Raw genomic sequence first — 110,547 nt, forward strand, 5'->3', positions numbered from 1 at the left:
TCGAGGGCGCGGTGCACGACCCGGACGCGCTCGCCGAGCTCCTCGACGAGTTCGACGAGGAGATCGACGGGGACGGCGAGGAGCTGGGGTACGCGGCGGACGAGGCGTACGAGCAGTTGACCGGGACCGTCGCGCCGGACCTGGGCATCCCGCCCCAGCCGCCGGAGCCGGAGGGCACACCGTTCGACTTCGACGACGACGCGGCGCTGGAGGAGCGGTTCCCCCGGCTCTGGGAGCGCTTCGGCGGCCTGTGACCCAGGAGTCCGGCGGTCAGAAGTGGGTGCCGCCGTCGATGCGGATCTCGGTGCCGGTGATGAAGGCCCCGTCCTCGGAGCCGAGCATCGCGACGACCCCGGCGACGGTCTCCGGGCCGGCGAAGCCCTGCCCGATGGCCGGGGCCAGCTTGGCGAAGAGGCTCATGTCGGCGTCCTCGGGCAGGCCGGGCCCGGTGCCGGTGGTCATGCCGGAGGCGATGGAGCCGGGCGCGACGCACACCGCGCGCAGGCCCTGCTTGCTGTACTCGCTCGCGATGGCGTGGGTCATCGACTGGATGCCGCCCTTGGAGGCCGCGTACGCCGCCATGTAGGGGTGGGCGAAGCTCGCCGAGGTGGACGAGAAGTTGACGATGACCGGGCGGTCGCCGTCGAGCAGGGCCGGGAGGGCCTCGCGGATCACCAGGAAGGTGCCGGTGAGGTTGACCGCGATGATCCGCTCGAAGAGGTCGAGCGTCGTCTTGTGGGTGTGCTCGGAGCGCAGGATCCCGGCGGCGTTGACCAGCACGTCCAGCCCGCCGAGCGTCCCGGTCGCGGCGGCGACCCCGGCGCGTACGGCGGCTTCGTCGGAGACGTCCAGGAGGGCGGTGGTGAGCCGGTCCGCGGCGGAGGCCGCGGCGGCCTGTGCGTACGTCTCCTTCAGCCCGGTCTCGTCGACGTCCACGGCGAAGACCCGGCCGCCCTCGGCGAGTATCCGGTGGACGGTGGCCCGGCCGATGCCGGAGCCGGCGCCCGTGACGAGGACGCGGCGGTTCTCATAGCGCTGCACCATGGCGTCACGGTACGCCTGGGTGGCACGTTTTGCCATCAGTCCTCATGGCTCCGGCGGTGGGGGCGGCCCGACGTACGCTGAACCCCGATGAGCACCAAGCCCGCCTCGCTGACCGAGCGCCGCAAGGCCGCGACCCAGATGGACATCGCCCGCGCGGCGGCGGAGCTCTTCGCCGAGCGCGGCCCGGACGGCACCACGGCCGAGGAGATCGCCCACCGGGCGGGGGTCGCGCTGCGCACCTTCTACCGGTACTTCCGCAACAAGCAGGACGCCGTCGCCCCGCTCCTCGCCGGTGGCGCCGACCGCTGGCGCGCCCGCCTCGCGGCGGCCGAGCCCGGCGCCGTACCCCTGCGGGAGGCGCTGGAGCGGTCGATCACCGAGGCCCTGTCCGTACCGGACGGGTCGGCGGCCGAGGGCCTGCGCTGGACGCGCGGGCTGCTGCGGGCGGCCGCCGGGGACCCGGCGCTGCGGGCGGTCTGGTACCGCGCGAACCAGGAGTCGGAGCAGCGGCTGCGGCCGGTGCTGGCCGCGCTGGCGGGCGAGGGCGCGGACCCGCTGGAGGTGCGGCTGGCGGCGGCCGCGGCGACGGACGCCATCCGGGTGGCGCTGGAGGCGTGGGCGGAGACGGACGCGCCCCCGCAGGAGGCGGCCGCGCTCGCGGCGCGCTGCCTGCGCGAGCTGACCGGCGGGATGCGGCTGTTCAGTCCCCGCTGAGCAGGCCGCGCCCCATGAGGACGTCGTCGACGTACCGCCCGTCCAGGTGGAACTCGCCCGGCAGGACCCCTTCGACGGCGAAGCCCTCCGCCTCGTACAGCCGGCGCGCGGGCGTGTTGTGGCCCAGGACGCGCAGTGTCATGCGGGTGGCGCCCTGGCGGCGCGCCTCGTCGCACGCCGCGCGCAGCAGCGCCCGGCCGACCCCGGCGCCGCGCGCCCACGCGGCGACGGCGAGGCCCTGGACCTGCCGCACGTGCGCGTTGCAGGCGAGGCGGGTGGGCGGCACGATCCGTATGTATCCGGCCAGGCGGCCGTCGTCCGCCTCGGCGACCAGGTAGTCGTCGGGGCGGTGGTGGGAGTCGAAGAAGGGGTCGTACGGCGGCTGCGGCCTCGGCACCACGGCGTGCAGCGGCGACCAGACGGCCCGGTCCAGCTCGCCGAGCGGCCCGGCGTCGGCCGGACGGGCGGTACGGATGCGCAGGGGCGTACGCGCGTACGAGTCGGTCATGGCGGTCACTGTGCCATGCGGCCCCCTCGGGGCAGGATGTGCCCATGCGTATCGCCATCACCGGCTCCACGGGCCTCATCGGCTCCGCCCTCCTCCGCTCCCTGCGCGCGGACGGCCACGACGTCGTCCGCCTCGTCCGGCGCCCGGCGCGCGCCGGCGACGAGGTGGAGTGGGACCCCCGGCGCCAGTACGTCGACGCGGCGGGCCTCGTCGGCTGCGACGCCGTCGTCCACCTGGCGGGCGCGGGCGTCGGCGAGCGCCGCTGGACGGAGGCGTACAAGCGCGAGATCCGCGACAGCCGGGTCCTCGGTACGGCGGCGATCGCGGAGGCCGTCGCCTCCCTGGACGCCCCGCCCCGGGTCCTGCTGTGCGGTACGGCGCTCGGCTACTACGGGGACACCGGCACGCGCGCGGTGGACGAGTCGGCGCCCGCGGGCGACGGTTTCCTGCCGTCCGTCTGCGTCGCGTGGGAGGAGGCCGCGGCGGCGGCCGAGGAGGCGGGCATCCGCGTCGCCTACGCCCGGACCGGCCTGGTCGTCGCCCGCGAGGGCGGCGCGTGGGGCCGCCTCTTCCCGCTGTTCCGCGCGGGGCTCGGCGGCCGGCTGGGCTCGGGCCGGCAGTACTGGAGCTTCATCTCCCTGCACGACGAGGTGGCGGCCCTGCGGCACATCCTGGACACCGAGTCCCTCTCCGGCCCGGTGAACCTGACGGCCCCGGACCCCGTCACCAACCGCGAGGTCGCCTCCGCGATGTCCCGCGTCCTGCGCCGCCCGGCCTTCCTCCACGTCCCGTCCCCGGCCCTGCGCCTCGCCCTCGGCGACTTCGCGGCGGACGTCCTCGGCAGCCAGCGCGTCCTGCCGGGCCGCCTCCTGGAGTCGGGCTTCCGCTTCGCCTTCCCGACGATCGACGGCGCGATCGCGGCGGCGTGAGCACCAAACCGGCGCGACCGGCGTGTACCCGGTGCCCGCGAGGCGGCGCGGGGCCGTTCCCTGCTCGCCCGTGACCCACGGGCAAGCCCTGCCGCGCCTCCGCCCTTCCCCCGAGCACCAAAGGCGAGTGAGCCGAAGGGGCGCGGCGGTGTCGAAAGGGAGAACGCGCGGAGGTTCCGAGGAACGAGGAACCGAGCACGATCGACCGTCGACACCGCCTTAGGCGCCCCGGTGGGGGTCCCCCCGGCGAAGCCAGGGGGAGAACCGAGCCCTCAAAACAAAGAACGCCCGTGCGACCCCCGTGCACCGGTGAACCCCCGTGCGCGCGACTGACCGGTAGGTGCCGGGACTCCTACGCTCGGGCCGACTCGGGCATTCCGTCGCCCCGTTGAGGGCATGAGCCCCCCACGCACCGAACCGCCACCCCGGGGAGGGACACGTGCTCAAGCAGGAGCAGCACGCGGACGTCGTGATCGTAGGAGCCGGGCTTGCGGGTCTGGCCGCGGCTCATCAGCTGGTCAGGGCAGGACTGACGGTCAGTGTCCTGGAGGCCGCCCCTCGGGTCGGCGGACGGATGGGTACCGAGGACGTCGACGGGTTCCGGCTCGACCGGATCGGGCCGCTGCTCAGTACGGCCTGTCCGGAGCTGCGCCGGGTGCCGGGCCTCGACGCCGCGGCGCTGCGGGCGTTCCGGCCGGGGGTCGTGGTGCACAGCGACGGCAGGCTGCACCGGATGGCGTCGGCCCGTCCGGGCGAGGCCCGCGCCGTGGAGCTCCGCACCGCCGAGCTCGGCGACGCGGGGAGCGCGAGGGGCGGGGCGCTCACGCGGGCGCGGGCCCTTGCGCACGCGCCCCGCACGCTGGACCAGGCCCGGCTGGGCGCGGCGCTGGGGCGGCTGGCGACGACGCCGACCGCGCGGCTGCTGGCCCGGCGGGAACTGTCGGCGGCGCTGGCCCCGGGAGCGGGCGCGGCGGGGCGCGGGCTGCCACCGCGTACCGTCAACCGGTTCCTGCGGCCGCTGCTGTCGGCGCTGCTCGGCGACCCGGACCTCACCACGACCTCCAGCCGCGCCGCCGACCTCGCGCTGCGCGGCTTCGCGCGCGGGCGGCTGTGCGTGCCGGCGGGCGGGGCCGCGACGCTGCCGGAGCGCCTGGCGACGGCGCTGCCGACGGGCACGGTGAAGACGGGCGTCCACGTCAAGGACGTGTCGATCAACCGGGTCGTCACCGCCGAGCACGGGGAGCTGGCGTGCCGTTCGCTGCTGGTGGCCACCGGCGCCCGCGCCGCCGCTGAGCTGCTGCCGGGGCTGCGCGTGCCGGACTTCCACCCGGTGACGGTGGTGCACCACACGGCGCCCGCGCCCCCGGTGACCGAGCCGGCGGCGCTGCTGCTCGACGCGGACCGCACGGGCCCGGTCGCGTACACCGCCGTCATGAGCGAGGTCGATCCGTCGCGGGCGCCGCAGGGCCGGGTGCTGGTCTCCTCGACGGTGCTCGGCGCGCCGCCGGACGGCCTGGAGGAGCGGGTGCTCCGGCAGCTGGCGGGGCTGTACGGGGTGGGCACGGCGGACTGGGAGCTGCTGGCGGTGCACCACGATCCGGAGGCCGTTGTGGCCATGCCGCCTCCGCACGATCCGCGCCGGCCGGTACGGCTGCTGGCGGGGCTGTACGTCTGCGGCGACCACCGGGACTCGGGCACCGTGCAGGGGGCCCTGTCGTCGGGCCGCCGCGCCGCCCAGGCGGTGCTGCGGGACCTGGGTGTCCCCGGTGACCGGCCGGGGGACGACCGGGTGACGGAGGAGAGCCGCGCGGCCGCGTGACCCCGTCGGGGGCCGGGCTCAGAGGTTCACGGCGCCTCAGAGGCCCATGGCGCCGACCCGGTCGCGGTAGGTGCGTACGGCCACGGCGTCCTTGTACGGCTCCAGGCGGCGTTCGAAGTCGCGTACGTACTCGACGGCGCGGGCGGAGCGGATCTCCGACGCCTGCTGGGCGGCCTCCGCGCCCAGTGCGCACGCGTGGTCGAGTTCGCCGAGGCCGAGCCGGGAGGTGGCGAGGACGACGCGGCAGAAGAGGCGGCTGCGGGCGAAGGCGGGGGCGCGCAGCTGGAGGGCGCGCTCCGCGTGCTGGACGGCGGCGCGGTACTGCTGGAGGTCCCGGTGGCAGTGCGCGGCGTCGTCGGCGAGCTCCGCCTCGTCGAAGAACCGCGCCCAGTACGGGACGTCGTCGCCGGGTCTGGCCCCTTCGAGCGCCCGCTCGGCGCGCACGAGCGCGGCGGTGCAGGCCCGGACCTCGCCGAGGACGGCGTGGCCCCGGGCCTCGACGGCGTGCAGCAGCGCCTGGACGACGGGCGGCGCGGCGGAGCCGACGCCCTGCTGGGCCACGCGCGCGAGCTGCACGGCCTCGCGCCCGTGGCCGAGGTAGACGGCCTGGCGGCTCATGGTGATCAGGACGTATGAGCCGTACGCGCGGTCGCCGGCGGCCTGGGAGAGCCGCAGCGCCTGCACGAAGTACCGCTGGGCGAGCCCGTGGGCGGCGATGTCGTACGAGGTCCAGCCGGCGAGCCGGGTGAGGTCGGCGGCCGCGGCGAACAGTCTTCGCCCGACGGTCTCGCCGTAGACGCCGCGCAGCATGGGTTCGGCCTCGTGCTCCAGGTAACGGACGAGGGCCTGGCGGGCGTGGCCGCCGCCGTACGCGTGGTCGAGGCTGCGGAAGAGCTCGCCGACGGAGCGCAGGGCGGCGACGTCGCCGCCGGTGACGCGCTGGCCGGGGGTCCTGTCGGTGGTGCGCTGGCGGGGCACGGAGGCGCGCCCCTGGGCGGGTACGCGGGGCTCGGGGGCCTGGGCCTGCGGGGGCTCACCGCGGGCGACGCGCTCGTCGGCGCGGCCGATGAGCCAGTCGCGGCTGGGGACGACGAGCCCGGCCGGGGTGAAGGCGATCTTGCGGAGCTCGGCGTGGCTGCCGGAGTCCTTGCGCCACAGGCCGCTGACGATGTCGACGGCCTCCTCGGGCGTGGCCGCGAACTCCAGCCCGGCGTACACGGGCGCGCAGGCGTCGAGCCCGAGGTCCTGGGCGGACAGCCGTCGCCCCAGGCGCCGGGTGAACACCTCGGCGATCAGCGCGGGGGTGGTGCCGCGCGGCTGCTGGCCGCGCAGCCAGCGGGTGACCGAGGTCTTGTCGTACCGCAGGTCGAGGCCGTGTTCGAGCCCGAGCTGGTCGACCCGTCGGGCCAGACCCGCGTTGGAGAAGCCGGCCTCGGCGATGAGGGCGGCGAGCTGCCGGTTGGGGGTGCGCTGCGGGGGGCGATCCGTCATCAGGTGTGCGGTCTCCTGCCTTGCCTTACGGGCGGGGTGCCGACTCCCCCTTGAAACACGAAACGGCGGAACGGCGCGAATTTAACTGCCCAGGACGTCCGTACCGCCACCTTCGCCCCACATTCATCCGATCGTGTGAGGATTGGGCCCGGCACTGACGCCTGACCGTCCGGAAGGCGGGCCGAACGACCTGCCCGACCGCGACGACGGGTGCCGCCGTACAGTGGCGAGGGCGCGATCCGCACACGAGAGGGAGGCGTACGCCGTGAGTGAGCTGCGATTCGTCCATCTGGGGTTCGGCGAGGAAGCCGTCGAGTACCAGAAGGCGTGGGACAAGCAGCGTGAGATCCACGCCGCTCGCTTCGCGGACGAGATCCCGGACACCTGCCTGCTGCTGGAGCACCCGCCCGTCTACACCGCGGGGCGGCGCACGGCCGAGAACGAGCGCCCCCTGGACGGGACGCCGGTCGTCGACGTGGACCGCGGCGGCAAGATCACCTGGCACGGCCCCGGTCAGCTCGTCGGTTACCCGATCATGAAGCTCCCGCGCCCGGTGGACGTGGTGGCGCACGTACGCCGCCTGGAAGAGGCGCTGATCCGCACGGCGGCCGAGTTCGGCGTGGAGACCACCCGGGTCGAGGGCCGCAGCGGTGTGTGGGTACTGGGCGACCCGGTGGAGCAGCGCCCCGCGCTCGGCGGGCTCTCGCTGGACTTCGACCCCCGGCTGCAGGACGACGAGTTCGACCCGCGCCTGAACGGCCCGGAGTACGCCCCGTCCAACGCCGGCCAGCGCCGCGAGGACCGCAAGCTGGCGGCGATCGGCATCCGGGTCGCCAAGGGCGTGACGATGCACGGCTTCGCCTTGAACGTGAACCCGGACAACACCTGGTTCGACCGGATCGTGCCGTGCGGCATCCGTGACGCGGGGGTCACGTCGCTGGCGCAGGAGCTGGGCCGGGACGTGACGCTCGCGGACGTCCTGCCGGTGGCGGAGAAGCACCTGCGGGACGTGCTGGAGAACGCGGAGCCGAAGCCGCGCGCGGTGGAGAAGACGGCCGCCGCCTAGGGGTCGACCGGGCGGGAATGCCGTGCACTGGCCAAAGGGTTGGCCCGACGTAACGACAACCGCAACGAGGCCGCACTTTTATCGGGCGTACCCTGGTGTTCGCCGAGGAATCGAAGCCGTAGGAGCCAGCCGTGTCCGCAGTCGCACCCGACGGACGCAAGATGCTGCGCCTGGAGGTCCGGAACAGCCAGACCCCCATCGAGCGCAAGCCCGAGTGGATCAAGACCCGGGCGAAGATGGGCCCCGAGTACAACCAGCTCCAGAAGCTCGTCAAGAGCGAGGGACTGCACACGGTCTGCCAGGAGGCGGGCTGTCCGAACATCTTCGAGTGCTGGGAGGACCGCGAGGCGACCTTCCTCATCGGCGGTGACCAGTGCACCCGGCGCTGCGACTTCTGCCAGATCGACACGGGCAAGCCGCAGGCGCTGGACCGTGACGAGCCGCGCCGCGTGGGCGAGTCGGTCGTCGCGATGGACCTGAACTACGCCACCATCACCGGCGTCGCGCGCGACGACCTGGAGGACGGCGGCGCCTGGCTGTACGCGGAGACCGTGCGCCAGATCCACGCGCAGACGGCGGACCGCGCGGCCGGCCGCACCAAGGTCGAGCTGCTGATCCCCGACTTCAACGCCGAGCCCGACCAGCTGGCCGAGGTCTTCTCCGCCCGCCCCGAGGTGCTGGCGCACAACGTCGAGACCGTGCCGCGGATCTTCAAGCGCATCCGCCCCGGCTTCCGTTACGAGCGCTCGCTGCAGGTGATCACCGAGGCCCGCGCGGCCGGCCTGGTCACCAAGTCCAACCTGATCCTCGGCATGGGCGAGACCCGCGAGGAGGTCAGCGAGGCGCTGCAGGACCTGTACGACGCGGGCTGCGAGCTCATCACCATCACCCAGTACCTGCGCCCCTCGGTGCGCCACCACCCGGTGGAGCGGTGGGTGAAGCCGCAGGAGTTCGTGGAGCTGAAGGAGGAGGCCGACGAGATCGGCTACTCCGGCGTGATGTCGGGCCCGCTGGTCCGCTCCTCGTACCGCGCCGGGCGCCTGTTCCAGCAGGCGATGGAGCGCCGGAGCGAAGCCGCCGCCTGAACACGCCCGCGCGCCGGCGGCGTGTGAATCCGCGCACAAGCGACGACCGGCGGATGACCGGCCGGTGACGGCCGATTCGACGCGGCCCGTACGTCCCCGCAGGTCGGGGCAGGTACGGGCCGCGTCGGCGTTCTCCGGGGCGGGCGCGGCGGGGCCCGGGCGCGGCGTGAACGTTTCATCGCTGTTTGACCGGCTCGCCATGCCTTGGTAACACCAGTCTGTGATGCTGTTCGTACGCACCGCACACAGCAGTCACCCATGCTCCCGCCGAACCCGCTCCCGAGGGGGGACCCACACCATGGCCCACGAGGTACGCGAGGTACGAGCCCACGCGTTCCCGTCCATCTCGTCCATCCCGCCGATCCCGGCCGTCCCGTCGGTCACCGGCGCCCTGCGGACCCTGGAGGCGCTGCTGCTCGGCGCGGGCCAGCGCACGGCCCGCCGCAACGCCTGGACGTCGGTCCTGGAGGACCGCCGCCGGGCGCGCGACCGGGTCGAGGCCGAGCACGTACTGGAGGCGGTGTCGGGCCGCACTTCCTCCGCCACGTAAACTTCACAGCATGGCGAGGAAGGCAAACTCAGACAGCGCTGACGCCGCTGCGAACCCCGGGCGACTGAAGCAGATCGCCCTGACGTACAAGATGACCCGAAAGGCCGATCCGAAGGTCGGGCTTGTCGTCGCGGGCGTGGGGATCGTCGTCTTCGGCGTCCTCCTCGCGATCGGCTTCCTGATCGGCCACCCGGTCTACCTCGGGATCCTCGGCTTCCTGCTGGCCTTCCTCGCGATGGCGATCGTCTTCGGGCGGCGCGCCGAGCGGGCGGCCTTCGGGCAGATGGAGGGCCAGCCGGGCGCGGCGGCCGCCGTCCTGCAGAACGTGGGCCGCGGCTGGACGCACACCCCGGCGGTGGCGATGAACCGCAACCAGGACGTGGTCCACCGGGCGGTCGGCAAGGCGGGCATCGTCCTGGTCGGCGAGGGCAATCCGAACCGGCTGCGGCCGCTGCTCGCGGCCGAGAAGAAGCGGATGGCCCGTGTCGTCGACGTCCCCGTGCACGACGTCATCGTCGGCACCGGCGAGGGCCAGGTGCCGCTGAAGAAGCTGCGCGTGACCCTGCTGAAGCTGCCGCGGGTGCTCACGGGTCCGCAGGTGACGCAGGCCAACGACCGGCTGCGCGCGCTCGGGGACCTGATGAGCAACATGCCGCTGCCGAAGGGCCCGATGCCCAAGGGCATGCGGATGCCGCGCGGCGGCCGGATGCGCTAGCCGACCTGTGAAGAGGGGCCCCACCGCCGGCGGTGGGGCCCCTCTTCGTATCCGTTCAGTCAGCTTTTGACCTGCACGGCGCGGGAGAGCCGGTCGTGCAGTCCGCGCCCGTCGCGGTCCCAGATCAGCGCGGGGATCGCGAGGCAGAGCAGCATGCTGCGCAGCCACACGCGGAGGAACGGGAGCCGCTCGCCGTCGACGGAGATGACGCGCAGACCGAGGAGACGCTTGCCCGGGGTGCTGCCGACGGTACCGACGGTGAGCACGCTGAGGACGAAGAGGACCACGACGGCCCAGTTACCGGCCCTGGTCTGGTCACCGGGCGCGATCAGCCCGTATGCGATCACGAGGCACAGGGTCCAGTCGATGAAGAGGGCGCCGAAGCGCCGCCCGAGCGGGGCGATGGAGCCCGGCCCCTCCTGCGGCAGGCCGAGGCGTTCACCCCGGTAGCCGAAGTCCGCGCCCATCTCCTCGGCGGCCGCGCGCGGTCCGGAGAGCCACGATCCGATTGCTTGCCTGTTGTCCACGCGACCACGGTACTGTGCCCGCTTTCGATCACTTCGACCCGGGTCCTTGACGTGTTACGCGCGCGTCCGCTGGTTAACTTTCCCGAAACAAATGGGTCATGCCCGAGAAATCCCGGGTACCTAGGGTCGGAACCAGCGTGTGCCACCGCACTGGCCCCACGACCGAGCTGCAACCCCGCCCCTCCCTGGGTGGGAGTAGGAGGAGTTGGATGTTCCAGAACGCCGACGAAGCCCAGAAGTTCATCAAGGACAACGACATCAAGATGGTCGACGTCCGGTTCTGTGACCTTCCGGGTGTGATGCAGCACTTCACGATCCCGGCGACGGCGTTCGACCCGGCCGAGGAGCTCGCGTTCGACGGCTCGTCGATCCGCGGCTTCCAGGCCATCCACGAGTCGGACATGGCGCTGCGCGCCGACCTGTCCACGGCGCGGGTGGACCCCTTCCGCCGCGACAAGACGCTGAACATCAACTTCTTCATCCACGACCCGATCACGGGCGAGCAGTACAGCCGCGACCCGCGCAACATCGCCAAGAAGGCGGAGGCGTACCTCGCCTCCACCGGCATCGCGGACACGGCGTACTTCGGCCCGGAGGCGGAGTTCTACGTCTTCGACTCGGTCCGCTTCGAGACCTCGGCGAACCAGGGCTTCTACCACATCGACTCGGAGGCCGGCGCCTGGAACACCGGTGCCCTCGAGGACAACCGCGGCTACAAGGTCCGCTATAAGGGCGGCTACTTCCCGGCCCCGCCGGTCGACCACTTCGCCGACCTGCGCGCCGAGATCTCCCTGGAGCTGGAGAAGTCCGGTCTCCAGGTCGAGCGCCAGCACCACGAGGTGGGCACCGCCGGCCAGGCCGAGATCAACTACAAGTTCAACACGCTGCTGGCCGCCGCCGACGACCTGATGCTCTTCAAGTACATCGTGAAGAACGTCGCCTGGCGCAACGGCAAGACCGCGACCTTCATGCCGAAGCCGATCTTCGGTGACAACGGCTCCGGCATGCACGTCCACCAGTCGCTGTGGAGCAACGGCGACCCGCTCTTCTACGACGAGCAGGGCTACGCGGGCCTCTCGGACACCGCCCGCTACTACATCGGCGGCATCCTCAAGCACGCCCCGTCGCTGCTGGCCTTCACCAACCCGACGGTGAACTCCTACCACCGCCTGGTCCCGGGCTTCGAGGCCCCGGTGAACCTCGTCTACTCGCAGCGCAACCGCTCCGCCGCGATGCGCATCCCGATCACGGGCTCCAACCCGAAGGCCAAGCGCGTCGAGTTCCGCGCCCCGGACCCGTCGTCCAACCCGTACCTGGCCTTCTCGGCCCTGCTGCTGGCGGGCCTCGACGGCATCAAGAACAAGATCGAGCCGGCCGAGCCGATCGACAAGGACCTCTACGAGCTCGCCCCCGAGGAGCACGCGGGCGTCCCGCAGGTCCCGACGGACCTCGCGTCGGTGCTGAACGCGCTGGAGGAGGACAACGAGTACCTCCAGGCGGGTGGCGTCTTCACGTCCGACCTGATCGAGACGTGGATCGACTACAAGCGCACGAAGGAGATCGCCCCGATCCAGCTGCGCCCGCACCCGCACGAGTTCGAGCTGTACTTCGACCTCTAAGCCGAGGGTTCCGCCGACTCGCACGGGAGCAGGCGGAGGCCAGGCAAAGCGGTGAAGGCCGCCACCCCATGGGTGGCGGCCTTCACCTTTCTGCGCAAACAGGATTCTCCAGCGCGAATCCCAGCGCGTCCAGAACTTCCTTTGACGAGTCAGCTCCGAACCGGAGCATGCCCGCCCGGTCAGGCCGTCAGCGCCTGTTGGTCGTTGCACCCCACTCCCATTGAGGACATCGTGTACGCTACGGCCAGATACCGGTCCGCGGAGATCCGGATGCCAGCAGAAGTATGTGAGCCCGGTACCCACAGAAGCTGTGCAAGGGTGTGGAGCACCCACTCCGCAAGGCAGTCAATTGAGTGTGGTCTCACTAGGTATGTGACCCTGATGCGCTGGCCGGGCAGCGGTGAGGTGAAGCATGCCCGCAAGCCGACGCAAGGCAACGGCCCGCACTCGTGCGCTTTACACAGGCGAGAAGCTTGATGCAGCACGATCCGGAATTGCCCGAGATAACTCCCTGGGACTGGACGAATGCCGTCCCGAGCAGTGCGAATTCCGAGCCCTGCTGGCGCTCGGCTATCTGAATCGGGGCCTCTACTACGACGGCCCGGCCGGGTGGGACCTTTCCGTCCTCTCTTCGTACACCCTCACGGTCTCCCCTCGCTTCGAGCGCGTAGTGCTCATCACCGATGTGCCCGATAACGTGGCCGGTCGCCTACTTCGCGGCCCCGTCGGAGGGAGTGGGCTGCCTGGGTTGCGCCTCGAGCAACACCGCGGTCAGGGAAGCTACGTCATGCGGCATCTGCCCACTGACGCACAGCTCGTGATTACGAACAACCGATCCGGGACACCTACCGGTGGACGAACCGAGACCTACGTCAACTGCCTCACCACAGACGTCCCGCTCACTTCCGACGAAGAGGAGCAGCTAGCCCGCGTTCCCCGCATGTCTGAGGAGGCCCGTCGCCTCTTGGCCGGCATCTTGTGCCGGGCCACCACTAGTGATCCTCACCGCAAGTGGGCAATCGGCAACTGGTTCTATGACCCTCTGCAGCGCCCAGGCTGGCGTGAGAACGCCTGCCCTCCTGGTTACCGAAGGCTCCACGGATCCGGTGATTGCTGGGAATTGGAATGGGAATCGCATCCCCATCCGAGTGATCTAGTCGCGGCAATGACTGATCCGGTCATTGGTATTCCCGGCGCCGAATCGGTGCCGACAGCTGACGACCCGACTATCGCTCTCGGAAACGCCACGCTCCGTCTTCACTCGCGACATACCTAGCCAGCCGCACGTCATTCACTCCTCTGCGCTGCCGACGGGCGGATGCCCTCGACAGGGTTTCCCGCCACGCTCTCGCCGGCTAGCGCCGGGTCTGGCTCCAGGAGAGCTCCAGGAGAGTCGGGGGGCGGCGTTCCCTCGGGCCCCGGCACCCGAGGGAGCCGCACAAGGACGTGGTTCATCCCACTGCGTCGACCAGGCCCATGACCTGAAGTGCCAGCCGGGTGGCGCGAGGTATCGACATGCCCAGAGGCACCGCAGAGACGGAGGCCGCGCTATGAAGTGGGACGAGGTGGCCCTCGTCATCCTGGCCGTGTTCGGCTGCGTCACGCTGCTGCTGACGCAGATCAGCGACGTGCTGTCGAGGCTGCCGCAGATCATCCGCGCGTGGCGGCAGGTACGGCACGAACTGAACGGTGGCACCGGTCCCGGTTCGCGGGACCACTCGGCGACGCACGGAGGGGGGCGAGACGAAGGCTGACGTGGGCCGCGGCTCACGCGGACAGCGCGCGCTCCAGTGGGGTGCGGAAGCGGGGGGTGATGCGCGTGCCGTTGAGCCAGGTGTGGAGGCGGGCCGCTTCCGTCTCGATGGCGGAGGTCGCCTCGCGGCCCGGGTCCGTGAGGAGGCGCCAGGTCGGTTCGCCGGTCGGGCGTTGGGTCCAGGCGCCGATGACGCGGCCGTTCCACCAGATGGTGGGGCCGATGTTGCCGCTGCGGTCGAAGAGCTCGGGGCGGTGGGCCGGGTCGAGGTACCAGTCGCGGTGCTGCCAGCCCATGGGGGTGGGGTCGAGGGCCGGGAGGAAGGCCGCCCAGGGGGGCGGGGGGTCGGTGGGGGACGTGTCGTCGGGCAGCACGTGGCCGGTCGTGCCGTCGTCGAGGTCGGCCTCGACCGCTTCGACGGCCTTGAGGGCCTTGCGGACGTCCGTGACCTTCCAGCCCGTCCACCACTTGAGGTCCGCCTCCGTCGCCGGGCCGTACGCCTTCAGCCACCGGCGGACGAGCGCGGCCTGGGCCTCGGCGGGTGGGAGGTCCGGCAGCGCGGGGGCGATCGCCCAGCGGAACTGGCTGGAGGTCCAGGAGCCCAGTGGGCGGGAGCGGACGACGCGGTTTTCGGTGCCGAGGAGCCGCAGGACGCGCGTGGTGACGCTCTGCTTGGTCTCGTACCTGGTGCCGGGGGCGTACACGAACTGTTCGCGCAGGCGGGGTTCTTCGGCGGCGAGTTCCGCGGCGGTGGCCTCGCCGAAGCGGGCCAGGGCCGCGAGGGTGGACTCCTCGACGTCCGCCAGCCACGCCTCGTCGAGGGAGCTGCCCGCCGTCAGCTGCTTGAGGAGGGTGGCCCGCTCGCGGGCGGCGACCGCGTGCGTGGTGGACGACTGGACGACCGGCGCGAGGTCCGTGGGCACCACGAAGACCGTGTGGCGCATGCCGTGCATACGGACCAGGGTGCGGTCCTCGTACAGCGCCCGCTCCATGGCGGCCACCGGGCCGGCCGGGTCGGCGAGCCGGGCGCCCACCGCCAGGTACACGGTGGCCGGGTCCGTGCCGTGCAGGGCGGTGAGTGAGCGCGCCACCTCCTCGGCCGTGGCCGCGCGGGCGGCGGGCGCCAGGTGGTGGCGTACGGCGAGACGCCGGCGGCGCTCCTCGGCGGTCATACGGGGGCGGGTGCTCGTCATGTGGGAGTCCTCAGCCGGGCGGGAGCGTGGGCCCGCCGCCCCGGGAGGGGCGGCGGGTGAGGGATTCAGCGGCCGGAGCGGATCAGGGTGCGCACCATGCGGCAGGTGGCGTCGGACGGGGCGTGCATGTCGAGGCGCGCCGCCGTGCTGCGTATCGTGTCGTCGTCGGCCTTGGACGGGTGGTAGACGCCCGAGTCCAGCAGGGCGATCGCCAGGCGCATGGCCTTGAGGCGGCGGTTGTGGGAGACGTACCACTCGCGGGGCCGGCCCGCCGGCAGTGGCTTCTTCTGCAGAGGCTTCCAGGGTTCGAGGGGCAGTGTCCGGACCGTGGCGACAGCCATCGGCGACCTCCTGGTACGCGGTGTGGGGGCCCTCCCCCGGGCCCTCACGAACTACCTGAATTTTACCGGCCACCACTGACAACCGGCCCTGGCCGACGAGGCTTCGCAGGCGGCTCCGCCGGGGTTCTGGGCAGTACGGCGGGTACGGTGACGGGCATGGAGATCTGGATCAATCCGGCCTGTTCCAAGTGCCGTGGCGCCCTGAAGCTGCTCGACGAGGAGGGCGCCGAGTACACCGTCCGCCGCTACCTGGAGGACGTGCCCTCCGCGGACGAGATCCGTGACGTACTGGACCGGCTCGGCCTGGAGCCGTGGGACATCACCCGAACCCAGGAGGCCGCCGCCAAGGAGCTCGGCCTGAAGGAGTGGCCGCGCGACGCCGGTGCGCGTGAGCGCTGGATCACGGCGCTGGTGGAGCACCCGAAGCTGATCCAGCGGCCGATCATCACGGCAGACGACGGCACGGCGGTGGTGGGCCGCACCGACGAGGCGGTGCGCGAGGCGATCAGCCGTTCCTGAGGGGCGGTTGAGCAGATTCCGCTTGCTACTCGTACGTAGGGGCACACACGGAACCGATCCGGCCGCCGCTTCCCCGTGCGGCCGGGGACAGGAGCCCCCCACGTGTCACGCGGAAAGACCCTCAGCGGGAAGAAGAAGCTCGCCCTCCTCATCGGCGCGGTCGTGATGACCGGCGGTACGGCGGTGGTGATGACCGGGACCAGCCAGGCGTCCGTCGCCTGTGACGGGCTCGCGACCGCGCTGGGCAACAACGAGCAGTTCATCGCCGGTCAGCGCGCCAACCCCGACGCCCAGTCGGAGGCCCGGATCGCCAACCGGCTGGCGGTGATCGAGGAGATCAAGCGCAAGCAGGCCGCCTCCGGGTGCGAGGTGGGTCAGGGCAGCGCCGCTGCAGGCAAGGGTGGTGCCGGTGGTGCCCAGGCGGGCGGCCAGGCCCCGGGTGCCGGGGCCGGTGCCGGGGCCGGAGCCGGAGCAGGTGCGGGTGCCGGGCAGGGCGGCCAGCAGGGTGGCGGTGGTGCCGTCGGCGAGGTCGTCTGCGCCGGGTCCACGGTGACCCTGTCCGGCGAGGGCGGCGCCCCCGCCGCCTCCAGCAACCAGTTCCCCCTCGGCACCAAGCTCAAGGTGACCAACCTCGACAACGGCAAGTCCACCACCGTCGAGGTCACCGCGCCCTCCGGCAGCTGCGCCCTGCTGAACAACGCCGCGTTCGAGCAGGTCCGCGAGCCCGGCAAGTTCCTGATCCGCAAGGCCCGGATCGAACGCGTGGGCTGACGAAAGCCCGAGCCGCGTCTCCGCCCGCGGTGTTACCTTGCGGAGGCCGGCCGCGGGACTCCGGTGCGACTTCCGGGACTTGCCTATGAAGCAATGATTCAGCTGTTCGCACCCTCATTCCCCGGCCGGCACCGACGTTCGCAGCCGCCAGTACAGCAGTCCCGGGGGGGGGAGAGACGATGGCGGAGACCCTCTCCGACCTCATCGCGGCCGAGGACGTGCTGCTCTTCGTCAACGCCGCCGTGACGGCGACGGGCCAGCGCGAGTTCCGGTCGGACGCACAGGAGCAGCGCCTGTCGCTGTCCTTCCTCCACGCGTACGTACGGGTCAACTACCGGCCCCTGTACGCCGCCACGCTCGCCCTCGACATCAACGACCACAACGCCGCGCTCATCATCGAGGCGCTGCTCCGCACAGCGGCCGAAGCAGGCGCGGCCGAAGCAGGCGCGGCCGAAGCGGGCGGCGCCGAAGCCAAGCGCACCGAGGGGCGGCTCATCGCGGCCCGGCTGGCCACCCTCCCTCCCCCGCGCGTGTACCGCCTCTTCCGCGCCCTGCGCGCCGCCAGGGTCAACAACCGCCGCACGCGTGCGCTCATACGCGACTGGCTGGCGGCCCGCCCCGACCCGGCGTACGACGCGGTGAAGTACCGCACCGGGATGAAGACGGCCGCCCGCCACGCGCATGCCCCGCTGCCGGGCGACGAGGTGGGGAGGTTCCTGTTCGCGTCCCGCGGCCACGTGGGGTACGACCACGCCCTCCTGGACGCGCACCGCCGCGCCCACTACGAGCAGGCGGCGGTCTACGAACTGCCCTTCACCGTCGCCGAGGGCTTCGCCGCCCGGCACGGCATCCCGCGCGAGGTCTTCCTGGAGCGCATCGCGCCCCGGATGACCCGTCTGGAGCGGCTGCGCACCCAGCGCACCGGCCCGGCCGCGGACCTCACCGCCATGCCGCTGACCCGGCTCGCGCTGTACGCGCTGTCGCTCGGCGTCGAGGAGCGGGTGGCGCGGCGCGCGGAGCTGACGGGCGCGCTGCGCGCCGCGGCGCGCCGGGCGGCGGGGCCGTACGCCGGTACGTGGGGGCGCGTGGCGGCGGTCCTCGACGACAGCTACTCCGCTTCCGGCTCCGGCGAGAAGCGGCGCCGCCCGCTCGCCGTGGCACTGGGCTGCCACTTCCTGCTGGAGGTACTGGCGACGGCGTACACGCCCCTGTGGACCTCGGGCGGCACGGACGCCCTCCTCGTACGCCCCTGGGGGCCGACGCCGCTCGGTACGCGGATCCTCGACGCGCTGGAGGCGGAGCCGCAGCGGCTCGTGATCGTCTCGGACGGGTGGGACAACGCGCCGCCCGGGCTGGCCGGCGAGGTGTTGCGGGTCTGGCGCACCCGGCTCGACCCGGAGCGGCGTACCAGCGTGGTGCACCTGAACCCGGTGTACGACGCCGAGGGCTTCGACGTGCGGCGCCTCGCGCCAAGCGTGCCGACGGCCGGGATCCGGGACGCGGAGGACCTGCCCGCCCTGGTGGAGGTGGCGCAGTTCGCGGAGGGGCGCACGGGGCTCGCGGAGCTGCGGGCGTACTTCGACCGGCGGGTGGAGCTGTTCCTGGAGGGTGTGTCGTGACCCGGATCGATCTGGCGGGCCTGACCGCCCGGCCCGCGCAGGTGTGGGGCGGCATCCGCCTCGTACCGCTGGTGCGGGCCGAGCCGCTGGAGGGGCTGCGCCTGCACCGGCGGGTCTACGGCGGGTACGGCGTGGTCGACGTCGGCCCCCGTACCGAGTACGTGTCGTACATCCCGCACGGTCTCGTGGCGGACTGGTCCGGTGGCAAGGGGCAGCCGGCCGAGTCGGCGGCGTACGGGACCCGGCTCGGCGCGTACGACGGCGGGGGCGAGCCGCCCTGCGGCGTCCCCGTCCGGGTCCACCACCGCCTGGTCAAGGGGGAGCGGCGCACGGGGCGGGTCCGCTTCCTGCCGCTGCACCTCGCCCTGGAGGGGTACCTGGCGCTGCACTTCGGCGGCCCGTCCATCGTGTGGGACGAGTGGTCCCGGCAGGCGGTACGCCAGGGTCTGTCGCCGCGCGCGGAGGACGCGTACGCCGGGCGGCGGGTGCGCGGGCTCGGCGAGGCGCTGCGCGTCTTCGAGATCCATCCGGGCCAGTGCGGGGTGATGGTGTACGCGGCGGACGCACTGGCCGCCGCCTTCGTCGTCCCGCACCCGGACGACTACCGCGCCCTGCATCCGTCGCTCATCGAGGACCTGTACGGCGAGACGGTGTACCAGTACGCCCTGTACGGTGCGCCGGTCCCGGAGTTCACCGCGCGCATCCCCGACACCGCCGCCCCGCGCACACTCGCCGGTCTGCGGGCGGCGGCGCGGGCGCAGGAGCGGGCGTGGACGGAGGCGCACGACGGGCTCATGGCGCGCGACCTGCTGCAGACCCCGTACGCCTTCGAGCGGGTGCGGCGGATGGGTCCGTACGCGCTGTACCGGTTCCTGCCGCCGTTCGTGCGGGGCGGCGGGGCGGAGCAGCACATCGGCGAGCTGATCACCGACCACAAGGGGCGGACGGCCTATCTGAAGACGTTCCGGCTGTCGGAGAACCAGGTCCGGCGCGGTTACCTGCTGCGGCGGCTGGCGGACTGCGACTGGCACCTGGGGCGTACGGCGGAGGCCCTCGGCACCGGATACGCCGAGCTCGTGGCCCGGATCCGGGCCGCCGGGTTCGGTTCGTTGCTCAACGCACACGCCGTCGCACAGGGTGTGAAGAACGAGGGGTCATAAGGGGGCGTCCCGGAGCATTACGGAAAAGCTGAGTAACACGGGGTTCACAATCGGGACACCGTCGGGAAATCCCGTGTTGTCAAGCTTCCCGGAGCGCGACACCCGCTGCACCCGAAGGATGAGGCACCCCCGTGACCATCAAGGCCGAGTACATCTGGATCGACGGCACCGAGCCGACCGCCAAGCTTCGCTCGAAGACGAAGATCCTCCCGGCGGGCGCGGCCACCGGCGTCGCCGAGCTCCCCATCTGGGGCTTCGACGGATCCAGCACCAACCAGGCCAAGGGGCACTCCTCGGACCGCGTCCTGAAGCCGGTGTACGTCTGCCCGGACCCGATCCGCGGCGGGGAGAACATCCTGGTCCTGTGCGAGGTCCTCAACACGGACATGACCCCGCACGAGTCCAACACGCGTGCGGCGCTGGCCGAGGTCGCGGAGCGGTACGCCGCCCAGGAGCCGATCTTCGGTATCGAGCAGGAGTACACCTTCTTCGACGGCACCCGTCCGCTGGGCTTCCCGGCCGGCGGCTTCCCGGCCCCGCAGGGCGGCTACTACTGCGGTGTCGGCGCCGACGAGATCTTCGGCCGTGACGTCGTCGAGGCGCACCTGGACAACTGCCTGAAGGCGGGCCTGGGCATCTCCGGCATCAACGCCGAGGTCATGCCCGGCCAGTGGGAGTTCCAGGTCGGCCCGCTGGCGCCGCTGGTCGTCGCCGACCAGCTGTGGATCGCGCGCTGGCTGCTCTACCGCACCGCCGAGGACTTCGGCATCTCCGCCACCCTCGACCCCAAGCCGGTCAAGGGCGACTGGAACGGCGCGGGCGCGCACACCAACTTCTCGACGAAGGCGATGCGCGAGGGCTACGACGCCATCATCACCGCGTGCGAGGCGCTCGGTGAGGGCTCCAAGCCGCTGGACCACGTCAAGAACTACGGCGCGGGCATCGACGACCGCCTGACCGGTCTGCACGAGACGGCCCCCTGGGACCAGTACTCCTACGGCGTGTCCGACCGCGGCGCCTCGGTCCGCATCCCGTGGCAGGTCGAGCAGGACGGCAAGGGCTACATCGAGGACCGCCGTCCGAACGCCAACGTCGACCCGTACGTGGTGACCCGCCTGCTGGTGGACACCTGCTGCGAGGCCCTGGAGAAGGCCGGCCAGGTCTGATCCGCCGTCACCCGACGCACGTGCGAGGGCGTCCGCCGATTTTCGGCGGACGCCCTCCCGCGCGTACGGGGGTTTCTGCTTGAATAGCGGCATGGCCAGCCTCCGGAACACCGCCACGGGTCGCAGCGACGACCTCGAGCCGTTCTGGCCGTCCCGTCAGCACCACGACTTCGACCGGGTGTGTTGCCGCGCGAGGAACGCGTCGGCCCCCTAACGCCTCTGAAGGCCCGTCAGGTCCCTCACGCCTTCGGCCGTCGCGCAACGACGTACTCCCGTCCCTCCGCGCGAAAGAGCTGATCTCATCATGGCGAACACCCGTACCGCCGTCCCCGTCACCGCCCTCCCCCCTGTCGCACCCCTCCCCCTGCCGTCCGGCCGGCACCGGCTGCGTGCCGTCGGCCGGGACGAGGTCGTCGACGTCTCCGAGCTGATCCCGCCGGGCGCCACCTGGCTGCCCGCGCCGCCGCACGCCGTGCCCGTACTGCCGGGGCAGCCGCCGATGGTCGGCTACCTCGTCCTCGTACCGGCCGAGCAGGGGGAGGCCCTGCCCGGCCCGGCCGCCGCGGTCCAGGGGCCGGTCGGCGGCCCTGTGGTCATCGACACGGTCCGCCGTACCGCCCTGGTGGACGGGCGGCCGCTGGAGCTCACGTACCTGGAGTTCGAGCTGCTGGCGCACCTGGTGGCGAACCCGCACCGCGTGCACACGCGCGACCAGCTGGTGACCACCGTGTGGGGCTACGGCCACGTCGGGGACGGGCGCACCGTCGACGTGCACGTGGCGCGGCTGCGCCGCAAGCTGGGCGCCGAGCACCGCCGTACGATCCAGACCGTACGGCGGGTCGGCTACAAGTACGCGCCCTAGGAGGCGTCCTGCGCGGCGCCCTCCGGGGCGCTCTGTGCGGTGTGCTCCGCGGTGCGCTTGGCGAACAGCCCCAGCGCCGCGTCCAGCACCAGGAACGCCAGCAGGCTGATGCCGAGCATCGGTACGAACCAGCCCACCAGCGCCGTCCCGGCCGCCAGCGGCAGGAGCAGCGTGGCCGGCACCCTGCGCCAGGCGCCGCGCGGCACGGGGCGGCCGAAGCTCAGCGTCCGCTCCTTGGTGGGCCTGCGCAGCCACCACATCCGGTAGCCCCACAGGATGAGGAGGATGAGGCCCACCATGAGGGCGGCCAGGGCGAGCTGGTTGGGCAGGCCCAGGTAGACGCCCATGTGGGCGTCGATGCCGATGCGGGTGAGCTGGGCGAGGAGCGGGTAGTCGGCGAACCGCAGCTCGTCCAGGATCCGCCCGTCGGTCGGGTCGACGGCGACCGAGTCGAGGTGGGCGGGGAACTGCGTGTCGGTCTCCTTGACGACGTAGCCCTTGCCGTCGGCCGGGAGGGTCACCGCGATCTTCCCGGCGACGCCCGCGGCGGCGGCCGCCTCGACGGCCTTGTCGATGCCGACGTCCGGCCCCGCCGGTGCCTGCGGCTGCTGGTGGCCGGCGCCGTGGCCCTCGTGGCCGCCGCCGTCGGTCGTGGTTGCGGCGCCGCCGAGGGTGGCGGAGATGGTGGGCGTGGTGCCGCCGAGCCGGGTCTGGAGCAGGTCGACGTTCTCGCCGGCGTAGCGCGACCAGGTCAGGCCGGTGGCGGAGAGCAGGACGAGTCCGGTCACCGCCCACAGGCCGACCGCGCCGTGCCAGGAGAGGGTACGGCGACGGGACTTGGGGCCGCGCTCGGGCAGGAACAGGGACCGCTTGGCGGCGCGCCTGCGGCCGAGCCAGAGCAGCAGGCCGCCCAGGGCGACGACCCACATCCAGCTGGCGGCCAGCTCGCTGTAGTGGCGGCCGAACTCGCCGAGCTTCAGGTCCGCGTGGAACTGGGAGAGCCAGGCCCGCAGCGGGAGGGCGCCCGAGCTGCCGTAGCTCGGCAGGTCCCCGCGTACCTCGGCGGTGTAGGGGTCGACGAAGACGGCGAGGGACTTGCCCTCCTCGACGTCCGGGCTGCTCATCAGGACGCGCGTGGTGGCGCCCTCCTCCGGTGACGGCCACACGGCCGTCACCGTCGCTTCGGGATGGGCCGTACGGGCGGCGTCCACCTGTGCGGAGAGGGGCAGGACCCGCTCTCCGACGGGGGTGCGCAGCTCGTGGTCGTACACGACCTTCTCGATCTGGAAGGAGAGGGCGTACAGCAGCCCGCTCACGGCGGCGACGAGGAGGAAGGGGGATATGAGGAGGCCCGCGTAGAAGTGGACGCGCAGGAGGAGGGGGCGCAGGGCGCCCCACGTCGAACCGTCCCGTCTGGGGCTGGTTTGTTCTGGTACGGAGGTCGTGGTGCGGTCGTCAATGGCCATGACTGTCCTAGGAGTCGGCGTGGTCTGCGTTGTCCGCAGGGGGAAGCGGCCCCCAGGTCAGACGTGCGCGGCTCCGGGGACCGTGGCGCGGGGTACGGCGAGCGCGGGCGGCCCGCGCCGCGACAGGCTGTGCGCGAGGACGACGCCGTGGTGCCGCCGTACGGGACGCGGGCGGGCGCCGCGCGGCGGGCGCGGGGCCTCGGGCAGCCGTACGAGGGCGAGGAGCAGCCGCAGCGGCGTGAAGGCGAGGGCGCCGACGGCGCGGGCGAGCCGGAAGAACGCGGCCTCGCCACGGGCCAGCCACAGGCCGCAGACGCCCGCGGCGAGCAGGTGCGCGGCGAGCATCCCGGCGGAGGCGCCGCCGAGTCCGACGGCGTCCAGGCCGATGGGGTCGAGGAGGGTGCCGCGGCCCGCGTCACTCATCTCCATGCCGCCATGGTCGTGGCCGTGGCGGTGCGGGCGGCCCGCGCCGAAGGTGACGTGCAGGGCGGCCTGGAGGCCGAGGAGGCCCGTCGCGATGAAGGGCGCTCCCCTGCGGCGGGCCGCGGCCAGCCAGGCCAGGGCGGTCGTCGCGCCGAAGGCGGCGAGCAGCGCGGACAGCGGGATGTCGTGCGCAGACATGGATGAATGCCCCACCGCGGCCAAGATCACGCACACCGCCGCGAAAAGTGCGGCACGCAGGGCGCGCAACGGCGACCGGGGCTCCGTCATGGTCCGCTCATGCTGCCACCCCCGCGCCGGGGGCGGGAGCCCCGGGGGGCCGGAGTGCCGTCTTCCGCGGTATTCCTCCCGCAGCGGAACCGCTGGTCAGCGCAGGGGCCCGCGCGGCAGAGTCGCCGTCATGAGACTTCTGATACTCGGTGGTACGGAATTCGCAGGGCGCGCGGTGGCGGAGGCGGCCCTCGCCCGGGACTGGCAGGTGACGGTGTTCCACCGGGGCCGCCATGAGGCGCCCGCGGGGGTGAGCGCACTGCTCGGCGACCGCACCGCGCCCGACGGGCTGGGCCTCGCCGCCCTCGCGGAGGCCGGCCCGTGGGACGTGGTCGTCGACACGTGGACGGACGCGCCCGTCGCCGTACGGGACGCGGCGCGGCTCCTCGCCGGACGGGCGGGCCGGTACGTGTACGTCTCCAGCCGTTCGGTGTACGCCTGGCCCCCGGCGCCGGGGCTCGCGGAGGACGGGCCCCTGGTGGAGGGGTCCCCGGACGCGGTGGACGTGCCGTACGCCGAAGCGAAGCGCGGCGGGGAGCTGGCCGCGCTCGGGGCGTTCGGCGAGGAGCGGACGCTGCTGGTGCGGGTGGGCCTGATCCTCGGGCCCGGCGAGAACGTGGGCCGCCTGCCGTGGTGGCTGGGCCGCATCGCCCGGGGCGGTCCGGTCCTGGCCCCGGGCCCGCGCGACCTGCCGCTCCAGTACATCGACGTACGCGACCTGGCGGAGTGGACCCTGGACGCCGCGGAGAGGGGGCTCTCGGGCGCGTACAACCTGGTCTCCCCGTCCGGGCACACGACCATGGGCGGGCTGCTGGACGCCTGCGTACGGGCCACCGGTGCGGACGCCGAGCTGCGCTGGACCGAACCGGAGGCGATCGTCGGCGCGGGCGTCGAGCCCTGGACGCAGCTGCCGGTCTGGACGCCGCCGGGCGAGCTGCACGACGCGATGCACCGCGCCGATGTGTCGAAGGCGCTCGCGGCGGGGCTGCGGTGCCGGCCGGTGGCTGAGACGGTCGACGACACCTGGGCGTGGCTGCGCGCGCTCGGGGGCACCGCGCCGCAGCGCCCCGACCGGGCACAGGTGGGGCTGAGTCCGGAACAGGAGGCCGGGGTGCTGGGGCTGGAAAGGTGAAGAAGCCGGCACGGCTGGAGTAGTACGCGCCCTTTGCGGATGTGGATTTCTACGAACCCGGGCAGGGGCTGAACGGGCCGCGCGCGCCTTCCGTATGGAACGGAGCGGTTCTCCCCTCCCGGGATTGGAGTTCCATGGGACGCACACGAAAACGCTCGACACTGGCCAACCGGGCGATCGCCGCCTCGGCTGCCCTGATACTGGGCGGGGGTGGGCTGGTAGCGGCCAATTTCTACGCATCCGCGGGTGAGAGCTGGTCCAGCCCGCCACCCCAGCGGCAGAACACCCTCAACGCCGGGCAGCAGATCTCCACCATCGACTGCCCCGAAGTCGCCAACGGCCTTCCCCAGGTGCCCGACGAAGCACGCGGGGAGGTGGACCGGGAACTGGCGAACATGGACAGCCAGATCACCGAGGCGTACCAGCGGTTCGCCGAGGAGAAACAACGGATCCAGCAGGATCCCCGGTTCGCCGACAACGCCATTCTCAATCCGCTCAAGGACAAGCGGCTGGCCGCCATCGAACGGATCACCGTCGCCATCGGCCGGAACGCGGACCGCCCCGAGGGGTTGCAGAGTATGGCGCCCTGCACACTGCGCGCGGACGACACCAACACGTTCGGCGGCGGTGGCGACCAAGGCCAGGACCAAGGCCAGGACCAGAATCAGGACCAGGGACAAGACGGCCAGGACGGCCAGGACGACAACCAGAACCAAGGTCAAGGCCAGGGACAGGGACAGGGGCAGGCCGGCAACGGGCCCGTCGCCGGAGACTTCGTCGACATCCAGTCCGTCCAGCCCAACGTCCGCACCCCGCGCCAGCTGAGCGGGGCCTCCCGCGGCAGCTTCGTCACCGACTGCGGCCGCAACGAGAACGGCAAGTTCAACCCGGACAACGTCATCGTCGCGCCCGGCGTGAGCAATGGCGCCCACCATATGCACGACTACGTCGGCAACCAGGCCAACGACGCCTTCGCGAGCGATGCCGACCTGGCCCGGGGGCAGACCAGCTGCCGTAACCAAGGCGACAAGTCGACCTACTTCTGGCCCGTACTGCGCCTGCAGAACGGACAGAACGAGAACGACGCCAATGCCGACGGCGGCGGGAACGACCAGAACGTCGGCGAAATCCTGACGCCCTCGCAGGTCACGATGAATTTCGTCGGCAACCCGGTCTCCAAGGTGTCCCCGATGCCGCGCTTCCTGCGCATCATCACCGGTGACGCCAAGGCCTTCACGAACGGTGACGCCAATGCGAACGCATCCTGGAGCTGTACCGGATTCGAGAACCGCCAGCTCAAGGACAAGTACCCGATCTGCCCGCAGGGCAGCCAGGTGGTGCGCACGTTCAAGTTCCAGAGCTGCTGGGACGGCCGGAACACCGACAGCGCGAACCATCGCACGCATGTCGCCTTCGCCAACGCGAACGGGCAGTGCCCCCAGGGCTTCCGGGCGATTCCCCAGCTCGTGCAGCGCATCGTCTACGACGTGCCGCAAGGGACGGTCTTCGCCGTGGACTCGTTCCCCGAGCAGCTCCACAAGCCGATCACCGACCATGGAGATTTCATCAACGTTTTCAACAGCAGGCTGATGAACCAGATGGTGAACTGCATCAACGGCGGTCGCCGTTGCGCGTGATCACTTGATGGACGATCACGCTGATCACCATCTGATCCGTCAACCCCTTCCCTGCGCGGTCAGCTCCCGTGGTGACCCGAGTGGGACCCTTCGTGCCCTCCGTGCGAGGCACCGGTCTCCACTTCACCACCGAGTCGGCCGCGCAGTGCTGTGACCACCTTCTGGTCGCCCGACACGACCCACTTGCGGCCCACCAGGTAGGCGCCGCCGTAGTCGTTCGCCTCGTTGATCCACTCGCGCTGGCCCCGGTCGGTGGCGAAGGTGGTCAGGACGTACTTGCCGTCCTTCGTCTCACACGTCGCCTGACGCAGCTCCTTCGCGTCCGTCGAGATGTCCGGCTCGCAGGCGGCCTTCTCCGCGAGCTGCTCCAGGGTGCCCGTCGCCGTGGGCGCCGTCGGCGGCGCCGCGTCGGTCCCGCTCTCCGCCTCGCAGGCCGCGAGGAGCGGAAGGGTCAGGGATATCAGGGCGGCCGCGGCCACCCGTGCCGTTCGCGTACGCGTACGCGTTCGTCGTTCCGTGCGCATCTGGCCATCGTGCCGGTTCGCACCCCTGTTCCGGGTGCGAACCCGGGGTAACGTGCGACCCTCACGCATCTGATGGCACGTCAGCACCATGGAGGAGCGCCGTGGCCGGAGTGTCGAGACGTACGTTGCTGGGGACCGCCGGAGCGATCGGCGCGGGCGCCGCCCTCGCCAGGAACGGGCAGCACGCCATGGCGTACGGGACGGGAGACGGGACGGGGCCCGGGACGCGGGACGGCAGCCGTACGGCGCCGGCCCGCGCCGCCCTCGCGCGGCTCCTGCCGGACCACGCGGACCAGTTCCGCCTCCGCCACCTCACCGGCGGCCCGGAGCGCTTCCGCGTCACCGGGTCGCCCGGCCGCATCGAGGTCGCGGGCACCAGCCCCGCCACGCTCCTCACCGGCGTCCACTGGTACCTGAAGTACGTGTGCGGCGCCCACCTCTCCTGGTCCGGCTCCCAGCTGCGCCTCCCCCGTACGCTCCCGTCCCCGCGCGAGCCGCTCGCGCACGAGGCGACCGTCCCGCACCGGTTCGTCTTCAACGACACGCACGACGGCTACACCGCGCCGTACGCCGACTGGGCGCGCTGGGAGCGGCTCATCGACGTCCTCGCCCTGCACGGCTTCAACGAGGTCCTCGTCACCGTCGGCCAGGAGGCCGTCTACCACCGGCTGCTCATGGACTTCGGGTACACGGACGCCGAGGCGCGCGCCTGGCTTCCCGCTCCCTCGCACCAGCCCTGGTGGCTGCTGCAGAACATGAGCGCGTACGGCGGCCCGCTCGATCCCGGCCTGATCGCGCGCCGCGCCGCGCTGGGCCGCCGCATCGCGGACCGGCTGCGCGCGCTCGGCATGGCCCCCGTCCTGCCGGGGTACTTCGGCACCGTCCCCGACGGCTTCGCCGCCCGCAACCCCGGTGCCCGCACCGTCCCGCAGGGCGTCTGGGCGGGCCTGAGGCGCCCGGACTGGCTGGACCCGCGCACGCCCGCGTTCCGGCGCGTGGCGGCGGCGTTCTACCGCCACCAGGCCGAGCTCTTCGGCGACGTACGGCACTTCAAGATGGACCTGCTGCACGAGGGCGGCTCGGCGGGCGACGTGCCCGTACCGGACGCCGCCCGGGCCGTCGAGGCGGCGCTCCGGGAGGCCCGGCCCGGCGCCCTCTGGATGATCCTCGGCTGGCAGGCCAACCCGCGCCGCGAGCTGCTCGACGCGCTCGACACGACCAGGGTCCTCGTCGTGGACGGGCTCTCCGACCTGGAGGCGGTCACCGACCGCGAGCGCGACTGGGGCGGGGCCCCGTACGCCTTCGGCACCATCCCCAACTTCGGCGGCCGCACCACCCTCGGCGCCAAGACCCACGTGTGGGCCGAACGCTTCACCGCCTGGCGCGACAAGCCGGGCTCCGCGCTGGCGGGGACGGCGTACATGCCGGAGGCCGCCGAGCGGGACCCGGCCGCCCTGGAGCTGTTCTCGGAGCTCGCCTGGCGCCGGGAGCCCGTCGACCGGGTCCGCTGGTTCGAGGAGTACGCCGCCCTGCGCTACGGCGGCCGGGACGCGCACGCGCGGGAGGCGTTCGCGGTCCTGCGGGACACCGCGTACCGGATCACCAGCCGCGACGGCCGCCCCCACGACTCCGTCTTCGCCGCCCGCCCCAGCCTGGACGCCCGCTCGGGCGCCCACTACGCCACCCACTCCCCCGCCTTCGACCCCGCCGGCTTCGACCGGGCCTTCGCCGCGCTGCTCGGCGTACGGGAGCCGCTGCGCCGTTCGGACGCGTACCGCTACGACCTCACCGACCTGGGACGGCAGGTCCTCGCCAACCGCTCCTGGCATCTGATCGGACAGCTGAAGGCAGCGTTCACACGCAAAGACCTGGACACCTTCCGCGCCCTGTCCCGGCTGTGGCTGCGGCTGATGCGGCTCAGCGACGAGATGACCGGCTCACACCACGCGTTCCTGCTGGGGCCGTGGCTCGCGGACGCACGCCGCGAAGGGCTGGAGCGCACCGCGCGCGTGCTCGTCACCACCTGGGCCGACCGCCCCACCGCCGACGGCGGGCGCCTCGCCAACTACGCCAACCGCGACTGGTCCGGCCTCATCGCCGACGTCCACCTCCCCCAGTGGCAGGCGTACCTGGACGACCTGGAGGACACCCTCGCCGAGGGCCGCGCCCCGAAGACCTTCGACTGGTACGCGGGCGAGGAGACGTGGACGCACGGGACGAACACCTATCCCGTGCGGCCGCGCAACGATCCGTACGGGACGGCGCGCAGGGTCCATGACGTCCTCGCCCGCGCGCCCTACCAGGGCGCGGTCACCGTCTCCGGTGAGCCCGCCGCGCTGCGCCCGGGCGGCACCGCGCTGCTCACGGCCGCCTTCCGGAACGTCAACGGCCTGCGCGCCACCGGCCGCGTCGGCTTCGCGCTCACGGGCTTCGGCGACCAGCCGCCCCTGGAGCTGCCGCCCGTCCCGCCCGCCGGCACCGGACACGTCTCCTGGGAGGTCACCGCCCCCGCCCTCCCCCTCTCCACCCCCGTCGAGCCGCTCCCCTACGAGCTGCGCACGACGTACGGCCCCGAGGGCGAGGAGCCGGTCACCGCCGTCCAGCGGGGTGACCTGTACGTCGCCGGGCCCCTCCGGGACGCGGCGTGGCGTACGTACGCCACCAACGGCGCGGTCTTCGGGCAGCTCGGCGACCGGTACGCGATCAACGGCGGCGGCGCGGACCTGTGGAGGTCCACCGCCGAGTTCGGCGCCCTCTACAAGGAGGGCGCCCTGGCGGAGGGAGGCGCGCTCACCGTCCGCGTGGACGCGCAGGACGCGACCGGCGCCTGGGCGCGGGCCGGGATCGCCGTCCGCGACTCCCTGGCCGCGCCGCGCTCCACCGGCTTCCTCAACCTGGCGGTCACCCCCGGGAACGGCGTGGCGCTGACGTACGACGCGGACGGCGACGGCGCCGTGGACACCTACCGGCGGATCACCGGCGTCACGGCCCCGGTGCTGCTGCGCCTGTCCCGCGCGGGCGGCGCGTACACCGGCGCCTGCTCCACGGACGGCGGCGCGACGTGGCGTACGGTCGCCACGGTGCGCGTGCCGGGGGCGGCGGCCGTGCAGGACGCGGGCCTGTTCATGACCGCCGGGAACGGCGGCGGCGGGGCGCGCGGCACGGTGGAGTTCAGCGGACTGACGGGCTGGTGACCGCGTCCGGGGGACACGGGCGCCAGGTGACCATCCCAGGATTCGCTCGTTCTGCTGAACGTGAGCACCCAGGAACTGGCTACCCCCGCCCCCGTCGACGTCGAACAGGCCGAGGCGGCGCTCGTCGAGCACTACCCCCGGCTCGTCCGCATCGCCTATCTGGTGCTGCCGCCCTCCCTCGGCCGCAACCGCCGCGTCCTGACCGCCCACGCGCTCGTGCAGCGCGCGCTGCCCCGCCGCCGCTCCCCCGGCGGCCGGGGCGCGATGCCCGGGCAGCGGCGGACGGCCGACGACGCGGTCGACCCGGGGTACGCGTACGTACGCGGCCAGGTGCTGCGCCAGGCGCTGGAGGCGGGCCTGCCGCTGAGGCGCCGGGCGTGGCCCAAGCGGGCGCAGCTGCCGCCGCTGCTGCCCCAGGTGTGGGGCCTGCGGCTGTTCCCGCGCTCCGGTGGCGCCGACGAACTGGCCCTGGACCAGCGGCTCTCGGCGCTGTCCGGGCCGGGCCGGGCGGCGTACGTGCTGCGCGGGGTGGAGCGGCAGGGCGACGCGGAGGCGTGCCGGGTGCTGAAGGCCGCCGGCGTCGAGGACCCGGAGGCGGCGCTCGCCGAGGCGGACACCATCGAGGCGGGTCACTCGCTGCTGGAGTCGCCCGAGTTCGACCCGTGCTCGCTCCAGGCCCGGCCGACGGACCTGATGCGGCGGCGCCAGCACGCCAAGGCGGCGCTGGCGGCCCTGGCGGCCGCGGTGGTGTGCGGGGCGCTCCTGGGGCTGCCGGGCGAGGGCTGGGGGCCCGACGGCGCGGCGGCTCCGGCGTACGCCCGCAACCCGGTCTCCGAGGCGGCGCTGGATCCGGCCCATCTGCGCCGGGTGGCCCCGGCCATGTGGCAGCGCTCCGCCCGTACGGACTTCTCGGTGTGGCCCGCGCGCGGCGGGCTGGTGAACGACACCGCCCTGCTGCGGCGGGCCCTCGCCGTGTGGGCGCGGCCCGGGCACACGGTGCAGGTGTCCGCGGCGCCGGGGACGCCGCCGGGGCCGCCGATGGGCCCGGCGCAGCTGCTGTTCGCCGGGGAGGTGGACCAGGCGCGGGTGGTGCTGTTCCACGACGGCCTGCGGGTGGTGCGGTACGCGGAGCCGACGGACGGTACGGCCGTGGCGGCGCTGGACTTCGTCCGTACGGACGGCGCCGACACGGCCTCGGCGGGCGCCCTGGTGGTGGGCCGTACGAAGGCCAACGTCCGCTACCTGACGGCGCCCTGGGTGCGGGATGTGGCGGTACGGGACCTGCTCAAGCCGGCCGAGGCGGCGCGCCCGCTGGAGCGGGACGCGGACGGGGTGACGAAGCCGGTGCTCAGCCCCGTCGCGCCGAGCCAGTGCCGCACGTGGGACGCCCTGGAGGTGCGCGACGGCGTGACCACGCGCGTGCTGACCGACCTCGGCGAGCTCACCCCCGCCCGGCTCACCTCGGGGCCCCCGTCGGCTCCGGTGGACGTGACGGACGACGCGGCGCGCGCGGAGTGGGCGCGTACGGCCTGCCTCCTGCCGATGGTGCGCTCGCACGGCGTGCGGACGGTGAACTCCTGGCGGTTCGCGCAGCAGGAGCTGCCCGCCGAGGGCGGCACCGCGCGGTGGCTGTGCACGCGCGCGGAGACCTGGCGGGGTACGGGCGGCAAGGTGCTGGCCCAGTTCCAGGCGCCCGAGGCCACCGGATCGTCCGAGCCGCACGCGGGCGCGGTCACGGCCGGCGCGGTCGTCGCGAAGGCCGACGACTCACCGGCGTGCGGGGCGCGCGACCCGCACGTCCTGGCGGGCGCGCTGTGGAAGTCGCCCGCCGGGCAGTGGTACATGGTCGCGGCCGGGAGCCCCGAGGTGGCGTCGATCACCGTCTCGGGCGCGGTGACGGGAGCGGCGGACGAGCGGCTGCTCGCCGTGGCGGTGAAGGAGAAGCCGGCCGAGCGGGTCGAGCTCGGCGCGCGGCTGCAGGACGGCACGAGGATTAACAGCCTGCGCTGAACCATCCTCGCGCGTGCCCGCGGCTCCCTCGAACGGTCCTCCGAACAATCGCGTGCACGACCCTGTTGCCGACGGCGTACCCATCAGTACATTGACGCCATGTCTAATACGCAGGCGGCCGCTGGGGGTACCTCCCAGGCCGAAGGCCGAGGGGGAGCGTCGGAGCGGATCGAGCTGAAGGCCCGGAAGGTCTCCTTCGACTGGGAGGAGACCCCGCTCCACTGGGTTCCCGGCGACCCGTTCACCACCCACACCATCAATGTGCTGCACCTGCTGCTCCCGGCCGGGGAGCGCTGGTTCATCCACGTCTACCGGCAGGTCCTGCCGTACATCCGGGACGACCGGCTGCGCGCGGACGTCATCGGGTTCATCGGCCAGGAGGCGGTGCACTCGCAGGCGCACGACGACGTGCTGCCGCACCTGAAGAAGCTGGGGCTCGACCCGACCCCGTACACCGCGCAGGTCGACTGGCTCTTCGAGAAGCTCCTCGGGGACCGGACGCTGCCGCCCGGCAAGGCCCGGCAGTGGTGGCTCATGGAGCGGGTGGCGCTGATCGCCGCGATCGAGCACTACACCGCCTTCCTCGGCGACTGGGTGCTCAACGCCGAGGAGCTGGACCGGCGCGGCGCGGACCCGGTGATGCTGGACCTGCTGCGCTGGCACGGCGCGGAGGAGGTCGAGCACCGCGCGGTCGCCTTCGAGCTGTTCCTGCACGTCGACGGCGGCTACCGGCGGCGCGTCCGCACGTGGGCGACGGCGTTCTCGGCGCTGGTCTTCCTGTGGCAGCGCGGGGTGCGGTTCTTCATGGAGAACGACCCCTCCCTCCTCGACGGCAAGGCGACGCTGGGGGACTTCGTCCGGCGCGGGCGGCAGGGCGTCCTGCCGTCGACCCCGGACATGCTGCGCTCCATACCCCGCTACCTGAGCCGCGCCTACCACCCCTCCCAGGAGGGCAGTACGGCCCAGGCGGTCGCCTACCTCGCCTCCTCCCCGGGTGCCAACGCCGCCGGTGCCGCCCACGCCGCCCCCACCGCCCACGGAGGTCACTGAGCCATGCCACCCCGTCTGCGTACCGTCGTCCTCGCCACCGGAGCGGCGCTGCTGGTGAGGCGGGCCGTGCGCCGCCGCATCCAGGCGGCCCCGCTGTGGCCGCTGCCCGCCCTGGAGAAGCCCGTCTCGGGGCAGGGCCGCCGGGCGTCCACCGTGCGGCGCCGCGTGCTGGTCACCGGCCGGAGCACGCCCGCCGACGGCGTGGTCCAGCTGCGGCTGGAGGGCACCGGGCTGCCGCCGTGGGAGCCGGGCGCGCACCTGGACCTGGTGCTGCCGTCGGGGCTGGTGCGGCAGTACTCGCTGTGCGGCGACCCGGCCGACCCGGACACGTACACCGTCGCGACCCGGCTCATCGAGGACGGGCGGGGCGGCTCCCGGGAGGTGCACGAGCAGCTGCACGAGGGCACGGAGGTCGAGATCCGGGGGCCGCGCAACCGCTTCCCGCTGGTCCCCGCGGAGTCGTACGTCTTCGTCGCCGGCGGCATCGGCGTCACGCCCGTGCTGCCGATGGTGCGCGCGGCGCGGGCGGCGGGCGCGGAGTGGCGGCTGCTGTACTGCGGGCGTTCGCGCGCGACGATGCCGTTCCTGGAGGAGCTGGAGCGGCTGGGGAACGTCACGGTGGTGGCCGAGGACGAGGCCGGGCTGCCGGACCTGAGCGCCTTCCTGGCGGACGTGCCCCAGGAGGCCCAGGTCTACTGCTGCGGCCCGGACGGCCTGATGGACGCGGTCGCCGCCGTCCTCCCGCAGGGCGTCACCCTCCATCTGGAGCGGTTCGCGCCGGGCGGCGCCTCCGCCGCGGGCGGTGGGGCCTTCGAGGTCGAACTGCGCCGCTCCGGCCGTACGGTGGCGGTGGCGGCGGACCAGTCGGTGCTCGCCGCCGTGCGCGCGGAGGTGCCGCACGTGTCGTACTCGTGCGAGCAGGGGTTCTGCGGGACCTGCCAGCAGCGGGTGCTGGAGGGCGAGGTCGACCACCGCGACGAGCTGCTGACGGACGACGAGCGGCACGACTCGATGCTGATCTGCGTCTCGCGCTGCCGCGGCGAACGGCTGGTGCTGGACCTCTGAGTCCCGTCAGGGCAGCAGGAGCCAGTCGGCGGCCAGCGCCGCCAGCAGGCCGGTGCCGAGCAGCCAGGTGCCGAGCCGGGTGCGGCCGTTGCGGCTGAGCTCGATCACGACGCCGCAGAGGATCATGGCCAGTCCGTACACGCCGACGACCAGCACGGAGGTGCGGCTGGCCAGCCGCAGCACCAGCACGACCGCCATGGCCACCAGGAGGACGGAGGCGGCGGCGATCCGCAGGCGCCGCGCCTGGCGCGGGCTGAGTCCGGGCCGTGGGGCGTGGGGGGCGGGCGCGGTTTCCTCGTCGGAGAGGCTCATGTCCGGCAGCGTAACGGAAGGTGTAGCGGGCACTGTTCGAAGGGACGGTTACGCTGTTCGGCATGACGACCGGGGTGCGCCGCAGGATGGGTGTCGAGGAGCGCAGACGCCAGCTGATCGGTGTGGCACTGGAGCTGTTCAGCCGCCGTTCCCCCGAGGACGTGTCGATCGACGAGGTGGCCGCGGCGGCGGGCATCTCGCGGCCGCTGGTGTACCACTACTTCCCCGGTAAGCAGAGCCTGTACGAGGCCGCCCTGCGGCGCGCGGCGGACGAGCTGGCGGCCCGCTTCGAGGAGCCGCACGAGGGGCCGCTGGGCGCGCGGCTGCTGCGCGTGATGGGGCGCTTCTTCGGCTTCGTGGAGGACCACGGGCCGGGCTTCGCGGCGCTGATGCGCGGCGGACCGGCCGTAGGGTCCTCCACGACCCACGCGATGATCGACGAGGTGCGGCAGGCGGCGTACGAGCAGATCCTCGCCCACCTCGGCGTGACCGACCCGCCCGCCCGGCTGGAGCTGGTCGTCCGGTCCTGGGTGTCGCTCGCCGAGTCGACGGCGCTGCTGTGGCTGGACGGGCGCCGCATCCCGCGCGCCGAGCTGGAGCTCCAGCTGGTGCACGACTTCGCGGCGCTGGCGGCGGTGAGCGCCGCGTACGACGAGGAGATGGCGGCCCTGCTGGTCCGGATGCTCGCGGACGAGCCGGCCGACGGGCCCCTGGGCGACCTCATCGGCCGGCTGGGCGCGCTGCTGCCGACGGTGCGGGCGCTGCCGCAGGTGCCGGCTCAGCGCCTGCGGTAGGACCTCTCGAAGTCGTGCGCCTCGGCGGAGAGGTGCACGGTCAGGCCCTCCACCGGCTTCACGTGGGAGGGCAGCAGGGCGAGGACGGCCTCCGTCAGCCGCCCCTTGACCTCGTCCGTACGGCCGGGTGCGAGCCTGATCGCGACGTGGATCACCGCGCCCTCGGCGGAGCCGTCGCCCACGACCGTCTCCTCGGCGCGGCGGAAGCGGGACTTGCAGTTGGTGACGCTGGTGCTGACGGTGTCGGCCACCACCGGGTGCAGGGCGAGCGCGAAGCCCCGCCGGTCGAAGGCGTCCTCCAGGGAAGCCGAGTAGTCGACTCTGATGTGCGGCATGGGATCACGATAAGCGGGCGCCCTGCCGTCGGCAGGGCGCCCGTGGTCAATCCGTCGCCGATCTCCTCAGCTGCGGCTGAAAACCGCCACCGTGCGGGCCGGAACCGTGAAGGTTCCCGAAGTCGCCTCGTACGACGACGACTTGACGGCCGCGTCGGCGCCCCGCGCCTGGACCGGGTGCAGGGCGTAGCCCTGGCCGGCGAGCGCGGGCACCTTCTGGGCCTGCTTCTGCGGGGTGGCGTTGAAGACGACGACCAGGCCGCCCAGGCGCATGGTGATGACGCCCGGGGTCTCCTCCGTGCCGGAGAGCGGGAAGGAGAGCGCGGACTGGACCTGGCCGGCCGTGGCGAGGCTGAACGCCTTCTCCGTCGTACGGATCGTCAGCAGGTCCCGGTAGGCGGCGGAGGCGCCGGTGATCTGCGGGCAGCCCACCGTCAGGGACGGTGACGACAGGAGCGGCTTGCCGAAGGACCACTTGTCCTTGTTGTCGGCGGCGGGCGGCAGTCCCCGCCCGAAGCCGTTGCCGGCCCGGCAGTCCCAGTTGAGGACGTTGAACCAGTCACCGCTGTCGTACGAATTGCGGTCCAGCGACTTGGAGCGCAGCAGGTCGCTGCCCGCCTGGGAGAGCGCCGGGCCCTGGGAGAGAGCGGCGGTCGCCATGGCGAGGACCTGCATCCTGGCCCGGTCGTCGGGGGACGTGGCCGCCGGGAGCTTGAAGGCGAGCGCGTCGTACAGGGTCTCGTTGTCGTGGGCGTCCGCGTAGGCGAGGGCGTCACCGGGGGCGGCGGCGTAGCCGGCGGGGGCGCCGTTGTAGTCGACCTCCGAGCCCTTGACCGTACGGCCCCGGGTGTCGGTGAAGGTGTAGGAGGCGAGGTTGCCGGACAGGCCGACCTTGATCAGGTCCTGGTAGTGCAGCAGGCGGGCCTTCTGCTCGGCCGGGGTGCCGTTGGCCTTCGAGGTGTTGGGGTCGGTGTAGAGGCCGGAGGCGAAGCCCTGGACGCCAGGGTCGGCGTCGAAGGGGCCGCCGCCGCGGACCGCGTCGCGCGCCCGGTCGGAGAAGGTCGCGATGCCGGTGCCGGCCATGTTCTTCTGGGTGGCCTGGACGAAGCGGGCGTCGTCGGCGATCTCGCCGAAGTTCCAGCCCTCCCCGTACAGGATGATCTTCTTGCCGTCGACGCCGTCGCGTTCGAGGGTGAGCTCGTCGAGGGCCTGTCGGACGGCGAGCATGTTGGCCTTGGGGTGGTGGCCCATGAGGTCGAAGCGGAAGCCGTCGACCTTGTACTCCTTCGCCCAGGTGACGACCGAGTCGACGACGAGCTTGCCCATCATCGTGTTCTCGGGCGCGGTGTTGGCGCAGCAGGTGGAGGTGGCGACGGTGCCGTCGGCCAGCAGCCGCTGGTAGTAGCCGGGCACGATCCGGTCCAGGACGGACTTCTCCGACTGGCCGCTCGCGACGGTGTGGTTGTAGACGACGTCCATGACGGTGCGCAGTCCGGCCTGGTTGAGGGACTGCACCATCCGCCGGAACTCGACCGTGCGGCGCGTGCCCTCCGGGTCGGAGGCGTACGAGCCCTCAGGGACGGTGTAGTGCAGCGGGTCGTAGCCCCAGTTGTACGCGTCCTTGGCGGCGGCCTTCGCCACGCACGCCTGCTGCTCGTCGGAGTCGGGCGCGTACACCTTCAGGTCGCAGGCGGGCGCCGTCTGGTCGGACTTCTTCTCGGGGATGGTGCCGATGTCGAAGACGGGCAGCAGGTGGACGTACGAGGTGCCGCTCGCGGCCAGCTTCCTCAGGTGCTCCATGCCGTCGGACGTGGTGTCCGTGAAGGCGAGGTAGCCGCCCGGATGCTTGGAGGTGCGGTCTGCGACCGAGAAGTCCCGGACGTGCAGCTCCTGGATCTGTGCGTCGCGCAGCGGGGTCGCGGCGGGCTTCTTCAGGGTGGTCCAGCCCGCCGGGGTGAGGGCCGGGTCGGCGAGGTCGGTGACCAGGCTGCGGGCGGAGTCGGTGGTCAGGGCCGTCGCGTACGGGTCGGTGACCTTGTTGGTGACGACCTTCTGGACGCTGGGCGCCCAGACCGTCACCTCGTACCGGTAGGGCTTGTTCCGCCAGCTCGCCGGGCCGGTGACGGACCAGACGCCGGTGGCGGCGTCGCGCTTCATCGCCACGCGCTTGCCGTCGAGTTCGAGCGCGACGTGCTGCGCGGTGGGCGCCCAGACGGAGAGGGTGGGCCTGCCCTTGCGGAAGACCGGGCCGAGGTCGGCCTGCTGGGCCTTCGTGCCGTACAGGGCGTCGAGGACACCCGGGATCTGGACGCCGGTCGCGGCGAGCAGGGCCCCGTTGGGCGCCCGGTGGGTGGCGATCAGCTGGCCGCGCAGGGCGTCACGGACCCGGTCGCGGTCGCGCGGGTCGAGGGTGAAGGCCGGGTAGTCCTTGAGGTGCGGGTATTTCGCCTTCTGGGCGTCGGTGAGGGCCGACGGGGTGAGGCGCAGCCAGCGGCCCTCGTCGGAGAGGGCGCCGCCGGGGGCGGTGATGCCGCCGTCCCTCGCGTACACGAGCTGCTGGCTGGTGCCGGGGGTGGCCTTCACCTTCCAGACGACGGTGTCGGCGTCGATCCACTGCGCCTCGGCCTTGGTGAGGTCGAGGGCGGGCGCGGCGCCCGAGGTGGGCAGGAGGTAGCCGGTGTCCCCGGTGAGGAGCCAGACCTCCTTGCCGTACGTGCCGAAGTCGAGGGACCGGTCGGCGGGGATGTCCTTCTCGTCGCCCTTGTGGACGATGTAGGAGAGGGACGTGGCTCCGGCGGCGAGCGGTACCTCGAAGGTGAGGCCGAAGGCGTCCTTCTTCACGGGCTGGAGCGGCTTGGACCAGTCGGTGGGGGTGGCGGCGCCGGTCCAGGTGTGCAGGCCCCAGCCGTCGTAGTTCCCGTCGGGGCGGTGGTAGTGGATGACGGCCTTGCCCTGGTCCTGCGGCGGGTAGGCGCCGTCGGGGGCCTTGTCCGTCTGGCCGTCCGCGCCCTGCTTGATCCAGACCTCGCCGGTGGCGGAGAGGTCGAGGACGCGCTGCGGGCCGTCGGCGGTACCCGCCTTCTCGACGGTGTACGGGACGGACGTCGTACCGTCCTCGACCTTGACCCAGGCGAAGGCGCCGTACGCGTCACGGCCGGTGAAGGCGGCGGTGGTGGAGCCGGTCCTCAGCTGCCAGCCGTCGTAGTCGCCGTCCGGGCGCTGGTAGTGGACGACGGCGTAGTCGCGGTCGACGGCGCTGGGCTTGCCGGGCTTCGGCGCCCGGCCGGCGGTGGTGGAGGCGAGGGCACTCGCGGTGCGTCCGGTGCCGTCGACGACGACGGCCTTGTAGCGCAGGGCCGTTCCCTCGGGGGCGGTGACGGTGTGGGTGACCTTGTACGGGGCGTGGTCGGCGGAGCCGAGGACCTGCCACTTCCCGGTGCCCTGCTGGGCGGCGAAGACGACGCGGTTCAGGCCGCCGCCGTCGACGTCGGCGGTGACCTCGACGGTGCCGGTGGCTCCGGCGGCCGGGGCCTTGAGGGCGATGGTCGGCTTGGTGGCCGGGGCCGGGACGGGCTTGCCCGCCTTGAGGACGACGGAGGACAGGGCGGGCACGGTCAGCTTCAGCTTGGCGCCGCTGCTCGTGACCGTGCCGGTGCCGCCGTACACGTGCCGGAAGGCCGTGTCCGGGGAGTCGGTGGTGACCTCCACGGTCTTCGGGGCGGTGGCGTTGTTGACGGCGACGACGTACTCGGTGCGCGTCGTCGTGTCCGTGCCGGAGAAGCGGGAGAAGGCGTACATGCCCTGGCCGCTGTCGGCGTGGCGCTCGGTCTGGACGCCGTCGGCAAGGGCCGGGTGGGCCTTGCGGAGCTTCGCCAGCGCGGCGATGGAGCGGTAGAGGGGGTGGCCGGTGTCGTACGCGTCGGTGGCGTGCGTGCGGTCGGTGCCGAGCTGGTCGTCGTCGAGGTAGTCGGCGGTCTTCGACGCGAAGAGGGTCTGGCGGGCGTCCTTGTCGCCGCCCGCGCCGGTGAAGCCCTGCTCGTCGCCGTAGTAGACGACGGGGTTGCCTCGGGTGAGGAACATCAGCTCGTTGGCGAGCCGGTAGCGGGCCAGGAGCTCCGTGTCGTCGGCACCGGCGTTGTCCTGCTTCAGGAAGGTGCCGAAACGGCCCATGTCGTGGCTGCCGAGGAAGGGCACCGACTCGTAGGCGTTGGCCTTGTCGGTGGTGTAGCGGTAGTCCTGCGCGAACAGCTCGGAGAGCTTGGTGGCGGGCCCGCCCTGCGAGGCGTACCGGCGGGCGGCGTCCTGGAAGGGGAAGTCGAGGGTGGCGTCGAGCCGGCCCCGGGTGACGTAGGGGGCGGTGACGGCCGGGTCGGACGAGTACACCTCGCCGAACATGAAGAAGTCGTCACGGCCGCGCTGGGCGGCGTACGCGTCGAGGGCGGTGGCCCACTGGGTCCAGAACTCGGTGTTGACGTGCTTGACCGTGTCGATGCGGAAGCCGTCGATGTCGAAGTCGCGCACCCAGCGCTGGTAGATCTTCTCCATGCCCTCGACGACCTCGGGGCGCTCGGTCCACAGGTCGTCCAGGCCCACGAAGTCGCCGTGCGTGGAGGACTCGCCGGCGAAGGTCGAATCGCCCCGGTTGTGGTACATCGTCGGGTCGTTGAGCCAGGCGGGGACCTTGAGGTTCCGCTTCCCCTCGGGCACGACGGGCGTACGCGGGAAGGAGTCGAGGTCCGTCCTCGGGAAGCGCGTGGTCCCGTCGGCGTAGTCGGCGTCGTCGAAGGGGACGCCGTCCTTCGTCAGGTAGGGGAAGGCTCCCTTGGAAAGGTAGGAGTACGACTTCTCCTGGTAGTCGACGACGTCGGCGGTGTGGTTGGTGATGACGTCGAAGAAGACCTTCATGCCCTTGGCGTGGGCCTTGTCGATGAGCCTCTCCAGGTCGGCGTTGGTGCCGAAGTGGGGGTCGACCTGGGTGAAGTCGGTGATCCAGTAGCCGTGGTAGCCGGCGCTGGCGTCCTTCCCCTCGCCCTGTACGGGCTGGTTCTTGAAGATCGGCGCCATCCAGATGGCGGTGGTGCCGAGGCCCTTGATGTAGTCGAGCTTCTCCGTCAGCCCCTTGAGGTCGCCGCCCTGGTAGAAGCCCTTGTCGGCGGGGTCGTACCCGGTGGTGAGGCGCGTGCCGGTGAGCCCGCCGCGGTCGTTCTTCGGGTCGCCGTTGGCGAACCGGTCGGGCAGCACGAAGTAGAACTGCTCGCGCGTCAGGTCGTGCCGGGCCGGCTGGGCCGCGAGCGCCTTGTCCGAGGGCGGCGCGGGCGGCCTCGGCGCGGCGGCGGCCGGGAGGGCGGGCACGAGTGCGGCGAGCGTCGCCGCCGCGAGGGCGGCCGCGGCGGCGCGCGGCAGGGTTCTGGATCCGGCGGCGGATCCGGAGGGGAGCCGTATCAAGGCGGGTTCTCCTCGGGGAGGGTTACGGAGAAGGGGCCCCGCGCCCGGGAAGCTCCGGGCGCGGGGCAGGAGGCAGGGCTCAGGCGCGCCAGGTGTCGTTCAGGGCGACCTTCCCGGTGGCCGGGACGGTGGCCGTGCGGTTGGCGCCGGACTCCCAGGTGACGTTCCCGGCGGCGTCCTTGCGGATGTACTTGTACGCGAAGGAGGTGCCGGCGGGGATCGTCACGTCGAGCTTCCAGACGGGGTACGCGGCCGGGTCGAGCTTCGGGGCGGCGGCCGGGTTCCAGTTGCCGAGGGCGGCCTGGTCGCCGGTGACGTAGATGTTCTCGCCATACGCGGTCGTGGCGTTGACGGCGAAGGACGCGCCGCCGGCCACCGGCGTGGTGGGTCCGCCGCCGGTGCAGGTGCGCGCACCCGCGTGCAGCGCGACGGCGGTGCCCGCGCCGAGTGTGGCGGTGAACTGGCCGGAGCTGTTGACCGTGACGGTCCGGTTGGACTGGACGTCGCAGTAGTCGCCGGCGGGCAGCGACGTCTGGAAGGTGCGGGTGAGGGCGGACGTCTCGTGGTTGAGGGCCACGTACGCCTTGGTGCCGCGCCCGAAGGCGATGGCGTCGCCGCCGTTGTCCCACCAGTTCGTGACGCCCTGACCGCGGGCCACGTTCCGGAAGGCGACCATGGAGGCGACCTCGCGCCAGGCGTGCTGGCACTTCCAGCCGTCGCTGTAGCAGGCGTTCACCTGGCCGCCGGAGGGCGGGCCGGCGTCCTTGTCGGTCCACTCGTAGCCGGAGTGGACGTCCGGGGAGCCGTACGGCCAGGCCAGCATGAAGACGTTCGCCAGCGTGTAGGCGGAGCCGTTCTTGTAGTTCAGGGTGTCACCGACGCGCTCGGTGTCGTGGTTGTCGACGAAGACGGCGGACTTGCCGGACTCCATGTAGCCCCAGGCCTCGCCGAAGTTCTTCAGGTGGGCGAGGCTCTCGTTCTGGAACATCCGCTTCAGGTCGCGGGCGTAACGGAACTCCTGGACGTCGCCGTTGCCGAGGTACTCGCTGGGCGAGACGGCCTCGCCGGCGCCGTGTATCGCCTCCTGCTTCCAGTAGACGCCCGGGTTGGTGAGCTTCGCCTTGATGGCGGCCAGGTCGTTCGCCGGCATGTGCTTGGCGGCGTCGATGCGGAAGCCGTCGACACCGAGCGACAGCAGGTCGTTCAGGTAGCCGGCGATCTTGGTGCGGACGTACTCCTCGCCGGTGTCGAGGTCGGCGAGTCCGACGAGCTCGCAGTTCTGGACGTTGGCGCGGTCCTGGTAGGTGGTGATCTGGGCCGTGCAGTCGTCCATGTCGGGGGCGGAGTACAGGCCGGGGTAGCCGTACTTGGTGTACGCGCTGCCGCCGGTGCCGGTGCCGTTCCCGGCCGCCATGTGGTTGATGACGGTGTCGGCGACGACCTTGACGCCCGCGCCGTGGCAGGCGTCGACCATGTTCTTGAACGCGGCGCGGTCGCCGAGACGGCCCGCGATCTTGTAGCTGACGGGCTGGTACGAGGTCCACCACTGGCCGCCCTGGATGTGCTCCTGCGGCGGCGAGACCTGGACGTAGCCGTATCCGGCCGGGCCGAGCTGCTCGGTGCAGGCCTTCGCCACGGAGGCGAAGTTCCACTCGAAGAGCACGGCGGTGACGTCCTTGGTGCCGGGCGGCGCGGCCTGCGCGGGGGTGGGGGGCGCCGTGAGGGCGACCGCGGCCCCCGCCACGACGGCGGCGAGGGCGAGCGCGGCGGCCACGGGCTTTCTGGCCATGTTTCCTCCTGGGGAAGGGAGGTGCGGATGCGACGGTGCAGCCTCGTGCGGCAACGCGCCATGCCCGCAAGGCCTGTGGAGGTGAAGGTTCTTGCTGCAAGAAAGCAGCAACAGTTTTCGGTCGAGACCGTACGAGCCCGTCGGCGTACGGTCAACCCCTCGGACACAGTCCGGTTACACCCTGGAAATCCGCGGATACCCTCGCTGCAAGCTCTTTCGCAAGCAGTTGCAGCGGTGCTACTTTCAACCAGCGCTCCGGTCCGGTCGGCCGAGGGTCCCCGTCAACCCGGGGCTCCCACGCGCCCGGCCGGCCGGGCCGGTTACCACCCTTACCGGCGCTGCGCGGTCGAACCCCGGACCACGAGCTCCGGCTGGAAGACGAACTCCGTCCGCTGCACCGGATTCCCGTCGATCTCCTCCAGCAGCGCGTCGACCGCCGCCGTCGCCATCGCCTGCACCGGCTGGCGCACCGTGGTCAGCGGCGGGTCCGTGAACGCGATGAGCGGCGAGTCGTCGAACCCGACGACCGACACGTCCCCCGGCACGTCGAGCCCGCGCCCGCGCACCGCGCGGATCGCGCCCAGCGCCATCAGGTCGCTGCCGCAGACGATCCCCGTACAGCCCTGGTCGAGGAGCTCGGCCGCCGCCGCGTGCCCGCCCTCGACGCCGAACAGCGTGGACCGCACCAGCGGTTCCACCTCCTCGCGGCCGATCCCCAGCAGCGCGCGCAGCGCCGCCGTGAAGCCTTCGGCCTTGCGGCGCGACGGCACGTACCGGGTCGGGCCGATGGCGAGGCCGATGCGCTCGTGACCGAGCTCCACCAGGTGCCGTACGGCCATGCGCGCGGCGGAGCGGTCGTCGGGCGAGACGAAGTGCGCGTCGATGTGCTCGTTGAAGCCGTTGATGAGCACGAACGGCACGCCCCGCGCGGCCAGCCTGGCGTACCGGGCCGGGTCGGCGGCGGAGTCGGCGTGCAGGCCGGACAGGAAGACGATGCCGGTGACGCCCCGCTCCTCCAGCTGCTCGACGAGCTCGTCCTCGGTGGCGCCGCCCGGCATCTGCGTACACAGCACCGGGGTGTAGCCGTGAGCCGCCAGCACCTGCTCGATGACCTGCGCGAACGCCGGGAAGATGGGGTTGGTCAGCTCGGGGATGACGAGCCCCACCAGGCCGGCGCTGCGGCGCTTGAGCCGTACGGGCCGTTCGTAGCCGAGGACGTCGAGGGCGGCGAGCACCCGGGTGCGGGTGCCGCCTGCGACGCCCGCCTTGCCGTTGAGGACCCGGCTCACGGTGGCCTCGCTGACGCCGGCCTGCGCCGCGATGTCGGCGAGCCGCGGGGCGCCCCCTCCTCCGTCGCCCCGCGGCTCACCGGACGGCACGAGGGCCGTCACACCGCCCACCAGACGGTGGTGTCGGCGGGTACCTCGGTGGTGCCGTCGACGCTGGTGCGCACCCGCTCGCTGGCGAGCAGCATCCGGCCGGGCACCTCGATGCGTATCGCCTCGCCGGTGGTGTTGGCCGTGCACACGAAGCCGTCGCGGCGGAAGGCCAGCAGCCCCTCGGGGGCGTCCAGCCACTCCACCTCGTCGCCCGCGCCCAGCCCCGGCTGCTCGCGGCGCACCGCCAGCGCGGCGCGGTACAGCTCCAGCGTCGAGGACGGGTCGCCGGTCTGGGCCTCGACGCTCAGGGCGGCCCAGCTCGCGGGCTGCGGGAGCCAGCTGCCGCCGGCGCCGAAGCCGTACGACGAGCCGTCCACGGTCCACGGGATGGGCACGCGGCAGCCGTCGCGGAAGCCGTCCTGGCCGGTGGCGCGGAAGAACGACGGGTCCTGGCGCACCTCGTCGGGCAGGTCGGTGACGTCCGGCAGGCCGAGCTCCTCGCCCTGGTAGACGTACGCGGAGCCGGGCAGCGCCAGCATCAGCAGGGTGGCGGCGCGGGCCCGGCGCAGCCCGAGCTCCCGGTCGCCGGGCGTGCGCAGCTGGGTGCCGAGGCCGGCCGGGTTGGCGAACCGGGTGGCGTGGCGGGTCACGTCGTGGTTGGACAGCACCCAGGTGGTCGGGGCGCCGACGGGGCGCATCGCGGCGAGCGAGGCGTCGATGACCGTGCGCAGCTCGGCGGCGTCCCAGTGGGTGCCGAGGTACTGGAAGTTGAAGGCCTGGTGCATCTCGTCGGGGCGCACGTAGTTCGCGGTGCGCTCGACGGTCGGGGTCCAGGCCTCGGCGACGAGCACGCGCTCGCCGTCGTACTCCTCCAGGACCTGGCGCCAGGAGCGGTAGATCTCGTGGACGCCGTCCTGGTCGAAGAAGGGCATCACGTCGTTGCCGAGCAGCTTGAGCTGGTCGTGCGAGCCGATGTCGGGCAGGCCGTCGGCCTTGACGAGCCCGTGGGCGACGTCCACGCGGAAGCCGTCGACGCCCATGTCGAGCCAGAAGCGCAGGATGGAGCGGAACTCGTCGCGTACGGCGGGGTGTTCCCAGTTGAAGTCGGGCTGCTCGGGCGCGAAGAGGTGCAGGTACCACTCGCCGTCCTCGACGCGTGTCCAGGCGGGGCCGCCGAAGATGGACTCCCAGTCGTTCGGGGGCAGTTCCCCGTGAGCGCCCTTCCCCTTGCGGAAGTGGTAGCGCTCGCGCAGCGGCGACCCGGGGCCCTCGCGCAGGGCGCGCTGGAACCACTCGTGCTGGTCGGAGGAGTGGTTGGGGACGAGGTCGACGATGATGCGCAGGCCGAGCGCGTGGGCCTCGCGGATCAGCGCGTCGGCGTCCAGCAGGGAGCCGAACATGGGGTCGATGGCGCGGTAGTCGGCGACGTCGTAGCCGGCGTCGGCCTGCGGCGAGGCGTAGAAGGGGCTGAGCCAGACGGCGTCGACGCCGAGCTCCTTCAGGTACGGCAGCCGGCTGCGGATGCCTTCCAGGTCGCCCATGCCGTCGCCGTTGCCGTCGGCGAAGCTGCGCGGATAGACCTGGTAGATCACCGCGTCTCTCCACCAGCCCGTGTGCGTGCCGGTGGTGCCGGTTGCGGAGGGGGCGGGGGCAGCGAGGTGCTGGGTCATGTCTTCCCTGGAGTCATAAGGAGTGGAGCGGTGACCGGTCCGGTGTCAGGCACGGACCGGTCACCGCAGACCGGGACGGAGGTTCAGGACTTGGTGGCACCGGCGGTCAGTCCGGAGACCAGGTGCCGCTGGACGAGGCCGAAGATGATGGCGGCGGGCAGTGCGATGAGCACGGCGGCGGCGGTCAGCGAGCCCCAGTCGGCGGTGTACTGGTTGACGAAGGTCTGCAGGCCGCCCGCGAGGGTGAGGTTCTCCTCGCCCGTCATGAAGGCGGAGGCGTAGGCGACCTCGGCCCAGCCGGTGATGAAGGTGTAGAACGCCGTGACGGCGAGGCCGGGCTTGGCGAGCGGCATGATGAGCCGCCAGAAGGTGCCGAACGGCGTCAGCCCGTCCACCCGGCCCGCCTCGTCGATCTCGGCCGGGATGCCGTCGAAGTAGCCCTTCATCATCCAGGCGCAGAACGGCACGGCGACGGTCAGGTACGTGACGACCAGGCCGACCGGCTGGTTGAGCAGCCCCATCGAGGCGAGCAGGTTGTACAGCGGCACGATCAGCACCGCGACCGGGAACATCTGGGTGATCAGCAGCATCCACATCAGCGGGCGCAGGCCCGGGAAGCGGAAGCGGCTGACGGCGTAACCGGTGGTGGCGGAGATGAAGACGCCGACGACGGTGGTGATGCCGACGACGATCAGCGAGTTGCCGAGCCAGGACAGGAACTGGGTGTCGTTGATGACGTGGGTGTAGTTCCCGAGGGTGAAGTTCTTGACGAGCGAGGTGTCGAAGGCGTCGGTCTTCGGCTTGAAGGAGGTGATGACCAGCCACAGCGGCGGGAAGACCGCGATGACGGTGGCGGCCAGCAGCGTCAGGTGCAGGCCGACGGAGGCCAGCGGGGACCGCTCCTCGCGGCCGCGGACCTTGCGCTTCGGGGTTTGGGTCTTCACCACATGTCTCCCTGCTTCTTGAGCGCACGGCGGTAGACCACCGCGAAGAGCGACAGGAGCAGCAGGATCACCACGCCCCAGGCCGCGGAGGCCGCGTAGTCGCGCGGGCTGACGATGAACGAGAGCCGGTAGGCGTACGTCACGAGGATCTCGGTGGCGTCGCCGGGCCCGCCCCGGGTCAGCAGGAAGATCACCGGGAACATGTTGAAGGTCCAGATGCAGCTGAGCAGCGTGACCGTCGCGGAGACCGGCCGCAGGCCGGGCAGCGTGATGTGCCGGAACCGCTGCCAGGGGGTCGCGCCGTCCATCTCGGCGGCCTCATACAGCTCACCGGGGATGGCCTGGAGCCCGCCGAGCAGGGCGACGAGCATGAAGGGCACGCCGATCCAGACGTTGACGGCGATGACGGAGATCTTCGCCCAGGTCGGATCGTTGAGCCAGGAGACGGCGTCGATGCCGCCGCCCGCGAGCAGCCTGTTGAACAGGCCGCTGCGCTCGTTGAAGAGCAGCTTCCAGGTGAAGACGGAGACGAAGGCGGGCACGGCCCACGGCAGGACGAGCGCCATGCGGTAGAAGGCGCGGCCCTTGATCTTCCGGTTGAGCAGGGTGGCGAGGGCCAGGCCGAGCGTGAAGGAGAGCGACACGCAGGCGACGGTCCACACCACGGTCCAGCCGAGCCGGTCCCAGAAGACGCCGTCGGTGAGGATCGCCTTGTAGTTGTCGAGACCCACGGACTGGTACGTCGCGGGAATGTGGTTGACGCCGATCGTGCGCTCGACGTTGGCTTCGTTCGCGTCGGTGAGCGACAGGTAGACGCCGCGCACGAGCGGGTAGCCGATGATCACGCCGATCACGGCGACGACCGGAGCGACCATGCTCCAGGCGTACCAGTGAGTGGTCAGCGCCCTGCGCAGCCGGCCCGGGCTCGTGGGCCCGGGGGTCTTCTCAGTGCGGCGGCCGCGGCCGCGGGCGCTGTGGGCGCCCGCGGCGGTGGCCTCCGACTGGCTGGTCTCGACAGCCATGGGTCGGTCAGCCCTTCTCACTGCTTACTTGTAGTCCTTGAGCATCTTGCGGTAGGCGTCGCCGGTCTCCTGGGCGGCCTTCTCCGGGGTGGTCCTGCCACCCAGGACGTTGGCCATCTGCAGGCGGATCGGCTCGAAGAGCGCGTTGCCCTGCGGGATCCAGGGGCGCTCGACGGCCTTGTCGACCGCGGGCTTGAAGAACTTGACCATCTCGTTGTCCGCGACGGACGGCTGCGTGTAGACCGACAGGCGGGTCGGCAGCAGGCTGAGCTTCTCGGTGGTCTGCTGCTGGACCTTGGCGGAGCTCATGTAGCGGGCGAACTCGTACGACGCGTCGAGGTTCTTGGACCCGGCGTAGACGGAGAGGTTCCAGCCGCCCTGCGGGGAGCCCTGCGCGGCGCTGCCGGCGGGGACGGGCGCGATGCCGAGGTTGGCCGGGTCCTTGAACTCGGCGCCGGCGCGGGAGTCGGCGATGGCCCACGGGCCGTTGAGCATCATCGCGACCTTGCCGGACTTGAAGGCGTTCTGCATGTTGTTCCAGCCGTCGGAGGCGTCGGTGATCGCCGCCTTCGAGTCGACCAGGTCCTTGATGGTCGTGAACGCCTTGACGCCCGCCGGGTCGTCGATGGTGACGGCCTTGGACTTGGCGTCGACCAGGTCGCCGCCCTCGCCGTACAGGAAGGAGAGGAACCAGTACGGGTCGTCGCCGCGGAGGTAGAGGCCGGTCTTGCCGGGCGACTTCTCGCTGATCTTCTTGGAGGCGGCCTTGAGCTCCTCGATGTTCTTCGGGACCTCGACGCCGGCGTCCTTGAGCATCTTCTTGTTGTAGAAGAGCGCCATGGTGTCGATGACCTGCGGCACGGCGTAGGTCTTGCCGTTGAACTTGGTGGACGCGGCGGCCTGCGGCAGCCAGTCGACCTCGTTCTCGACGGCGCGGGTGCCGTCCAGCGGGGCGAGGTAGCCCAGGTTGGCGAAGTCGGCGACCCAGGCGACCTCGGTGCGCATCACGTCGGGCGCTCCGGAGTTGCCGCCGGCGGCGTTCTTGAACTTGGCGTTGGCCTCGCCGAACGACACGCTGACGTAGTTGACCTTCACCTTGGGGTGCAGCTTGGTGAAGCCCTCGGCCAGCGCCTTGTAGGTGGGCTTCTCCGCCTCGTTCGAGGTGTCCCAGAAGGTGACGGTGCCGGAGAGCTCGCCCGAGCTCTTCTTGCCGCCGTCGCCCTCTCCGCCGCCGCAGGCCGCCATCGTGAGGCCGAGGGCCGCGACCAGCGCGGTGGCCGCTATGCCACGCCGCATGTGAACTCCTTCAACTGATCCCGGGAAGACGAAGGCGTACTCGCCTCCTGCCGACCGCTCCCTCGCGGCGCGCCGGGCTGGCAGGAACGTAACAGGGATGAAAACTTGCCGAAAGAGCTTGCGGGAATTTTCTGCAAGCACGGGTGATCGTTACATTCGCGTGTCCCTACAGTTGCCGATACATCGCTTGACACGCCCGTACGGATGGGTTGCGGACCCCTGGAAGCCTCTGCAAGCCTTTTCAGAAGTCGTTGCAGAGACATTGCAGGACCGTTTCACGCCCGCTCCCACCTCGTTGCCTGTACGTAGCCCCCATCCCGGCCCACCGAGAGGGACCCGCGCATGCCCCACGAGCTCACCTCGCCCGTCCAGGCGCCCGAGGACGCGTGCCTCGCAAGCGCTGCCGCAACCGGTTGGTGGCGGGACGCCGTCATCTACCAGGTGTACGTCCGCTCCTTCGCCGACAGCGACGGCGACGGCATCGGCGACCTGCGCGGCGCCCGGGAGCGGCTGGAGCACCTGGTGGAGCTGGGCGCGGACGCCGTGTGGCTCACGCCGTTCTACGCCTCGCCCCAGGCGGACGGCGGGTACGACGTCGCCGACTACCGCGCCGTCGACCCCGTCTTCGGCGACCTCGCGGACGCCGACGACCTGGTGCGCCGGGCCCACGAACTGGGGCTGCGGGTGATCGTCGACATCGTCCCGAACCACACCTCCGACCGGCACCCGTGGTTCCTGGAGGCGCTGGCGGGCACGGGCCGCGAGCGCTACCACTTCCGCGCCGGCCGGGGCCCGGACGGCTCGCTGCCGCCCAACGACTGGGAGTCGGTCTTCGGCGGCCCGGCCTGGACCCGCGTGCCGGACGGCGCCTGGTACCTGCACCTCTTCGCGCCCGAGCAGCCCGACCTGAACTGGGACCACGACGAGGTGCGGGCCGAGTTCGAGTCGGTGCTGCGGTTCTGGCTGGACCTGGGCGTCGACGGGTTCCGCGTCGACGTCGCGCACGGCATGGTGAAGGCGCCCGGCATGCCGGACATCGGCCACGGCGAGCAGGCCCGGCTGATCGGCACCCAGCAGCTGCCCTTCTTCGACCAGGACGGCGTCCACGAGATCCACCGCGCGTGGCGGCGGCTGCTCGACTCCTACGACGGCGAGCGCATCGGCGTCGCCGAGGCGTGGGCCCCGTCGGCGGAGCGCCTCGCGCTCTACGTCCGCCCCGACGAGCTCCACCAGGCGTTCAACTTCCAGTTCCTCAACTGCCCGTGGGACGCCGACCGCCTGCACCGGGTCATCGACGACTCCCTGCGCGCCACCACCTCGGTGGGCGCCACCACCACCTGGGTCCTCTCCAACCACGACGTCGTACGCCACCCCTCCCGGTACGGTCACGGCGCGGCGGGCCTGCGGCGGGCCCGGGCGGCCACGCTGCTGATGCTGGCCCTGCCCGGCTCGGTCTACCTCTACCAGGGCGAGGAGCTGGGGCTGCCCGAGGTCACGGAGCTGCCGGACGACGTGCGCCAGGACCCGGCGTTCCTGCGCGGCGAGGGCCAGGACGGGCTGCGCGACGGCTGCCGCGTGCCGATCCCGTGGACCACCGAGGGCCCCTCGTACGGCTTCGGGCCGGGTGGCAGCTGGCTCCCGCAGCCCGCCGCCTGGGGAGGCCTGAGCGTCGAGGCCCAGACCGGCGACCCGGCCTCCACGCTGGAGCTCTACCGGGGCGCCCTCGCCCTGCGCCGCACCCACCCGGCCCTCGGCGCGGGCGACGGTGTGGAGTGGCTCCCGGCGCCGCGCGGTGTGCTCGCCTTCCGCCGCCGCGCCGGTGACGCGGTCTTCGTCTGCACGGTGAACCTCGGCGGCGAGCCGGCGGAACTCCCCGTTCCGGGGCGGCTGCTGCTCGCGAGCGCGCCACCCGTGCCGCAGGGCGCCGACTTCACGCCCGCCGAGGGCAGAGTGCCCGCGCCGGCGCGCGAGTTGCCGGACGGCGCCGAGCCCGGCGAGAGCGGGCGGACGGTCCTCCTCGCCCCCGATTCCTGCGTCTGGTGGGCAAGCTGACGTGCGGCCGGTACAGTCGCATCCTATGACCGCGCGGCTAGCCGACATCGCAGCCCAGGCGGGGGTCAGCGAAGCCACAGTCAGCCGCGTGCTCAACGGCAAGCCGGGTGTGGCCGCGGCCACCCGCCAGTCCGTGCTGGCCGCGCTCGACGTCCTCGGTTACGAACGGCCCGTGCGGCTGCGGCAGCGCAGCGCCGGGCTCGTCGGGCTCATAACGCCCGAGCTGGAGAACCCGATCTTCCCGGCCCTCGCCCAGGTCATCGGCCAGGCCCTGACCCGCCAGGGCTACACCCCCGTCCTCGCCACCCAGACACCCGGCGGCTCCACCGAGGACGAGCTCACCGAGATGCTCGTCGAGCGCGGCGTCTCCGGCATCATCTTCGTCTCCGGCCTCCACGCCGACACCACCGCCGACATGACGCGCTACGACCAGCTGCGCGGCAAGGGCGTCCCGTACGTCCTGATCAACGGTTTCTCGCCCAAGGTGCAGGCCCCCTTCGTCTCCCCCGACGACCGGGCCGCGATGCAGCTCGCCGTCACCCACCTCGCCTCCCTCGGGCACACCCGGATCGGCCTCGCCGTCGGGCCGAAGCGCTTCGTCCCCGTCGTCCGCAAGATCGAGGGCTTCCGGCGCGGCATGCGGGAGCGGCTCGGGCTCTCCCCGGAGGAGACGGAGGAGCTCATCCAGCACTCCCTCTACACCCTGGAGGGCGGCCAGGCCGCCGCGACCGCGCTCATCGAGCGCGGCTGCACCGCCGTCGTCTGCGCCAGCGACATGATGGCGCTCGGCGCCATCCGCGCGGCGCGCCAGCGGGGCCTGCACGTTCCCCGTGACCTCTCCGTCGTCGGCTTCGACGACTCCCCCCTCATAGCGTTCACGGACCCGCCCCTGACCACCATCCGCCAGCCCGTGCAGGCGATGGGCCAGGCGGCGGTCCGCGCGCTGCTGGAGGAGATCGGCGGCACCCCCGCCCCGCACAGCGAGTTCGTCTTCATGCCCGAGCTCGTCGTCCGGGGCTCCACGGCCTCCGGACCCCAAGGCCGGCGGGGCGCGGACCGGCGCGGCGACGGCAGCGATGGCAGCGAGGACCCGGCTGACGGATGATCGACGCAGTGGACATATCTGGCACACTCTTGGCCCATGGGTGACACAACAGTGAGAACAATGGAAGGCCGTACGACGGCCCCCTCATCACCCATCGAGGAGCAGCGCCCCCAGGCCGCGCCCCCGCGCCGGACCCTCCTGGAGCGCCTGCGGGCCCCCCGTCGCCCCCGTATCTGGTTCGAGATCCTGCTGATCGCGGTCAGTTACGGCACGTACTCGGCGATCCGCAACGCCGTACCGGAGCAGAAGGCCGAGGCGCTGCGCAACGCCGACTGGATCTGGCGGGCCGAGCAGGCGCTCGGCATAGCGGTCGAGAAGACCGTGAACCACGCCGTCGACTCCGTGACGTGGCTGATCGTGGGCATGAACTACTACTACGCCACGCTCCACTTCATCGTGACGATCGGCGTCCTGGTCTGGCTCTACCGCTGGCACCCGGGCCGGTACGCCGCCACCCGCCTGGTGCTGTTCTCCACCACCGGTGTCGCCCTGCTCGGCTACTACCTGTATCCGCTGGCGCCGCCGCGGCTGATGACCAGCGAGAGGTTCATCGACACGGTCCTGGTGCACCAGACCTGGGGGTCGATGGCCTCCGGCGACCTGAAGCAGATGTCGAACCAGTACGCCGCGATGCCGTCGATGCACATCGGCTGGTCGCTCTGGTGCGGGCTGACCATCTACGCCCTGGCCCGGGCGCCCTGGGCACGGATCCTGGGCTTCCTCTACCCCGTCGCCACGCTGGTGGTCATCGTCGCCACCGCCAACCACTTCTGGCTGGACGCGGTCGGCGGCCTGATCTGCCTCGCCTTCGGGTACGCGCTCGCGTCCGTCTGGTACGGCAGCGTGCCGCACCGCCTGCCCCGGTACGTGGCCGTGACCGGGGTCGCGGCGCCACAGGCCGCGGCCCCACAGGCTGCGGAACCGCTGGCTTCGGCACCGCGAGCTCAGGCGGCTCCGTAGAACAGCTCCTCCACCACGGCCCGCGCGCGGCGCGTCGTACGGCGGTAGTCCTCGACCATCTCGCCGACGTGCCCGGGGCCGTACCCGAGGTAGCGGGCGACGGCCGCCAGTTCGCGCCCGTCCGAGGGGAAGGTGTCGCCGGCCCGGCCGCGTACCAGCATCACGCCGTTGCGGACCCGGGTGGCGAGCACCCACGCCTCGTCCAGCGTCCGGGCGTCGTGCTCGTCGAGGAGGCCCGCCTTGTGCGCGGCGGCCAGCGCCTGCCGCGTACGGGTGGTGCGCAGGCCGGGCACCTCGCGCGCGTGCCGCATCTGGAGCAGCTGCACGGTCCACTCCACGTCGGACAGGCCGCCGCGCCCCAGCTTGGTGTGGAGCGTGGGGTCGGCGCCGCGCGGTAGCCGCTCGGTCTCCATGCGTGCCTTGAGCCGGCGGATCTCGCGCACGGCGCCCTCGTCCAGCCCGCCCGCCGGGTAGCGCAGCGGGTCGACCAGCTCGATGAACCGGCGCCCGAGCTCCGGATCGCCCGCCATCGGCTCCGCCCGCAGCAGCGCCTGGCTCTCCCAGCCGAGCGACCAGCGGCGGTAGTACGCCTCGTACGACTTGAGCGTGCGCACCAGCGGGCCGCTCTTGCCCTCGGGGCGCAGGTCGGCGTCGATCAGCAGCGGCGGGTCGGCGGTCGGCAGCTGGAGCAGCCGCCGCATCTCCGCGACCACGGCGTTCGCCGCGCGGGCCGCCTCCTGCTCGTCGACGCCCTCCCGCGGCTCGTGCACGAACAGCACGTCGGCGTCGGAGCCGTACCCCAGCTCGTGCCCGCCGAAGCGGCCCATGCCGATGACGGCGAACTTCGTCGGCAGGGTCTCCCCCCACTGCTCGCGCACGGCGGCGCGCAGGGCCCCGGCGAGGGTCGCGGCGTTCAGGTCGGTGACCGCGTCCCCGACCCGGTCGACCAGCACCCCCGGATCGACCTCGGCGGGCCGGTCCTCCGTGCCGTACGAGTCGATGATGTCGGCGGCGGCGGTACGGAACAGCTCCCGGCGCCGTACGCCGCGGGCCACGGCGACACCCTGCTCGGCGGTGTCGGCGCGGCCCACCGCCGCGAGGATCTCCGGCTCCAGGTGATCGCGGCGGCGCGGCTTCAGCCCCTCCGGCGCGCCCAGGATGGCCACCGCCTCCGGGGCCCGCAGCAGCAGGTCGGGCGCCAGCCGCCCGGCCGACAGCACCCGCGCGAGGTTCTCCGCCGCCGCGCCCTCGTCGCGCAGCAGCCGCAGGTACCAGGGCGTCTTGCCCAGCGCGTCGGACACCTTGCGGAAGCCGAGCAGCCCCGCGTCCGGGTCCGCCGAGTCCGCGAACCAGCCCAGCAGCACGGGCAGCAGCGTCCGCTGGATCGCCGCCTTCCGGGTGACGCCGGACGACAGCGCCTCCAGGTGGCGCAGGGCCGCGACGGGGTCGGCGTACCCGAGCGCCTCCAGCCGCTGCCCGGCGGCCTTGGCGCTCAGCCGCGTCTCACCGGGCGCGAGCTGGGCGACGGCGTCCAGCAGCGGCCGGTAGAACAGCTTCTCGTGCAGCCGCCGCACCACGGCGGCGTGCCGCTTCCACTCCCGGTTCAGCTCCGCCACCGGGTCGGTCCGCATCCCCATCGACCGTCCGAGCCGCCGCTGGTCCTCCTCGCCCTCCGGCACCAGGTGGGTCCGGCGCAGCCGGTACAGCTGGATGCGGTGCTCCATGGCGCGCAGGAAGCGGTACGCCTCGTCCATCTGCGCCGCGTCCACCCGCCCGACGTACCCGCCGGCCGCCAGCGCCTTCAGGGCCTCCAGGGTCGTACCGCTGCGCAGCGTGGCGTCGCTGCGCCCGTGCACCAGCTGCAGCAGCTGCACCGCGAACTCGACGTCCCGGAGCCCGCCGGGGCCGAGCTTCAGCTCCCGGTCGACCTGGGCGACCGGGATGTTGTCGACCACGCGGCGCCGCATCTTCTGGACGTCGGCGACGAAGTTCTCCCGCTCGGCGGCCTGCCACACCAGCGGCGAGACGGCGTCGATGTACGCCTCCCCCAGCTCGGCGTCGCCGGCCACCGGGCGCGCCTTCAGCAGGGCCTGGAACTCCCAGGTCTTCGCCCAGCGCTGGTAGTACGCGAGGTGGCTCGACAGGGTCCGCACCAGCGGGCCGTTACGCCCCTCGGGCCGGAGGTTGGCGTCCACCGGCCAGATGGCGCCCTCGACGGTCGTCTCGGAGCAGATGCGCATGAGGTGCGAGGCGAGCCGCGTGGCGGCCTGGAGGGCCTTGCCCTCGTCGCCGCCGTCCGCCGCTTCCCCGACGAAGATCACGTCGACGTCGGAGACGTAGTTGAGCTCGTTCCCGCCGCACTTGCCCATCGCGATGACGGCGAGCCGGCACGCGGCGGCGTCCTCGGGCGCAGCGGCCCGGGCGATGGCGAGCGCCCGGCGCAGGGTGGCCGTGGCGAGGTCGGCGAGCTCGGCGGCGGTCTCGGCCACGTCGATGGTGCCGCACACGTCGCGCGCGGCGATGGCCAGCAGGCACCTGCGGTAGGCCACGCGCAGCGCCACGGGGTCGTCCGCCCCGGCGAGCCCGCGCTCGAACTCCTCGACCCCGGGGTGCAGGTCGGCCGCCTCGTACGTGACGAGCGCCCGCCAGTCCTGCGGGTGCCGCGCCAGGTGGTCGCCGAGCGCCTCGGACGCCCCCAGCACCCCCAGCAGCCGGTCCCGCAGCGGCTTGGCGCCGACCAGCGTCGCCAGCAGCTGCCCGTCCTCCTGCGCCTCGGCGAGCCGTACGAGCCCGCGCAGCGCGAGGTCGGGATCGGCGGTGGCGCCCAGCGCGTCCAGGAGCACCGGGTTCTCGCGCACGGCCGCCAGCACCGGCAGCTCCAGCAACCGCCCGGCGGCGGAGGGGTCGGTGAACCCGTGCCGCAGCAGCCGCGTGAAGGTACTGCTCCTGCGCCCCGGCGCCGTCATGGGTCTCCCTCCACCGCGAGTAAGGGTCGCCGCCGAGCCTATCGGCCCGGGCGGACGGGGGCATGAACGCACCCGGCCTCCGGCCGGCGGGAACGGCCACGGGCGGCAACGGGCGGGACGGGCGGCAGCGGGCGGGACGGGCGGGACGGCAGACAGCGGTGCGCAGGCGCCCGCCGGCAGACACCGGCAAGCACCGGCCCGGACAGGCCCACCGGCCCGCCCGCACGCACGCACCCCGGCAGGTACGGGCAGCGGCCCGCACCCACCCGCCCCTGCAGGTATCCGCGCAGTCGGCGCCACCGTCCACGTGACCGACCGCACACCGCCCCCAATGAACCCGATCACGGCAAACGCGCTCTTCTCCCCCGGTTCGCCCATTCCTCCGCGCACGGAAGCCCTCGCCCATGCCCCGCCGCCCCGCCGGTCGCCCCGCCCGCCGCCGTCTGTTCCTCACCGCGCCCGTCGCCGTGCTCGCCGCCATCACCGGCGGAACGCTCGCGTTCACCGCCGGTTCCTCGGGCGCGTCCGACTGGCCGAGCCGGGGCGTGCCGGAGTCGCACGCGGTGAAGCCGGTGCGGACGGCCGGGGAGTCGGTGGTGCAGATCATGGCCCACCCGGACGACGACCTGTTCTTCATGAACCCGGACACCGGCCACTCCCTCGCCACCGGCCGGAGCCTGACGTCCGTCTACCTGACGGCCGGCGAGTCCGACGGCCGCAACGCCCGCCACCAGGACCCGCGCCCGCCCGCGGACAAGGCGGCGTACGCCGAGGCGCGCCAGAACGGCATCCGCGCCGCGTACGCCGAGATGGCGACCGGCAACCGCACGAGCCCGTGGGACCGCACCTCCATACGCACGGCCGGCGGCGGCCTCGCCGAGCTGGACACGCTGCGCGCCAAGCCGCACGTCAGCCTCGTCTGGCTCCAGCTGCGCGAGGCGGGCAGCATCACCGGCGACCGCCCGCACAGCCTGCACGGCCTGTGGGACGGCCGGATCGAGGAGCTGGAGTCGCAGCTGGCGGCCGGTTCCCCGGTGCGGGAGGAGTTCTCGTACAGCAAGGAGGAGACGGTCGAGACCCTCGCCGGCCTCCTCGACCGCTTCCGCCCCACCTTCGTGCGGATGATGGACCCGACGCCCGGCCACAACGACCGGACGGGCAAGCTCTCGGACCACCAGGACCACATGTACGGCGCGCGTTTCGCGCAGGCGGCGCTGGCCCGGTACGCGGACTCCCCGGGCCACCCGCCGTTCGCCGTGCAGAACTACCTGGGGTACGCGACCGGCGGCCTGCCGCACGCGCTCGACCCGGAGACGACCGAGGCGAAGCTGCGCTCGCTGAGGACGTACGCGTGGATGGACCACACCGACTACTGCGAGGACCCGGCCGGCTGCGGCGACCGCAAGGTGGCCGCGCGGCCGGCCGGGCACGGCTGGGCGCAGTCCATCCGCTACACGCGCTCGGAGTCGACGACGTGGGTGCGGCAGGGGCCCCGGCCCGGTGAGCTGTACGCGTTCGGGGTCCTGGACGGCCGTCTCGCGGTCTGGCACCGGACGGCCACGACGGAGTGGACGGGCCCGGTGCTCCACGCGGGCGCGGGGCTGGACAGCGGGGTGACGTCGGTCCGGCTCCCGGACGGGCGGATCGCGGTGTTCGGCACGCGTACGGACCTGGGCGGCGAGCGCCCGGAGGCGTACCGCCGTGACGTGGTGACCGCCGTGCAGACGGCACCGGGGGGCGCTTTCGGGCCGTGGCGTTCGCTGGGCACACCGGACCCGGACGACGCCGCGGGCACGTCGGACATCAGCGTCCCGGCGGTGCTGGTGGACGGGGCGGGCCGGCCGGCGGTGTACGTACGGAACGCGGGCCACGGCCTGAGCGTGACGTCGCAGCGGCCGGACGGCGGGTGGACGCCGTGGCGTTCCGCGGGCGGGAAGGGCGTGCACGGCAACCCGGTGGCGGTGAACGACGCGACGGGCCGCGGCTACGTCTTCGCGGGTACGGCCACGACGGTCCTGGTCTGGACGCAGGCGGCCCCCGGTGCCCCGGTGACCGGCCCGGCGGCGACCGGGCTGCCGCCGACCACGGTGGCGCTGAGCGCCACGCCGGACGGTGCCGACGGCGTACGGCTCTGGTTCCGCGAGCCGGACTCGGGAGCGGTGCGCTCGGCCCGCGTCGCGGCGGGCGGCGACGTGACGGTGCTCGGCGCCGGGGCGGGGGGCCGCGGCGGCTACGGCGCGGTGGCGGCGTCCGGCGACGGGCTGGCCCTGCGCGGAGGCGGCGGCGCGCTGTGGACGGCCCCGCTCGACGCGGCGGGCCGTCCCGCGCCCGGCTCCGGTCTCTTCGCGGGCGCCCCGGCGGCGTCCCCGTACGGCTTCGCGGCCCTGGGCCTGGACGGCCGGCTGCGCTGGACGCCCTGGGAGAGGTGAGGGCCTGGTCCTTGCCCGGGCCGACGGCGGCCAGTACGGTCCCGGTGCATGAACTGGACCCTCGAAGTCGTCCTCGTCCCGGTCACCGACCTGGACCGGGCCAAGGACTTCTACGGCACGAAGTGCGGCTTCAAAGTGGACCTGGACACGGAAGTGGCCCCGGGCATCCGCATCATCCAGCTGACGCCCCCCGGCTCCCGCTGCTCGATCACGCTGCAGAGCGGCATGCCGCCGGCCCCCGGCGAGAAGGCCATGGCCCCGGGGTCCCTCCAGGGCCTCCAACTGTGCGTCACGGACATCGACGCGGCCCGCGCGGAGCTGGTCTCACGCGGCGTCGAGGTGAGCCCGGTGCAGCACGTGGGCCCGCAGGGCTGGGCCGAGGGCAAGGGCGAGACCTGGAACTCCTTCATGTTCTTCCAGGACCCGGACGGCAACGGCTGGACGGTCCAGGAGGCCCCGTCGGAGCTGTCGGAACGCTGACGGCGGATCAGTAATAACCCTTCTGTCCATCCAGCAGCTCCCGCATCGCGTCCAGGTGCCCGGCGTGCCGTGCGGTCTCCTCCACCATGTGGATGAGCATCCACCGCAGGCTCGCCCGCGCGGACCGGAAATCGGGGTGACGTCCCGTCTCCTCCAGGGCGTGGGCCGCGACGATCTCGTTGGAGACCTCGCACTGCCGCTCGTACTCCTCCAGCAGTTGTGCGAGCGGCACCCCCTCGACCTTCATGTCGAGGTCCTCTTCGCTCTCGTCGAACGACGGGTTGCTGGCTGCCGGTTCGCCCAGGAACAGCACCTTGAACCAGGCGTGCTCCACCCACCGCAGGTGCGACACGACACCGGCCACGGTCATGAGCGGCGAATGCGGCAACACGGCCCGGTGCGCGTCCGCCTCGGCGAGACCCTCGCACTTCCACCGGACGATGGCGCGCTGCGTGTCGAGCCACCCGACGAGCTGGGTCCGCTCGTCGGCGTCGAAGGGGGGCCGTACGGGACGTACAGGAGAAGAGGTCATGAGCGCGCACGCTAGCCACACCGGTCGGCGCGCGCACCTGCTTTTCGCCTACGGCACGGGCGTTGGGCCGCGCGTGAGCGACCGGCGTCAGGCGCCCGCCGCTTCCCCGGTCACCTCGATGACGCGCGAGATCCACTTCCGCGTCTGATGCCACCGGTTGCAGTACCGACGCGAACGCCACCACGACCGGTACACGACCGGCCGCTTGCACCACTTACACGGCTTCACCCGCACTTGAGCCCCCATGCCCGCGACTCTAACGTCCGCTTCCAGCCACGGAGAAGCCGCCTGCAACCTTCTGATCCGGAGCTCTGGAGAGATCGGTCAACGAAGGTCGTTCACGATGCCGTGAGGCGTGAGCGACGTGGACGGGGGCTGCCGGTTGCTGGCCACAACGCGCCCTCTCGTCTCAGCTCCGGTGTCATCGAACCTACTTCTTCCCGTGCTTCGGCGGGGGCTTCGGCGCGGAGCTGTCCGACGACGGCTTGGACGTGCCCGGGTCCTTGCCGCCGGAGTGCTTTCCGTCGCCTCCGCCGCCACCCTTACCAGTTCCCCATCCCATGTCGCGCTCCCTTCGGTGATGCGGTTATGAACTGACCTAGCGACCCGTCCGGCAGCCGGGCTTCCACCAATGGAGCGGCACCGGACGGGAACTTGGGGCCACTCCCGGACAGGACCAGTGCGCACGTCGGGGTGCCGACGCCGTGCGCGGGTGGCTCATCTGTCCGGGAGTGGCGCTGGGGCCCGCCCCCCGGGTTGCCGAAGAAACCTGAGAGGCGGGGAGGGGGTGCACCGGACGCTTGTGATGGGGCTGGAGCGTGCCCACGCCACTCCGTGCGGGACCGAGGGTGGCCCGCACTTTGTCCGTCCGGGGGTGGCGGTGGTGCCCCGAGACCCGACGGGGCGGGTCCTGGTTCCGTCGCGTCCGTCCGCTGCCGGGGGACGGACTCCGCCAGGTCTCGGGAGTCTTCAGGGGTTGGCCCGCAGCCACAGGGCCGCGAAGAACGCGCCCGCCGCAAGTGCGGTCAGGAACATCGCGAGCCGGACAGGCCTCACGAGCGGGGCCGGTACACCTGGCGCGTTCCGGTCGGCATGACCCAGGGACGGGGCCAGCCCTCCAGGTGCAGGACCCGGCCACCGGGGCCGTGGGCTCGCATGTCCTTCAGGGCTGACTGCCGCAACCTGTGCAGCGTCATGACGTCGGCACCGAACCCCTCGGCTGTCGGCGTCGTTGCCGTGCCTCAACCATCGGGCCGACTACAGGGCGGGACTAGTGTGATGCGTAGTGTGAAGTTGCTTCAGGGCTTGGGCACCGGCACGTCGGAGTGGCACCTTCAGGGGGAGGATGCACCACATGAGGATCGGCGAGCTGATCAAAGACCTGCGTAAGGCCCGCGGCTGGTCACAGGGACGGTTGGCAACGGAGGTGAACCAAGCCTTCGGCACGTCTCTGTCACGGGAGTACGTGAGCAACTGGCAGCGTTGCAAGATCGAGCCCGGTCCGTTCTACCTCCGGGCACTATCCGCCGTGCTCGACGTTCCCCTAGCCGTCGATGTGAAGCGCAGGACCTTCCTGACCGACGTGGCAGGAGCAGCAATAGCCCCCGTGGTCGCCTCAGATCTGCTGTCCCTCGGCTTCTCGGCCCGCCTCCAAGGTGGTCCTTCCACGGAGGCGTGGGAGGAGAAGTTGGCCACCTACGGCACTGAGTACATGTCCATGGGGGCCGCCGACATTCAGCGAAGGGTGGCCGGCGAACTCGTCACCGTCCAGCAGCAACTCGACAACCCACACCTGTGGTCGGTCGCGTCCCGGCTGATGACCTTGTACGCCAAGACGTTTCCGGGCTCAGACGGTGCCAAAGCCGTGCACTGGTACCGGATGGCCGCTCAGTCGGCCGACCAGTCCGGCGACGATCAGGCCCGTGTCTGGGTCCGGGGCCGAGCGGCGATCGCGCTGGGGTACGAGGGAGCGTCCCTCGGGGTGGCCGATGTGCTGGCGGATCAGGCGATGGCCATCGGTGACAAGCCTTCTCTCGGACTCGTCAACGCCATCATGGGCAAAGCCCACGCGGCAGCGATCCGGGGTGACCGCGCCACGGCACTGTCAATGGCCGAGCAGGGGCGGCGAGTATTCGACAAGGCGGGGTCGTACGAGCAGACCTCTGACTACGCCGTGCCGTGGTGGCGCATGAACGTGTTCCTGTCCCTCCTGCTGGCCAGGCTGGGAGACGAGAAGGGGGCCATCGAGGCCCAGGAGCAGGCCGCCCGAGAGCTGCCCGCATCACTGCCGAGGTTCGCGACCCACCTTGAGATGCACCGGGGACTGATGCTCGCCCGAGCAGGTGATCCGAGCGGCGGCATCGCCTATGCTCGCGCGGCGCTGGAGGCGCTGCCGCCGGAGAAGCACTCCCTCACGCTGCGGCTCCTGATGGCCGAGATCGAACGATCCTGAACAGCCCCCCATCGTGATCAGCTCATCTCGGGTTTTCCGAGCAGGGACGGGTATCCATGGGGCCATCGGCGCTCAGTGCGACAGTGGCACCACAGCTCGCAGGAGGGTGGGCCCGGCGGGTTACTGAACGTGAGTACACAGCGCGTACGCTTTGGCGCTCCCGCTGGTTGAGACACTCTTGATGCGCCATCCGGTGCCGTCGGTGAGCGGTGCGTCGGTGCGCAGGGCGTCGTCGGCGCTGATGCCACCGTTCTGGGTTTTGATCTTCACGAACTCGACTCCGCCACCAGCGACTCGGGTTCCCTTCGGGCATCGGGCCACCGATTCGGAGCTGTCTTTCCCTCCAGCGACCTCTTGGCCCACAACAATGATGGGGTCCGTCGAAGCGGCGGCAACCGCCGGGGTCATTGAGATCGGTGACAGGAACACGGCTCCGGCCGCCAGACCGAGTCCGGCGGCGAAACCCGCCACCGCGGCTCGCGGCACGCGGCGCTGCAGCATCTTGCCTTGTCCTGTCATTCGCAGACGCTTCATCCTGAGGGTCCTTTCGCAGAGTTCAGCAGTAGGTCGTTAACTCCTTGGTGCGGCAGTCAGCCCGCGATTCCGTGCCAGGAGCGTTCCAGTGCTTCCCCGGCCTGCGATCCCATACTGGTAGGGCTCAGAAACATCACCCGAACGTGGATCTTCCACCTTCACCACCAGCGGATGCTTACATGCACTTCAGTGCGATGCCATGGGCCCGGAGCGGTGCTATCGCCGACCACATGATCAAGCCGAGGTGCGCGAAGCTCACCGCCGACCAGCTCCAGCAGCTCGCCGCGCTTGGCCTCTAGGCCCTGTCCGATGGGTCGTGCGACGCCGCGCCTGGCGGCTTGTTTCGTGAGCCCCGCAGTGGGTCCTGAGCGGATTCCCGTCCGTCCTGATGAGTCGCTCAACGGCTTCTCACCCATTCGCCAAAGGGGGCGAATCACGCTTACGAGTGAATAGGGCATCTCCATGCGCATCTCCGGGCAGTCATGCGGTGATTGGCACCAGCTGACGCGTCAGCCTTATCAAGACGTGCGGTCGTTGAGCCCCTCCGGGGCGTTCATCGATGAGGGAGAATGACCATGAGCGCGAAACTGTACGTAGGAAATCTGGCGCAGGAGACGACGGATGACTCCCTGCGGATTTTTTTCGGAGATTTCGGCCGTGTTCTGGACAGCGTCGTCATGCGTGACCGCGACACTGGCCAGTCCCGGGGTTTCGCGTTTGTCACCATGAGTCTGGCACGGGAAGCTGAAGCAGCGATCGAAAGTTTGAACGGCACACAGTTGGACGGCCAGCAGATCACGGTCAAAGTGGCCAACGCGAGGTGAGGCTCGACCTCAACTGCCCCAGACGGATGTGGCACGATTCCCGGTCACACGACCCATCGGACAGGTCCTAGTGGCTCGTCTCGGATCGTTGGCCGGGTAGTGGATGAGCCTCTGGCGTGGCCCGGGGGTTGGCTTCGGTCTGGACCCGGAGACAGGCTTTACCAAACGGTCGACCACTTGTTTTCCCTGGTCAGGTAGCTTTCAAGGCATCCATTGATCTTTATGTGCGGACCCATTCGGTATGACCGACCGGGGCCGTGAGGAGGGGTGTGCCATGAGTGCGGTCGACCTAGCGGAGACGGCGGCCGGTCTGCCGGAGGCATGGAGCTCTCGCAGGCTGGGCATGGTGGGGGCGGCCTGCGTAAAGGTCCTGCGCATGGACGAGCTGCCGGTCGGAGAAGAGAGCCATGGGGCCGCCGAGGCTCTGCTGGTCCTCGACGGCCGGCTGGAGCTGGAGGTGGACGGCATGCCGGTGTCGGTGCGGGCGGGCGAGCTGTTCATGGTGGCGGCGGGAGCTGCACATGCGGTCCGTCCCGGAAGCCGGGGCACGTTGGTGATCGTGGAACTGCCGGAGGAGTAACGGCTCTTCAGGCGGCCTTGGCCGGGTACTCGGTCCAGGTGCGGATGGGCGAGTCCGGGGCGAAGTTGGCCTTCGGCCCGGACTGGGCGTTGTGCCAGCGCACGTAGGCGGCGATGGCGGTGTTCTGCTCGTGGTGGCTGCGGTGGTCGGTGCCGTTGAGGGCGAAGTAGCGCAGGGCGGCGAACTCGGACTCGATCCAGTTCAGCCACGGGCCGTAGGTCGGCAGGAAGACCCGTTCGACGTCGTTGGCTGCGGCCCAGGCCCGCGCATCCTAGGCGGTCCCAAGAGCCAGTGGACCAGGTGTGGACCACCGAGGGCCACGACGGGCCCGGGGAGCGATAAACGGGGAGGGTCATCTGCCCAGTGACCCCGTCAGGCGGCACCCTCTTGAAAACCGTCGTGGCGGCGATGTCACCGTGGGTGCAAATCCCACACCCACCGCTTACAGGTCAGAGAATTAGCAGGTCATCGGTCCCGGCTCCGGGATGGAGCCGGGCCCACCGTGTTCACCCCGGGACCCGGACCGGGGAGGTGGCCAAAGCCGGGGAGCCGACCACCCCAGCCACAGCGGGTTTCCCTCATCAACCTAGAGCCAGAGGCGTGCGGCCGGTGGCCGGGCTGGCTCAGGGCGGAAACAGGAGCGCAGGCCCGGGCGACGGGCCGCGCGCGCCGCGCTGTGCGCGGCGGGTGCCTTGATGAAGTAGGGAAAGTTCTACCGCGCTTGGAGCAGGTGGCGTCCGTCGTGGCTCCGGACGTGCGGGCCTTCCCCGTCGAGGGCGTCCAGCAGCCGGACGGCGTACACCTCGGACATCCGCTCGGCGACTTCCGCGGGCGTGAGCCAGTCGACTGCCAACGCCTCTGCCGATGTGCGTTCCGAGCCCCCGGAGGAGGGCTGCTGCCTTTTCGCCGACCACGCCGAACAGCACACCTGGCAAGAAGCGCACCCTGTGGAAGAGGGCCCGTGCAGCGGCTGATCGTGAGTCCGGGCAGCGGCAAGAGCCGTTGAGACGGCTTCGGGTCAGCGGCTGAGTGCCGCTGACCCGGGTTGTCGTTACCGCTCGCTACCGACGTTTGACCTGCGCCTACAGCACCGGCAGGTTCTTGCGCAGCTCGAAGGCCGTGACCTCCGACCGGTACTCCTCCCACTCCTGCTTCTTGTTGCGGAGGAAGAAGTCGAAGACGTGCTCGCCGAGGGTCTCGGCGACCAGTTCGCTGCGCTCCATCAGGGAGATCGCCTCGCCGAGGTTCTGCGGGAGCGGCTCGATGCCCATCGCGCGGCGTTCGGCGTCGGAGAGGGCCCAGACGTCGTCGTCGGCGCCGGGGCCGAGTTCGTAGTTCTCCTCGATGCCCTTGAGGCCGGCCGCGAGGAGGACCGCGTACGCCAGGTAGGGGTTGGCGCCGGAGTCGACGGAGCGGACCTCGACGCGGGAGGAGCCGGTCTTGCCGGGCTTGTACATGGGGACGCGGATCAGGGCGGAGCGGTTGTTGTGGCCCCAGCAGATGTAGGAGGGGGCCTCGCCGCCGGAGCCGGCGGTGCGGGCGGAGCCGCCCCAGATGCGCTTGTAGGAGTTGACCCACTGGTTGGTGACGGCCGAGATTTCCGCCGCGTGGCGCAGCAGGCCCGCGATGAAGGAACGTCCCACCTTGGAGAGCTGGTACTCGGCGCCGGACTCGTAGAAGGCGTTGCGGTCGCCCTCGAAGAGGGAGAGGTGGGTGTGCATGCCGGAGCCGGGGTATTCGGAGAACGGCTTCGGCATGAAGGTGGCCTGGACGCCCTGCTCCAGCGCGACCTGCTTCATGACCAGGCGGAACGTCATGATGTTGTCGGCGGTCGACAGCGCGTCCGCGTACCGCAGGTCGATCTCCTGCTGGCCCGGGGCGCCCTCGTGGTGGCTGAACTCGACGGAGATGCCCATCGATTCGAGCATGGTGATCGCCTGGCGGCGGAAGTCCATGCCGACGTTCTGCGGGGTGTGGTCGAAGTAGCCGGAGTTGTCGGCGGGGACCGGCTTGCTGCCGTCCAGCGGCTTGTCCTTCAGCAGGAAGAACTCGATCTCGGGGTGGGTGTAGAAGGTGAACCCGAGGTCGGACGTCTTGGCGAGGATGCGCTTGAGGACGTAGCGGGGGTCGGCGAAGGAGGGTGAACCGTCGGGCATGAGGATGTCGCAGAACATCCGGGCGGTGCCGGGCGCCTCGGCGCGCCAGGGGATGATCTGGAACGTGCCCGGGTCCGGCTTGGCGATCATGTCGGACTCGTACACCCGGGCGAAGCCCTCGATGGCCGAGCCGTCGAAGCCGATCCCCTCATCGAAGGCCTGTTCGAGCTCGGCGGGGGCGACGGCGACCGACTTCAGGAAGCCCAGCACGTCCGTGAACCACAGGCGCACGAACCGGATGTCGCGCTCCTCGAGCGTGCGGAGCACAAATTCCTGCTGCTTGTCCATTTCCAACACCCATCCTCGCTGATCAGGCCAGCATGCCACCACTCGGTTTCGTGCACGTTGCGAACCCATACTGCCTGCCGGGCTGTGGCGTACGTAACGGTGGCCTCGCAGACTGGGCCTTATGGACCGTGGCGCACAGGAGCTGCCCGGCACCCGCGTGCCGGACTGGCTGCGGCTGCTGCCGTGGCTGGCGCTGCTCGTCCTGGTGATCGTCCAGCTGACCACCCCCGCCACCGTCCAGCTCGGCTTCGCCTTCGCCGTCGTGCCGCCGCTGACGTCCCTCGTGTACGGGATGCTCGGCACGGCCCTGGTCTCCGGCACGCTCTTCGGGCTGCTGCTCATGCCGGCCATCCGGGCCGATGACGTCACCCACGGCGACCTGCTGGCGTTCTCGCTGATCGGCGCGGTCAGCGTGCTCCTGGCGTGGCTGCGGGCGCGCCGGGACGCCCAGCTGGTGTCCGTGCGGACGGTCGCGGAGGCCGCGCAGCTGGCGGTGCTGCCCCCGCTGCCGGAGCGCGTCGGGCCGGTGCGGTGCGGGGCGCTGTACCGGGCCGCCGAGCGCGGCACGCTCGTCGGCGGCGACCTGTACGACGTCCAGGACGGGCCGTACGGCGTGCGGGCCGTCGTCGCCGACGTCCAGGGCCACGGGCTCGCGGCCGTCGCGACGGTGGCGGCGCTGCTCGGCACCTTCCGGGAGGCGGTGCTCGACGAACCGGAGCTCGGCGGGGTGGCGGCCCGGCTGGACCGGCGGCTGGTGGTCGACTCGGCCGGGCGCGGGGGCGCCGAGGCGGAGGTCTTCGCCACCGCCGTACTGCTGGAGTTCGCGCCCCCGGGGGCGGACGGGGCGGACGGGGCAGCGGGGGCGGTACGGGTGCTCAGCTGCGGGCACCCGGCGCCGCTGCTGGTGAACGGCGAGGGGGCGCGCGAGGTGGCCGTCGAGCCGGGGGCCCCGCTGGGCCTGGGGCTCGCGGAGTACCGGCCGCCGCCGGTGGCGACCGTGGCGCTGCGCCCGACGGACGTCCTGCTCGCGCACACCGACGGCGTGACGGAGGCACGGGACGCGACGGGGGCCTTCTACCCGCTGGCCTCCCGCGTCCCGCGCCACGCGGGCCCGCCGGTGGAGCTGGTGCGCGAGGTGTGGCGGGACCTGTCCGCGTACGCGGGCGTCATCGCCGACGACGTGGCGCTGCTGGCGCTGAGCGCGCCGGACGCGAGCGGGGCGGCGGCCGTGGCCCCGTAGGCGTACGGCCGTTAACATCAGCGCCCATGGGGGGCCTGGGGCTCATACGCGTCGCGCGTCCCATGGTGCTGGCGAGCGCCGTGGTGACGCTGCTCGCCGCGCTCTTCGTCTGTCTGGGCGGGGGCGACCGCCCCGGGGTCCGGCACGACGAGCCCCGCCGGATCACGCTCGCCGCAGTCGCCACCGAGTACACCTGCCCGTACGACCACGGCGACTGCGCCCTCTTCCCCCACCTCGGCCCCGCCGTCCTCACCGCCCCGCCGCTCGATCCGCCGCGGCAGACCGACGGGCTCGCGGGCCTCCCCGAGGCGTACGCCGCCGACCGCCCGGACCGGGTCGCGGTGCGGGCGCGCGCCCCGGACCTCCATGTCCTTCAGGTGCTGCGGACCTAGACCGGGTCCGCTCGCTTACGCGTCACACATCCGATCACGCACTTCACGAAGGACATCGACATCATGGCTGCCAACCGCAACACCTCCAGCGCCGACCGCCGCGCCCGAATAGAGGAGATGCGCCGTGCCGAGAAGGCGCGCGAGCGCCGCAACCGCATCCTCACCATCACCCTGAGCACGGTGGTGGTCGCGGGCCTCGTCGGCTTCGGCGTGTACGTGCTCAACGAGGAGAAGGAGCAGAAGCGGCAGGAGGAGGCCGCGGCCAAGGCGCCCATCAAGGACGAGAAGTCCTGGGACGCGAAGAAGCTCGGCCGCAACCACCCCACCACACCGGTCTCGTACCCGATGAAGCCGCCGGTCGGCGGCGACCACCACCCGGTGTGGCAGAACTGCGACGGCGACGTCTACAAGAAGCCGGTCCGCAACGAGAACGCCGTCCACTCGCTGGAGCACGGCGCGGTGTGGGTGACGTACAACGACAAGGCGCCCGCCGCCGACGTGAAGAAGCTGGAGGAGAAGGTCGGCAAGACCCCCTACACGCTGATGAGCCCGGTCAAGGACCAGGCCGGGACGATCATGCTGAGCGCCTGGGGCAAGCAGGTCACCGTGGACAGGGCCGATGACCCGCGCGTGGACCAGTTCCTCACGAAGTACGTCAAGGGCCCGCAGACCCCCGAGCCCGGTGCCGCGTGCACGGGCGGAGTGGGCGCGCAGTGAAGCTGACCCGTACGCACCTGGCCGCCGCCGTGGCGATCGTGCTCGCGCTGCTCTTCGCCGGGGTGGCGACGGTCGCCACGGCGGGCGGCAAGGGCGGCGAGGAGGAGGCCCGGACCCCGGCGGCGGACTCGGCGGACGCCGGGTTCGCGCGGGACATGTCGGACCACCACCAGCAGGCGGTGGAGATGTCGTTCATCGTGCGGGACCGCACGGCGGACGAGGAGGTACGCCGCCTGGCGTACGACATCGCCAACACCCAGGCCAACCAGCGCGGGATGATGATGGGCTGGCTCGACCTGTGGGGGCTGCCGAAGGTGGCCATGGACCAGGAGCCGATGGCCTGGATGGGCACCACGCCGCCCCATGGCCCGTCGCACGGCTCGTCGCACGGTTCGGCCCACGGCTCCTCCCCCGATGCCGGTGCCCAGGGGCTCATGCCCGGCATGGCGACCAAGGCGGAGCTCGACCGGCTGCGGGCGGCGAGCGGCAAGGAGGCGGAGGTCCTGTACCTCCAGCTGATGATCGACCACCACAAGGGCGGCGTGCACATGGCGCAGGGGTGCGTCGAGAAGTGCGAGGTGGAGGTCGAGCGGCGGCTGGCCCAGGGCATGGTCGACGCGCAGGAGTCGGAGGTCCGGCTGATGACCGACATGCTGGCGAAGCGCGGGGCGAAGCCGCGCGGCTGACCCCCGTCGGCGGCGCCCCCGTGCCCCGTGCCCCCGTGACGGCCCACAGCGGTCGCGGGGGCACGCGGGCGGGACGAGAATGGGAAGCGCTCGGGGACGTACGGCCTTATGACCCTGCATTACGGAGGTACGCACCCCATGACCACCGCCAAGGACATCATGCACCCCGGCGCACGATGGCTTCCCCAGCACGAGACCCTCGACCGCGCCGCGCAGCTGATGCGCGACGAGAACGTGGGCGCGCTGCCCATCGCGGACGAGAACGAGCGCCTCTGCGGCATCCTCACCGACCGCGACATCGTCGTCGGCTGTGTGGCCGAGGGCCGCGACCCGGCACGGGTGACGGCGGGCGACATGGCGAAGGGCACGCCGCGCTGGATCGACGCCAACGCGGACGTGAGCGAGGTCCTCAAGATGATGAAGGACCACCAGATCCGCCGGCTTCCGGTCATCGAGAACAAGCGCCTGGTCGGCATGATCAGCGAGGCCGACCTGGCCCGGCACCTGTCGGACCGCCAGGTGGCCGAGTTCGCGGAGCGGGTCTACGCGCCGTAGCGCTCACCTCGCACAGGAAGGGCACGGCCGGCGGCCGTGCCCTTCCCGCCGTGCCCTTCCCGCCGTGCCCTTCCCGCCGCGTACGGGGCGGGCGCGTGGGCGGGCCCGCACAGGACATTGCGTCGCTTTGACGATTAGACTGGTCGCGTGCCTCAACTACGCCTCGCCCTCAATCAGATCGACTCGACGGTCGGCGATCTCACGGCCAACGCCGAGGCCGTCGTCCACTGGACCCGGCACGCCGCCGAGCAGGGGGCGCACCTCGTCGCGTTCCCGGAGATGGTGCTGACCGGCTACCCCGTCGAGGACCTCGCCCTGCGGTCGTCCTTCGTGGAGGCCTCCCGCGCCGCGCTGCGGGCGCTCGCCCGGCGGCTGGCCGACGAGGGCTTCGGGGACCTGCCGGTCGTCGTCGGGTACCTGGACCGGGCGGAAAAGGCGCAGCCCCGGTACGGCCAGCCGGCCGGGGCGCCGCAGAACGCCGGGGCCGTGCTGTACGGCGGTGAGGTCGTGCTGTCGTTCGCCAAGCACCACCTGCCCAACTACGGCGTCTTCGACGAGTTCCGGTACTTCGTGCCGGGCGACACCATGCCGGTCGTGCGCGTCCACGGCGTGGACGTCGCGCTGGCGATCTGCGAGGACCTGTGGCAGGACGGCGGGCGCGTCCCGGCCGCCCGCAGCGCGCACGCGGGGCTGCTGATCTCGATCAACGCCTCGCCGTACGAGCAGAACAAGGACGACGTCCGGCTGGACCTCGTGCGCAAGCGCGCCCAGGAGGCCGGCTGCACGCTGGCGTACCTGGCGATGATCGGCGGCCAGGACGAGCTGGTCTTCGACGGCGACTCGATCGTCGTGGACCGGGACGGCGAGGTCGTCGCGCGGGCGCCGCAGTTCGCCGAGGGCAGCGTGATCCTGGACCTGGACCTGCCGGCCGCCTCCGCGGACGCGCCGGAGGGCGTGGTCGACGACGGGCTGCGCATCGACCGGGTGGTGCTGTCGGAGGAGCCGCTGCCGGCGTACGAGCCGGAGCTGACGGGCGGGTACGCGGAGCGCCTCGACGACGACGAGGAGGTGTACACCGCGCTGGTCGTGGGCCTGCGGGCGTACGCGGCGAAGAACGGTTTCCGCTCCGTGCTGGTCGGCCTGTCCGGCGGCATCGACTCCGCGCTCGTCGCGGCGATCGCCTGCGACGCGCTGGGCGCGGCGAACGTGTACGGCGTGTCGATGCCGTCCAAGTACAGCTCCGAGCACTCCAAGGACGACGCGGCCGAGCTGGCCCGCCGCACCGGGCTGAACTTCCGCACCGTGCCGATCGAGCCGATGTTCGACGCGTACATGGGGTCCCTGGGGCTCACGGGCCTCGCGGAGGAGAACCTCCAGTCGCGGCTGCGCGGCACGCTGCTGATGGCGCTCTCCAACCAGGAGGGCCACATCGTCCTGGCGCCCGGCAACAAGTCCGAGCTGGCGGTCGGTTACTCGACGCTGTACGGCGACTCGGTCGGCGCGTACGGGCCGATCAAGGACGTGTACAAGACCGCGGTCTTCCGGCTGGCGCGGTGGCGCAACCGGGCGGCGGAGGAACGCGGGCAGACGCCGCCGATCCCGGAGAACTCCCTCACCAAGCCGCCGAGCGCCGAGCTGCGCCCCGGCCAGGTCGACACGGACTCCCTGCCCGACTACGACGTGCTGGACCGGATCCTGGAGCTGTACGTCGACCGCGACCGGGGCAAGGACGCCATCGTCGCGGCCGGTTTCGACGAGGAGCTGGTGACGAGGACGCTGCGGCTGGTGGACGTCGCCGAGTACAAGCGGCGCCAGTACCCGCCGGGCACCAAGATCTCGGCCAAGGGCTTCGGCAAGGACCGGCGCCTGCCGATCACCAACCGCTGGCGCGAGACGACGGCGTAGCGAACGGGCGAGGGGCGAACGGGCGAGGGGCGCGCGGGACTCAGAGCTTCACGCGCGCCGCGATCGGCAGGTGGTCGCTGTCGGTCGCCGGGAGCGTCCAGGAGGCGACCGGCTCGACGCCCCGCACCAGGATCTGGTCGATCCGCGCCATCGGGAAGGCGGCCGGCCAGCTGAAGCCCATGCCGTCGCCCGCCGCGCCCTGTGTGGAGCGCAGCTGCGAGGTGACGGCGTTGAGCGAGCGGTCGTTCATGGTGCCGTTGAGGTCGCCGAGCAGGATCACCTTGTCGAGCCGCTCGCGGGCGATGGCCTCGCCCAGCGCGTCGGCGCTGTTGTCGCGCTGGTTGGCGGTGAAGCCGGCGTTGAGCTTGACCCGGACCGACGGCAGGTGGGCGACGTACACCGCGAAGTCGCCCATGGGCGCGGAGACGGTGGCGCGCATGGCGCGCGTCCAGCCCAGCCGGATGTCGACCGGGGCGACGTCGCCCAGCGGGTACGTGCTCCACAGGCCGACCGTGCCCTGGACGGAGTGGTACGGGTAGCGGTCGGCGAGCGCCTTCTCGTACACCGGGACCATGGCCGGCTTGAGTTCCTCCAGGGCCACGACGTCCGCGCCGGAGGCGGCGACGCTGCGGGCGGTGCCCTCGGGGTCGGGGTTGTCGGCGTTGACGTTGTGTGAGACGACCATGAGGTCGCCACCGGGGCCGGACTTGTCGGTGGCGAGGCCGCCGAAGAAGTTGAGCCAGACGGCGACGGGCAGCACCAGGGCGATCAGCGCGGTCGCCGAGCGGCGCAGCAGCGCGGCGACGAGGAGGACCGGCAGGAAGACGCCGAACCAGGGCAGGAACGTCTCGGTGAGGCTGCCGATGTTGCCGACGCGGTTCGGGATCTCGGCGTGGAAGATCATCAGCAGTGCGAGGAGCACCGCGCAGAGGGCGAGGAGGACGCCCCGGCGCCAGATCCCCGGATCGCGGCGCAAGCGGTCGGCCACCGACCGGACCCGGGATCCGGTGCGCTCGCGCTCCGCGCCGCCGCCGCTCCCCGTCTGCGTCACGTCCACCTGCGCCATTCCGTCGTCCTCACTGCCTTGCTTGTCGTGCTCACCGTCCCCCGGAACCCCGACCCTAGGGGATCGGGTGACGGCCGTACTGTCCCGAGGACGAGATTGCGGCGCGGCCGGGTTCCGGAGGTTGCGGTCGAGGCGGCAGCTGTGACAGAACGCGCATATTTGCGACCGTTGTGCGGTCGGTAACGACGCGGTGGCGACGCCGTGCCGTGGGGAGCCCCACGCTCAGCCGCGTACCGGTTCCTCCCGCGCGTCCCCGTGCGGGGCCTGCGGCGCGGGCCCGCCGCCGGGGCCGTGCGGCGGCTTTCGCGCCGGCAGCACGGTGGACACCACCGCCGCGCCCACCAGCGCCGCGCCCATGGACACCACGGCCGTGAGGTGCATGGCGGAGAGGAAGGCGTCGTACGCGGCCGGGGCCAGCTCCCGCCCGGCCGCGCCGAGGCGGTCGGCGGCGGCGAGGGTGTACTCGATGGACTCCCCCGCCGCCTCGCGGGCCGCGCCCTCCGGCACCGCGTCCAGGTGCCCCTCGACGCCGTCGCGGTACGCGGTCGACAGCACCGAGCCGAGGACCGCGACCCCGAGCGCCCCGCCGACCTGCCTGAAGGTGTTGCTGATCGCCGAACCGGAACCGGCCCGGGCCCTCGGCAGCGACTGCATCACGGTGACCGTCACCGGCGGCATGACGTGCGCCATCCCGGCGCCCTGCGCGAAGAGCACCAGCTCCAGGACCCAGACGGGCGTGGTGGCGTCGTAGAAGGCGAAGGAGGCGAGGCACCCGGCGATCACGAGCATGCCCGCCGTGCACACGGCCCGGGCCCCGAAGCGCGCCACCGCCAGCCGCGCCCGGGGCGCGAAGAGCAGCTGCGCCACGGCCAGCGGCAGCAGGAGCAGCCCGGCCTGGAGGGCGCTGTAGCCGCGCAGGCTCTGGAGGTAGAAGGCGGCGACGAAGGTCACGCCCATGAGCGCGAAGAACACCAGCGAGATGGCGGCGACGGCGCCGGAGAAGGCGGGTTTGCGGAAGTGCGCCATGTCGATGGCCGGGTGGTCGGTGCGCTTCTCGTGCAGGACGAAACCGGCCAGCACCGCGAGCCCGCCGAGCAGCGGCAGCAGGGAGGAGGGAGCGGTGAAGTCGGCGAGCTCACCGCCCCGGATGATCCCGTACACCAGCAGGACGAGGCCGACGATGGAGAGGGCCACGCCCAGCGGGTCGAGCCGGCCGGGACGCGGGTCCTTGGAGTCCGGTACCAGCAGGACCATGGCGACCAGGGCGATGAGCACGACGGGGACGTTGACCAGGAAGATCGAGCCCCACCAGAAGTGCTCCAGGAGCAGCCCGCCGGTGACCGGGCCGATGGCGATGCCGAGACCGACGCTGCCGGCCCAGATGCCGATGGCCTTCGGCTGCTCGTCGCGCTCGAAGACGTTCATCAGGATGGCGAGGGTGGCGGGCATCACCAGTGCGCCGCCCACCCCCATGAGCGCCCGGTGGGCGATCAGCTCGCCCGGCGCGTCGGACAGCGCGGCGAGCGCCGAGCCCGTACCGAAGACGACCAGGCCGACGAGCAGGACCTTCTTGCGGCCGAGCCGGTCGCCGAGGAGCCCGGCGGTGAAGAGCAGGCCGGCGAAGACGAGCGTGTACGCGTTGATCGCCCACTCCAGCTCGCTCTGGGCGGCGCCGAGGCCTACGGGCGCGGGGGCGGCGATGGTCCTGACGGCGACGTTGAGGATGGAGTTGTCCAGCACGACGATGAGCAGGCTGAACATCAGGACGCCGAGGATGAGCCAGCGGCGGCGGTGGACCGCTTCCGGTACGGCGGGGGCTGGGGCGTGGGCGTCTGAGGGTGCTGCGGGTTCCGGTACGGGCATGTTCCGACCGTAATAGTCCTTTTGTCACCACACGCGTCCCTGCCGTGGCCCCTTACGCCAGTCGGAGCCAGTCGGAGCCAGGCGGCGCCGGACGGAGTGGCCGGTGCCGGACGGAGTGGCCGGTGCCCCACTTCCCCCCACGCGGCACGAAGTGCCACCATGGACCTGGTCCGGGGACGCCGTCAGGGCGCCTCGAGATGACGAAGGAGCCGTTTTCCATGACGCTTCAGGCTGCCCAGAAGCAGCAGCGGCCCGCCGACGGCGCGAAGGCGCTGTACGGGGGCAAGGGCACCCGCCGCATCACCGTCCACGACATCGCCGCCGCCAAGGAGCGCGGCGAGAAGTGGCCCATGCTGACCGCGTACGACGCGATGACCGCGTCCGTCTTCGACGAGGCCGGCATCCCGGTCATCCTCGTCGGCGACTCCATGGGCAACTGCCACCTCGGCTACGACACCACCGTGCCCGTCACGATGGACGAGATGGCCCTGCTCTCCGCCGCCGTCGTACGGGGCACCAAGCGTGCCCTGGTCGTCGGCGACCTGCCCTTCGGTTCGTACCAGGAGGGCCCCGTCCAGGCGCTGCGCTCCGCGACGCGGCTGGTCAAGGAGGCGGGCGTCGGCGCGATCAAGCTGGAGGGCGGCGAGCGCTCGCTGCCGCAGACCGAGATGCTGGTCCAGGCCGGCATCCCCGTCATGTCGCACCTCGGCCTGACCCCGCAGTCCGTCAACACCATGGGCTACCGGGTGCAGGGCCGCGGCGACGAGGCCGCCCACCGGCTGCTGAACGACGCGAAGGCCGCGCAGGACGCGGGCGCCTTCGCCGTGGTCCTGGAGCTGGTCCCGGCGGAGCTGGCCGCCGAGGTGACGCGGTCGCTGCACATCCCGACCATCGGCATCGGCGCCGGCCCGGACACCGACGCGCAGGTCCTGGTGTGGACCGACATGGCCGGGCTGACCGGCGGCAAGGTGCCGCGCTTCACCAAGCAGTACGCCGACCTGCGGCAGACCCTCGGCGACGCAGCGAAGGCGTTCGCCGAGGACGTGGCCGGCGGGGCGTTCCCGGCCGAGGAGCACACCTTCCACTAGGTCACCAGGCCATCAGGCCACCAAGCCACTCCCGGTACGGACGACAGCCCGCCGACTTCCCCCATCGGCGGGCTGTCGGCATGTCGGGCGTACCGGTCCGTACGGGCCTAGCCTCGAAAGGGAGGAGGCGAGAACCATGGCCGGAATCACCCACAAGAGCTTCGGATCCCCCGACGAAACACGTCCCTTCGAGGGCGACAAGGGCAAGCTCGATCTACTCACCACGGACCGCGGCCCGGTCGGCCGGGCGGTCTTCGAACCGGGCTGGCGCTGGTCCGAGCACGTCAAGCCCATCGCCGGCACGGACAGCTGCATGGCCGCCCACGCCTGCTACACCGTCAGCGGCCGGCTGCACATCGTCATGGACGACGGCACCGAGGACGAAGTGGGCCCCGGAGACTTCGCGGCCATCGAGCCGGGCCACGACGCGTGGGTCGTCGGCGATGAGCCGTGCGTCATGATCGACTGGCAGGGGTTCGCCGACTACGCCAAGCGCTGACACCGGAGAGCCGCGTCCGCGCCGTGTCGGTGGCGTATCGGTGCCGTGTCGGTGACGGCTGGTGACATGGGTCGCATGACACGACCATCCGACACCAACGCCGTCGAGGTACGCGGCCTCGTGAAGCACTACGGCGAGACCAGGGCGCTGGACGGCGTGGACCTCGACGTCCGCGAGGGCACCGTCCTCGGCGTCCTCGGTCCCAACGGCGCGGGCAAGACCACGCTCGTCCGCTGCCTGTCCACGCTCGTCGTGCCCGACGCCGGCAGCGCGACCGTCGCCGGGTACGACGTGGTGCACGAGCCCCGCGCGCTGCGCCGCGTCATCGGCCTCACCGGCCAGTACGCCTCCGTCGACGAGAAGCTGTCCGGCTGGGAGAACCTGTACATGATCGGGCGGCTGCTCGACCTGTCCCGCAGGGACGCCCGGCGCCGCGCCGACGAGCTGCTGGAGCGCTTCTCGCTCGCGGAGGCCGCGAGGCGCGCCGTGCTGACGTACTCCGGCGGCATGCGGCGCCGCCTCGACCTGGCCGCCTCCATGATCGGCCGCCCGGCGGTGCTGTACCTGGACGAGCCGACGACGGGCCTGGACCCCCGGTCCCGCAACGAGGTCTGGGACGAGATCACGCGCCTGGTCACCGACGGTGCGACGGTCCTGCTCACCACCCAGTACATGGAGGAAGCGGAGCGGCTGGCGCACGAGCTCACCGTCGTCGACCGGGGCCGGGTCATCGCCACCGGCCGGGTCGACGAGCTCAAGGCCAAGGTCGGCGGCCGCACCCTCCAGGTCCGGCCGGTGGACCCGGCGGACCTGCCCGCGATGGCGCGGGCACTGGCCGACAGCGGCCTCGACGGGATCGCCGGCTCCACGGTCGTACCGGAGGACGGCCTGCTGTACGTGCCGATCCTCAGCGACGAGCAACTGACCGCGGTCGTCGGGCTGCTGGCCACGCGCGGCTTCGGCATCACGCACATCGGCACCCATCTGCCCAGCCTGGACGAGGTGTTCCTGGCCATCACGGGCGAGAAGTCGTCACCGGCCGCGGGTACGACGGCCGGCTCGTCCAACGGCTCGTCCACCGGTACGTCCACCGGTACGTCCACCGTCGAGGAGGTGACCGCGTGAGCGCGGTCGGGACCCGGGCCGCGCGGGCCAACCTGCGGCACATCGGCGCGCTGGTCCGGCGCAACGCCCTGCACCTCAAGCAGGATCCGCAGTCGATGTTCGACGTCGTCCTGACGCCGATCGTGCTCACGGTGCTGTTCGTGTTCGTCTTCGGCGGCTCGGTCGGGCTCGTCCTGGGCGGCGACCGGGACGCGTACGTGAACTACGTCGTGCCCGGGCTGATGGGGATGATGGGCCTCAACATCGCCATGGCCGTCGGCACCGGCATCAACGACGACTTCCGCACGGGCGTCATGGACCGGTTCCGAACGCTGCCCATCGCCCGGTCGTCCGTCCTCATCGCCAAGATCGTGGTGGAGATCGGCCGGATGGTGATCGCCTCGGCCATCCTGCTCGTGATGGGCTTCCTGCTGGGTCTGGAGATCCACACCTCGGTGGGTGCCCTGCTCGCGGCCGTCGGCCTGTCCGTGGTCTTCGGCGCGTCCCTGATGTGGATCTTCCTCCTGCTCGGCCTCACGATGAAGACGGCGCAGGCCGTCCAAGGGATGGCGATGCTGGTGCTGTTCCCCCTCCAGTTCGGTTCGTCGATCTTCGCGCCGCCGTCCTCGATGCCGGGCTGGCTGCGGGCGTTCACCGAGTACAACCCGCTGTCGAACCTGGCCGACGCCGCGCGCAACCTGATCAACGGCGGCCCGGTCGCCGAGTCGGTGTGGACGACGCTGGCCTGGGCGGCGGCCATCACCCTGGTGACGGCGCCGCTCGCGGTCGCCAAGTTCCGCAAGCGGACGTGAGGGTGGGGCGGTGAGGGTCGGGCGGTGAGCGAGGGGCGGCGTGTGACGGAAGGGGCGTCGGGTACGGTCTGTACGTCCCCGAGCCCAGGAGCGCCGCCCATGGCCACCGCCACGTCCCACCCCAGCGAGCGGAGGATCAGTCCGGTCTTCCTCGGCATCGCCGCCGTCATGGTGGTCACCGGATGGGCGGTATGGACGGGTTTCTCGGCCAACCTGGGCCTGGCCGTCTTCCTCTTCGTCACGTCGACGTGGATCGTCTCGCTCTGCCTGCACGAGTACGCGCACGCCCGCACGGCCCTGCACGGCGGTGACATCTCCATCGGCGCGAAGGGCTATCTGACCCTCAACCCGCTCAAGTACACGCACGTGCTGCTCAGCATCGTGCTGCCGGTCGTCTTCGTCATCATGGGCGGCATCGGTCTGCCCGGCGGCGCGGTCTTCATCGAGCAGAACCGCATCCGCAGCCGCTGGAAGCAGAGCCTGGTCTCGGCGGCCGGACCGCTGACGAACGTGCTGTTCGCGATCGTGTGCACCGCGCCCTTCTGGCTGGGTGCCCTGGACGGCGTGCCGGTCCCCTTCCGCTTCGCCCTCGCGTTCATCGCGCTGCTCCAGGTGACGGCGGCGATCCTGAACTTCCTGCCCGTCCCCGGCCTGGACGGCTACGGCGTGATCGAGCCGTGGCTGTCCTACCGGGTCCGGCGGAAGGTGGAGCCGTACGCGCCCTTCGGGCTGCTCGCGGTGTTCGTGTTCCTCTTCATCCCCGAAGTGGGCGCGGCCTTCTTCGGGCTGGTCCACTTCGTCCTCGACGCGCTCTGCATCTCGGACCTGGAGACGTACTGCGGGCGGGACCTCTTCAGCAGCCTGTGGCAGGAGCAGAACCCGGCCTGCGAGGAGATCGTCAGCTGGTGACGCGCTGCGGGCGGCGGCGCCAGTAGTACCACGCCATGTTGGACGAGACGCCGGACAGCAGCACCCACACGATGCCGAGCCAGCTGCCCTGGACGAAGGAGACCACGGCCGCGGCGACGGCGAGGGCGCAGACGACGAGGGCGTACAGAGCGAGGCGGGGCATGGGGGTCGGCTCCTGTCCGGGTGCGGGTGTTGCCCGTCCAGTGTCCCCCATGCCCGCCACCACCTAGATGTCGGTCACGCGCAGGCCCGCGTGGGCCTTGTAGCGGCGGTTGACGGAGATCAGGTTGGCTACCAGCGCCTCCACCTGGTGGGCGTTCCTCAGCCGGCCCGCGAAGACGCCGCGCATGCCGGGGATGCGGGCGGCGAGCGCCTGGACGACGTCGGTGTCGGCGCGCTTCTCGCCCAGCACCATCACGTCCGTGTCGATCTCCTCGACCGTCTCGTCCTGCAGCAGGACGGCGGACAGGTGGTGGAAGGCGGCCGTCACCCGCGAGTCGGGCAGCAGGGCGGCGGCCTGCTCGGCGGCGCTGCCCTCCTCGGGCTTGAGGGCGTAGGCGCCGCGCTTGTCGAAGCCGAGGGGGTTGACGCAGTCGACGACGATCTTGCCGCGCAGTTCCTCGCGCAGCGACTCGAGCGTCGCGGCGTGGCCCTCCCACGGCACGGCGACGATCACGATGTCGCTGCGGCGGGCGCACGCGGCGTTGTCGGCGCCCTCGACGCCCAGGCCCAGCTCGGCCGCCGCGGTCTCGGCGCGCTCGGCGGCCCGGGACCCGATGATCACCTTCTGGCCTGCGCGGGCGAGCCGGTACGCGAGGCCCCGTCCCTGGTCACCGGTGCCGCCGAGGACGCCGATGACGAGCCCGGAGACGTCGGGGAGTTCGTACGGATCAGTAGCAGTAGTCATGGCCCGACAGTACGGGGACGCCACCGGCCCCGCCCCGTCCGGGTGACGCCCGGGCGAAACCCTGCGCGGCGGCCCGGCCCGGGGGGCATGATGCGGCGCCATGGATGCCGTACGCGTCGCACTGCTGCGTGAGGTCCTGGCCGGTACGGAGTGGCCGGCGGCGACCCGCCGGTTCGCCGGGGTGCTGCGCTCCTCGGTGGTGTCGCACGGCGGCGGGCTGCTGCTGGTGGGCACCGCGGAGTACGAGCCGTGGCACCTGACGGCGCACCTGGTGGACGAGGCGGCCTGGTCGGGGCAGCCGGAGCTGGCGCCGACACTGGTACGCCACCGGGTGCGGCCCTCCGATCCGGCGCACCTGGCGGTGGGCCTGGGGCGGCTGGAGGCGGCCGGGCGCGGCTCGACGCTGCTGGTGGTGGCGCCGGACCGGCCGGACGACGGCCTGCTGGAGCGGGTGCACGACGCGCGGCGGGCGGGCGCGACGGTGCTGTCGCTGGACCGCGGCGACCGTGAGGTGCACGGGCTGGCGCACGAGGCGCTGACCGTGGCGGAGGAGCAGGACGTCGACCTGGACACGGTCCAGCACCTGGTGAGCGCGGCGGCCGGTGAGAACACCCTGCCGGGCGGTTCGGCCCCCCTCCCGCGGGCCCGCCGCCGCTTCCGCGACCGCCTGTCGCGGCTGGCCGACCAGCTGACCTCGCCGCCGCCGACGCGTTGGTAATCCGGTTGCCCGGGGTGACGGCCGCCGCCGACCATGGCGACTCGTGACTCCCCGACTCTCCGCCCTCCTCCCCGACCTGTCGCCGTTGCGCGCGTCACGGGACTTCCGGCTCCTGTGGATACAGGGCCTGGTCACCTACTTCGGCAGCTTCGCGGCGATGGTCGCGCTGCCGCTGCAGATCAAGGAGCTGACCGGTTCGCCGCTGGCGGTCGGGGTCATGGGCGCGGTCGAGCTGGTCCCGCTGGTGGTGTGCGGCCTGTACGGCGGGGCGCTCGCCGACGCCGCGGACCGCCGCAAGGTGATCCTCTCCACCGAGACGGCACTCGGCCTGCTGGCCGTGCTGCTGCTGGTCAACGCCCTGCTGCCGGCGCCGCTGCTGTGGCCGCTGTACGTGGTGGCCGCCGGGGTCGCGGGCCTGGCCGGGCTGCAGCGGCCCGCGCTCGACGCACTGCTCGCCCGGATCGTGCCGCACGACAAGCTGACGGCGGCGGCCTCGCTGAACGCGATCCGCTGGGAGCTGGGGGCCATCGCCGGTCCGGCGCTGGCGGGGCTGCTGGTGGCGTACGGGAACCTCGCCACCGCGTACGGCACGACGGTGGTGTGTTTCACCGTCTCGGTGGCGCTGTGCCTGCGGCTCACGCCCGCGCCGCCCGCCCGCTCGGGCGGGAAGCCGTCGCTGCGGGGCATCGCGGAGGGCGCGCGGTACGCATGGTCACGGCCGGTGCTGCTGGGCACGTACGCGATCGACCTGGCCGCGATGTTCTTCGCCTTCCCGAACACGATCTTCCCGTTCCTCGCGGACGAGCTGGACGCGGAGTGGTCGCTGGGCCTGATGTACGCCGCCGGGGCCATCGGCTCGCTGGCGCTGAACCTCACCAGTGGCTGGACCTCGCGGGTGCGGCGGCACGGGCTGCTCGTGGTGTGCGGCGCGGCCTGCTGGGGGCTGGCCATCGCCGCGGCGGGCTGGTTCTCCAGCGTGTGGCCGGTGCTGGTGTGCCTGGCGGTCGCGGGCGCGGGCGACACCCTGAGCGGGCTCGGCCGCTCGACGATCTGGAACCAGACCATCCCCGACGAGCTGCGGGGCCGCCTCGCGGGCATCGAGGTCCTGTCGTACAGCGTCGGCCCGCAGCTCGGCCAGGTCCGGGCGGGCGCGACGGCCGGCTGGACGGGGACGCGCCCGGCGTTCTGGAGCGGCGGGCTGGCGTGCGTGGCGGCGGTGGGCCTGCTCGCGGCGGCGCTGCCGAAGCTGCTGACGTACGACGCGACGACGGACGAGGACGCCCTGCGCCGCCGCGCGGCCCGGGAGGCGGCGCAGCTCCCTTAGGGCGCCTGGTCCCGGGGGGCGTCATGCCACTTCGGGTCGGTCTCCCACTCCAGGTTCCGCTCGTGCGCGGTGTCCATCGCGCGGGCGGCCTCCTCGCGGGTGGTGTAGGGGCCGAAGCGGTTCTTGGCCGGGCACTCCGGGCCCTCCTCGACCTTCTGGTGCTTCAGGCAGTAGTACCACTCGCCCGGTTTTCCGGTCGTGCGCTTCTTGAACAGGGCCATCGTCGGGCTCCTTCCTCTGACGCCATGGTGCCCCGTGCACCCTGGTTAGACTCGCTGCATGTCTGGCCAGTCGCTGCTCGTACCAGGGGAGCTGTCTCCCCCTCGTTCCGTCCCCGGGTCCATCCGCCGCCCCGAGTACGTCGGAAAGCCCATGCCGGCGCCGTACACCGGCCCCGAGGTGCAGGATTCCGACACCATCGAGCGGATGCGCATCGCGGGCCGCATCGCCGCGCAGGCGATGGAGGAGGCCGCCAAGCACATCGCCCCCGGGGTGACGACCGACGCACTGGACCGGGTCGCGCACGAGTACATGTGCGACCACGGGGCCTACCCGTCGACGCTCGGCTACCGGGGCTTCCCCAAGTCGCTGTGCGCGTCGATCAACGAGGTCATCTGCCACGGCATCCCCGACTCCACCGTCCTGCGCGACGGCGACATCGTGAACCTCGACGTCACGGCGTACATCGATGGCGTCCACGGCGACAACAACGCCACGTATCTGTGCGGTGACGTCGACGAGGAGTCGCGGCTCCTGGTCGAGCGGACCCGCGAGTCGCTGAACCGCGCCATCAAGGCCGTCAAGCCGGGCCGCCAGATCAACGTGATCGGCCGGGTCATCGAGTCGTACGCCAAGCGCTTCGGCTACGGGGTGGTCAGGGACTTCACCGGGCACGGCATCAACTCGTCCTTCCACTCCGGCCTGATCATCCCGCACTACGACTCGCCCCACGCGACGACGGTCATGCAGCCCGGCATGACGTTCACCATCGAGCCGATGCTGACGCTGGGGACGCACGAGTACGACATGTGGGACGACGGCTGGACGGTCGTGACGAAGGACCGGAAGCGGACCGCGCAGTTCGAGCACACGCTCGTCGTGACGGAGACCGGGGCCGAGATCCTCACGTTGCCGTGACGCCCGGGGCGGGTAGGCTTTTTTCCGACGGACCGTCGGCAACCCGTTGACTTAGGTAAGCCTCAGCAGGAAGATCGGCGGTAGTGGCGGCCCCGGCTGCCACTTCCCGTTGACCCGGACCGGGAGGCCCGCCTTGGATGCCAGCGCCACCACCGTGACCCCCTTCTCGACGCTCATCCGCACCGCCTCGCACCAGCAGCACACGGAGGCGGAGAGCTCGCCCTTCATGAGCCACCTGCTCGGTGGCCGGCTCGGCGTGGAGGCCTACGCCCGGTACACCGAGCAGCTGTGGTTCGTCTACCGGGCCCTGGAGGAGGCCGCCGGCCCGCTGGCGGACGACCCGGTGGCGGGCCCGTTCATACGCCCCGAGCTGTTCCGCACCGCCGAGCTGGAGCGGGACCTGGCCCATCTGCGCGGCGAGGACTGGCGCGCCGGCGTGAGCGCGCTGCCGGCGACCGCCGCGTACGCCGCCCGCGTCGAGGAGTGCGCCCGCACCTGGCCCGCCGGGTATGTGGCGCACCACTACACCCGCTACCTCGGGGACCTCTCCGGCGGCCAGATCATCCGGGACAAGGCCGAGCGGACCTGGGGCTTCGCGCGCAAGGGCGACGGCGTGCGGTTCTACGTCTTCGAGGAGATCCCCAACCCGGCCGCCTTCAAGCGGACGTACCGCGAGCTGCTGGACCGGGTGAACGCCGACGACCTGGAGAAGCAGCGGATCGTCGACGAGTGCAGGCGGGCGTTCGACTTCAACGGCGCGGTGTTCCGGGAGCTGGACCGGGAGTTCCCGCTCAGCGCCTGAGCCTCAGCGCCTGAGCCTCAGCGCCTGACGTCCCGGGCCTCAGCGCCCGATCTCCCGTACGCGGCCGCCGAGTTCGATGATGCCGTCGGGGCCGGGGGCCGTGAGCAGCTGCGAACCCCGGCCCTGGGTGATGTTCAGCGCGCGGTTGAGGCGCGCCGTGAGCAGCAGGGCCGCCGCGCCCGTCGCCTCGTCCTCGTCGATGCCGTCGCCGCGCCCGGGGAAGGCCCGCGCACGGACCCGGCCGCCCGCCTCGTCCTCCCACGCCCACGCGTACAGCCACTCCCCCGGCGGCGGTACGTCGAGCGCCTCGACCTCGGCGGCCGACGCGTACTGCCGCAGCGTGCGCGGCGGCGCCCACTCCGGGCGGGCGGTGATCCAGGTGAACTCGCCGTCCTGGCGCACCCACACCTCGCCCGCCGGGGGGTTCACCACCTCCAGGTCCAGCAGCCAGGCCACGCCCACCAGGGGATGTCCGGCGAAGGGGAGGCGCGTGCCGGGCGTGTAGATGTCGACGTCCCCGCGCTCGGGGTCGTCGACGAACACCGTCTCGCTGAAGCCGAGTTGCTTGGCGAGCGCCTGCCGTGACGCCTCGTCGGGGCGGAGGCGTCCGTCGCGTACGACGCCGAGGAGGTTCCCGTGGCGGCCGTCGGCGGCGCAGAAGACGGCCAGGACGTCCACGACGTCGCGTGCGGTGTTCATCCCGGCATTCAAGCACGGGGCGGGACACGGCAGGATGGCCCGCATGTTCGGCACCTATCTGTTCGGCCTGCGCGGGGGTTTGGCGGCGGCCGCGGTCCTCTGCGTCCTCCTGGCGTACCTGGTGAGGACGGGGCGGCGGGACGCGCTCCGGTCGGTGTGGACGGGCGCCGCCGCGGCGGCGGGCCTGTCGCTCGCGCTCGGCGCGCTCCTCGAGTTCGGCGCGTACGAACTGACCCCGGAGGCGCGGAAGCTGCTGGGCGGCGCGTGCGCGGTGGGGGTGGCGGGGGTGCTGACGTGGCTGGTCGCCGGAGGGCGGGCGGGTGCGGGGGCGGTGGCCTCGGCGGCGTTCCTGGCGGTGGGCCGGGAGGGGCTGGAGACGGCGCTGTTCGTCTGGGCGACGGTCCGGGCGGCGGCGGACGAGGCGGGCTCGGCGGAGCCGCTGACCTGGGTGCTGGTGGGCCTCGCGACGGCGGCCGCGGTCGTGGGGTGGCCGCTGTTCCGGTGCGCCCTGCGGTGCGGCCCGCTCCTGCCGGTCGTGGCGGCGGGCGTCCTGGCCGGCGGCGTACGCGCCGTCCAGGAGGCGGTGGTTCCGGGCGCGGCACCGGCGTTCGACGTCTCGGCCGTGGTCCGGCCGGACAGCTGGTACGGGACGGTACTGAGGGGCGTCCTCACCTTCTCGCCCGATCCGACGGTCCTCCAGGCCTCGGTGTGGGTGCTCTACGCGGTCCCGGCGCTCGCGCTGTTGCCGGCCCCGGTAGGGTTCGGACGGTCAGTGGGGGTCGAGGATCAGAAGGCAACCGATGAGAAGGCTGGGTCGGGGTCGGGCGGCGAGGCTCGCGGCGACGGTGACGGCGACCGTGGTGCTGGCGCTGACCGCGAGCGGGTGCGTGACGGTGCACGGCGAGCTGGAGGTCGTCCCGGCGGCGACGAAGGCTGAGGCCGCGCAGGCGCTGAAGGACTTCACGGACGCGTACAACGCGGCCGACAAGGCGTACGACCCGGCGCTGGACGCGGGCCGGGTCACCGGTGCGCTCGGCGCGGTCAACCAGGCGGGGCTGAAGTCGCGCTCCATCACCAGCCCGGGCGGGAACCCCGACCACCGGCCCCTGGTGCTGTCGGACGCCACCTACACGATTCCGAAGAAGGCGGGCTGGCCGCGCTGGTTCGTCGCGAACGCCGACTCCAACCGGGACACCGACCAGGGCACGGGCGACAGCCGCTGGGTGCTCGTCTTCGTGCGCAACAGCTCCCAGCAGCTGTGGGAGGTCGCGTACCTGTCGATCCTCGCGCCGAACCAGATCCCGGCGTTCAAGACGGACGCCGAGGGTTACGCGGAGCCGGTCGCGCCGGACTCCGCAACGCTGGCGGTCGCGCCGAAGAACCTGAGCGAGGAGTACACCTCCTACCTCCACTCCGGGAAGCCCGCGCACTTCGCGGCGGGCCCGCACACCTCGGTGTGGCGGACCGAGCGGCAGAGCCTCGCACGGCGGCCGGGGCTGTCCACGCAGTTCGTGGACCAGCCGCTGGACACGGGCGACTACGCGCCGCTCGGGCTGGCGACCGAGGACGGTGGGGCGTTCGTCTTCTTCTCGACGCGCTTCTACGACCGCCAGACGGCGGCGGCGGGCTACCGGCCCAAGGTCAACCCGGATGTGAAGGCGCTGATGACCGGCGAGGTGAAGACCACCCTCACCAAGGAGTGGGTGGCGGGCCTGGTCGCCCGGGTGAAGCCGTCCGGCGCCGCCTCGGACCAGGTCACGGTGGTGGGCCGGCTCCAGGGCGTGACGTCGGCGACCGGGTCGTAGAGGTCTCGGAGGTCCGGACTCAGCGGCTGAGGGGCCAGGCCACCGAGTGGTGGTCGTGGTGGTCGTCGTCGAGCTGGTCGGCGTGGCGGGCGCAGGCGTCGGTGAGGGCTTCGAGCAGCGTGAGCGGGTCGGGCAGCGGGTGCTCGGGGCCGCGTACCCAGCCGACGCCGAGCTCACCGGGGAGCCGTGCGGGCGGGACGAGGACGTAGGAACCGCGGCAGTGCCAGCGCAGGCCGGGGTGCTCGTCCATGGTCTCGGGGTGGCAGTCCAGCTCGCACGGCCACCACTCGTCCTCGTCCTCGGGCGTGCCCCGGGTGGCGGTGAAGAACAGCATCCGGCCGTCGCCGGACTCGGCGACCGGCCCCACCTCGACGCCCTCGCCGAGCAGCCGCTCCAACGCGGCGCGACCGGCCTCCAACGGAACGTCCAGGACGTCGTGGACCATGCCGGTCGCGGTGATGAAGTTGGCCTGCGGCTGGCCCTCGGCCCACCGCTGGATCTGCGCGCTGTCGGTGGTGGACTGCGTCTGCCAGGCGAAGGAGACCGGATGGCGGGCCGGGGTCGGACAGCCGATGCGCTCGCAGGAGCAGCGGTAGCCGACGGGATACGCGGCGGGGGCGAGGGGCAGTCCGGCGGCGGCGATGGCGAGGAGCAGGTCCTCACGGGTCGGTACGTCGGCGGCGGACTTCCTCGGACGCCGGCGCAGCCAGTGCGCGAGTTTGCTCTCCGTGCCGCGGTAGCGGCCGATACCGTCGCCCATCTATCCCCTCACACCTGATCATGCAAGCCCTGCGGTCCCTGCCATGGTCCCACCATCCTGCGCCCCGGGTGACCGGAGTCCCCAACCGGGGTGGAAGAACTGGGCGTGATGGGTGGCTATGCCGGAATTGCTCAGCCCGCGGGGCGGGGGGCGAGGCCGTGGAGGGCGTACTCGACGAGCCGGTCGGCGTACTCGTGGGTGAGCGGGAGGGTACGCAGCAGCCAGCGATGGGCGATCGGGCCGGCGAAGAGCTCCAGGGCGATCCGCGGGTCGATGTCCGCCCGGACGTCGCCGGCCTCCTGGGCGGCGCGCAGCCGCTTGACGTACAGCTGGAGCTGCGGCTCCAGGAGCAGCTCGACGAACTGGGCGCCGAGCTCGGGATTGATCATGCCCTCGGCGGCGAGCGCGCGGGAGGGGGCCTCGAAGGTGGGGTCGTTCATCTCGTCGACCGTGGCGCGCAGGACGAACTTGAGGTCGGCCTCCAGGTCGCCGGTGTCGGGGATCTCACTGTCGGCGTCGCCGCCGAGCGCCTCGTTGGCCTGGCGCCCGAGGTCGAGGAAGGCGTCCAGGAGCACGGCCGCCTTGGAGGGCCACCAGCGGTAGATGGTCTGCTTGCCGACCCCGGCACGGGCGGCGATGCCCTCGATCGTGGTCTTGGCGTAGCCGACCTCGCCGACGAGGGCGAGGGCGGCGGCGTAGATGGCGCGGCGGGAGCGTTCGCTGCGGCGCGTGGAGTCGGGTGCCTTGATGTCTGCCATGGGTCTCAATCTAGCAGCCACGCGAGGCGAGACGGTTCGTCTCGAAAAGCTTGACAAGACGATACGTCTCGTACCAGTATCGAGGTGTCAGGACGGACGACGACGGAAGGAGCCCCACCATGACGCGTGGCGGAAGCGGCAACATGCTCGGCGTCGGCGGCACCCGCAGGAACCTCTCCCGCGCGGCGCTGCGCGGCAGCGGCGGCGGCCGGGCCGGCCGGGGTGCCGATCCGGCGGCGCAGAAGCGGGAGTTGCTGCGCACGTTGCGGGAGGTGAAGCAGGGACGTACGGCGCGCGACGCTTCGTGAGTCGCGGGTGAACCGCCCGCCAACTCACCCGTACGGTCCACTGCGCGAAGGCTCCTCACGGCGCACCATGGCTTGCACGCACACACCGTGCGCTGCCGTGCCGTCCGTGAGGAGCCTTCCTTGCCTCGTGACGCAACACCCCGCCGCTACCTGATGTGCCCACCCGCGCACTTCAGGGTGACCTACTCCATCAACCCGTGGATGGATCCGGCGAAACCGGTCGACCTGCCGCTCGCCCTCACCCAATGGGAAGACCTGCGCGACCGCTACCGCTCGCTCGGCCACACCGTCGAGCAGCTGGAACCCCGCCCCGACCTGCCCGACATGGTGTTCGCCGCCAACGGCGCCACCGTCATCGACGGGCGGGTGCTGCTGGCCAGGTTCGCCCACGCCGAGCGCGTGCCCGAGGCCGCGGTGCACCGCGCCTGGTTCCTGGCGCACGGCTTCACCGACATCCACGAACCCGACCACATCAACGAGGGCGAGGGCGACTTCGCCGTCACCTCCACCTACCTCCTGGCCGGGCGCGGCTTCCGCTCCAGCCCGCTCTCGCACGACGAGGCGCAGGAGTTCTTCGGCCGCCCGGTGATCGGCCTGGAGCTGGTGAACCCCCGCTACTACCACCTCGACACGGCGCTGTGCGTCCTGGACGAGGCGCGCGACGAGATCATGTACTACCCCGGCGCCTTCTCCCCGGGCAGCCGCGCGGTGCTCCGGCGGCTCTTCCCCGACGCGCTGATCGCCGAGGAGGAGGACGCGGCGGCCTTCGGGCTGAACGCCGTGAGCGACGGCAGACACGTGCTGCTGCCGCAGGCGGCGGTGGGGCTCTTCCGGCCGCTGCGGGAGCGCGGCTTCGAGCCGATCGGCATGGACCTGGGCGAGCTGCTCAAGAGCGGCGGCAGCGTGAAGTGCTGCACCCAGGAGCTGCGGGAGTAAGGGGAACGGGCCCGGTCCGGTCGGGGTGCCGACCGGACCGGGCCCGTCTGCGGGGCGGACCCCGGGTCAGTCCTCCAGCGTGAGCTTGAAGAAGGCGTGGCGGCCGTGGAGCGAAAGCTCGGCCTTGCCCTCGGCGTCCTCGTACGCGCCGCTGCCGCCGGTGATCGCCGAGTCGCCGCCGTGCGGGCCCCGCCCGTAGCGGTCGAACGTGTCGGTGAGCGTGATGCTGCCCTCGTCGGTCCGCAGCACGCGCTGGCACTGCGCCACATAGCCCTTGCGGGCCACCTTGACGGCGGTGCACTGCGCGGTCGCGTCACCGATCCTCTTGCCGGGCTTGCCGTTGTCGTTCTCGTACAGGTGCGCGAAGACCGACCAGTCGGCGCCCGCGCGCAGCCGAGGGCCGACGGGCTTGGTGTCCGACTGCTTCACCGCCAGCCAGTCGAGCACGTGCGTCTCCTCCTGCGCCGGTACGGGCGCCGACGCCGCCGGGACGGCGGCGGTGAGGGTGAGGGCGGTGGCGGCGAGCGCGGCGGTGGCGAGGGAGCGGAGCATGCGGGACCTCCTGAGGTGGGGTGAGGGGACGGCAGCGAGCCCAGCTCAACCCGGCTCCGGCCCCGCGGCAACCGGCGGGGGCACCCCCTCACCCGGGCGGTTGCCCCCTGTCACCTCATCGGACGGTCGGCCCGGCGACCGGTCGGCCCACGGGCGTCGGCTCATCCGTGCGGGGGCCAGGCGTCGCCCCACGCCGCGTCCCGCGCCGCCTTGTAGAGCGCGCCGTGCCGCTTGGTGACCGTGTCGCGCCGCAGCCCGTCGTCCTCGGTGCAGAGGTCGAGCAGCACCTGCCCCTTGCGGATCTGCGGCTTGCGGGTGACGCGCGCGGGCGCCGGGACGACGGGGAAGCGGGTCGCCACGACGTAGGAGAACTTCTCGTCCTCGTACGCCAACGACCCGCCCTTCACCTGGCGGTGGAGTGACGAGCGGCTGACGCGCGCCGCGAAGTGGCACCAGTCGGTGCCCGGTTCGATGGGGCAGGCGGCGCTGTGCGGGCAGGGCGCGGCGATGCGCAGCCCTGCGGCGATCAGCAGGTCGCGCGCCGCGATGATCCGGGCGTAGCCGTCGGGGGTGCCCGGTTCGACGATCACGACGGCCTGGGCGGCACGGGCCGCCTCGGTGACGACGGCCGCGCGGTCGGCCTCGGTGAGCTCCTTGAGGACGTACGAGACGGTGACGAGGTCGCCGCTCTCCACGCGCAGCGCCCCGCTGATACGGGCGCGCCGCCACGCCGCGCCCGCCAGCCCCGGCACCCCGGACGCGGCCGCCAGCTCGCGCCCCAGCGCCAGCGCCGGCTCCGCCCAGTCCAGCACCGTGGTGCGCGCCGCCGAGTCCCACGCCTCCGCGACGGCCCAGCTCGCCGCGCCCGTACCGCCGCCGATGTCGGTGTGCGTGCCCGGCACCCACTCCGGGGCCGCGGCCCGCAGCGCGTCCAGCGCGGAGCGCACCGCCTCGAACGTCGCGGGCATGCGGTAGGCGGCGTACGCGACGACGTCGGACCGGTCGCGCAGCACGGGCGCGTCGGTCGGGGTCGTCCCCCGGTAGCTGGCGATGAGCCGCTCGACGGCCTGCGCGGCCTTCGTCGGCGGGAGCCCGTCGAGCAGCCCGGCCAGCGCGTCGCGCAGAGCGCCCGAGACGGAGGCCGAGGCGGAGACCGGAACGGACGCCGGAGCGGAGGCCGAGGCGGAGTCGGAGGGGGACGGGGAGACGTTCACCGACCCATCGTAGGCGGCCCCCGGAGGTGCCCCGCGTTGCTAGGCTGGCCGCCCTGATCCGGGTGGGCGGGCTCACGGGGGGACCATGAGACAGAGGATCGTGCGCATGGCCCTGGTGGCCGGTGTGACCGTCCTGGCCCTGCTGCTCCTCCTCGCCACCTGCGGTGGCGGCGCCGACGACCCGAAGGGCACCCCGAAGCCGGCCCGGACCGCCACCGGCAGCGCCGGCCCGGCCGCCCCGGTCACCCGGCTGACCGTCCCCGCCGCGTACGACACCCGCCGCGGCTGGGAGCTCCCCGACGTCTCCGCCGGCTATGTCGTGGACCCCGCCATCGGTCTGGTCGCCTACCTGGAGCCGGTGGGCGAGGCGCAGTACCGCCTGCGCACCGTCGACGCCACGACCGGTCGGCCCCGCTGGACGGGCCGCCCGTGGCACCCGCTGGGCGGCCCCGGCGACGTACCGCGTCTGCTGTCCCTCGCCAAGGACGGCCGGCGGTACGTCGTGGCCTGGTCGTACGGCTCGCTCCGCGGTGACCCGCTGACACCGGCGAGCAGCTTCGTCTCGCTCGACGTGTACGACGCCGCCGACGGCGCCCGGCAGCGGGTGGAGGTGCCGTGGCCGGACGCGCCGATAGTGACCGCCACCGGGCCGGGTGTCGTCGTCAGCGACGGCAAGGCGAGGAGCGCGGTCGTCGCGCCCGACACCGGCGAGGTCACCACCGTCGCGCCGGAGGCGCTCGGGTATCCGAAGGGCTGCCCGGAGTGCCGCACCCTCACCGAGGTGCGCGGGATGACCCCCAAGGGCCTGCTGGTCAGCGGCGCCCGGAGCTTCTGGGTGCGCGGCGGCTGGGCGAGCCGCGGCCGCGCCCCCTCGGGCGCCGACCCGGCGAGCGGGGTGCCGACCTCGCTGGCCCCGGGGCACGTCCTGGCCCGCTGGCAGCACAAGAAGGGCGCCCGGCGGGCCGCCACGCACGACGTCTGGGCCGTGCACGACGTGACCACCGGCGCGCCGCTGGTGCAGACGGAGTGCCGCAAGCCCGCGATCGAACCGGGCGAGTACCCGAGGGCCGTGACCTCGCCCGGCGCGCGGTACCTGGTCGCCGGAAGCCTCGCCTTCGACCTGGACGCCCGCACCGGCCGCTGCTTCGAGAACCCCGACGGCACCAGTCCGCTCACCCTCACCACGGTCACCGACGACGGCGTGGTCTACGGCGCGGGCAGCGCGCGCAGCCCGTCCGACGCCCTGGCGGGCGGCGGCAACCCGGTCCGGATCGACCTGGCCACCGGGGTGCCCCAGGCGCTCCCGCCGAACGTACGGCTGCCGGAGGCGGAGGTGGCGGGCGTGGGACTGTTCCGCTGGACGGACCCGGCGGACCGGGTGCACCTCGTCGCGTACGCGGAAAAGGGGTAAAGCCTCAGCTCTCCTTGCGCCAGGGTCGGCACAGCAGCAGGAAGCAGCCCACCGCGCCGACCGCGCACACCAGCTGCACCACGGCCATCGGAACGGCCGTCCGCTCCCCCGCGATGCCCACCAGCGGGGAGGCGACCGCGCCGATCAGGAACGACGACGTACCGAGCAGCGCGGAGGCGGAGCCCGCGGCGTGCGGGGTACGCATCAGCGCCTGGGAGTTGGTGTTGGGCATGGCCAGGCCCATCGCCGACATCAGGACGAACAGCCCGGCGGCGACCGGCACCAGGCCGACGGGCCCGAAGACGCCGCTGGTCATCAGGAGCAGTGCGAGGGAGGCCAGCGTGAGCACCGCGAGGCCGAAGGCCAGCACCTTGTCCATGCTGACCCGGCCCACCAGCAGCTTGCCGTTGATCTGCCCGACCGCGACGAGGCCGACGGAGTTGAGCCCGAAGAGGAGGCTGAAGGTCTGCGGGGACGCCCCGTAGAGGTCCTGGACGACGAAGGGCGAGGCCGAGATGTACGCGAACAGCGCGGCGAAGGAGAGCGATCCGGCCAGCATGTAGCCGGTGAAGACCCGGTCGGCGAGCAGCCCGCGCATGGTGCGCAGCGCCTCGCCGACGCCACCGCCGTGCCGCCGCTCCGGGGGCAGCGTCTCGCCCAGCCACTTCCACACCACGAGCGTGAGCAGCACCCCGACGGCGGTCAGGACGTGGAAGACGCCGCGCCAGTCGGTGAGCCGCAGCACCTGCCCGCCGATCAGCGGGGCGATGATCGGCGCGGCGCCGGAGATCAGCATGAGCGTGGAGAAGAACCGGGCCATCTCGACCCCGTCGTACAGGTCCCGCACCACCGCCCGGGCGATCACGATGCCGGCCGCGCCGGCGAGGCCCTGGAGCAGCCGGAAGGCGATGAGCAGCTCGATGCCGGGCGCGAAGGCGCAGACGGCGGTGGCGGCGACGTACACGATCATGCCGATGAGCAGCGGGCGGCGGCGGCCCCACTTGTCGCTCATGGGACCGGCGACGAGCTGGCCGAGCGCGAGGCCGGCGAGGCAGCCGGTGAGGGTGAGCTGCACGGTGGCGGCGGGCGCGCCCAGGGCCTTGGTGACCTCCGGCAGGGCCGGGAGGTACATGTCCATGGAGAGCGGCGGCAGGGCGGTGAGCCCGCCGAGTACGAGCGTGACGAGGAGGCTCGCGCGGCGCGCGGCGGCCGTGGCTTCCCCTCTCGTCGGTGCCGTGGTCTCGGCGCCTTCGGTGCGTATGTGGCTGGGGCCGCTCTCCGGCATCACGTCTCCTCTTCGCGGGCTGGCTCAGCGCCCTATGCTCGCAGGTCGACGGCAATGGTTGAAACCTCAAGAGCCGGGTGCGGTCCGCCGGGGGCGGCCCCCGCCGGGGTCATACCGGCCGGAGGCCCGGATCCCCCGCCTCCGTCACGAACGACGCGGCGGTGGTGACGGAGGCGCCCGGGGTCGTCACCGCGGAGACGGTACGGAAGTCGGCGCGGGCGTGTTCGGGCGTGAGCGTGACCCTGAGGTAGCCGCGGCGGCCGTTGTAGAACCGCAGGTGCGGGTTGGCGCGGGTGAGGTTGTCCCAGTTGGCGGGCTTGTCGGCGCCGTCCCGGCCGCTGCTGACGGAGGTGGCGACGAGCTCGGTGCCGATGGTGCGGGAGGCGGGGTCGTCGAAGTCGGCCTTGAGGTCGAAGGCGTACCCGACGTGCACGTCGCCCGTCAGCACGACGAGGTTCTTCACCCCGGCGGCCTGGGCCCCGTCGAGGATGCGCTTGCGGGAGGCGGGGTAGCCGTCCCAGGCGTCCATGGACAGCTTGAAGTCGGGCCCGGGGACGTTGCGCCGCCGGGCGAAGGTGACCTGCTGCGGCACCACGTTCCACACCGCGCCGGAGTCCTTCCAGCCGTCGAGGAGCCAGCGCTCCTGCTCCGCGCCGGTCATGGTGCGGGCCGGGTCCTCCGACTCCGGGCCGGGCGTCTGCCAGCCGTCGCCGTAGGCCTGGTCGGAGCGGTACTGGCGGGTGTCGAGGATGTCGAACTGCGCCAGGTCGCCGAAGCGCAGCCGCCGGTACAGCCGCATGTCCGCCCCGACCGGGCGCTGCGGGGTGCGCAGGGGCTGGTGCTCCCAGTACGCGCGGTAGGCGGCGGCCCGGCGCAGCAGGAACTCCTCCGGCGGCACGTCGTTCTCGGGGGTGCCGCCCGCGTAGTTGTTCTCGGTCTCGTGGTCGTCCCAGGTGACGACGAAGGGGTGCGCGGCGTGCGCGGCCTTCAGGTCCCCGTCCGTCTTGTAGAGGGCGTACCGCAGGCGGTAGTCCTCCAGGGTCACCGTCTCCCGGTTGAAGTGCGCGGGCAGCTGCCGGTCGGTGTAGCGGCGGTGGCCGCCGGCCGCGTCGACGGCGTACTCGTACAGGTAGTCGCCGAGGTGGAAGACGGCGTGGACGTCCTCCTCCGCGAGATGCCGGTACGCCGTGAAGTACCCGTCGTGGTACGCCTGGCAGGACGCCGCCGCGAGCCGCAGCTCCCCGACGCGGGCGGCGGCGTGCGGCGCGGTCCTGGTGCGGCCGACGGGGCTGAGCCAGGCTCCGGCGCGGAAGCGGTAGTAGTACGGGCGCCCGGGCGCGAGGCCGCCCGCCTCGACGTGCACGGTGTGGTCGAACTCCGGGTGCGCGGTGGCGTGGCCGCGTCTGGCGATCCGGGTGAACGCCTCGTCGTGCGCGAGCTCCCAGCGCACCTGGACGCGGGCGCGCGGCAGGCCGCCGCCGGGTTCGTACGGGCGGGGCGCGAGGCGCGTCCACAGCAGGACGGAGCCGGGGAGGGGGTCGCCGGAGGCGACGCCGAGCGTGAAGGGGTCCTCGGTGATCATCCGGGCGTCGAGCTCGGCGGCGCTCGCCGCGCCCGCGGCCGGCAGGTTCACGGCGAAGGCGAGGGCCGCGGCGGCCCCGGTGACGGTGAGGAAGCGGCGGCGGTCGAAGTGGCGGGCGGCGGCGCGCAGTTCGGCGGTCATGCGCTCAGTGCACCGGGCCCGGTTGTCGCGTCCACAACATCCACATGTCGGCCATATGAGTTCCAGGTGCCGGACCCTCCCGTACGCTGCGGCCCCATGAACGCTGTACGGAGGATCGCGGTGGTGACGGGCGCGGGCTCGGGCATCGGCCGGAGCGTGGCGCTGGCACTGGCGGAGGACGGCTGGTCGCTGGCGCTGGCGGGCCGACGGGCCGAGCCCCTGGAGGAGACGGCGGCACGCGCGGGCGCGGGTGCGGAGGTGCTGTGCGTCCCGACGGACGTCACCTCCCCCGACGCGGTGGCGGCCCTCTTCGCCGCCGTACGCGACCGGTACGGCCGCGTGGACCTGCTCTTCAACAACGCGGGCAGCTTCGCGGGCGGCGGCACGCCGGTCGAGGACCTGGCCTACGACACGTGGCGGTCGGTCGTCGACGTCAACCTGACGGGCGCGTTCCTGTGCGCCCAGGCGGCGTACCGCCAGATGAAGGAGCAGTCGCCGCAGGGCGGCCGGATCATCAACAACGGCTCCATCTCGGCGCACGTGCCGCGCCCGCACTCGATCGCGTACACGGCGACCAAACACGCCATGACGGGCCTGACGAAGTCGCTCTCGCTGGACGGCCGCCCGTACCGCATCGCCTGCGGCCAGATCGACATCGGCAACGCGGCGACGGAGATGACCGAACGCATGCAGGCGGGCATCCTCCAGGCGAACGGCACCCTGGCCCCCGAACCGGTGATGGACGCGGCGGACGTGGCCCGGACGGTGGCACACATGGCGGCGCTGCCACTGGAGGCGAACGTCCAGTTCGCGACGGTCATGGCGACGACGATGCCGTACATCGGGCGCGGCTAGGGGGTGTCCGGAAAGTAGCGCCGTCTGCCCGCAGGGCAGGGCCCGCGGCGTCTGGTGCGTGTGATCGCAAGGCGGCGGGTCGCCCCCGTACTGGCCAACCCACCGAGCCCTGCCCGAACACGATCCGCCGGACAGGACCCAGCCGCGTCCGAACGTTTTGTCGGATGATCACCCCGGTGCGTAGGGTCGCCGCTGACACGCACCGACCGCGTCTGAGGTCGGAGGCTCCGCCGCCGACGGGGGCCATGAGCGGCGGCTACGGGGAAGGAACCAGTTGAAGAGGCGTTTCGTGGCAATGGCCGCCGGCATGGCGACCGTTGCGCTCGCACTGCTCGGGCCGGGCAGTCCACAGGCTCAGGCCGAGCAGGGTGTCCAGGCCGCCGAGGACCATGGCCTGTCGTTGGACAACTTCGTACTGCGGCCGGTACGCAACCAGGCCACGTTGGGCAGGCTCACGAGCGAGCTGAAGGCCGAGATCCCAACGGTCGGAGTCAACAAGATCCTCCAGGAGGCGAACAACACGGGCACACGGGAACGATCCGGCTCGTGCAACCCGTCCGCGTCGGCCGGGGTCCCCATCGACAACCTGTACAGCAGCATCTGCTTCGACGCCGACGACGCGGGAACCGACGGCGGCACCCCCGAGTGGCGTCCCCAGGGCGTGACGAGTGTCGCCGACGCCGACGCGGACCAGGTCTGGGGCGATCCCGAACCCGACATCGGTTGGAACCCGTCCGAACACCGGCCGATGATCGTCACCTGGTACCACCTGGACAAGGTCACCGAATCCCCTGACAAGGACGGAAAGAACACCGACGTCAAGGGCGTGCGGATCAGCATCATCGACAAGAACACCGGCAAGTACGCGCACGTCCTGCTGGTCTACCCGTACGACAACGTCAACCAGAACGCCAGCTACATGAGCCTGCGCACGTCGCAGCGCTACGGAGAGGGTTCCCTGCACGCCGGCGGCATCGTGTGGTACGGGTACAAGCTGTACGTGCCCGACACGGCCCGTGGTTTCCGCGTGTTCGACCTGCGGGACATCATGGATCTCAAGGCCGCGGGCGACAAGGGCAACCTGACCGAGAAGCGCATGGTGGGCCGGCAGGACGGCGTCTACTACGGTCACGGCTACCGGTACATCCTCCCCGAGTCCACCGGCTGGACCAACGCCGCATGCGACGACTTCGACCTCCCTGGCGGCCTGCCCGGCTGTGACATGCAGGACGAGGACAAGGATTGCACCGCGGACGACCGCACCCCGAGGACCAGTTACGCGAGCCTGGACCGCTCCGGATCCGTACGGCACATCGTGAGCGGTGAGTGGTGCTCGGCAACCGCCGTGTCCGGTCCGAAGGAGACGGGCCGGGTCATCCGCTGGCCGATGGAGACCAGCGGTGGAGTCCCGCGTACCGACGCGAACGGGATGTGGCGGGCCGACGCGGCCTACCGCATTCCCTATGTCTCCACATGGGATCAGAACGGCACCGTCCAGGGCGCGGCCGTGATCGACGGGACCTGGTACCTGAGCCAGAGCTACGGTTCCACGAAGCTGGGCACCCTGATCAAGGCCACCCAGCCCGGCACCAGCACCGGAACGCTGACCGCCGACCCCGTCCGCCGCGTCGCGGCGATCGGCGTGGAGGACCTCTCGGTCTGGCCACGGGACGGAGCCGACCTCATCTGGAGCGTCAGCGAATTCCCAGGGAAACGCATGCTGTACTCCGTCACCCAGTAACGGAGTCCGCCGGCTGCCCCGCCCCGGCGGGGCAGCCTTGGCCACTGGCCCGGGTCGGGGGCTTGAGTCCTTGCTCGTTCGTCGGACACGGTTGAGGCGGCGCGGCGTGGAACAAGAGTCCGCCCCGGGTGCGTTGGGACGGACATGACGATCACTTCGCGCTCCGCCGAGGTCCTGCGCTACACGGCGTTCTCCGCCGACCCCGACGGGGGCAACCCGGCGGGTGTCGTCCTCGACGCCGCCGGGCTCGGTGACGCGGACATGCTGGCGATCGCCGCCGAGCTCGGGTACAGCGAGACCGCGTTCCTGACGCCGCCGCCGGCGGAGCTGGACGGCGCCGGCGCGGGGCGGGCGTTCACCATCCGCTACTTCAGCCCCAAGGCGGAGGTGCCCTTCTGCGGGCACGCCACCGTCGCGACGGCCGTCGCGCTCGGCGAGCGCCTCGGGCCCGGGGACCTGGCGTTCGCCACGCCCGTCGGGACCGTGCCGGTGACGGTGTCGGTGCCGGAGGACGGCGGCGCGCTGCGGGCCACGCTCACCAGCGTGGAGCCGCGCGTCGAGGAGGTCTCGCCGGCCGACGTCCAGGAGGCGCTGGAGGCGCTGGGCTGGTCACCCGCCGAACTGGACGCGGCCCTGCCGCCCCGGATCGCCTTCGCGGGCGCCCGCCACCTGGTGCTGGCCGCCGCGACCCGGGCCCGCCTGGCGGATCTGGCGTACGACTTCGACCGCCTCGCGACGCTGATGCGCCGCCTGGACCTGACGACGGTCCAACTGGTGTGGCGCGCCTCGCCGACGGTGTTCCACGTCCGCGACCCGTTCCCGGTGGGCGGCGTCGTCGAGGACCCGGCGACGGGCGCGGCGGCGGCCGCCTTCGGCGCGTACGCCCGCGAGGTGGGCCTGGTGCCCGAGGCGGCGGTGCTCACCCTCCACCAGGGCGAGGACATGGGCCGCCCGGGCGTCCTGACCGTCGAACTGCGCGCGGGCGAGGGCCGCGTCCGCGTGAGCGGCGCCGGGGCGCGGATCATCGGGTAGCGGGCGCCTCAGGAGGGCTGCCACCCCCCGATGGGCCTGAGTGCGCCGCCGGTGCGGCAGTTGCCGTGTCACGGGGCGCCCGCGGGGGCGTAGAGCCTCAATCCTCGGAATGCCCACTCCAACTGTGAACATCTTGTGTAGTTTGAGCGGCGCTCAGTTCACCGCTCCTGGAGAGACCCGATGACGCCACCGCCGCCGCCCGGCTACCCGCAGCAGCCCCCGCCGTATCCGTATGCGCCTTCGCCGGTCCGCCGCTGGTGGCAGCACCCCGCGCTCATCATCACGGCCTTGGTCCTCATCCCGCCGGGCGGCATCGCGCTCGCCTGGCTCAGTGGCTGGAGCCGGACGAAGAAGATCGTCGCCACGGTGCTCTCCGGCGTGTGGTTCCTGGCGATCGTCCTCAGCGACCCGCCGAAGGACCAGGAGGCCGACGCGAAACCCACTGCGACCAGGAGCACGGCGCCGACGACTCCGGCACCCGGCACCACTCCGAGCCCGGCGGGGCCGCCCAGTTACGTCGGCAAGAACCTCAAGGACGCCCGCGCCGCGGCAGACGCCGCCGGGTACGACTCCGTCTCGCACGACGCCTCGGACAAGGACGCCGGCCAGTGGGACGACGACAACTGGCGCGTCTGCTTCCAGACTGTGGCGGCGAAGAAGACCGGCAAGCCGCCCACCCTGGACTTCGGCGTGGTCCGCGCGGAGTGGCCGTGCCCCGCGAAGGACGGCGAGCCGATCCCGCACCCGAAGATGCCGAAGGTCGTCGGCCTGACGTTCACGAAGGCGTCCGACACCCTCAAGCCGATCGGCTTCGAGGAGATCGAGCCGCAGAGCGCGTACACCGACGTCACGCTCCCCGCGTCCGTGGACGACTGGAAGGTCTGCTTCCAGGAGCCCGAGGAGGGCAAGCAGATCGAGTCCCCGAAGACGACCACGGCGTACCTCAAGCTGACCGCGCCCGGAACCGCGTGCCCGACGGACGAGCACACCGAACTCCACCCCGACCCGACGACGCCGCCGCCCAGCACCGGCGACGACGACTCGGACTCCTCGACGTCCGGCGGCTCCTCGTCGTCCGGCGGCTCGACCGGCTCCGGCGGGGGCGGCAGCGCCTACTACAAGAACTGCGACGCCGCCAAGGCCGCCGGCGTGGCCCCCATCCGCAGCGATGAACCGGGCTACCGCAAGGGCCTGGACCGGGACGGCGACGGCATCGCCTGCGACCGCTAGCCACCGGCCCCGGCAAGCCCCCGCCCCTGGCGGGGGCTTCGTCGTTCGTACCCCGGCTCGGTGCGGCTTCGCGTCATCGAAGGGCCCCACCCGTACCGGATCGGGGGAAGCTTCCCGCTGTGCCGGGAGCACCGGCTCGTCCGAGCACTACCCTCCGGCGCATGGACGATGAACCGCTGTCCCAGTGGGCCGAGCGCCGCGACGCGAGGATCGGACAACTCCGCGCCGTGCCGCTCGTGAGCGGCGACGGGCCCCGCGGGTCGCATCTGCACCCTGATGCACCCCGCGCGATCCAGCGGTGGAACGGGCACATGTGGGAGCCCCACGGTTTCGCGGCAAACCTCGCGGAGGCGAGGCGGGTGCTGTTCCCCGAGGCCGAGACGGCGCCTGCCGAGGCGCCGGCACCGAAGCTCGGACCCGGAACCGGGAGACACCGGAAGCCGCAGGCTCCCCGGTAGGTGTGGGGCAGACGAGTCGGGCTGTACGCCGGGTTCTGTGCCCCGGGACCTCGCGGTCGTCGGGGCGACGGCCATCCATCTAGGACCGGCGTTGCCGTCGGCCTCGTGCGGTCTACCCGCGGACTCGGGCGGGCAGCCCTCGAACGTCCGCGCAGGGAGCCCTTCTTGCGAAGGACGTCCCCTCTTGACCTTGCTCCAGGTGGGGTTTACCTAGCCGCCTGGGTCACCCCAGGCGCTGGTGGTCTCTTACACCACCGTTTCACCCTTACCGAGGACCGAGGTCCCCGGCGGTCTGTTTTCTGTGGCACTGTCCCGCGGGTCACCCCGGGTGGGCGTTACCCACCACCCTGCCCTGTGGAGCCCGGACGTTCCTCGGGAGGATCCGAGGATCCCCACGCGGCCGTCCGCCCGGCTCGTCTGCCGTGTCGACCATGGTACCCGGCTGCCGCGACGCCGGGACCGGACGCCTTGACCTTGCCGCAGCGTCAACGTTTGTACTGGTCGCATGCGAATCGGAGAGATCGCCGCCCTCGTCGGGATCACCACGCGTGCGGTGCGGCACTACCACCACCTGGGGCTGCTGCCCGAGCCCCCGCGTCGGGCCAACGGCTACCGGGAGTACGGGCTGCGTGACGCCGTGCTGCTCGCGCGGATCAGGCGGCTGACCGAGCTCGGGCTCGGGCTGGAGGAGGTGCGGGACGTGCTCGCCGACGACGCGGGGCGTGAGCTCGTCGACGTCCTGGAGGAGCTGGACGCCGACCTGGCGCGGCAGGAGGCGGAGATCGGGGCGCGGCGGGAGCGGCTGCGGGTGCTGCTCGGGCAGGCGCGGGCGGGGCGGCTGCCGGTCGAGGGGCCGGTGTCGCCGGGGCTCGCGGAGCTGTTCGGGGACATGGCCCGGGCCTCCGCCGCACGGCCCGGGCCCGAGCCCGCGATGGCCGCGCGGGACCGGGAGGTGCTGGCGCTGCTGGAGTCCGTGGCACCCGGAGAGGAGGGGGAACGGCTGGTGGAGGCCATGCGGGCGGTGACGCTGGCGCCGGGCGCGATGGACAGGGCGTACGAGGTGTACGAGCGGCTCGACGCGCTCGCGGACGCCGCGGTCGACGACGTACAGGTGGAGGAGACCGCGCGGGCGCTGGCCGGGCTGCTGCCGGACGGGATGGTGCCGGAGGCGGCGGAAACCGAGGACCGGGCGCTCATGGACGTGTTCTTCGCGGACTTCGCGCCCGCGCAGGCCGAGGCCCTCCGGCGGGCGCTGCGGATCGTCGGGGAGCGGGGGCGGTGAGGCCGGTGGTGGCGCTCGTCCGGCACGAGGCGCGGCTCCTGGCGAGCCTCGCGCGGTGGGTGGCCAGGCGGCCGGACGGGGTCGGCGGGGCGGACGTCCTCGGGGTGTTCGCACACGCGCGGGACCAGGCGGCGTACATGTACGGCTTCGCCTTCGTGTGCGCCGTCGAGACGGTGGGCATGGCCTGGCTGCTGGCGCCCTGGCCGGTGGTGCACCAGGTGTTCCTGGTGCTGGACGTGTACACCGTGCTGTTCGTGCTGGGGCTGCACGCCGCGTCGGTGACCCGGCCGCACGTGCTGACCCGCGACGCGCTGCGGGTGCGGCAGGCGGGGCACGTGGATGTGCTGATACCGCTGGAGCGCATCGCGTCCGTACGGCATGAGCTGCTCTTCTCGCACCCGAAGGAGGAGGGGGCCCTCCAGCTGGCGGTCGCGTCGCAGACGTCCGTCACGATCGAGCTGGCCGAGCCCGTCACCGCCGTACGGCTGCTGGGCGGGCGGTACCCGGTGCGTACGGTGCGCTGTCACGCGGACGACGCGCGGGCGCTGGTGGCCGCGGTCAGGCGGGCGCGAACAGCGCTTTCGCCCGGCCCGGGTCGGCCTGGGTGAGCCGTACGCGCAGCCGCTCGCCCAGCGGGAGGGGGCGCGTGCCGCCCTCGACGCGGGCGACGACCGCCGGGTCCTGGAGGTGGACCGTGCCGACGGCCGGGTCCCGGTCGTGGACGTCGACGACGTACGCGTCGAAGACCTCGCCGACGTGGTCCTGGAGCAGGGCCGCCTCGACGAGGTCGACGCACTCCCGCTCGACGGTGCCCGCCCGGCGCGTGCCCGCGGCCATCTCGTCGGGGAGCGCGGGCAGGGCGGCGCGTACCCACTCGGGGGGTTCGCGGCCCGCGGCGGCCGCGAGGCAGAGCTCGCCGGCGTAGCGGTCGACGAGCCGGCGCAGCGGCGCGGTGCAGTGCGTGTACGCGTCGGCGACGGCGGCGTGGACGGCCGGCTCCGGCAGCTTGCCGCCGTCGAAGACGGTGTAGCCGGCGCCGCGCAGGAGCGTGGTGCAGTCCTGGAGGAAGGCGGCGTGGCGGGGGTCGCGCGGGTCGAGCGAGCGGACGAGGGCGGCGTACGAGACGTGGTGCGGCCACGCGATGCCCAGCGCCTTCGCCGAGTGCCGCAGCCGGGCCACGGCGCCGGAGGGTGCGGTGGGCAGGGTGCGCAGGATGCCGGTGCCGGCGGCGGTCATGAGGTCGGCGGCGGCCATGCCGGTGAGGAGGGAGATCTGGGCGTTCCAGCCGTCGGCGGGGCGCGGGGCGCGGTACTCCAGGCTGTAGGTCCCGTCCCGGTCGCTCCGGGTGACCTCCTGCTCGGGGACGTTGAGGGAGATCCCGCCGCGCTCCGCCTCCAGGCGTTCGCGCAGGATCCCGATGTCGCGCAGGAGGGCGATGGGCTCCTCGGCGGTGCCGGTGTCGATCTGCTCCTGGACCTCGGCGTAGTCGAGGCGGGCGCGGCTGCGGACGAGGGCGCGTTCGACGTCGGTGGCGACGGGGTGGCCGTACGCGTCGAGGTCGATGCGCCAGAGGAGGGCGGGGACCGGGCGGCCCGGGAGGAGGCTGGCGGCGCCCTCGGAGAGGACGGGGGGATGGAGCGGGACGCGGGCGTCGGGGAAGTAGAGGGTGAGCACACGGCGGTGGGCTTCGGCGTCGAGCGCACCGCCGGGGGTGACGAAGGCGGCGACGTCGGCGATGGCGTAGTGGACGCGGTAGCCGCCGTCGGGCCGGTGGGCGAGGTGCATGGCCTGGTCGAGGTCGGTGGAGCCGGGCGGGTCGACCGTGAAGAACGGGATGTCGGTGGCGTCCCGGGCCGGCGGGCGCGGCGCCTTGGCGGCGGCCTCCGCCTCGGCGAGGACGGGGGCCGGGAAGGCGCCGGGGACGTCGAGCCGGGCGCGCAGCGCCTCCAGCGCGGCCCGGAGGGGAGCCTCGGCGGCGCCGGTGACGCGGATCTGGCGGCGGGGCATGGACCGAGCGTAGGCCGCGGGGCGGGAGGCGGCATGTTGGTGGCCCGCGGTACGTCGGTGACTCGCGGCACATCGGCGGCCCGCGGCATGTCGGTGGCCCGCGGCACGTCGGCGGCCCCTCGCCGTCGTCTCGTACGCTGGCGCGGGGGCCGCACCCCCTTTTCGTACGTGACGAAGGAGAACCACCGTGCTCGTGCTGTTGCCGCCCTCCGAGGGCAAGGCCGCTTCGGGGAGCGGCGCGCCGCTGGAGCCGGGCGCCCTGTCGCTGCCGGGGCTCGCCGGGGCGCGGGCCGCCGTGCTGGACGAGCTGGTGGAGCTGTGCGCCGCCGACGAGGACAAGGCCCGCGAAGTGCTCGGGCTCAGCGAGGGGCTGCGCGGCGAGGTCGCCAAGAACGCCGGGCTGCGGACGGCGGGGGCGCGACCGGCCGGGGAGATCTACACGGGCGTGCTGTACGACGCGCTGGGCCTGGCCACGCTCGACGAGGCGGCGCGCGAGCGGGCACGGGAGTGGCTGCTGGTGTTCTCGGGGCTGTGGGGCGCGGTGCGCGTGGACGACCGGATCCCGTCGTACCGCTGCTCGATGGGCGTGAAGCTGCCGGGCCTGGGCGCGCTGGGCGCGTACTGGCGTACGCCCATGGCCGCGGTGATGCCCGAGGCCGCCGGGGAGGGGCTGGTGCTGGACCTGCGGTCGGCGGCGTACGCGGCGGCGTGGAAGCCGAAGGGCGAGGTCGCGGGGCGCACGGCGACGGTGCGGGTGCTGCACGCGCCGACGCGCAAGGTGGTGAGCCACTTCAACAAGGCGACGAAGGGCCGGATCGTCCGGAGCCTCCTGGAGAACGGGGCCGCGCCCGGCTCGCCGGCCGAGCTCGTGGAGGGGCTGCGGGACCTGGGGTACGTGGTGGAGGCGGAGGCCCCGGCGAAGGCGGGGAAGGCGTGGCAGCTGGACGTGCTGGTGGACGAGGTCCACTGAGCCGCGGTTGCACGTTGTGCAACGAGATCCACTGAGCCGCCGTTGCGCAGTGCGCAACGGTCGTTGCGGTGTGCACGGAGCCTCGGGAGGATGCCGGGGTGAACCCCGCGCCTTCCGTGCTGGACCTGGCCGCCGCCGCCCCCGTCGTCCCCGTCGTCGTCCTCGATGACGCCGCCGACGCCGTACCGCTGGCGCGTGCGCTGGTCGCCGGCGGGCTGACGGCGATCGAGGTGACGCTGCGTACGCCGGCGGCGCTCGACGCCATCGGGGCCATCGCCGACGGCGTACCGGACGCGGTGGTCGGCGCGGGCACGGTGCTCTCGGCGCGCGGCGTGGCGGACGCGGTCGCGGCGGGGGCGCGGTTCCTGGTGAGCCCCGGCTGGACGGACGGCCTGCTGGGCGCGATGGACGCGTCCGGCGTGCCGTACCTGCCGGGGGTGTCGACGGCCTCGGAGGTCGTCGCGCTGCTGGAGCGCGGGGTCGGCACCATGAAGTTCTTCCCGGCGGAGGCGGCGGGCGGCACGGCGTACCTGCGGTCGCTGGCCGGCCCGTTGCCGGGGGCGCGGTTCTGCCCGACGGGCGGCATCTCGGCCGCCTCGGCGCCCGCCTACCTCGCCCTCCCGAACGTCGCCTGCGTCGGCGGCAGCTGGATGCTCCCGCCGGACGCCCTCGCGGCGCGGGACTGGCCGCGGGTGGAGTCCCTGGCACGCGAGGCGTCGTCGCTGCGGGATACGCCCCAGCGCTAGGACTTGCCCATGCCGGCGACGAACTCGTCCCAGCTGGCGACCGTCTTCGCCGGAGGTGCGGTGACCGGGGGGACGGCGCCGAAGTCGGAGTACTCCTCGGCGAGCTGCTCTTGTCCCTTGGGGGTCGTGCCGGATTCCTGAGCCTTGAGGACGAGGTCGTCCTTGCCGACCCACATGTCGATGACGACCGACTTCATGCCTTGCTTCTTGGCGAGTTGGACGTAGGAGTCGCGGACGTCCTTCTTCATGGCGGGGCCGTCGTACGAGGCGAGCCGGTCGAGCTCGACCGTGCCGCGGTAGTGGTCGGCGGGGCGGCCGGCCACCTTCTCCTCGGCGACCCACGCGGTGGAGTCGGTCGCGGCGAGCGCGCCCGCGAACTCGGTGACGTAGCCCGCCGCACGGGAGTTCCCCGCGTCGCCGCCGTCGGCACCGCCGAGGTCCATGGTGTACCAGCTCTTGCCGGGGATCGCGTCGGTCTTCACGTAGACGTGGCCGCCCGCGAAGATCATGTGTTGCGACCCCGTGGCCGACTTCGTCTTCATGTCCGTGGCCGAGGGCTTCCGCTGGAAGAGCATCTCGGACCGGCTGCCCGGGTCGTCCGGGCCATGGCCCGTCTGGATCGTCTTGTACGACGGCTGGGCGTCCATCTTCGCGGCCGCGGCCATCAACACGGCACGGGGGTCGGTCCGCCTGCTGTCGTCGTCACTCCGGCTCCCGCCCCCGGCGCGGTCGGAACCGCCCTTGCCCTGACCGGCGTCGCCACCGCATCCCGTCAGCACCATCGTGAGCGCCGCCCCCGCGGCTGCCAGCACGATGCCCCTCCCCTTTGCCTGCACAGGCCACGTTCCTTCTCAGTTGTCCGGCATTCTTCGCGATCTTAGCCGTTTGCGCAGGTCGGACCATGTGCAGCCACCCGGCAGCGGCTGCGCGCAGCGCGGCGGTCAGCGCAGGTGCGACGTGTCGTTCAGCAGCCGGACCGAGGCGTTGCCGTCCTTGTAGTACGCCACCGCCGAGAGCGACGCCGCCGAGAGCTCCATGCGGAACAGGGACTCCGGCGGGGCGCCCAGGGCCAGGCGGATGAGGGTCTTGATCGGGGTGACGTGCGTGACCAGCAGGACCGTGCGGCCCGCGTAGCGGGCCGTCAGCTCGTCGCGGGCCGCCGCGACCCGGCGTGCCGTCGCCGCGAAGGACTCGCCGCCCGTGGGGGCCGACTTGGCGGAGGACAGCCAGGCGTCCAGGTCGTCGGGGTACCGCTCGCGGACCTCCGCGAAGGTGAGGCCCTCCCAGGCGCCGAAGTCCGTCTCGCGCAGGCCGTCCTCGATGCGGACGTCCAGGCCCAGCCGCGCCGCGACCGCCGCGGCCGTCTGGCGGCAGCGCTGCAGCGGCGACGAGACGATGTCCTGGATCGTGCCGCGCGCCGCGAGCGCGGAGGCGATCGCCTCGGCCTGGCGCAGGCCCACCGCCGAGAGCTCCGGATCGCTGCCGCCGCTGCCCGAGAAGCGCTTCTCGGGGGTGAGCGCCGTCTCGCCGTGGCGGAGGAGCACGAAGGTGGCCGGTGCGCCGAGGTCCGCGGGCACCGCCCAGCCGACCGGGGGCGTGGAGTGCGCCGCGGCCTCCGCGGCGGCCGCCGTGGCCACCGCCGAGACGCTCGTCGGCTGGGCCGGCACCGCCGAAACCTCCGACGAGACGCCGGCCAGTGCCGCCCGCGCCTTCGCCGCGCCGGCCGCCGCGTCGCCGACCACGCGGGCCGCGCCCGCGTCGAGGGCGGCGACCGACGCCGACGGCTGCCACTGCTTGCCGCGCTTGCCCGCGTCCATCGCCTCGTTCGCGAGCCGGTCCGCGTGCTTGTTCTTCTCGCGCGGGATCCACTCGTACGTCACCTGGGACGCGGGGAAGACGCGGGCGGCCTCCGCCGCGAGCGGCTTCATGTCCGGGTGCTTGATCTTCCAGCGGCCGGACATCTGCTCCACGACGAGCTTGGAGTCCATCCGTACGCGGATCTTCGCGTCGGGCGCCAGCTCCCGCGCCGCCTTGAGCCCGGCCACCAGGCCGCGGTACTCCGCGACGTTGTTCGTGGCGACGCCGATGTACTCGGCGGTCTCGACCAGGGGTTCCCCGGACACCGGGTCCAGGACGACCGCCCCGTACCCGGCCGGGCCCGGGTTGCCCCGGGAGCCGCCGTCCGCCTCGACGATCAGCTCGCGCAGCTCGGCGGCGGGCATCAGACGCCGGACTCCGCCGTGCGGACCAGGATGCGGCGGCAGTTCTCGCACCGCAGGACGGTGTCCGGGGCGGCGGCCCGTACGTCGTTCACCTCGGTGATGTTGAGCTCGATGTGGCAGCCCTCGCAGCGGCGCTGGTACAGGCGGGCCGCGCCGACGCCGCCCTGCTGCTCGCGGATCTTCTGGTAGAGCTTCATCAGGTCGGCGGGCACGGACGCGGCCACGACCTCGCGCTCCTTGGCGACGGACGCGGCCTCGCCGTCCAGCTCCTGCAGCGCGGCGTCGCGCCGCGCGGTCGCGTCGTCGACCTTGCCCTGCACGGAGCCGGCCCGCTCGGTGAGCTCGGCGACCCGCTCGTGGGCGGACTCGCGGCGCTCCATGACCTCGAGGACGACGTCCTCCAGGTCGGCCTGGCGCTTGGCGAGGGAGACGATCTCCTTCTGGAGGTTCTCCAGGTCCTTGGGGGAGGTGATGGCGCCGGAGTCCAGCCGCTGCTGGTTCCGGACGGCACGCTGGCGCACCTGGTCGACGTCCTGCTCCGCCTTGGTCTGCTCGCGGGCGCAGTCGCTCTCCTCCGTCTGCGCGGCGACGAGCAGGTCACGCAGCTGGGTGAGGTCCTTGGTCAGCGACTCGATCTCGGCGTGCTCGGGCAGCGACTCCCGCTTGTGGGCGATCTGCGCCAGGCGCGTGTCGAGGGCCTGGACGTCGAGGAGGCGGATCTGGTCGGCGGGCGCGGCGTTCAGTTGGGGGCTCCAGAGGAAGAGTGGTGGGACCAGGGGTCGGTGACCGTCTTGGAGACGTGGACCCGCAGGTCCCAGCCGTGGCGGTCGGAAATCTCGTCGAGCTGGGCGGCGGCCAGCTCGCACCAGGGCCATTCGGTGGCCCAGTGGGCGGCGTCGACCAGCCCGAGCGGCGTGTGCTGCGTGGCCTCGGAGGCCGGGTGGTGGCGCAGGTCGGCGGTGAGGAACGCGTCGACCCCGGCGGCCCGTACGGCGTCGAAGAGGCTGTCGCCGGAGCCGCCGCTGACGGCGACGGTACGGACGAGGGCGTCGAGGTCGCCGGCGACGCGGATGCCCTGCGCGGTGGCGGGGAGCCGCTTGGCGGCGCGGGCCGCGAAGTCGCGCAGGGTCTCGGGCGGGTCGACCTCGCAGATCCGGCCGAGGCCGGTCTCGGGGACGAGCGGCCCGGTGACGCGGAGGTCGAGCGCGCCGGCGAGGGCGTCGGAGACGCCGGGCTCGGCGGTGTCGGCGTTGGTGTGCGCGACGTGCAGCGCGATGTCGTTCTTGATGAGCGTGTGGACGACGCGGCCCTTGAAGTGGCCGGCCGCGACCGTCGTCGTACCGCGCAGGTAGAGGGGGTGGTGCGTGATGATCAGGTCCGCGCCGAGGGCGAGCGCCTCGTCGGCGATCGGCTGGACGGGGTCGACGGCGATCAGGACGCGCGTGACCTCGGCGTCGGGGTCGCCGCAGACCGTGCCGACGGCGTCCCACTGCTCGGCCCGCTCGGGGGGCCAGAGGGCGTCGAGCTCGGCGATGACTTCAGACAGACGGGGCACGTAGGAAAGGCTACCTGCCCCGCACGCCCCGCCGCCCTGGCCTGTGGACAACCCCGCTCGCCCGTGCAGCGGCGCCCCCTGCGGCCGCCGCGCCGCACCCCGCACGCCCTGCTCTCACCACTCCCCCTGCTCCCCCAGCACATCCGACCCCACCCCCTCAGGCGAATCGGGACATCGCCACCCTTATAGGTGAAGCAGCGCGACACGCGCGGTTCGGTCCGGCGTACGAAAACTACTTTCAGTCGCCGGAGGTGACGAATCGATGACTGTCTGTGCCATCGATACCGCCGGGCGTACGGGATTCACGATCGCGGCGAACGGTACCTACGCGGCACGCCTGGCGGGTGACGGCGAGGCGCTGTACCCGGAGCGGTGGACCCTGGACGGCCCGGAGCCGTACGCGGTGCCGCTGCCGCTCGCCCAGCCGGAGGACCCGCACGCGCAGTTGCTGCCGCTCGCGGACGGACGGGTGCTGATCGGTCGCCGTACGGGCGAACGGCACACCTTTTCCCTGCTGTACCCGACCGGGCCGGGCACCGGCCAACTGCCGCTGGGCGCAGTCGAGTCGCCGTCCCTGCGGCTGCTCCCGCCACCTCCGGGCGGCACGCGCGCGTACGCCCTGACGGTGGGCGAGTACTCCTCCAGCGTCTGGCTGGTGGCGGGCGGCGCGTTCGGCCCGGAGCACGTCGC

Annotated in this window: 101 protein-coding genes, 1 other RNA gene and 1 pseudogene (2 of these 103 cut by a window edge); 62 read left to right on the forward strand and 41 right to left on the reverse strand. The window is 72.5% G+C overall.

Annotated features, from left to right (window positions below; genetic code table 11):
- Positions 1-254: the 3' end of a DUF4240 domain-containing protein gene (locus ACZ42X_RS27445; protein WP_468295924.1), read on the forward strand. Its footprint begins 268 nt before the window's first position; only the last 254 of its 522 coding nucleotides appear in the window; its start codon lies off the left edge, out of view; the stop codon is at positions 252-254.
- Positions 255-270: 16 nt separating this feature from the next.
- Here the strand turns inward: ACZ42X_RS27445 and ACZ42X_RS27450 are convergent, their stop codons facing one another.
- Positions 271-1,044, reverse strand: a complete 774-nt coding sequence (locus tag ACZ42X_RS27450; protein ID WP_468295322.1) for an SDR family NAD(P)-dependent oxidoreductase — start codon at positions 1,042-1,044, stop codon at positions 271-273.
- An 87-nt stretch (positions 1,045-1,131) separates the two neighbouring features.
- On the opposite strand from ACZ42X_RS27450, the gene ACZ42X_RS27455 reads away from it, so the two are divergent.
- Entirely contained in the window at positions 1,132-1,758 is a 627-nt protein-coding gene (locus ACZ42X_RS27455) for a TetR family transcriptional regulator (protein ID WP_468295325.1), read from the forward strand.
- Here ACZ42X_RS27455 and ACZ42X_RS27460 read toward each other — a convergent pair.
- Positions 1,745-2,266 carry a GNAT family N-acetyltransferase gene (locus ACZ42X_RS27460; RefSeq protein WP_468295328.1) on the reverse strand — a complete coding sequence of 174 codons (522 nt, stop codon included), beginning with the start codon at positions 2,264-2,266 and terminating at the stop codon, positions 1,745-1,747. The two genes, ACZ42X_RS27455 and ACZ42X_RS27460, sit on opposite strands and share 14 nt — an antisense overlap.
- A 44-nt stretch (positions 2,267-2,310) precedes the next feature.
- Between ACZ42X_RS27460 and ACZ42X_RS27465 the strand changes: the two genes are divergently transcribed.
- Together ACZ42X_RS27465 and ACZ42X_RS27470 are read left to right on the forward strand one after the other, a co-directional pair.
- Complete coding sequence (locus ACZ42X_RS27465) at positions 2,311-3,195, forward strand: TIGR01777 family oxidoreductase (RefSeq protein WP_468295331.1); 885 nt, start codon at positions 2,311-2,313, stop codon at positions 3,193-3,195.
- Between the two features lie 439 nt (positions 3,196-3,634).
- Positions 3,635-5,014, forward strand: a complete 1,380-nt coding sequence (locus ACZ42X_RS27470; RefSeq protein ID WP_468295333.1) for an NAD(P)/FAD-dependent oxidoreductase — start codon at positions 3,635-3,637, stop codon at positions 5,012-5,014.
- A gap of 36 nt (positions 5,015-5,050) precedes the next feature.
- On the opposite strand, the gene ACZ42X_RS27475 is transcribed toward ACZ42X_RS27470, so the two are convergent.
- Positions 5,051-6,505, reverse strand: a complete 1,455-nt coding sequence (locus tag ACZ42X_RS27475; RefSeq protein ID WP_361414359.1) for a regulator — start codon at positions 6,503-6,505, stop codon at positions 5,051-5,053.
- Positions 6,506-6,770: 265 nt separating this feature from the next.
- Here ACZ42X_RS27475 and lipB point away from each other — a divergent pair, with 265 nt between their 5' ends.
- The 4 genes from lipB to ACZ42X_RS27495 all read left to right on the forward strand — a co-directional run bounded on the left by lipB (position 6,771) and on the right by ACZ42X_RS27495 (position 9,921).
- Complete coding sequence (lipB, locus tag ACZ42X_RS27480; protein ID WP_468295336.1) at positions 6,771-7,571, forward strand: lipoyl(octanoyl) transferase LipB; 801 nt, start codon at positions 6,771-6,773, stop codon at positions 7,569-7,571.
- Positions 7,572-7,702: 131 nt separating this feature from the next.
- Positions 7,703-8,656, forward strand: coding sequence for a lipoyl synthase (gene lipA / locus ACZ42X_RS27485; protein ID WP_361414355.1), 954 nt, complete (start codon positions 7,703-7,705; stop codon positions 8,654-8,656).
- A 298-nt stretch (positions 8,657-8,954) separates the two neighbouring features.
- On the forward strand, positions 8,955-9,206 hold the full coding sequence (locus ACZ42X_RS27490) for an SCO2195 family GlnR-regulated protein (protein WP_468295339.1): 252 nt from the start codon (positions 8,955-8,957) through the stop codon (positions 9,204-9,206).
- Between the two features lie 10 nt (positions 9,207-9,216).
- On the forward strand, positions 9,217-9,921 hold the full coding sequence (locus ACZ42X_RS27495; RefSeq protein ID WP_468295341.1) for a DUF4191 domain-containing protein: 705 nt from the start codon (positions 9,217-9,219) through the stop codon (positions 9,919-9,921).
- A 59-nt stretch (positions 9,922-9,980) separates the two neighbouring features.
- Here ACZ42X_RS27495 and ACZ42X_RS27500 read toward each other — a convergent pair whose 3' ends face one another.
- Positions 9,981-10,448, reverse strand: a complete 468-nt coding sequence (locus tag ACZ42X_RS27500; RefSeq protein WP_468295343.1) for an RDD family protein — start codon at positions 10,446-10,448, stop codon at positions 9,981-9,983.
- 209 nt (positions 10,449-10,657) lie between these two features.
- On the opposite strand from ACZ42X_RS27500, the gene glnA reads away from it, so the two are divergent.
- The gene (glnA, locus tag ACZ42X_RS27505) at positions 10,658-12,067 is read left to right on the forward strand and encodes a type I glutamate--ammonia ligase (protein ID WP_468295345.1); all 1,410 of its coding nucleotides are present in this window, start codon (positions 10,658-10,660) and stop codon (positions 12,065-12,067) included.
- Positions 12,068-13,617: 1,550 nt separating this feature from the next.
- Positions 13,618-13,821, forward strand: a complete 204-nt coding sequence (locus ACZ42X_RS27510; RefSeq protein WP_468295348.1) for a hypothetical protein — start codon at positions 13,618-13,620, stop codon at positions 13,819-13,821.
- Positions 13,822-13,834: 13 nt separating this feature from the next.
- Here the strand turns inward: ACZ42X_RS27510 and ACZ42X_RS27515 are convergent, their stop codons facing one another.
- The gene (locus tag ACZ42X_RS27515; RefSeq protein WP_468295350.1) at positions 13,835-15,013 is read right to left on the reverse strand and encodes a winged helix DNA-binding domain-containing protein; all 1,179 of its coding nucleotides are present in this window, start codon (positions 15,011-15,013) and stop codon (positions 13,835-13,837) included.
- A 65-nt stretch (positions 15,014-15,078) separates the two neighbouring features.
- Positions 15,079-15,354, reverse strand: a complete 276-nt coding sequence (locus ACZ42X_RS27520; protein ID WP_468295353.1) for a hypothetical protein — start codon at positions 15,352-15,354, stop codon at positions 15,079-15,081.
- Positions 15,355-15,510: 156 nt separating this feature from the next.
- On the opposite strand from ACZ42X_RS27520, the gene ACZ42X_RS27525 reads away from it, so the two are divergent.
- The 6 genes from ACZ42X_RS27525 (at position 15,511) to ACZ42X_RS27550 (ending at position 21,451) form a co-directional block, all read left to right on the forward strand.
- Positions 15,511-15,873 (forward strand): arsenate reductase family protein, encoded by a 363-nt coding sequence (locus ACZ42X_RS27525; RefSeq protein ID WP_361414342.1) that lies wholly within the window; start codon positions 15,511-15,513, stop codon positions 15,871-15,873.
- 102 nt (positions 15,874-15,975) lie between these two features.
- Entirely contained in the window at positions 15,976-16,644 is a 669-nt protein-coding gene (locus ACZ42X_RS27530; RefSeq protein ID WP_468295356.1) for an RlpA-like double-psi beta-barrel domain-containing protein, read from the forward strand.
- A 179-nt stretch (positions 16,645-16,823) separates the two neighbouring features.
- Positions 16,824-18,263 (forward strand): hypothetical protein, encoded by a 1,440-nt coding sequence (locus ACZ42X_RS27535; RefSeq protein WP_468295359.1) that lies wholly within the window; start codon positions 16,824-16,826, stop codon positions 18,261-18,263.
- Positions 18,260-19,423 (forward strand): ARPP-2 domain-containing protein, encoded by a 1,164-nt coding sequence (locus ACZ42X_RS27540; protein WP_468295362.1) that lies wholly within the window; start codon positions 18,260-18,262, stop codon positions 19,421-19,423. The genes ACZ42X_RS27535 and ACZ42X_RS27540 overlap by 4 nt, the downstream gene beginning before the upstream one ends.
- Positions 19,424-19,554: 131 nt before the next feature.
- Positions 19,555-20,589 (forward strand): glutamine synthetase, encoded by a 1,035-nt coding sequence (gene glnII / locus ACZ42X_RS27545; protein WP_468295365.1) that lies wholly within the window; start codon positions 19,555-19,557, stop codon positions 20,587-20,589.
- A gap of 304 nt (positions 20,590-20,893) precedes the next feature.
- Positions 20,894-21,451 (forward strand): winged helix-turn-helix domain-containing protein, encoded by a 558-nt coding sequence (locus ACZ42X_RS27550; RefSeq protein ID WP_468295367.1) that lies wholly within the window; start codon positions 20,894-20,896, stop codon positions 21,449-21,451.
- On the opposite strand, the gene ACZ42X_RS27555 is transcribed toward ACZ42X_RS27550, so the two are convergent.
- Together ACZ42X_RS27555 and ACZ42X_RS27560 are read right to left on the reverse strand one after the other, a co-directional pair.
- On the reverse strand, positions 21,448-22,917 hold the full coding sequence (locus ACZ42X_RS27555; RefSeq protein ID WP_468295370.1) for a PepSY-associated TM helix domain-containing protein: 1,470 nt from the start codon (positions 22,915-22,917) through the stop codon (positions 21,448-21,450). The two genes, ACZ42X_RS27550 and ACZ42X_RS27555, sit on opposite strands and share 4 nt — an antisense overlap.
- Before the next feature lie 57 nt (positions 22,918-22,974).
- Complete coding sequence (locus ACZ42X_RS27560; RefSeq protein ID WP_468295373.1) at positions 22,975-23,538, reverse strand: hypothetical protein; 564 nt, start codon at positions 23,536-23,538, stop codon at positions 22,975-22,977.
- 220 nt (positions 23,539-23,758) lie between these two features.
- On the opposite strand from ACZ42X_RS27560, the gene ACZ42X_RS27565 reads away from it, so the two are divergent.
- The gene (locus ACZ42X_RS27565; protein ID WP_468295376.1) at positions 23,759-24,760 is read left to right on the forward strand and encodes an NAD-dependent epimerase/dehydratase family protein; all 1,002 of its coding nucleotides are present in this window, start codon (positions 23,759-23,761) and stop codon (positions 24,758-24,760) included.
- 134 nt (positions 24,761-24,894) lie between these two features.
- Positions 24,895-26,397, forward strand: coding sequence for a DUF1996 domain-containing protein (locus tag ACZ42X_RS27570; RefSeq protein ID WP_468295378.1), 1,503 nt, complete (start codon positions 24,895-24,897; stop codon positions 26,395-26,397).
- Positions 26,398-26,456: 59 nt separating this feature from the next.
- Here ACZ42X_RS27570 and ACZ42X_RS27575 read toward each other — a convergent pair whose 3' ends face one another.
- The gene (locus ACZ42X_RS27575) at positions 26,457-26,921 is read right to left on the reverse strand and encodes a hypothetical protein (protein ID WP_361414322.1); all 465 of its coding nucleotides are present in this window, start codon (positions 26,919-26,921) and stop codon (positions 26,457-26,459) included.
- 188 nt (positions 26,922-27,109) lie between these two features.
- On the opposite strand from ACZ42X_RS27575, the gene ACZ42X_RS27580 reads away from it, so the two are divergent.
- The 4 genes from ACZ42X_RS27580 (at position 27,110) to ACZ42X_RS27595 (ending at position 34,240) form a co-directional block, all read left to right on the forward strand.
- Positions 27,110-30,115, forward strand: coding sequence for an alpha-N-acetylglucosaminidase (locus ACZ42X_RS27580; protein ID WP_468295926.1), 3,006 nt, complete (start codon positions 27,110-27,112; stop codon positions 30,113-30,115).
- A gap of 51 nt (positions 30,116-30,166) precedes the next feature.
- On the forward strand, positions 30,167-32,125 hold the full coding sequence (locus tag ACZ42X_RS27585) for a hypothetical protein (RefSeq protein WP_468295928.1): 1,959 nt from the start codon (positions 30,167-30,169) through the stop codon (positions 32,123-32,125).
- A 99-nt stretch (positions 32,126-32,224) separates the two neighbouring features.
- Positions 32,225-33,175: a metal-dependent hydrolase gene (locus ACZ42X_RS27590; protein ID WP_468295381.1), complete on the forward strand. Its 951-nt coding sequence runs from the start codon at positions 32,225-32,227 to the stop codon at positions 33,173-33,175.
- Positions 33,176-33,178: 3 nt separating this feature from the next.
- On the forward strand, positions 33,179-34,240 hold the full coding sequence (locus ACZ42X_RS27595; RefSeq protein ID WP_468295383.1) for a PDR/VanB family oxidoreductase: 1,062 nt from the start codon (positions 33,179-33,181) through the stop codon (positions 34,238-34,240).
- Positions 34,241-34,246: 6 nt separating this feature from the next.
- Here ACZ42X_RS27595 and ACZ42X_RS27600 read toward each other — a convergent pair whose 3' ends face one another.
- Entirely contained in the window at positions 34,247-34,552 is a 306-nt protein-coding gene (locus ACZ42X_RS27600) for a hypothetical protein (protein ID WP_361414315.1), read from the reverse strand.
- 62 nt (positions 34,553-34,614) lie between these two features.
- On the opposite strand from ACZ42X_RS27600, the gene ACZ42X_RS27605 reads away from it, so the two are divergent.
- A complete protein-coding gene (locus ACZ42X_RS27605; RefSeq protein ID WP_468295386.1) occupies positions 34,615-35,346 on the forward strand; it encodes a TetR/AcrR family transcriptional regulator in 732 nt (243 codons plus the stop codon).
- On the opposite strand, the gene ACZ42X_RS27610 is transcribed toward ACZ42X_RS27605, so the two are convergent.
- The 8 genes from ACZ42X_RS27610 to ACZ42X_RS27645 all read right to left on the reverse strand — a co-directional run bounded on the left by ACZ42X_RS27610 (position 35,331) and on the right by ACZ42X_RS27645 (position 49,226).
- Complete coding sequence (locus tag ACZ42X_RS27610) at positions 35,331-35,681, reverse strand: 5-carboxymethyl-2-hydroxymuconate Delta-isomerase (protein ID WP_468295389.1); 351 nt, start codon at positions 35,679-35,681, stop codon at positions 35,331-35,333. The genes ACZ42X_RS27605 and ACZ42X_RS27610 overlap by 16 nt on opposite strands.
- 66 nt (positions 35,682-35,747) lie before the next feature.
- Positions 35,748-41,126, reverse strand: a complete 5,379-nt coding sequence (gene pulA, locus ACZ42X_RS27615) for a pullulanase-type alpha-1,6-glucosidase (protein ID WP_468295392.1) — start codon at positions 41,124-41,126, stop codon at positions 35,748-35,750.
- A gap of 79 nt (positions 41,127-41,205) precedes the next feature.
- Positions 41,206-42,915, reverse strand: coding sequence for a carbohydrate-binding module family 20 domain-containing protein (locus ACZ42X_RS27620; RefSeq protein WP_468295393.1), 1,710 nt, complete (start codon positions 42,913-42,915; stop codon positions 41,206-41,208).
- A 329-nt stretch (positions 42,916-43,244) separates the two neighbouring features.
- On the reverse strand, positions 43,245-44,318 hold the full coding sequence (locus tag ACZ42X_RS27625; protein WP_468295931.1) for a LacI family DNA-binding transcriptional regulator: 1,074 nt from the start codon (positions 44,316-44,318) through the stop codon (positions 43,245-43,247).
- Positions 44,303-45,964, reverse strand: a complete 1,662-nt coding sequence (locus tag ACZ42X_RS27630; RefSeq protein WP_468295396.1) for a glycoside hydrolase family 13 protein — start codon at positions 45,962-45,964, stop codon at positions 44,303-44,305. The genes ACZ42X_RS27625 and ACZ42X_RS27630 overlap by 16 nt, the downstream gene beginning before the upstream one ends.
- An 83-nt stretch (positions 45,965-46,047) precedes the next feature.
- On the reverse strand, positions 46,048-46,908 hold the full coding sequence (locus tag ACZ42X_RS27635; protein WP_468295399.1) for a sugar ABC transporter permease: 861 nt from the start codon (positions 46,906-46,908) through the stop codon (positions 46,048-46,050).
- Positions 46,905-47,930 carry a carbohydrate ABC transporter permease gene (locus ACZ42X_RS27640; protein WP_468295402.1) on the reverse strand — a complete coding sequence of 342 codons (1,026 nt, stop codon included), beginning with the start codon at positions 47,928-47,930 and terminating at the stop codon, positions 46,905-46,907. The genes ACZ42X_RS27635 and ACZ42X_RS27640 overlap by 4 nt, the downstream gene beginning before the upstream one ends.
- A gap of 24 nt (positions 47,931-47,954) precedes the next feature.
- Entirely contained in the window at positions 47,955-49,226 is a 1,272-nt protein-coding gene (locus ACZ42X_RS27645) for an extracellular solute-binding protein (protein WP_468295404.1), read from the reverse strand.
- A gap of 342 nt (positions 49,227-49,568) precedes the next feature.
- Between ACZ42X_RS27645 and ACZ42X_RS27650 the strand changes: the two genes are divergently transcribed.
- The 3 genes from ACZ42X_RS27650 to ACZ42X_RS27660 are packed head-to-tail and all read left to right on the forward strand — an operon-like array spanning position 49,569 to position 53,343.
- Complete coding sequence (locus ACZ42X_RS27650; protein ID WP_468295406.1) at positions 49,569-51,278, forward strand: glycoside hydrolase family 13 protein; 1,710 nt, start codon at positions 49,569-49,571, stop codon at positions 51,276-51,278.
- A gap of 25 nt (positions 51,279-51,303) precedes the next feature.
- Complete coding sequence (locus tag ACZ42X_RS27655; protein WP_468295409.1) at positions 51,304-52,383, forward strand: LacI family DNA-binding transcriptional regulator; 1,080 nt, start codon at positions 51,304-51,306, stop codon at positions 52,381-52,383.
- Between the two features lie 36 nt (positions 52,384-52,419).
- Positions 52,420-53,343 (forward strand): phosphatase PAP2 family protein, encoded by a 924-nt coding sequence (locus ACZ42X_RS27660; protein ID WP_468295412.1) that lies wholly within the window; start codon positions 52,420-52,422, stop codon positions 53,341-53,343.
- On the opposite strand, the gene ACZ42X_RS27665 is transcribed toward ACZ42X_RS27660, so the two are convergent.
- Positions 53,328-56,309, reverse strand: coding sequence for a bifunctional [glutamine synthetase] adenylyltransferase/[glutamine synthetase]-adenylyl-L-tyrosine phosphorylase (locus ACZ42X_RS27665; protein ID WP_468295415.1), 2,982 nt, complete (start codon positions 56,307-56,309; stop codon positions 53,328-53,330). The two genes, ACZ42X_RS27660 and ACZ42X_RS27665, sit on opposite strands and share 16 nt — an antisense overlap.
- Before the next feature lie 404 nt (positions 56,310-56,713).
- Between ACZ42X_RS27665 and ACZ42X_RS27670 the strand changes: the two genes are divergently transcribed.
- Positions 56,714-58,738 carry a PIG-L family deacetylase gene (locus ACZ42X_RS27670; protein WP_468295418.1) on the forward strand — a complete coding sequence of 675 codons (2,025 nt, stop codon included), beginning with the start codon at positions 56,714-56,716 and terminating at the stop codon, positions 58,736-58,738.
- Between the two features lie 48 nt (positions 58,739-58,786).
- On the forward strand, positions 58,787-59,218 hold the full coding sequence (locus tag ACZ42X_RS27675) for a VOC family protein (protein WP_468295420.1): 432 nt from the start codon (positions 58,787-58,789) through the stop codon (positions 59,216-59,218).
- A gap of 7 nt (positions 59,219-59,225) precedes the next feature.
- Here ACZ42X_RS27675 and ACZ42X_RS27680 read toward each other — a convergent pair whose 3' ends face one another.
- A complete protein-coding gene (locus ACZ42X_RS27680) occupies positions 59,226-59,750 on the reverse strand; it encodes a DinB family protein (RefSeq protein WP_468295422.1) in 525 nt (174 codons plus the stop codon).
- Between ACZ42X_RS27680 and ACZ42X_RS27685 the strand changes: the two genes are divergently transcribed.
- On the forward strand, positions 59,749-59,898 hold the full coding sequence (locus tag ACZ42X_RS27685; RefSeq protein ID WP_468295425.1) for a hypothetical protein: 150 nt from the start codon (positions 59,749-59,751) through the stop codon (positions 59,896-59,898). The genes ACZ42X_RS27680 and ACZ42X_RS27685 overlap by 2 nt on opposite strands.
- A gap of 1,206 nt (positions 59,899-61,104) precedes the next feature.
- The gene (locus ACZ42X_RS27690) at positions 61,105-62,202 is read left to right on the forward strand and encodes a helix-turn-helix domain-containing protein (protein ID WP_468295428.1); all 1,098 of its coding nucleotides are present in this window, start codon (positions 61,105-61,107) and stop codon (positions 62,200-62,202) included.
- A gap of 120 nt (positions 62,203-62,322) precedes the next feature.
- Here ACZ42X_RS27690 and ACZ42X_RS27695 read toward each other — a convergent pair whose 3' ends face one another.
- Complete coding sequence (locus ACZ42X_RS27695; RefSeq protein ID WP_468295431.1) at positions 62,323-62,736, reverse strand: hypothetical protein; 414 nt, start codon at positions 62,734-62,736, stop codon at positions 62,323-62,325.
- A 575-nt stretch (positions 62,737-63,311) separates the two neighbouring features.
- Here ACZ42X_RS27695 and ACZ42X_RS27700 point away from each other — a divergent pair.
- Together ACZ42X_RS27700 and ACZ42X_RS27705 are read left to right on the forward strand one after the other, a co-directional pair.
- Complete coding sequence (locus ACZ42X_RS27700) at positions 63,312-63,560, forward strand: RNA recognition motif domain-containing protein (protein ID WP_468295434.1); 249 nt, start codon at positions 63,312-63,314, stop codon at positions 63,558-63,560.
- Between the two features lie 274 nt (positions 63,561-63,834).
- Entirely contained in the window at positions 63,835-64,140 is a 306-nt protein-coding gene (locus ACZ42X_RS27705) for a cupin domain-containing protein (RefSeq protein ID WP_468295435.1), read from the forward strand.
- A 712-nt stretch (positions 64,141-64,852) separates the two neighbouring features.
- Here the strand turns inward: ACZ42X_RS27705 and ACZ42X_RS27710 are convergent.
- Positions 64,853-65,026, reverse strand: a pseudogene (locus tag ACZ42X_RS27710) (NUDIX hydrolase); the annotation flags it as partial.
- A gap of 196 nt (positions 65,027-65,222) precedes the next feature.
- The gene (locus ACZ42X_RS27715) at positions 65,223-66,584 is read right to left on the reverse strand and encodes a glutamine synthetase family protein (RefSeq protein ID WP_361414276.1); all 1,362 of its coding nucleotides are present in this window, start codon (positions 66,582-66,584) and stop codon (positions 65,223-65,225) included.
- 121 nt (positions 66,585-66,705) lie between these two features.
- Here ACZ42X_RS27715 and ACZ42X_RS27720 point away from each other — a divergent pair, with 121 nt between their 5' ends.
- The 6 genes from ACZ42X_RS27720 (at position 66,706) to ACZ42X_RS27745 (ending at position 72,079) form a co-directional block, all read left to right on the forward strand.
- Complete coding sequence (locus ACZ42X_RS27720) at positions 66,706-67,824, forward strand: PP2C family protein-serine/threonine phosphatase (protein WP_468295439.1); 1,119 nt, start codon at positions 66,706-66,708, stop codon at positions 67,822-67,824.
- A 26-nt stretch (positions 67,825-67,850) separates the two neighbouring features.
- A complete protein-coding gene (locus ACZ42X_RS27725; protein WP_468295441.1) occupies positions 67,851-68,216 on the forward strand; it encodes a hypothetical protein in 366 nt (121 codons plus the stop codon).
- Positions 68,217-68,279: 63 nt separating this feature from the next.
- On the forward strand, positions 68,280-68,933 hold the full coding sequence (locus ACZ42X_RS27730) for a DUF3105 domain-containing protein (RefSeq protein WP_468295444.1): 654 nt from the start codon (positions 68,280-68,282) through the stop codon (positions 68,931-68,933).
- A gap of 2 nt (positions 68,934-68,935) precedes the next feature.
- Positions 68,936-69,619, forward strand: coding sequence for a DUF305 domain-containing protein (locus tag ACZ42X_RS27735; protein ID WP_468295934.1), 684 nt, complete (start codon positions 68,936-68,938; stop codon positions 69,617-69,619).
- Positions 69,620-69,757: 138 nt separating this feature from the next.
- A complete protein-coding gene (locus tag ACZ42X_RS27740; RefSeq protein ID WP_468295447.1) occupies positions 69,758-70,174 on the forward strand; it encodes a CBS domain-containing protein in 417 nt (138 codons plus the stop codon).
- A 147-nt stretch (positions 70,175-70,321) separates the two neighbouring features.
- A complete protein-coding gene (locus ACZ42X_RS27745) occupies positions 70,322-72,079 on the forward strand; it encodes an NAD+ synthase (RefSeq protein ID WP_468295450.1) in 1,758 nt (585 codons plus the stop codon).
- Positions 72,080-72,119: 40 nt separating this feature from the next.
- Here the strand turns inward: ACZ42X_RS27745 and ACZ42X_RS27750 are convergent, their stop codons facing one another.
- Both ACZ42X_RS27750 and ACZ42X_RS27755 read right to left on the reverse strand, forming a co-directional pair.
- The gene (locus ACZ42X_RS27750; protein ID WP_468295453.1) at positions 72,120-73,145 is read right to left on the reverse strand and encodes an endonuclease/exonuclease/phosphatase family protein; all 1,026 of its coding nucleotides are present in this window, start codon (positions 73,143-73,145) and stop codon (positions 72,120-72,122) included.
- A 222-nt stretch (positions 73,146-73,367) separates the two neighbouring features.
- Positions 73,368-75,008, reverse strand: coding sequence for an MFS transporter (locus ACZ42X_RS27755; RefSeq protein WP_468295456.1), 1,641 nt, complete (start codon positions 75,006-75,008; stop codon positions 73,368-73,370).
- Between the two features lie 218 nt (positions 75,009-75,226).
- On the opposite strand from ACZ42X_RS27755, the gene panB reads away from it, so the two are divergent.
- The 5 genes from panB to ACZ42X_RS27780 all read left to right on the forward strand — a co-directional run bounded on the left by panB (position 75,227) and on the right by ACZ42X_RS27780 (position 79,420).
- Positions 75,227-76,096 carry a 3-methyl-2-oxobutanoate hydroxymethyltransferase gene (gene panB / locus ACZ42X_RS27760; protein ID WP_468295459.1) on the forward strand — a complete coding sequence of 290 codons (870 nt, stop codon included), beginning with the start codon at positions 75,227-75,229 and terminating at the stop codon, positions 76,094-76,096.
- A 136-nt stretch (positions 76,097-76,232) separates the two neighbouring features.
- Positions 76,233-76,595, forward strand: a complete 363-nt coding sequence (locus tag ACZ42X_RS27765) for a cupin domain-containing protein (protein WP_361414258.1) — start codon at positions 76,233-76,235, stop codon at positions 76,593-76,595.
- Between the two features lie 75 nt (positions 76,596-76,670).
- Entirely contained in the window at positions 76,671-77,720 is a 1,050-nt protein-coding gene (locus tag ACZ42X_RS27770) for an ATP-binding cassette domain-containing protein (protein WP_468295462.1), read from the forward strand.
- Positions 77,717-78,511, forward strand: a complete 795-nt coding sequence (locus tag ACZ42X_RS27775; RefSeq protein WP_468295464.1) for an ABC transporter permease — start codon at positions 77,717-77,719, stop codon at positions 78,509-78,511. The genes ACZ42X_RS27770 and ACZ42X_RS27775 overlap by 4 nt, the downstream gene beginning before the upstream one ends.
- Before the next feature lie 99 nt (positions 78,512-78,610).
- Positions 78,611-79,420: a site-2 protease family protein gene (locus ACZ42X_RS27780; protein WP_468295466.1), complete on the forward strand. Its 810-nt coding sequence runs from the start codon at positions 78,611-78,613 to the stop codon at positions 79,418-79,420.
- Here ACZ42X_RS27780 and ACZ42X_RS27785 read toward each other — a convergent pair.
- Positions 79,410-79,634 carry a hypothetical protein gene (locus tag ACZ42X_RS27785; protein WP_468295469.1) on the reverse strand — a complete coding sequence of 75 codons (225 nt, stop codon included), beginning with the start codon at positions 79,632-79,634 and terminating at the stop codon, positions 79,410-79,412. The two genes, ACZ42X_RS27780 and ACZ42X_RS27785, sit on opposite strands and share 11 nt — an antisense overlap.
- Positions 79,635-79,646: 12 nt before the next feature.
- The gene (gene npdG, locus ACZ42X_RS27790; protein WP_468295471.1) at positions 79,647-80,327 is read right to left on the reverse strand and encodes an NADPH-dependent F420 reductase; all 681 of its coding nucleotides are present in this window, start codon (positions 80,325-80,327) and stop codon (positions 79,647-79,649) included.
- A 100-nt stretch (positions 80,328-80,427) separates the two neighbouring features.
- On the opposite strand from npdG, the gene ACZ42X_RS27795 reads away from it, so the two are divergent.
- Entirely contained in the window at positions 80,428-81,045 is a 618-nt protein-coding gene (locus tag ACZ42X_RS27795) for a hypothetical protein (RefSeq protein WP_468295473.1), read from the forward strand.
- A gap of 43 nt (positions 81,046-81,088) precedes the next feature.
- Positions 81,089-82,369 (forward strand): MFS transporter, encoded by a 1,281-nt coding sequence (locus tag ACZ42X_RS27800; RefSeq protein ID WP_468295476.1) that lies wholly within the window; start codon positions 81,089-81,091, stop codon positions 82,367-82,369.
- Here ACZ42X_RS27800 and ACZ42X_RS27805 read toward each other — a convergent pair.
- Positions 82,366-82,590: a hypothetical protein gene (locus tag ACZ42X_RS27805; RefSeq protein ID WP_468295479.1), complete on the reverse strand. Its 225-nt coding sequence runs from the start codon at positions 82,588-82,590 to the stop codon at positions 82,366-82,368. The genes ACZ42X_RS27800 and ACZ42X_RS27805 overlap by 4 nt on opposite strands.
- Before the next feature lie 58 nt (positions 82,591-82,648).
- On the opposite strand from ACZ42X_RS27805, the gene map reads away from it, so the two are divergent.
- Positions 82,649-83,506 (forward strand): type I methionyl aminopeptidase, encoded by an 858-nt coding sequence (gene map, locus ACZ42X_RS27810; RefSeq protein ID WP_468295481.1) that lies wholly within the window; start codon positions 82,649-82,651, stop codon positions 83,504-83,506.
- A 133-nt stretch (positions 83,507-83,639) separates the two neighbouring features.
- Positions 83,640-84,308 (forward strand): biliverdin-producing heme oxygenase, encoded by a 669-nt coding sequence (locus tag ACZ42X_RS27815; RefSeq protein ID WP_468295484.1) that lies wholly within the window; start codon positions 83,640-83,642, stop codon positions 84,306-84,308.
- Between the two features lie 39 nt (positions 84,309-84,347).
- Here ACZ42X_RS27815 and ACZ42X_RS27820 read toward each other — a convergent pair whose 3' ends face one another.
- A complete protein-coding gene (locus ACZ42X_RS27820; RefSeq protein ID WP_468295487.1) occupies positions 84,348-85,007 on the reverse strand; it encodes a PhzF family phenazine biosynthesis protein in 660 nt (219 codons plus the stop codon).
- A 43-nt stretch (positions 85,008-85,050) separates the two neighbouring features.
- On the opposite strand from ACZ42X_RS27820, the gene ACZ42X_RS27825 reads away from it, so the two are divergent.
- Entirely contained in the window at positions 85,051-85,944 is an 894-nt protein-coding gene (locus tag ACZ42X_RS27825) for an FTR1 family protein (RefSeq protein ID WP_468295490.1), read from the forward strand.
- A complete protein-coding gene (locus ACZ42X_RS27830; RefSeq protein ID WP_468295493.1) occupies positions 85,853-86,812 on the forward strand; it encodes an SCO2278 family lipoprotein in 960 nt (319 codons plus the stop codon). Before ACZ42X_RS27825 ends, ACZ42X_RS27830 begins: the two co-directional genes overlap by 92 nt.
- Before the next feature lie 19 nt (positions 86,813-86,831).
- Here ACZ42X_RS27830 and ACZ42X_RS27835 read toward each other — a convergent pair whose 3' ends face one another.
- The gene (locus ACZ42X_RS27835; RefSeq protein WP_468295495.1) at positions 86,832-87,572 is read right to left on the reverse strand and encodes a bifunctional DNA primase/polymerase; all 741 of its coding nucleotides are present in this window, start codon (positions 87,570-87,572) and stop codon (positions 86,832-86,834) included.
- A 131-nt stretch (positions 87,573-87,703) separates the two neighbouring features.
- Positions 87,704-88,330, reverse strand: a complete 627-nt coding sequence (locus ACZ42X_RS27840; protein ID WP_468295497.1) for a TetR/AcrR family transcriptional regulator — start codon at positions 88,328-88,330, stop codon at positions 87,704-87,706.
- 119 nt (positions 88,331-88,449) lie between these two features.
- Here ACZ42X_RS27840 and ACZ42X_RS27845 point away from each other — a divergent pair, with 119 nt between their 5' ends.
- A complete protein-coding gene (locus tag ACZ42X_RS27845; RefSeq protein ID WP_468295500.1) occupies positions 88,450-88,638 on the forward strand; it encodes a DUF6243 family protein in 189 nt (62 codons plus the stop codon).
- Between the two features lie 87 nt (positions 88,639-88,725).
- Positions 88,726-89,574, forward strand: a complete 849-nt coding sequence (gene ddaH, locus ACZ42X_RS27850; RefSeq protein WP_468295936.1) for a dimethylargininase — start codon at positions 88,726-88,728, stop codon at positions 89,572-89,574.
- A gap of 66 nt (positions 89,575-89,640) precedes the next feature.
- Here ddaH and ACZ42X_RS27855 read toward each other — a convergent pair whose 3' ends face one another.
- Positions 89,641-90,126 (reverse strand): hypothetical protein, encoded by a 486-nt coding sequence (locus ACZ42X_RS27855; RefSeq protein WP_468295502.1) that lies wholly within the window; start codon positions 90,124-90,126, stop codon positions 89,641-89,643.
- Between the two features lie 161 nt (positions 90,127-90,287).
- The gene (locus ACZ42X_RS27860) at positions 90,288-91,250 is read right to left on the reverse strand and encodes a small ribosomal subunit Rsm22 family protein (RefSeq protein ID WP_468295939.1); all 963 of its coding nucleotides are present in this window, start codon (positions 91,248-91,250) and stop codon (positions 90,288-90,290) included.
- Between the two features lie 175 nt (positions 91,251-91,425).
- Between ACZ42X_RS27860 and ACZ42X_RS27865 the strand changes: the two genes are divergently transcribed.
- Entirely contained in the window at positions 91,426-92,751 is a 1,326-nt protein-coding gene (locus ACZ42X_RS27865; protein ID WP_468295504.1) for a hypothetical protein, read from the forward strand.
- Between the two features lie 4 nt (positions 92,752-92,755).
- Here ACZ42X_RS27865 and ACZ42X_RS27870 read toward each other — a convergent pair whose 3' ends face one another.
- Together ACZ42X_RS27870 and ACZ42X_RS27875 are read right to left on the reverse strand one after the other, a co-directional pair.
- A complete protein-coding gene (locus ACZ42X_RS27870) occupies positions 92,756-94,036 on the reverse strand; it encodes a Bcr/CflA family multidrug efflux MFS transporter (RefSeq protein ID WP_468295507.1) in 1,281 nt (426 codons plus the stop codon).
- Positions 94,037-94,145: 109 nt separating this feature from the next.
- Positions 94,146-95,759: an alkaline phosphatase D family protein gene (locus tag ACZ42X_RS27875; RefSeq protein WP_468295509.1), complete on the reverse strand. Its 1,614-nt coding sequence runs from the start codon at positions 95,757-95,759 to the stop codon at positions 94,146-94,148.
- A gap of 96 nt (positions 95,760-95,855) precedes the next feature.
- Here ACZ42X_RS27875 and ACZ42X_RS27880 point away from each other — a divergent pair, with 96 nt between their 5' ends.
- The 5 genes from ACZ42X_RS27880 to ACZ42X_RS27900 all read left to right on the forward strand — a co-directional run bounded on the left by ACZ42X_RS27880 (position 95,856) and on the right by ACZ42X_RS27900 (position 101,075).
- On the forward strand, positions 95,856-96,614 hold the full coding sequence (locus ACZ42X_RS27880) for an SDR family oxidoreductase (protein ID WP_468295512.1): 759 nt from the start codon (positions 95,856-95,858) through the stop codon (positions 96,612-96,614).
- Positions 96,615-96,921: 307 nt separating this feature from the next.
- The gene (locus tag ACZ42X_RS27885; protein WP_468295514.1) at positions 96,922-98,355 is read left to right on the forward strand and encodes a hypothetical protein; all 1,434 of its coding nucleotides are present in this window, start codon (positions 96,922-96,924) and stop codon (positions 98,353-98,355) included.
- Positions 98,356-98,499: 144 nt separating this feature from the next.
- On the forward strand, positions 98,500-99,387 hold the full coding sequence (locus tag ACZ42X_RS27890; protein WP_468295516.1) for a PhzF family phenazine biosynthesis protein: 888 nt from the start codon (positions 98,500-98,502) through the stop codon (positions 99,385-99,387).
- Positions 99,388-99,567: 180 nt separating this feature from the next.
- Positions 99,568-100,617: an excalibur calcium-binding domain-containing protein gene (locus ACZ42X_RS27895; RefSeq protein WP_468295518.1), complete on the forward strand. Its 1,050-nt coding sequence runs from the start codon at positions 99,568-99,570 to the stop codon at positions 100,615-100,617.
- A gap of 161 nt (positions 100,618-100,778) precedes the next feature.
- The gene (locus ACZ42X_RS27900; protein WP_468295521.1) at positions 100,779-101,075 is read left to right on the forward strand and encodes a DUF6087 family protein; all 297 of its coding nucleotides are present in this window, start codon (positions 100,779-100,781) and stop codon (positions 101,073-101,075) included.
- An 8-nt stretch (positions 101,076-101,083) separates the two neighbouring features.
- Here ACZ42X_RS27900 and rnpB read toward each other — a convergent pair.
- An RNA gene (gene rnpB / locus ACZ42X_RS27905) (RNase P RNA component class A) lies at positions 101,084-101,491 on the reverse strand.
- Positions 101,492-101,580: 89 nt separating this feature from the next.
- Between rnpB and ACZ42X_RS27910 the strand changes: the two genes are divergently transcribed.
- Together ACZ42X_RS27910 and ACZ42X_RS27915 are read left to right on the forward strand one after the other, a co-directional pair.
- Positions 101,581-102,357: a MerR family transcriptional regulator gene (locus ACZ42X_RS27910; RefSeq protein WP_468295524.1), complete on the forward strand. Its 777-nt coding sequence runs from the start codon at positions 101,581-101,583 to the stop codon at positions 102,355-102,357.
- Positions 102,354-102,965, forward strand: a complete 612-nt coding sequence (locus ACZ42X_RS27915) for a hypothetical protein (protein WP_468295527.1) — start codon at positions 102,354-102,356, stop codon at positions 102,963-102,965. The genes ACZ42X_RS27910 and ACZ42X_RS27915 overlap by 4 nt, the downstream gene beginning before the upstream one ends.
- On the opposite strand, the gene ACZ42X_RS27920 is transcribed toward ACZ42X_RS27915, so the two are convergent.
- A complete protein-coding gene (locus tag ACZ42X_RS27920) occupies positions 102,916-104,364 on the reverse strand; it encodes an RNB domain-containing ribonuclease (protein WP_468295530.1) in 1,449 nt (482 codons plus the stop codon). The two genes, ACZ42X_RS27915 and ACZ42X_RS27920, sit on opposite strands and share 50 nt — an antisense overlap.
- 187 nt (positions 104,365-104,551) lie before the next feature.
- On the opposite strand from ACZ42X_RS27920, the gene yaaA reads away from it, so the two are divergent.
- Complete coding sequence (gene yaaA / locus ACZ42X_RS27925) at positions 104,552-105,334, forward strand: peroxide stress protein YaaA (RefSeq protein WP_468295532.1); 783 nt, start codon at positions 104,552-104,554, stop codon at positions 105,332-105,334.
- A gap of 98 nt (positions 105,335-105,432) precedes the next feature.
- A complete protein-coding gene (gene eda, locus ACZ42X_RS27930; RefSeq protein ID WP_468295535.1) occupies positions 105,433-106,080 on the forward strand; it encodes a bifunctional 4-hydroxy-2-oxoglutarate aldolase/2-dehydro-3-deoxy-phosphogluconate aldolase in 648 nt (215 codons plus the stop codon).
- Here eda and ACZ42X_RS27935 read toward each other — a convergent pair.
- The 4 genes from ACZ42X_RS27935 to ACZ42X_RS27950 form a co-directional block, all read right to left on the reverse strand.
- On the reverse strand, positions 106,077-106,892 hold the full coding sequence (locus ACZ42X_RS27935) for an SCO4651 family lipoprotein (RefSeq protein WP_468295538.1): 816 nt from the start codon (positions 106,890-106,892) through the stop codon (positions 106,077-106,079). The two genes, eda and ACZ42X_RS27935, sit on opposite strands and share 4 nt — an antisense overlap.
- A 129-nt stretch (positions 106,893-107,021) precedes the next feature.
- Entirely contained in the window at positions 107,022-108,302 is a 1,281-nt protein-coding gene (locus ACZ42X_RS27940) for a bifunctional RNase H/acid phosphatase (RefSeq protein ID WP_468295540.1), read from the reverse strand.
- Entirely contained in the window at positions 108,302-109,045 is a 744-nt protein-coding gene (locus ACZ42X_RS27945; protein WP_468295941.1) for a zinc ribbon domain-containing protein, read from the reverse strand. Before ACZ42X_RS27945 ends, ACZ42X_RS27940 begins: the two co-directional genes overlap by 1 nt.
- Positions 109,042-109,857, reverse strand: a complete 816-nt coding sequence (locus tag ACZ42X_RS27950) for a Nif3-like dinuclear metal center hexameric protein (RefSeq protein ID WP_361414188.1) — start codon at positions 109,855-109,857, stop codon at positions 109,042-109,044. Before ACZ42X_RS27950 ends, ACZ42X_RS27945 begins: the two co-directional genes overlap by 4 nt.
- 262 nt (positions 109,858-110,119) lie before the next feature.
- On the opposite strand from ACZ42X_RS27950, the gene ACZ42X_RS27955 reads away from it, so the two are divergent.
- On the forward strand, positions 110,120-110,547 hold the beginning of the coding sequence (locus tag ACZ42X_RS27955; protein WP_468295543.1) for a hypothetical protein. Its footprint extends 802 nt past the window's final position; the window shows 428 of its 1,230 coding nt (coding positions 1-428); it begins with the start codon at positions 110,120-110,122; its stop codon lies off the right edge, out of view.

Source organism: Streptomyces sp. NPDC030862 (assembly GCF_055571835.1).

What these genes read in the sequence shown, in the direction of transcription:
- ACZ42X_RS27465 (WP_468295331.1), top strand. Translation starts at nt 2,311, where the DNA reads ATGCGTATCGCCATCACCGGCTCCACGGGCCTCATCGGCTCCGCCCTC.
- ACZ42X_RS27650 (WP_468295406.1), top strand. Translation starts at nt 49,569, where the DNA reads ATGCCCCACGAGCTCACCTCGCCCGTCCAGGCGCCCGAGGACGCGTGC.
- ACZ42X_RS27495 (WP_468295341.1), top strand. Translation starts at nt 9,217, where the DNA reads ATGGCGAGGAAGGCAAACTCAGACAGCGCTGACGCCGCTGCGAACCCC.
- ACZ42X_RS27700 (WP_468295434.1), top strand. Translation starts at nt 63,312, where the DNA reads ATGAGCGCGAAACTGTACGTAGGAAATCTGGCGCAGGAGACGACGGAT.
- ACZ42X_RS27740 (WP_468295447.1), top strand. Translation starts at nt 69,758, where the DNA reads ATGACCACCGCCAAGGACATCATGCACCCCGGCGCACGATGGCTTCCC.
- ACZ42X_RS27645 (WP_468295404.1), bottom strand. Translation starts at nt 49,226, where the DNA reads ATGCGGCGTGGCATAGCGGCCACCGCGCTGGTCGCGGCCCTCGGCCTC.
- map (WP_468295481.1), top strand. Translation starts at nt 82,649, where the DNA reads ATGTCTGGCCAGTCGCTGCTCGTACCAGGGGAGCTGTCTCCCCCTCGT.
- ACZ42X_RS27450 (WP_468295322.1), bottom strand. Translation starts at nt 1,044, where the DNA reads ATGGTGCAGCGCTATGAGAACCGCCGCGTCCTCGTCACGGGCGCCGGC.
- ACZ42X_RS27805 (WP_468295479.1), bottom strand. Translation starts at nt 82,590, where the DNA reads ATGGCCCTGTTCAAGAAGCGCACGACCGGAAAACCGGGCGAGTGGTAC.
- ACZ42X_RS27460 (WP_468295328.1), bottom strand. Translation starts at nt 2,266, where the DNA reads ATGACCGACTCGTACGCGCGTACGCCCCTGCGCATCCGTACCGCCCGT.
- ACZ42X_RS27525 (WP_361414342.1), top strand. Translation starts at nt 15,511, where the DNA reads ATGGAGATCTGGATCAATCCGGCCTGTTCCAAGTGCCGTGGCGCCCTG.
- ACZ42X_RS27595 (WP_468295383.1), top strand. Translation starts at nt 33,179, where the DNA reads ATGCCACCCCGTCTGCGTACCGTCGTCCTCGCCACCGGAGCGGCGCTG.
- ACZ42X_RS27620 (WP_468295393.1), bottom strand. Translation starts at nt 42,915, where the DNA reads ATGGCCAGAAAGCCCGTGGCCGCCGCGCTCGCCCTCGCCGCCGTCGTG.
- ACZ42X_RS27890 (WP_468295516.1), top strand. Translation starts at nt 98,500, where the DNA reads ATGACGATCACTTCGCGCTCCGCCGAGGTCCTGCGCTACACGGCGTTC.
- ACZ42X_RS27820 (WP_468295487.1), bottom strand. Translation starts at nt 85,007, where the DNA reads ATGAACACCGCACGCGACGTCGTGGACGTCCTGGCCGTCTTCTGCGCC.
- panB (WP_468295459.1), top strand. Translation starts at nt 75,227, where the DNA reads ATGACGCTTCAGGCTGCCCAGAAGCAGCAGCGGCCCGCCGACGGCGCG.
- ACZ42X_RS27685 (WP_468295425.1), top strand. Translation starts at nt 59,749, where the DNA reads ATGAGCGCGCACGCTAGCCACACCGGTCGGCGCGCGCACCTGCTTTTC.
- ACZ42X_RS27680 (WP_468295422.1), bottom strand. Translation starts at nt 59,750, where the DNA reads ATGACCTCTTCTCCTGTACGTCCCGTACGGCCCCCCTTCGACGCCGAC.
- ACZ42X_RS27580 (WP_468295926.1), top strand. Translation starts at nt 27,110, where the DNA reads ATGGCGTACGGGACGGGAGACGGGACGGGGCCCGGGACGCGGGACGGC.
- ACZ42X_RS27675 (WP_468295420.1), top strand. Translation starts at nt 58,787, where the DNA reads ATGAACTGGACCCTCGAAGTCGTCCTCGTCCCGGTCACCGACCTGGAC.
- npdG (WP_468295471.1), bottom strand. Translation starts at nt 80,327, where the DNA reads ATGACTACTGCTACTGATCCGTACGAACTCCCCGACGTCTCCGGGCTC.
- ACZ42X_RS27755 (WP_468295456.1), bottom strand. Translation starts at nt 75,008, where the DNA reads ATGCCCGTACCGGAACCCGCAGCACCCTCAGACGCCCACGCCCCAGCC.
- ACZ42X_RS27940 (WP_468295540.1), bottom strand. Translation starts at nt 108,302, where the DNA reads ATGCCCGCCGCCGAGCTGCGCGAGCTGATCGTCGAGGCGGACGGCGGC.
- ACZ42X_RS27520 (WP_468295353.1), bottom strand. Translation starts at nt 15,354, where the DNA reads ATGGCTGTCGCCACGGTCCGGACACTGCCCCTCGAACCCTGGAAGCCT.
- ACZ42X_RS27550 (WP_468295367.1), top strand. Translation starts at nt 20,894, where the DNA reads ATGGCGAACACCCGTACCGCCGTCCCCGTCACCGCCCTCCCCCCTGTC.
- ACZ42X_RS27765 (WP_361414258.1), top strand. Translation starts at nt 76,233, where the DNA reads ATGGCCGGAATCACCCACAAGAGCTTCGGATCCCCCGACGAAACACGT.
- ACZ42X_RS27835 (WP_468295495.1), bottom strand. Translation starts at nt 87,572, where the DNA reads ATGGGCGACGGTATCGGCCGCTACCGCGGCACGGAGAGCAAACTCGCG.
- ACZ42X_RS27780 (WP_468295466.1), top strand. Translation starts at nt 78,611, where the DNA reads ATGGCCACCGCCACGTCCCACCCCAGCGAGCGGAGGATCAGTCCGGTC.
- ACZ42X_RS27665 (WP_468295415.1), bottom strand. Translation starts at nt 56,309, where the DNA reads ATGACGGCGCCGGGGCGCAGGAGCAGTACCTTCACGCGGCTGCTGCGG.
- ACZ42X_RS27605 (WP_468295386.1), top strand. Translation starts at nt 34,615, where the DNA reads ATGACGACCGGGGTGCGCCGCAGGATGGGTGTCGAGGAGCGCAGACGC.
- ACZ42X_RS27515 (WP_468295350.1), bottom strand. Translation starts at nt 15,013, where the DNA reads ATGACGAGCACCCGCCCCCGTATGACCGCCGAGGAGCGCCGCCGGCGT.
- ACZ42X_RS27590 (WP_468295381.1), top strand. Translation starts at nt 32,225, where the DNA reads ATGTCTAATACGCAGGCGGCCGCTGGGGGTACCTCCCAGGCCGAAGGC.
- ACZ42X_RS27880 (WP_468295512.1), top strand. Translation starts at nt 95,856, where the DNA reads ATGAACGCTGTACGGAGGATCGCGGTGGTGACGGGCGCGGGCTCGGGC.
- ACZ42X_RS27575 (WP_361414322.1), bottom strand. Translation starts at nt 26,921, where the DNA reads ATGCGCACGGAACGACGAACGCGTACGCGTACGCGAACGGCACGGGTG.
- ACZ42X_RS27840 (WP_468295497.1), bottom strand. Translation starts at nt 88,330, where the DNA reads ATGGCAGACATCAAGGCACCCGACTCCACGCGCCGCAGCGAACGCTCC.
- ACZ42X_RS27610 (WP_468295389.1), bottom strand. Translation starts at nt 35,681, where the DNA reads ATGCCGCACATCAGAGTCGACTACTCGGCTTCCCTGGAGGACGCCTTC.
- ACZ42X_RS27900 (WP_468295521.1), top strand. Translation starts at nt 100,779, where the DNA reads ATGGACGATGAACCGCTGTCCCAGTGGGCCGAGCGCCGCGACGCGAGG.
- ACZ42X_RS27695 (WP_468295431.1), bottom strand. Translation starts at nt 62,736, where the DNA reads ATGAAGCGTCTGCGAATGACAGGACAAGGCAAGATGCTGCAGCGCCGC.
- ACZ42X_RS27660 (WP_468295412.1), top strand. Translation starts at nt 52,420, where the DNA reads ATGGGTGACACAACAGTGAGAACAATGGAAGGCCGTACGACGGCCCCC.
- ACZ42X_RS27555 (WP_468295370.1), bottom strand. Translation starts at nt 22,917, where the DNA reads ATGGCCATTGACGACCGCACCACGACCTCCGTACCAGAACAAACCAGC.
- ACZ42X_RS27865 (WP_468295504.1), top strand. Translation starts at nt 91,426, where the DNA reads ATGAGACAGAGGATCGTGCGCATGGCCCTGGTGGCCGGTGTGACCGTC.
- ACZ42X_RS27920 (WP_468295530.1), bottom strand. Translation starts at nt 104,364, where the DNA reads ATGCCCCGCCGCCAGATCCGCGTCACCGGCGCCGCCGAGGCTCCCCTC.
- ACZ42X_RS27855 (WP_468295502.1), bottom strand. Translation starts at nt 90,126, where the DNA reads ATGCTCCGCTCCCTCGCCACCGCCGCGCTCGCCGCCACCGCCCTCACC.
- ACZ42X_RS27875 (WP_468295509.1), bottom strand. Translation starts at nt 95,759, where the DNA reads ATGACCGCCGAACTGCGCGCCGCCGCCCGCCACTTCGACCGCCGCCGC.
- ACZ42X_RS27565 (WP_468295376.1), top strand. Translation starts at nt 23,759, where the DNA reads ATGAGACTTCTGATACTCGGTGGTACGGAATTCGCAGGGCGCGCGGTG.
- ACZ42X_RS27870 (WP_468295507.1), bottom strand. Translation starts at nt 94,036, where the DNA reads ATGCCGGAGAGCGGCCCCAGCCACATACGCACCGAAGGCGCCGAGACC.
- ACZ42X_RS27770 (WP_468295462.1), top strand. Translation starts at nt 76,671, where the DNA reads ATGACACGACCATCCGACACCAACGCCGTCGAGGTACGCGGCCTCGTG.
- ACZ42X_RS27570 (WP_468295378.1), top strand. Translation starts at nt 24,895, where the DNA reads ATGGGACGCACACGAAAACGCTCGACACTGGCCAACCGGGCGATCGCC.
- ACZ42X_RS27535 (WP_468295359.1), top strand. Translation starts at nt 16,824, where the DNA reads ATGGCGGAGACCCTCTCCGACCTCATCGCGGCCGAGGACGTGCTGCTC.
- ACZ42X_RS27910 (WP_468295524.1), top strand. Translation starts at nt 101,581, where the DNA reads ATGCGAATCGGAGAGATCGCCGCCCTCGTCGGGATCACCACGCGTGCG.
- ACZ42X_RS27730 (WP_468295444.1), top strand. Translation starts at nt 68,280, where the DNA reads ATGGCTGCCAACCGCAACACCTCCAGCGCCGACCGCCGCGCCCGAATA.
- ACZ42X_RS27885 (WP_468295514.1), top strand. Translation starts at nt 96,922, where the DNA reads ATGGCGACCGTTGCGCTCGCACTGCTCGGGCCGGGCAGTCCACAGGCT.
- ACZ42X_RS27560 (WP_468295373.1), bottom strand. Translation starts at nt 23,538, where the DNA reads ATGTCTGCGCACGACATCCCGCTGTCCGCGCTGCTCGCCGCCTTCGGC.
- ACZ42X_RS27475 (WP_361414359.1), bottom strand. Translation starts at nt 6,505, where the DNA reads ATGACGGATCGCCCCCCGCAGCGCACCCCCAACCGGCAGCTCGCCGCC.
- ACZ42X_RS27795 (WP_468295473.1), top strand. Translation starts at nt 80,428, where the DNA reads ATGGATGCCGTACGCGTCGCACTGCTGCGTGAGGTCCTGGCCGGTACG.
- ACZ42X_RS27895 (WP_468295518.1), top strand. Translation starts at nt 99,568, where the DNA reads ATGACGCCACCGCCGCCGCCCGGCTACCCGCAGCAGCCCCCGCCGTAT.
- ACZ42X_RS27600 (WP_361414315.1), bottom strand. Translation starts at nt 34,552, where the DNA reads ATGAGCCTCTCCGACGAGGAAACCGCGCCCGCCCCCCACGCCCCACGG.
- ACZ42X_RS27630 (WP_468295396.1), bottom strand. Translation starts at nt 45,964, where the DNA reads ATGACCCAGCACCTCGCTGCCCCCGCCCCCTCCGCAACCGGCACCACC.
- ACZ42X_RS27750 (WP_468295453.1), bottom strand. Translation starts at nt 73,145, where the DNA reads ATGGCGCAGGTGGACGTGACGCAGACGGGGAGCGGCGGCGGCGCGGAG.
- ACZ42X_RS27720 (WP_468295439.1), top strand. Translation starts at nt 66,706, where the DNA reads ATGGACCGTGGCGCACAGGAGCTGCCCGGCACCCGCGTGCCGGACTGG.
- ACZ42X_RS27845 (WP_468295500.1), top strand. Translation starts at nt 88,450, where the DNA reads ATGACGCGTGGCGGAAGCGGCAACATGCTCGGCGTCGGCGGCACCCGC.
- ACZ42X_RS27725 (WP_468295441.1), top strand. Translation starts at nt 67,851, where the DNA reads ATGGGGGGCCTGGGGCTCATACGCGTCGCGCGTCCCATGGTGCTGGCG.
- glnA (WP_468295345.1), top strand. Translation starts at nt 10,658, where the DNA reads ATGTTCCAGAACGCCGACGAAGCCCAGAAGTTCATCAAGGACAACGAC.
- ACZ42X_RS27715 (WP_361414276.1), bottom strand. Translation starts at nt 66,584, where the DNA reads ATGGACAAGCAGCAGGAATTTGTGCTCCGCACGCTCGAGGAGCGCGAC.
- ACZ42X_RS27455 (WP_468295325.1), top strand. Translation starts at nt 1,132, where the DNA reads ATGAGCACCAAGCCCGCCTCGCTGACCGAGCGCCGCAAGGCCGCGACC.
- ACZ42X_RS27690 (WP_468295428.1), top strand. Translation starts at nt 61,105, where the DNA reads ATGAGGATCGGCGAGCTGATCAAAGACCTGCGTAAGGCCCGCGGCTGG.
- ACZ42X_RS27705 (WP_468295435.1), top strand. Translation starts at nt 63,835, where the DNA reads ATGAGTGCGGTCGACCTAGCGGAGACGGCGGCCGGTCTGCCGGAGGCA.
- ACZ42X_RS27785 (WP_468295469.1), bottom strand. Translation starts at nt 79,634, where the DNA reads ATGGGGGACACTGGACGGGCAACACCCGCACCCGGACAGGAGCCGACC.
- ACZ42X_RS27825 (WP_468295490.1), top strand. Translation starts at nt 85,051, where the DNA reads ATGTTCGGCACCTATCTGTTCGGCCTGCGCGGGGGTTTGGCGGCGGCC.
- ACZ42X_RS27640 (WP_468295402.1), bottom strand. Translation starts at nt 47,930, where the DNA reads ATGGCTGTCGAGACCAGCCAGTCGGAGGCCACCGCCGCGGGCGCCCAC.
- ACZ42X_RS27670 (WP_468295418.1), top strand. Translation starts at nt 56,714, where the DNA reads ATGCCCCGCCGCCCCGCCGGTCGCCCCGCCCGCCGCCGTCTGTTCCTC.
- ACZ42X_RS27490 (WP_468295339.1), top strand. Translation starts at nt 8,955, where the DNA reads ATGGCCCACGAGGTACGCGAGGTACGAGCCCACGCGTTCCCGTCCATC.
- ACZ42X_RS27510 (WP_468295348.1), top strand. Translation starts at nt 13,618, where the DNA reads ATGAAGTGGGACGAGGTGGCCCTCGTCATCCTGGCCGTGTTCGGCTGC.
- ACZ42X_RS27655 (WP_468295409.1), top strand. Translation starts at nt 51,304, where the DNA reads ATGACCGCGCGGCTAGCCGACATCGCAGCCCAGGCGGGGGTCAGCGAA.